This is a genomic window from Pseudenterobacter timonensis (genome assembly GCF_900021175.1).
In the GTDB taxonomy this organism is placed as follows: Bacteria; Pseudomonadota; Gammaproteobacteria; order Enterobacterales; family Enterobacteriaceae; genus Enterobacter; species Enterobacter timonensis.
This window is the reverse complement of the sequence record NZ_FCOP01000012.1, coordinates 341,197-432,647: the sequence shown is the minus strand read 5'-3', so window position 1 is coordinate 432,647 and position 91,451 is coordinate 341,197. Positions and strand designations below refer to the sequence as shown.

At 58.5% G+C, this 91,451-nt stretch carries 85 protein-coding genes and 3 pseudogenes; 60 read left to right on the top strand and 28 right to left on the bottom strand.

The window, feature by feature from the left end; genetic code table 11:
* On the bottom strand, window positions 1–157 hold a 157-nt coding region (locus tag BN3796_RS21040), incomplete at its 3' end, for a hypothetical protein (RefSeq protein ID WP_238379237.1).
* 285 nt (window positions 158–442) lie between these two features.
* Between BN3796_RS21040 and paaA the strand changes: the two genes are divergently transcribed.
* From paaA to BN3796_RS20765, 12 genes and pseudogenes are all read left to right on the top strand, one after another.
* On the top strand, window positions 443–1,372 hold the full coding sequence (gene paaA / locus BN3796_RS15420) for a 1,2-phenylacetyl-CoA epoxidase subunit PaaA (RefSeq protein ID WP_061709256.1): 930 nt from the start codon (window positions 443–445) through the stop codon (window positions 1,370–1,372).
* Window positions 1,373–1,381: 9 nt separating this feature from the next.
* Window positions 1,382–1,669, top strand: coding sequence for a 1,2-phenylacetyl-CoA epoxidase subunit PaaB (gene paaB / locus BN3796_RS15415; RefSeq protein ID WP_061709232.1), 288 nt, complete (start codon window positions 1,382–1,384; stop codon window positions 1,667–1,669).
* 7 nt (window positions 1,670–1,676) lie between these two features.
* A complete protein-coding gene (paaC, locus tag BN3796_RS15410; protein WP_061709231.1) occupies window positions 1,677–2,423 on the top strand; it encodes a 1,2-phenylacetyl-CoA epoxidase subunit PaaC in 747 nt (248 codons plus the stop codon).
* Between the two features lie 10 nt (window positions 2,424–2,433).
* Window positions 2,434–2,931, top strand: coding sequence for a 1,2-phenylacetyl-CoA epoxidase subunit PaaD (paaD, locus tag BN3796_RS15405; protein ID WP_061709230.1), 498 nt, complete (start codon window positions 2,434–2,436; stop codon window positions 2,929–2,931).
* A 7-nt stretch (window positions 2,932–2,938) separates the two neighbouring features.
* Window positions 2,939–4,009: a 1,2-phenylacetyl-CoA epoxidase subunit PaaE gene (paaE, locus tag BN3796_RS15400; protein WP_061709229.1), complete on the top strand. Its 1,071-nt coding sequence runs from the start codon at window positions 2,939–2,941 to the stop codon at window positions 4,007–4,009.
* Entirely contained in the window at window positions 4,006–4,773 is a 768-nt protein-coding gene (gene paaF, locus BN3796_RS15395) for a 2,3-dehydroadipyl-CoA hydratase PaaF (RefSeq protein ID WP_061709228.1), read from the top strand. The genes paaE and paaF overlap by 4 nt, the downstream gene beginning before the upstream one ends.
* A gap of 2 nt (window positions 4,774–4,775) precedes the next feature.
* The gene (gene paaG / locus BN3796_RS15390; RefSeq protein WP_061709227.1) at window positions 4,776–5,543 is read left to right on the top strand and encodes a 2-(1,2-epoxy-1,2-dihydrophenyl)acetyl-CoA isomerase PaaG; all 768 of its coding nucleotides are present in this window, start codon (window positions 4,776–4,778) and stop codon (window positions 5,541–5,543) included.
* 1 nt (window position 5,544) lies between these two features.
* The gene (locus BN3796_RS15385; protein ID WP_061709226.1) at window positions 5,545–6,963 is read left to right on the top strand and encodes a 3-hydroxyacyl-CoA dehydrogenase; all 1,419 of its coding nucleotides are present in this window, start codon (window positions 5,545–5,547) and stop codon (window positions 6,961–6,963) included.
* A complete protein-coding gene (gene paaI / locus BN3796_RS15380) occupies window positions 6,953–7,381 on the top strand; it encodes a hydroxyphenylacetyl-CoA thioesterase PaaI (RefSeq protein WP_061709225.1) in 429 nt (142 codons plus the stop codon). Before BN3796_RS15385 ends, paaI begins: the two co-directional genes overlap by 11 nt.
* On the top strand, window positions 7,374–8,579 hold the full coding sequence (gene pcaF / locus BN3796_RS15375; RefSeq protein WP_061709224.1) for a 3-oxoadipyl-CoA thiolase: 1,206 nt from the start codon (window positions 7,374–7,376) through the stop codon (window positions 8,577–8,579). The genes paaI and pcaF overlap by 8 nt, the downstream gene beginning before the upstream one ends.
* 24 nt (window positions 8,580–8,603) lie before the next feature.
* Window positions 8,604–9,914 (top strand): phenylacetate--CoA ligase PaaK, encoded by a 1,311-nt coding sequence (gene paaK / locus BN3796_RS15370; RefSeq protein WP_061709223.1) that lies wholly within the window; start codon window positions 8,604–8,606, stop codon window positions 9,912–9,914.
* Between the two features lie 54 nt (window positions 9,915–9,968).
* A pseudogene (locus tag BN3796_RS20765) lies at window positions 9,969–10,130 on the top strand (penicillin binding protein PBP4B); the annotation flags it as partial.
* Between the two features lie 46 nt (window positions 10,131–10,176).
* Here BN3796_RS20765 and BN3796_RS15365 read toward each other — a convergent pair.
* Together BN3796_RS15365 and BN3796_RS20760 are read right to left on the bottom strand one after the other, a co-directional pair.
* A complete protein-coding gene (locus BN3796_RS15365) occupies window positions 10,177–10,701 on the bottom strand; it encodes a YrhA family protein (RefSeq protein ID WP_073885242.1) in 525 nt (174 codons plus the stop codon).
* A gap of 8 nt (window positions 10,702–10,709) precedes the next feature.
* Window positions 10,710–11,927, bottom strand: a complete 1,218-nt coding sequence (locus tag BN3796_RS20760; protein ID WP_148381809.1) for an HNH endonuclease — start codon at window positions 11,925–11,927, stop codon at window positions 10,710–10,712.
* A 496-nt stretch (window positions 11,928–12,423) separates the two neighbouring features.
* Between BN3796_RS20760 and paaX the strand changes: the two genes are divergently transcribed.
* Genes paaX through BN3796_RS15345 form a run of 3 tightly spaced genes read left to right on the top strand, consistent with a single transcriptional unit; the run spans window position 12,424 to window position 14,424 of the window.
* Window positions 12,424–13,359: a phenylacetic acid degradation operon negative regulatory protein PaaX gene (gene paaX, locus BN3796_RS15355; RefSeq protein ID WP_061709221.1), complete on the top strand. Its 936-nt coding sequence runs from the start codon at window positions 12,424–12,426 to the stop codon at window positions 13,357–13,359.
* A 10-nt stretch (window positions 13,360–13,369) separates the two neighbouring features.
* Window positions 13,370–13,966, top strand: a complete 597-nt coding sequence (gene paaY, locus BN3796_RS15350; RefSeq protein ID WP_061709220.1) for a phenylacetic acid degradation protein PaaY — start codon at window positions 13,370–13,372, stop codon at window positions 13,964–13,966.
* Between the two features lie 32 nt (window positions 13,967–13,998).
* Window positions 13,999–14,424, top strand: coding sequence for a GFA family protein (locus tag BN3796_RS15345; RefSeq protein ID WP_061709219.1), 426 nt, complete (start codon window positions 13,999–14,001; stop codon window positions 14,422–14,424).
* On the opposite strand, the gene BN3796_RS15340 is transcribed toward BN3796_RS15345, so the two are convergent.
* From BN3796_RS15340 to nifJ, 3 genes are all read right to left on the bottom strand, one after another.
* A complete protein-coding gene (locus BN3796_RS15340) occupies window positions 14,418–14,630 on the bottom strand; it encodes a KTSC domain-containing protein (protein ID WP_061709254.1) in 213 nt (70 codons plus the stop codon). The genes BN3796_RS15345 and BN3796_RS15340 overlap by 7 nt on opposite strands.
* Window positions 14,631–14,797: 167 nt before the next feature.
* Window positions 14,798–15,958 (bottom strand): porin OmpC, encoded by a 1,161-nt coding sequence (gene ompC, locus BN3796_RS15335; protein ID WP_061709218.1) that lies wholly within the window; start codon window positions 15,956–15,958, stop codon window positions 14,798–14,800.
* 360 nt (window positions 15,959–16,318) lie between these two features.
* On the bottom strand, window positions 16,319–19,843 hold the full coding sequence (gene nifJ / locus BN3796_RS15330; RefSeq protein WP_061709217.1) for a pyruvate:ferredoxin (flavodoxin) oxidoreductase: 3,525 nt from the start codon (window positions 19,841–19,843) through the stop codon (window positions 16,319–16,321).
* Between the two features lie 266 nt (window positions 19,844–20,109).
* On the opposite strand from nifJ, the gene BN3796_RS15325 reads away from it, so the two are divergent.
* Window positions 20,110–20,376, top strand: a complete 267-nt coding sequence (locus BN3796_RS15325; RefSeq protein ID WP_061709216.1) for a putative hemolysin — start codon at window positions 20,110–20,112, stop codon at window positions 20,374–20,376.
* Here the strand turns inward: BN3796_RS15325 and hslJ are convergent, their stop codons facing one another.
* Both hslJ and BN3796_RS15315 read right to left on the bottom strand, forming a co-directional pair.
* Window positions 20,377–20,790, bottom strand: coding sequence for a heat shock protein HslJ (gene hslJ, locus BN3796_RS15320; RefSeq protein ID WP_061709253.1), 414 nt, complete (start codon window positions 20,788–20,790; stop codon window positions 20,377–20,379).
* Between the two features lie 92 nt (window positions 20,791–20,882).
* Window positions 20,883–21,011 carry a DUF2474 domain-containing protein gene (locus BN3796_RS15315; protein ID WP_061709215.1) on the bottom strand — a complete coding sequence of 43 codons (129 nt, stop codon included), beginning with the start codon at window positions 21,009–21,011 and terminating at the stop codon, window positions 20,883–20,885.
* Window positions 21,012–21,178: 167 nt separating this feature from the next.
* Here BN3796_RS15315 and BN3796_RS15310 point away from each other — a divergent pair, with 167 nt between their 5' ends.
* The 8 genes and pseudogenes from BN3796_RS15310 to BN3796_RS15275 all read left to right on the top strand — a co-directional run bounded on the left by BN3796_RS15310 (window position 21,179) and on the right by BN3796_RS15275 (window position 30,161).
* The gene (locus BN3796_RS15310; protein WP_061709214.1) at window positions 21,179–22,591 is read left to right on the top strand and encodes an aminotransferase-like domain-containing protein; all 1,413 of its coding nucleotides are present in this window, start codon (window positions 21,179–21,181) and stop codon (window positions 22,589–22,591) included.
* Between the two features lie 288 nt (window positions 22,592–22,879).
* Entirely contained in the window at window positions 22,880–24,025 is a 1,146-nt protein-coding gene (gene ydcS / locus BN3796_RS15305; RefSeq protein ID WP_061709213.1) for a putative ABC transporter substrate-binding protein YdcS, read from the top strand.
* A gap of 17 nt (window positions 24,026–24,042) precedes the next feature.
* Complete coding sequence (locus tag BN3796_RS15300) at window positions 24,043–25,044, top strand: ABC transporter ATP-binding protein (RefSeq protein ID WP_061709212.1); 1,002 nt, start codon at window positions 24,043–24,045, stop codon at window positions 25,042–25,044.
* Window positions 25,044–25,976, top strand: a complete 933-nt coding sequence (locus BN3796_RS15295; protein WP_061709211.1) for an ABC transporter permease — start codon at window positions 25,044–25,046, stop codon at window positions 25,974–25,976. Before BN3796_RS15300 ends, BN3796_RS15295 begins: the two co-directional genes overlap by 1 nt.
* A complete protein-coding gene (locus BN3796_RS15290; protein ID WP_061709210.1) occupies window positions 25,966–26,769 on the top strand; it encodes an ABC transporter permease in 804 nt (267 codons plus the stop codon). The genes BN3796_RS15295 and BN3796_RS15290 overlap by 11 nt, the downstream gene beginning before the upstream one ends.
* A 12-nt stretch (window positions 26,770–26,781) precedes the next feature.
* Window positions 26,782–28,206, top strand: a complete 1,425-nt coding sequence (gene patD / locus BN3796_RS15285) for an aminobutyraldehyde dehydrogenase (protein WP_061709209.1) — start codon at window positions 26,782–26,784, stop codon at window positions 28,204–28,206.
* 421 nt (window positions 28,207–28,627) lie between these two features.
* Window positions 28,628–28,696 (top strand): annotated as a pseudogene (locus BN3796_RS21035) (hypothetical protein); the annotation flags it as partial.
* Window positions 28,697–29,621: 925 nt separating this feature from the next.
* A complete protein-coding gene (locus tag BN3796_RS15275) occupies window positions 29,622–30,161 on the top strand; it encodes a DUF2058 domain-containing protein (protein ID WP_061709207.1) in 540 nt (179 codons plus the stop codon).
* A gap of 32 nt (window positions 30,162–30,193) precedes the next feature.
* On the opposite strand, the gene azoR is transcribed toward BN3796_RS15275, so the two are convergent.
* A complete protein-coding gene (azoR, locus tag BN3796_RS15270; RefSeq protein ID WP_061709206.1) occupies window positions 30,194–30,799 on the bottom strand; it encodes an FMN-dependent NADH-azoreductase in 606 nt (201 codons plus the stop codon).
* 199 nt (window positions 30,800–30,998) lie between these two features.
* Between azoR and hrpA the strand changes: the two genes are divergently transcribed.
* A complete protein-coding gene (hrpA, locus tag BN3796_RS15265; protein ID WP_061709205.1) occupies window positions 30,999–34,901 on the top strand; it encodes an ATP-dependent RNA helicase HrpA in 3,903 nt (1,300 codons plus the stop codon).
* Window positions 34,902–34,985: 84 nt separating this feature from the next.
* On the opposite strand, the gene BN3796_RS15260 is transcribed toward hrpA, so the two are convergent.
* The 4 genes from BN3796_RS15260 to BN3796_RS15245 are packed head-to-tail and all read right to left on the bottom strand — an operon-like array spanning window position 34,986 to window position 39,808.
* A complete protein-coding gene (locus BN3796_RS15260; protein ID WP_061709204.1) occupies window positions 34,986–35,645 on the bottom strand; it encodes an O-methyltransferase in 660 nt (219 codons plus the stop codon).
* Between the two features lie 9 nt (window positions 35,646–35,654).
* The gene (locus BN3796_RS15255; RefSeq protein WP_061709203.1) at window positions 35,655–37,034 is read right to left on the bottom strand and encodes an efflux transporter outer membrane subunit; all 1,380 of its coding nucleotides are present in this window, start codon (window positions 37,032–37,034) and stop codon (window positions 35,655–35,657) included.
* Window positions 37,031–38,113, bottom strand: coding sequence for an HlyD family secretion protein (locus tag BN3796_RS15250; RefSeq protein WP_061709202.1), 1,083 nt, complete (start codon window positions 38,111–38,113; stop codon window positions 37,031–37,033). The genes BN3796_RS15255 and BN3796_RS15250 overlap by 4 nt, the downstream gene beginning before the upstream one ends.
* 42 nt (window positions 38,114–38,155) lie before the next feature.
* Entirely contained in the window at window positions 38,156–39,808 is a 1,653-nt protein-coding gene (locus BN3796_RS15245; RefSeq protein ID WP_061709201.1) for an MFS transporter, read from the bottom strand.
* Window positions 39,809–40,088: 280 nt separating this feature from the next.
* Here BN3796_RS15245 and BN3796_RS15240 point away from each other — a divergent pair, with 280 nt between their 5' ends.
* From BN3796_RS15240 to BN3796_RS15210, 7 genes are all read left to right on the top strand, one after another.
* Entirely contained in the window at window positions 40,089–41,105 is a 1,017-nt protein-coding gene (locus tag BN3796_RS15240) for an ABC transporter substrate-binding protein (RefSeq protein WP_061709252.1), read from the top strand.
* Window positions 41,102–42,154 (top strand): FecCD family ABC transporter permease, encoded by a 1,053-nt coding sequence (locus BN3796_RS15235; protein ID WP_061709200.1) that lies wholly within the window; start codon window positions 41,102–41,104, stop codon window positions 42,152–42,154. The genes BN3796_RS15240 and BN3796_RS15235 overlap by 4 nt, the downstream gene beginning before the upstream one ends.
* Window positions 42,151–42,945: an ABC transporter ATP-binding protein gene (locus BN3796_RS15230; RefSeq protein ID WP_061709199.1), complete on the top strand. Its 795-nt coding sequence runs from the start codon at window positions 42,151–42,153 to the stop codon at window positions 42,943–42,945. The genes BN3796_RS15235 and BN3796_RS15230 overlap by 4 nt, the downstream gene beginning before the upstream one ends.
* 127 nt (window positions 42,946–43,072) lie before the next feature.
* Window positions 43,073–43,864, top strand: coding sequence for a YdcF family protein (locus BN3796_RS15225; protein WP_061709198.1), 792 nt, complete (start codon window positions 43,073–43,075; stop codon window positions 43,862–43,864).
* Between the two features lie 198 nt (window positions 43,865–44,062).
* Complete coding sequence (gene aldA, locus BN3796_RS15220) at window positions 44,063–45,502, top strand: aldehyde dehydrogenase (RefSeq protein ID WP_061709197.1); 1,440 nt, start codon at window positions 44,063–44,065, stop codon at window positions 45,500–45,502.
* A 130-nt stretch (window positions 45,503–45,632) separates the two neighbouring features.
* Window positions 45,633–46,163: a cytochrome b561 gene (cybB, locus tag BN3796_RS15215; protein ID WP_061709196.1), complete on the top strand. Its 531-nt coding sequence runs from the start codon at window positions 45,633–45,635 to the stop codon at window positions 46,161–46,163.
* A gap of 207 nt (window positions 46,164–46,370) precedes the next feature.
* On the top strand, window positions 46,371–47,696 hold the full coding sequence (locus BN3796_RS15210) for an MFS transporter (RefSeq protein ID WP_081430672.1): 1,326 nt from the start codon (window positions 46,371–46,373) through the stop codon (window positions 47,694–47,696).
* 71 nt (window positions 47,697–47,767) lie between these two features.
* Here BN3796_RS15210 and BN3796_RS20295 read toward each other — a convergent pair whose 3' ends face one another.
* Window positions 47,768–47,959 carry a hypothetical protein gene (locus BN3796_RS20295; protein ID WP_238379233.1) on the bottom strand — a complete coding sequence of 64 codons (192 nt, stop codon included), beginning with the start codon at window positions 47,957–47,959 and terminating at the stop codon, window positions 47,768–47,770.
* Window positions 47,960–48,074: 115 nt separating this feature from the next.
* Entirely contained in the window at window positions 48,075–48,254 is a 180-nt protein-coding gene (locus tag BN3796_RS15205; protein WP_061709194.1) for a con-10 family general stress protein, read from the bottom strand.
* An 875-nt stretch (window positions 48,255–49,129) separates the two neighbouring features.
* On the opposite strand from BN3796_RS15205, the gene BN3796_RS15200 reads away from it, so the two are divergent.
* From BN3796_RS15200 to BN3796_RS15190, 3 genes are all read left to right on the top strand, one after another.
* Complete coding sequence (locus BN3796_RS15200) at window positions 49,130–49,405, top strand: metal/formaldehyde-sensitive transcriptional repressor (RefSeq protein WP_061709193.1); 276 nt, start codon at window positions 49,130–49,132, stop codon at window positions 49,403–49,405.
* A 29-nt stretch (window positions 49,406–49,434) separates the two neighbouring features.
* Window positions 49,435–50,553: an S-(hydroxymethyl)glutathione dehydrogenase/class III alcohol dehydrogenase gene (locus BN3796_RS15195; RefSeq protein WP_061709192.1), complete on the top strand. Its 1,119-nt coding sequence runs from the start codon at window positions 49,435–49,437 to the stop codon at window positions 50,551–50,553.
* 160 nt (window positions 50,554–50,713) lie between these two features.
* Complete coding sequence (locus BN3796_RS15190) at window positions 50,714–52,402, top strand: methyl-accepting chemotaxis protein (protein WP_061709191.1); 1,689 nt, start codon at window positions 50,714–50,716, stop codon at window positions 52,400–52,402.
* Between the two features lie 44 nt (window positions 52,403–52,446).
* Here BN3796_RS15190 and BN3796_RS15185 read toward each other — a convergent pair whose 3' ends face one another.
* A complete protein-coding gene (locus BN3796_RS15185) occupies window positions 52,447–54,831 on the bottom strand; it encodes a membrane-bound PQQ-dependent dehydrogenase, glucose/quinate/shikimate family (RefSeq protein WP_061709190.1) in 2,385 nt (794 codons plus the stop codon).
* Window positions 54,832–55,102: 271 nt separating this feature from the next.
* Window positions 55,103–56,026 carry a LysR substrate-binding domain-containing protein gene (locus BN3796_RS15180; RefSeq protein WP_061709189.1) on the bottom strand — a complete coding sequence of 308 codons (924 nt, stop codon included), beginning with the start codon at window positions 56,024–56,026 and terminating at the stop codon, window positions 55,103–55,105.
* Between the two features lie 238 nt (window positions 56,027–56,264).
* Here BN3796_RS15180 and hglS point away from each other — a divergent pair, with 238 nt between their 5' ends.
* Both hglS and BN3796_RS15170 read left to right on the top strand, forming a co-directional pair.
* Window positions 56,265–57,608: a 2-oxoadipate dioxygenase/decarboxylase HglS gene (gene hglS / locus BN3796_RS15175; protein WP_061709188.1), complete on the top strand. Its 1,344-nt coding sequence runs from the start codon at window positions 56,265–56,267 to the stop codon at window positions 57,606–57,608.
* A gap of 43 nt (window positions 57,609–57,651) precedes the next feature.
* Window positions 57,652–59,160 (top strand): carboxylesterase/lipase family protein, encoded by a 1,509-nt coding sequence (locus tag BN3796_RS15170; protein ID WP_061709187.1) that lies wholly within the window; start codon window positions 57,652–57,654, stop codon window positions 59,158–59,160.
* Here the strand turns inward: BN3796_RS15170 and BN3796_RS15165 are convergent.
* Window positions 59,147–59,989, bottom strand: coding sequence for a LysR substrate-binding domain-containing protein (locus tag BN3796_RS15165; protein ID WP_061709186.1), 843 nt, complete (start codon window positions 59,987–59,989; stop codon window positions 59,147–59,149). The two genes, BN3796_RS15170 and BN3796_RS15165, sit on opposite strands and share 14 nt — an antisense overlap.
* A 113-nt stretch (window positions 59,990–60,102) precedes the next feature.
* Here BN3796_RS15165 and BN3796_RS15160 point away from each other — a divergent pair, with 113 nt between their 5' ends.
* The 4 genes from BN3796_RS15160 (at window position 60,103) to rimL (ending at window position 64,521) form a co-directional block, all read left to right on the top strand.
* Window positions 60,103–61,272 carry a methionine aminotransferase gene (locus BN3796_RS15160; protein WP_061709185.1) on the top strand — a complete coding sequence of 390 codons (1,170 nt, stop codon included), beginning with the start codon at window positions 60,103–60,105 and terminating at the stop codon, window positions 61,270–61,272.
* A gap of 10 nt (window positions 61,273–61,282) precedes the next feature.
* The gene (locus BN3796_RS15155; RefSeq protein ID WP_061709184.1) at window positions 61,283–62,053 is read left to right on the top strand and encodes an ABC transporter substrate-binding protein; all 771 of its coding nucleotides are present in this window, start codon (window positions 61,283–61,285) and stop codon (window positions 62,051–62,053) included.
* Between the two features lie 218 nt (window positions 62,054–62,271).
* Window positions 62,272–63,927, top strand: a complete 1,656-nt coding sequence (locus BN3796_RS15150) for a glucan biosynthesis protein D (RefSeq protein WP_061709183.1) — start codon at window positions 62,272–62,274, stop codon at window positions 63,925–63,927.
* Window positions 63,928–63,972: 45 nt separating this feature from the next.
* On the top strand, window positions 63,973–64,521 hold the full coding sequence (rimL, locus tag BN3796_RS15145) for a 50S ribosomal protein L7/L12-serine acetyltransferase (RefSeq protein ID WP_061709182.1): 549 nt from the start codon (window positions 63,973–63,975) through the stop codon (window positions 64,519–64,521).
* Here the strand turns inward: rimL and ydcK are convergent.
* A complete protein-coding gene (gene ydcK, locus BN3796_RS15140) occupies window positions 64,516–65,496 on the bottom strand; it encodes a YdcK family protein (RefSeq protein ID WP_061709181.1) in 981 nt (326 codons plus the stop codon). The genes rimL and ydcK overlap by 6 nt on opposite strands.
* Window positions 65,497–65,617: 121 nt before the next feature.
* Between ydcK and tehA the strand changes: the two genes are divergently transcribed.
* From tehA to BN3796_RS15125, 3 genes are all read left to right on the top strand, one after another.
* Window positions 65,618–66,622, top strand: a complete 1,005-nt coding sequence (gene tehA / locus BN3796_RS15135) for a dicarboxylate transporter/tellurite-resistance protein TehA (RefSeq protein ID WP_061709180.1) — start codon at window positions 65,618–65,620, stop codon at window positions 66,620–66,622.
* Entirely contained in the window at window positions 66,619–67,212 is a 594-nt protein-coding gene (tehB, locus tag BN3796_RS15130; protein ID WP_061709179.1) for a tellurite resistance methyltransferase TehB, read from the top strand. The genes tehA and tehB overlap by 4 nt, the downstream gene beginning before the upstream one ends.
* A gap of 140 nt (window positions 67,213–67,352) precedes the next feature.
* Window positions 67,353–68,024 (top strand): DUF3313 domain-containing protein, encoded by a 672-nt coding sequence (locus BN3796_RS15125; RefSeq protein WP_061709178.1) that lies wholly within the window; start codon window positions 67,353–67,355, stop codon window positions 68,022–68,024.
* Between the two features lie 32 nt (window positions 68,025–68,056).
* Here the strand turns inward: BN3796_RS15125 and BN3796_RS15120 are convergent, their stop codons facing one another.
* Complete coding sequence (locus tag BN3796_RS15120) at window positions 68,057–68,953, bottom strand: DMT family transporter (protein WP_061709177.1); 897 nt, start codon at window positions 68,951–68,953, stop codon at window positions 68,057–68,059.
* Window positions 68,954–69,126: 173 nt separating this feature from the next.
* Here BN3796_RS15120 and BN3796_RS15115 point away from each other — a divergent pair, with 173 nt between their 5' ends.
* Entirely contained in the window at window positions 69,127–69,999 is an 873-nt protein-coding gene (locus BN3796_RS15115; protein ID WP_061709176.1) for a helix-turn-helix domain-containing protein, read from the top strand.
* On the opposite strand, the gene BN3796_RS15110 is transcribed toward BN3796_RS15115, so the two are convergent.
* Entirely contained in the window at window positions 69,979–71,145 is a 1,167-nt protein-coding gene (locus tag BN3796_RS15110; RefSeq protein WP_061709175.1) for a benzoate/H(+) symporter BenE family transporter, read from the bottom strand. The two genes, BN3796_RS15115 and BN3796_RS15110, sit on opposite strands and share 21 nt — an antisense overlap.
* 91 nt (window positions 71,146–71,236) lie before the next feature.
* Here BN3796_RS15110 and BN3796_RS15105 point away from each other — a divergent pair, with 91 nt between their 5' ends.
* The 3 genes from BN3796_RS15105 to BN3796_RS15095 all read left to right on the top strand — a co-directional run bounded on the left by BN3796_RS15105 (window position 71,237) and on the right by BN3796_RS15095 (window position 74,474).
* Window positions 71,237–71,764, top strand: coding sequence for a helix-turn-helix domain-containing protein (locus BN3796_RS15105; RefSeq protein ID WP_061709174.1), 528 nt, complete (start codon window positions 71,237–71,239; stop codon window positions 71,762–71,764).
* A gap of 79 nt (window positions 71,765–71,843) precedes the next feature.
* Window positions 71,844–73,808 (top strand): peptidase U32 family protein, encoded by a 1,965-nt coding sequence (locus BN3796_RS15100; RefSeq protein WP_061709173.1) that lies wholly within the window; start codon window positions 71,844–71,846, stop codon window positions 73,806–73,808.
* 300 nt (window positions 73,809–74,108) lie between these two features.
* A complete protein-coding gene (locus BN3796_RS15095) occupies window positions 74,109–74,474 on the top strand; it encodes a hypothetical protein (protein ID WP_061709172.1) in 366 nt (121 codons plus the stop codon).
* Window positions 74,475–74,689: 215 nt separating this feature from the next.
* On the opposite strand, the gene ftrA is transcribed toward BN3796_RS15095, so the two are convergent.
* Window positions 74,690–75,691, bottom strand: a complete 1,002-nt coding sequence (gene ftrA, locus BN3796_RS15090) for a transcriptional regulator FtrA (protein WP_061709171.1) — start codon at window positions 75,689–75,691, stop codon at window positions 74,690–74,692.
* Window positions 75,692–75,764: 73 nt separating this feature from the next.
* Between ftrA and BN3796_RS15085 the strand changes: the two genes are divergently transcribed.
* From BN3796_RS15085 to zinT, 3 genes are all read left to right on the top strand, one after another.
* Window positions 75,765–76,172: a rhodanese-like domain-containing protein gene (locus tag BN3796_RS15085; RefSeq protein ID WP_061709170.1), complete on the top strand. Its 408-nt coding sequence runs from the start codon at window positions 75,765–75,767 to the stop codon at window positions 76,170–76,172.
* 151 nt (window positions 76,173–76,323) lie between these two features.
* A complete protein-coding gene (locus BN3796_RS15080; RefSeq protein ID WP_061709169.1) occupies window positions 76,324–77,427 on the top strand; it encodes a cobalamin-independent methionine synthase II family protein in 1,104 nt (367 codons plus the stop codon).
* A 64-nt stretch (window positions 77,428–77,491) separates the two neighbouring features.
* The gene (zinT, locus tag BN3796_RS15075) at window positions 77,492–78,133 is read left to right on the top strand and encodes a metal-binding protein ZinT (RefSeq protein ID WP_061709168.1); all 642 of its coding nucleotides are present in this window, start codon (window positions 77,492–77,494) and stop codon (window positions 78,131–78,133) included.
* A 33-nt stretch (window positions 78,134–78,166) separates the two neighbouring features.
* Here zinT and ydeE read toward each other — a convergent pair whose 3' ends face one another.
* A complete protein-coding gene (gene ydeE / locus BN3796_RS15070) occupies window positions 78,167–79,360 on the bottom strand; it encodes an efflux MFS transporter YdeE (RefSeq protein ID WP_061709167.1) in 1,194 nt (397 codons plus the stop codon).
* A gap of 180 nt (window positions 79,361–79,540) precedes the next feature.
* On the opposite strand from ydeE, the gene eamA reads away from it, so the two are divergent.
* Entirely contained in the window at window positions 79,541–80,440 is a 900-nt protein-coding gene (gene eamA, locus BN3796_RS15065; RefSeq protein WP_061709251.1) for an O-acetylserine/cysteine exporter, read from the top strand.
* A gap of 34 nt (window positions 80,441–80,474) precedes the next feature.
* Here eamA and marB read toward each other — a convergent pair whose 3' ends face one another.
* The 3 genes from marB to marR are packed head-to-tail and all read right to left on the bottom strand — an operon-like array spanning window position 80,475 to window position 81,555.
* Complete coding sequence (gene marB, locus BN3796_RS15060) at window positions 80,475–80,690, bottom strand: multiple antibiotic resistance protein MarB (protein WP_061709166.1); 216 nt, start codon at window positions 80,688–80,690, stop codon at window positions 80,475–80,477.
* A gap of 31 nt (window positions 80,691–80,721) precedes the next feature.
* The gene (gene marA, locus BN3796_RS15055) at window positions 80,722–81,102 is read right to left on the bottom strand and encodes an MDR efflux pump AcrAB transcriptional activator MarA (RefSeq protein WP_073885249.1); all 381 of its coding nucleotides are present in this window, start codon (window positions 81,100–81,102) and stop codon (window positions 80,722–80,724) included.
* 18 nt (window positions 81,103–81,120) lie between these two features.
* A complete protein-coding gene (marR, locus tag BN3796_RS15050) occupies window positions 81,121–81,555 on the bottom strand; it encodes a multiple antibiotic resistance transcriptional regulator MarR (protein WP_061709164.1) in 435 nt (144 codons plus the stop codon).
* A 250-nt stretch (window positions 81,556–81,805) separates the two neighbouring features.
* Here marR and BN3796_RS15045 point away from each other — a divergent pair, with 250 nt between their 5' ends.
* On the top strand, window positions 81,806–82,471 hold the full coding sequence (locus BN3796_RS15045; RefSeq protein WP_061709163.1) for a MarC family NAAT transporter: 666 nt from the start codon (window positions 81,806–81,808) through the stop codon (window positions 82,469–82,471).
* A gap of 44 nt (window positions 82,472–82,515) precedes the next feature.
* On the opposite strand, the gene BN3796_RS15040 is transcribed toward BN3796_RS15045, so the two are convergent.
* Window positions 82,516–83,712 (bottom strand): sugar transporter, encoded by a 1,197-nt coding sequence (locus tag BN3796_RS15040; RefSeq protein WP_061709162.1) that lies wholly within the window; start codon window positions 83,710–83,712, stop codon window positions 82,516–82,518.
* 176 nt (window positions 83,713–83,888) lie between these two features.
* Here BN3796_RS15040 and BN3796_RS15035 point away from each other — a divergent pair, with 176 nt between their 5' ends.
* From BN3796_RS15035 to BN3796_RS15025, 3 genes and pseudogenes are all read left to right on the top strand, one after another.
* The gene (locus tag BN3796_RS15035) at window positions 83,889–84,677 is read left to right on the top strand and encodes a PhzF family phenazine biosynthesis protein (protein ID WP_061709161.1); all 789 of its coding nucleotides are present in this window, start codon (window positions 83,889–83,891) and stop codon (window positions 84,675–84,677) included.
* 21 nt (window positions 84,678–84,698) lie between these two features.
* A complete protein-coding gene (locus tag BN3796_RS15030; protein WP_061709160.1) occupies window positions 84,699–85,511 on the top strand; it encodes a PhzF family phenazine biosynthesis protein in 813 nt (270 codons plus the stop codon).
* Between the two features lie 62 nt (window positions 85,512–85,573).
* Window positions 85,574–85,961: pseudogene (locus BN3796_RS15025) on the top strand (GNAT family N-acetyltransferase).
* Here the strand turns inward: BN3796_RS15025 and ptrR are convergent.
* Window positions 85,915–86,793, bottom strand: coding sequence for a putrescine utilization regulator PtrR (ptrR, locus tag BN3796_RS15020; protein ID WP_061709159.1), 879 nt, complete (start codon window positions 86,791–86,793; stop codon window positions 85,915–85,917). The pseudogene BN3796_RS15025 and the gene ptrR overlap by 47 nt on opposite strands.
* Before the next feature lie 99 nt (window positions 86,794–86,892).
* Between ptrR and sad the strand changes: the two genes are divergently transcribed.
* The 4 genes from sad to BN3796_RS15000 all read left to right on the top strand — a co-directional run bounded on the left by sad (window position 86,893) and on the right by BN3796_RS15000 (window position 91,384).
* On the top strand, window positions 86,893–88,275 hold the full coding sequence (gene sad / locus BN3796_RS15015; RefSeq protein WP_061709158.1) for a succinate-semialdehyde dehydrogenase: 1,383 nt from the start codon (window positions 86,893–86,895) through the stop codon (window positions 88,273–88,275).
* A gap of 168 nt (window positions 88,276–88,443) precedes the next feature.
* A complete protein-coding gene (locus BN3796_RS15010) occupies window positions 88,444–90,033 on the top strand; it encodes a methyl-accepting chemotaxis protein (RefSeq protein ID WP_061709157.1) in 1,590 nt (529 codons plus the stop codon).
* A gap of 62 nt (window positions 90,034–90,095) precedes the next feature.
* Complete coding sequence (glsB, locus tag BN3796_RS15005; RefSeq protein ID WP_061709156.1) at window positions 90,096–91,022, top strand: glutaminase B; 927 nt, start codon at window positions 90,096–90,098, stop codon at window positions 91,020–91,022.
* A complete protein-coding gene (locus tag BN3796_RS15000) occupies window positions 91,022–91,384 on the top strand; it encodes a DUF4186 domain-containing protein (RefSeq protein WP_061709155.1) in 363 nt (120 codons plus the stop codon). Before glsB ends, BN3796_RS15000 begins: the two co-directional genes overlap by 1 nt.
* Window positions 91,385–91,451: the final 67 nt, after the last annotated feature.

Below are 91,451 nucleotides of genomic sequence, written 5' to 3'. Positions count from 1 at the left end.
CCCCCCGGGGGGGGGGGGGGGGGGGGGCGGCCGCCATATCCAGCCCTTCGCTGGTAACTGTCCACAGGGGCTCTCCGCTAATGGCGTGATGAATCTGGCGCTCCCGGCCCCGGCCAGACTGCCAGGTGCCGGATAAGAAGCTGGCTAACTGCTGCATCGCATCTCTCCAAGTGTTACGTGATTTACCTATAGATAGTTTGATTGTGAATCATAAAATGCAAGCCATCTTTTAATGTTTTGTTAACACTGTGATCGCGTCAACTCTCGTGGTTTTTGTTAAATAATTGATAATCATCACATTTATGAAATTTGCTGCGAACACCATCACAAAAAGAGCAAACCTTTCTTGGGGTTATATTTAACCATTGTGTAACTTTTACATCACAACGTGATTCATTCTGAAACCGAAATCGGTAATATCACGAATCAAATAGGTGATGATGTGACGGAAGAACAACGCTTTGAGCAGCGCATCGCGCAGGAGACGGCGATTGAGCCGCAGGACTGGATGCCGGAGGCCTACCGAAAAACGCTGATCCGCCAGATTGGTCAGCATGCGCATTCGGAAATTGTCGGCATGCTGCCGGAAGGCAACTGGATCACCCGCGCCCCCACGCTGCGCCGCAAAGCCATTCTGCTGGCGAAGGTGCAGGATGAGGCGGGGCATGGGCTCTATCTCTACAGCGCGGCGGAGACGCTCGGCTGCGCCCGGGAAGATATCTACCAGAAGATGCTCGACGGCAGGATGAAATACTCCTCCATCTTTAATTACCCCACACTGAGCTGGGCCGACATCGGCGTCATCGGCTGGCTGGTGGATGGCGCGGCGATCGTCAACCAGGTTGCCCTCTGCCGCACCTCCTACGGCCCGTACGCCCGGGCGATGGTGAAAATCTGTAAAGAGGAGAGCTTCCACCAGCGCCAGGGATTTGAAGCCTGCATGGCGCTGGCTCAGGGGAGCGAAGCCCAGCGCGAGATGCTCCAGGACGCCATTAACCGCTTCTGGTGGCCGGCGCTGATGATGTTCGGGCCGAACGATGACAACTCTCCCAACAGCGCCCGCAGCCTCGCCTGGAAGATCAAACGCTTCGGCAACGACGAACTGCGCCAGCGCTTCGTGGATAACACCGTGCCGCAGGTGGAGCTGCTGGGCATGACCGTTCCCGATCCCGACCTGCGCTTTGACGAGGAGAGCGGCCACTACCGCTTCGGGGAGATCGACTGGCAGGAGTTTAACGAGGTGATTAACGGGCGCGGCATCTGTAATCACGAGCGCCTGGCCGCCAAACGTAAAGCCTGGGAAGAGGGGGCGTGGGTGCGGGAAGCTGCACTGGCGCACGCAGAAAAACAACACGCCCGCAAGGTCGCGTAAGGAGTTGAGATGAGTAACGTCTACTGGCCGCTCTACGAAGTGTTCGTGCGCAGCAAGCAGGGATTATCCCACCGTCACGTGGGTAGCCTCCACGCGGCGGATGACCGTATGGCGCTGGAGAATGCCCGCGACGCCTATACCCGTCGCAGCGAGGGCTGCTCCATCTGGGTGGTGAAGGCGAGCGAGATTGTCGCCTCGCAACCCGAAGAGCGGGGGGAATTTTTCGATCCGGCGGAGAGCAAAGTCTATCGCCATCCCACTTTCTACAACCTGCCTGACGGCATAGAGCATATGTGAGGCCGGCATGACGAGCACAACCGCGTATGCCCTGCGTCTGGGCGACAACTGTCTGATCCTCTCCCAGCGCCTCGGCGCCTGGTGCGGCCACGCGCCGGAGCTGGAGATCGACCTCGCCCTCGCCAATATCGGCCTCGATCTGCTGGGGCAGGCGCGTCATTTTCTCACGTACGCCGCGGAGCTTAAGGGAGAGGGCAGCGAAGATACCCTGGCCTATGGCCGCGATGAGCGCCAGTTCAGCAATCTGCTGCTGGTGGAGCAGCCGAACGGTAATTTTGCCGACACCATTGCCCGCCAGTATCTGATGGACGCCTGGCACGTGGCGCTCTTTACCCGCCTCACGCAAAGCCGCGACCCGCAGCTGGCCGCCATTGCCGCGAAGGCGATCAAAGAGGCGCGCTACCACCTGCGCTTCAGCCGCGGCTGGCTGGAGCGTCTGGGTAACGGCACCGACTTTTCGGCGCAGAAGATGCAGCAGGCCATCGACAACCTGTGGCGCTTTACCGCCGAGCTGTTTGACGCCGACGCGCTGGAGATCGCCCTGGCCGAAGAGGGCATCGCGGTCGACCCGCGCCACCTGCGCCCTGAATGGGAAGCGGAAGTTTTTGCAGGCCTGGCTGACGCCTCCCTGACGGTGCCCGCCGAAGCGGCCTGGCGCAGCGGCGGAAAGCAGGGGCTGCACACCGAACATCTGGGGCCGATGCTGGCGGAGATGCAGTATCTGCAACGCGCCCTGCCCGGGCTTACGTGGTAAGGAGAGAGCGATGCAACGTCTTGCTGAGATTACGCCAGCCCAGATCCCGCAGATCTGGGCGCTGTTAAGCCAGATCCCCGACCCGGAAATCCCGGTGTTGTCGCTTACCGATCTGGGGATGGTGCGCAGCGTGACGCCGCAGGGAGAAGGCTGGGTCATCGGCTTTTCGCCCACCTATTCCGGCTGCCCGGCGACGGAGCATCTGCTGGGCGCCATTCGCGAAACGCTGACCGCTCACGGCTTTACGCCGGTGCATATCGTTATCCAGCTCGACCCGCCCTGGAGCACCGACTGGATGAGCGACGCGGCCCGCGCCCGGCTGCGTGAATATGGCATCAGCCCGCCGGTGGGCCATAGCTGCCACGCGCACGCCCCGGCGGAGGTAGCCTGCCCGCGCTGCGCCAGCGTGAACACCGCGCTCATTAGCGAGTTTGGCTCCACGGCCTGCAAAGCGCTCTATCGCTGCAACGACTGCCGCGAGCCTTTCGACTATTTCAAATGTATCTGAGGTTGCCATGACGACGTTTCATTCCCTGACGGTGGCGAAGGTGGAGCCGGAAACCCGCGATGCGGTGACCATCACCTTTGCCATTCCGCCTGAGCTGCACGACGCCTACCGTTTTCGCCCCGGTCAGCATCTGACGCTGAAGGCGACGCTGGCAGGCGAGGAGTTGCGCCGCTGCTACTCCATCTGCCGCGGCGTGACCCCCGACGCGCTGAGCGTGGCGGTAAAAGCGATCGACGGCGGGCGTTTCTCCCGCTACGCCCGGGACGAGATCCGCCAGGGCATGGTACTGGAGGTGATGGTGCCGCAGGGGCACTTTGGCTACCAGCCGCAGGCAGGGCGCGAAGGGCGCTATCTGGCGATTGCCGCCGGGTCGGGCATTACCCCCATGCTGGCGATCATCCATGCCACCCTGGCCACCGAACCCGCCAGTCAGTTCACCCTTATCTACGGCAACCGCACCAGCCAGAGCATGATGTTTCGCCAGGCGCTGGCGGATCTGAAGGACAGCTACACCGGGCGGCTGCAGATTATCCATATTTTCAGCCAGGAGACGCTGGACAGCGTGCTACTGCACGGACGTATCGACAGCAAAAAACTGCGGGCGCTGGGCGACACGCTGCTCGACTTCCGTCAGTTTGACGAGGCCTTTATCTGTGGCCCGGCGGCCATGATGGACGAGGCGCAAACGGCGCTGCAGACGCTGGGGATGCCGGAGAAGGCGATTCATCTGGAACGCTTTAATACTCCGGGCGCGACGGCTAAACGTGCCGCGACCCGCCAGGCGCAGGGGGAGAAAGTGACCGTTCGCCAGGACGGGCGCGACCGCGAAATCACCCTCACCGCTGAAGATGAAAGTATTCTCGACGCCGCGCTGCGCCAGGGGGCGGATCTGCCTTACGCCTGCAAGGGCGGGGTTTGCGCCACCTGTAAGTGTCGGGTGCTGCGCGGCAAAGTGGAGATGGCGACCAATTACAGCCTGGAGCCGGACGAGCTGGCGGCAGGCTATGTTCTGAGCTGTCAGGCGCTGCCGGTCACCCCCGACGTGGTGGTCGATTTTGATGCGAAGGGGATGGTATGAGCGAACTGATCCAGACCCGTCACGGGCGAGTCTTGCAGCTTACCCTTAACCGTCCGGCGGCCCGTAACGCCCTGAATAACGATCTGCTGTTGCAGATAGCCCAGGCGCTGGAGAGCGCCGCGACCGACAGCGCCGTCTCCGCCTGCGTCATCTATGGCAATGAACGCTGCTTCGCCGCCGGAGCCGATCTCAACGAAATGGCGCAAAAGGATCTGCCCGCCACCCTGAACGATATCCGCCCGCAGCTGTGGGGGCGGATCAACGCCTTTAATAAACCGCTCATCGCGGCGGTGAACGGCTACGCGCTGGGGGCGGGCTGCGAGCTGGCGCTGCTCTGCGACGTGGTCATTGCCGGGGATAACGCCCGCTTCGGCCTGCCGGAGATAACGCTTGGCATTATGCCTGGCGCGGGCGGCACGCAGCGGTTGATTCGCTGCGTGGGTAAATCGCTCGCCAGCAAAATGATCCTCACCGGGGAAAGCATCGGCGCGCGAGAAGCGCGTGAGGCGGGGCTGGTGAGCGACATCTGCCCGCCTGCGCTGACGCTGGAATATGGTCTCGGCCAGGCGCAAAAAATGGCACGCCATGCGCCGCTGGCGCTGCAGGCGGCAAAGCAGGCGCTGCGCCAGTCGCAGGAGATGGCGCTGCAGACGGGTCTGGCCCAGGAGCGCCAGCTGTTCGCCATGCTGGCGGCCACTGACGATCGCCGCGAGGGCATCGACGCCTTCTTACAAAAACGTACCCCCGATTTCAAAGGACGCTAACCGTGGAATTTATCGTCACACATGTAGAGCAGGGGGTTATGACCCTCACCCTGAACCGCCCGGATCGTCTGAACAGCTTTAACGACGAGATGCACCGCCAGCTGGCCGCCAGCCTGACTCAGGCTGAGCGCGACGATACTATCCGCTGCCTGCTGCTGACCGGCGCGGGGCGTGGCTTCTGCGCCGGGCAGGATCTGAACGACCGCAACGTCGATCCCAACGGCGCGCCGCCGGATCTGGGGATGTCGGTGGAGAACTTTTATAACCCGCTGGTGCGCCGTCTGGCCCGCCTGCCGAAGCCGGTTATCGCCGCGGTGAACGGCGTGGCGGCGGGCGCGGGCGCCACGCTGGCGCTGGGCTGCGGCTCCGCCAGCTTCGTGATGGCCTTTAGCAAGCTGGGGCTGGTGCCCGACTGTGGCGGCACCTGGTGGCTGCCGCGGGTGGCCGGGCACGCCCGCGCGATGGGGCTGGCGCTGCTGGGGGACAAACTCAGCGCGGAACAGGCGCATGCCTGGGGGATGATCTGGCAGGTGGTGGATGATGAAAAGCTCTCCGCCGCCGCCCAGGAGCTGGCGATGCACCTCGCCACCCAGCCGACTTTCGGGCTGGGGCTTATCAAGCAGGCGATTCATGCCGCTGAAAACAACACCCTCGATGCCCAGCTCGATCTGGAGCGTGACTACCAGCGGCTGGCCGGACGCAGCGACGACTACCGCGAAGGGGTCAGCGCCTTTCTCGCCAAACGCAAGCCGCAGTTCACCGGGAGATAAGATGATGAAAAAGGAGACCGTCGCCGTGATTGGCAGCGGCACGATGGGGGCGGGTATCGCGGAGGTGGCTGCCAGCCATGGTCATCCGGTCCTGCTCTTTGATGTGGCCGAAGGTGCCGTTTCCCGCGCGATTGACGCCATTGGCAGCCGCCTGCAATCCCGCGTGACGCGGGGCAAGCTCAGCGCAGAGGCGTGCGAGAAAACGCGCGCTAACCTGATCCCGGCCGCCACTCTCAACGATCTTGCCGCCGCCGATCTGGTGATCGAGGCGGCCTCGGAACGCCTCGAGATCAAGCGCGCCCTCTTTAACGAGCTGGCGACGATCTGCCAGCCGCACGCCCTGTTGACCAGCAACACCTCTTCTATTTCAGTGACCGCCATTGCCGCCGGAGTGACGCACCCTGAGCGAGTGGCGGGGCTCCACTTTTTTAATCCGGCGCCGGTGATGAAGCTGGTGGAGGTGGTGAGCGGGCTGGCAACCTCTGCGGAAGTAGCGGATCGCCTCTGCGCCCTGGCGCGGAGCTGGGGCAAAACGCCGGTGCGCTGCCAGTCGACGCCCGGGTTTATTGTCAACCGCGTGGCGCGTCCGTTTTATGCGGAAGCGTGGCGCGCGCTGGAGGAGCAGGTCGCCGCGCCGGAAATCATTGACGCCGCCCTGCGCGACGGCGGCGGCTTTCCGATGGGACCACTGGAGCTGACCGATCTTATCGGCCAGGACGTTAACTTCGCCGTCACCTGTTCAGTCTTTAATGCCTTCTGGCAGGAGCGCCGTTTTCTCCCTTCGCTGGTGCAGCAGGAGTTGGTGCTGGGCGGACGGCTCGGTAAAAAAAGCGGGCAGGGGGTCTACGACTGGCATCAGCCCAAACCGTCCGTGGCGTGGCTTGATTCGCCAATCTCAAGCGAAGCGTTCAACGTGCAGGAAAAAAGTGACGGCGTCACGGAAATTGACGAGGTATTGCTTATAGAAACCTGCGGCGATACGGCTCAAAGCCTGCATCTGCGTCACCGCAGACCGGTGGTGGTCATCGACCTTATGGAGCGTGACGTGTCGGTCATCGCCGCCGCCGCCGGGAATCCGCCCGAGGCGACGCAAAAGGTTATCGCCTGGCTGTCGCAGCAGGGGAAGCGGGTGGTGCAGATCGCCGACTACCCCGGGCTGCTCATCTGGCGCACGGTGGCGATGATCGTTAACGAGGCGCTGGATGCGCTGCAAAAAGGGGGCGCCAGCGAGGAGGATATCGATACCGCCATGCGCCTTGGCGTGAACTACCCCTGCGGCCCCCTCGCCTGGGGCGAACGGCTCGGCTGGCAGCGGCTGCTGCTTTTGCTGGAAAACCTGCAACGTCACTACGGGGAAGAGCGCTATCGCCCCTGTTCACTGCTGCGCCAGCGTGCGCTGGAGAGTCGCTATGAGTCATAACGCCTGGCAAAACGCCCGCGCCATGTACCAGCACGATGCCTGCGCGCAGGCGCTGGGTATCGATATTCTTGAGATGGACGAGGGGTATGCGGTGGTCACGATGACCATTACGCCACAGATGCTCAACGGCCATCAGAGCTGCCACGGCGGACAGCTCTTTTCGCTGGCCGATACCGCCTTTGCCTACGCCTGCAACAGCCAGGGGCTGGCGGCGGTGGCTTCCGGCTGTTCGATTGAATTTATCCGTCCGGGCTTTGCCGGTGACCGCCTGACCGCCACCGCGCGGGTGAAGCACCAGGGCAAAACCACCGGCGTGTATGACATCGAAATTACCAACCAACAGCAAAAAACCGTTGCCCTGTTTCGCGGGAAGTCGCACCGCACGGGCGGCACCATTCTGGAGACCCCTGATGCGTGACGCATTTATCTGTGACGGGGTGCGTACCCCGATTGGCCGCTACGGCGGCGCCTTGTCCGGCGTGCGGGCTGACGATCTCGCCGCCGTTCCCCTGCGCGCGCTGCTGGCGCGCTATCCGCAGCTCGACAGGGAACGCATCGACGATCTGATCCTCGGCTGCGCGAATCAGGCGGGGGAGGATAACCGCAACGTCGCGCGCATGGCGGCGCTGCTGGGCGGGCTGTCGCCCGTCGTCTCAGGCACCACTATTAACCGGCTGTGCGGCTCCGGCCTGGACGCGGTGGGCTTTGCCGCCCGCGCCATTAAGGCGGGAGAGGCGGACCTGATGCTGGCAGGGGGCGTGGAGTCCATGTCCCGCGCCCCCTTTGTGATGGGTAAAGCGACCGCCCCCTTCCAGCGCCAGGCGGAGATGTTTGATACCACGATCGGCTGGCGATTTGTGAATCCGCTCATGCATCAGCAATTCGGAACTGACAGCATGCCCGAAACGGCGGAGAATGTAGCTGAATTGTTAAATATAAGCCGCGCCGATCAGGATGCCTTTGCGCTGCGAAGCCAGCAGCGTACTGCCCGGGCGCAGCAAAATGGCGTTCTGGCCCAGGAGATTGTGCCGGTAAGCGTGGCGGGGCGGAAAGGATCGGTCAGCGAAGTGAGCGAGGATGAGCATCCCCGCCCGGAGACCACCCTGGAGCAGCTGGCGGGCCTGAAGGCACCCTTTCGCGAGCGCGGCGTGGTGACGGCGGGCAACGCCTCGGGCGTCAACGACGGCGCGGCGGCGCTGATTGTCGCCAGCGAGCAGATGGCCCTCCAGCAGGGACTGACGCCGCGCGCCCGGGTTGTGGCGATGGCCTCGGCAGGGGTGGAGCCCCGCCTGATGGGGCTTGGACCGGTTCCCGCCACCCGCAAAGTGCTGGAGCGTGCCGGGCTGAGTCTCCATGAGATGGATGTGATTGAGCTGAACGAGGCCTTCGCCGCGCAGGCGCTGGGGGTAATGCGCCAGCTCGGTCTGGCGGATGACGCGGCGCATGTTAACCCGAACGGCGGAGCGATCGCCCTGGGACACCCGCTGGGAATGAGCGGTGCGCGGCTGGTGATTGCCGCCTGTAATGAACTGCATCGACGCGGCGGGCGCTATGCGCTCTGTACGATGTGCGTCGGGGTGGGCCAGGGCATTGCCCTGATTCTGGAGCGTGTTTGAGCAACTACCTGCGAGTACCCTACAATGACAATAAAGCTTGATCCGATCGAAACCGCGTCCGTTGATGAACTGCAGGCGTTGCAGACCGCCCGCCTGAAGTGGACATTGACCCACGCTTATCACAACGTCCCCATGTACAAACGCAAGTTTGACGAGGCGGGCGTTCACCCTGACGATTTCCGTACGCTGGAGGATATCCGCAAGTTTCCCTGCACCACCAAGCAGGATCTGCGCGATAACTATCCCTTTGACACCTTTGCCGTGCCGATGGAGCAGGTGGTGCGCATCCACGCCTCATCCGGCACCACCGGGAAACCCACCGTGGTAGGCTATACCCAAAACGATATCGACAACTGGGCCAACATCGTCGCCCGTTCCCTGCGCGCGGCGGGCGGCAGCGCGAAGGATAAAATTCACGTCGCCTATGGCTACGGTCTCTTCACCGGCGGGCTGGGGGCGCACTACGGCGCCGAGCGTTTAGGCGCGACGGTGATCCCTATGTCCGGCGGCCAGACCGAAAAGCAGGCGCAGCTTATCCGCGACTTTCAGCCCGATATGATCATGGTCACTCCTTCCTACTGTCTGAACCTGATCGAGGAGCTGGAGCGGCAGATGGGGGGCGACGCCAGCGGCTGCTCCCTGCGCGTGGGGGTATTTGGCGCCGAACCCTGGACCCAGGCGATGCGCCGGGAGATTGAACAGCGTCTGGGCATTACCGCGCTGGATATCTACGGTCTGTCGGAGGTAATGGGGCCGGGCGTGGCGATGGAGTGTATCGAAACTGCCGACGGCCCGACCATCTGGGAAGATCATTTTTACCCGGAAATTGTCAATCCCAACGACGGTACGGTGCTGGCGGACGGTGAGCAGGGGGAGCTGCTTTTTACTACTCTCACCAAAGAGGCGCTGCCGGTGATCCGCTACCGTACCCGCGATCTCACCCGCCTGCTGCCGGGCACCGCCCGCACCATGCGCCGGATGGATCGCATCAGCGGGCGCAGCGACGACATGCTGATCATCCGTGGTGTGAATGTGTTCCCGTCCCAGCTGGAAGAGGAGATTGTTAAGTTTGAACATCTCTCGCCGCACTATCAGCTGGAGGTCAACCGCCGCGGCCACCTCGACTCGCTCTCGGTGAAGGTGGAGCTGAAGCAGAGCAGCCTGACGCTCACCCATGAGCAGCGTTGCCAGGTCTGCCACCAGCTGCGCCACCGCATCAAATCGATGGTGGGGATCTCCACCGACGTGACGATCGTCAACTGCGGCAGCATCCCACGTTCGGAAGGCAAAGCCTGCCGGGTATTTGACCTGCGCAAAGTCGCCGCCAACGGTTGATTTTATCCCCCTCTCCCGCGGGGAGAGGGGGATAAAAACGCATGTAGAGTAAAATCAACTGACCCGGCTAACAAGATGGCTATCGTTATCTTCGGTAGCAGGCCACATTCGCCCGTGGCAAAACCAGCCGTGAATCCTAATGTGTTCGTCAGCGGTTTATTGCCAGCGGCAACATATGGATGGATTGTTGATCAAATATACGGTGCGCTAAAATAAAATTAATACTATACACAAAGGGACTCCACGGAGTCCCTTTTTATCTTTAAAGTTCAGTGGTTGTGATTATATATTTTAACAGATCATTCAATTGATTATATGATTCAACTATATAATCTGTGGCTACTCTATCTCTAACTTCAAATGTCTTATGCCCCATATCGTAAACAAAATATGAAATGCTATCTTCACCAATTACAATATTTTTGGCTAAATCTGGATCTACATATACATCATTATCTCTAAAGTAAAAATTCATCATGTAGATATTGGACCATGATAATTCACCATTTATAGCCTGGCTAAATCCATATATAGTGGCTGCATTATATTCAAAACCATCCATTTGACTATAAAAATATTTTGCATCTTCTTTGTCCTCAAGTAATTTCTTAACGTCCGCAAAAATTTCTTTTTTTACTTCACTCCACTCTTCTGGTGCTGTTTCTCCTGTTAAAAAATCAAGCATATCTTTACTAAGTGGTGAAGCAACATCCTCCTTGAAGTCATTAATTCTAGTTTTCAATATACCAATTGAGGTGTCAATATCAGAAAATATATTAGTTTTCATATAATATCCTACTTTATATAAACAGAACCATTTGGCACAGGCCACAAAGTATCAATACTTTCACCTGGCTTCAATTGCTTTGTTATTAGCGTCTGAGCATTATTTAATGTCTGATGATATGGATTAGTTTTCATCAATATCAAGTTTTCAAAACTATTATCACCACTATCATCAAGCGGTAATTTATGATGTACAGACCATGACTTCGGCACTCCACCACGGGCTAAAATCCCAATCTGCTCATCGCTTAAATAGTTTTTTATCGAGGTATCCGTTGAGATATTTTTCAAGAATTTCTTTCTTACTGAATTGTCGAATTGATTTCTTAAAATTACATATTCCTCTCTTGGGCGTCGAATATAATTAATGTTTTCTATTTGTACATCATCCAAAAAGACTTTATTATTTTTTAGCCTTCCAATATAGCCCTTGAAATCAGTTGGAGCCATTTGATTTTTAACTAAAAGAATAGATGCAGCCGCTATACCCAATCCTATATTAGTATCGGTCATAACGCCATTATAACCGTCTAAAGCTTCTCCTCCCAGTTGTTCAGCAGTCTTTCTAAATCCTTCAATGTTACCATTATATACGCCGCCAGCCGCTAACAGACGTCCAACATTTCTGCTGTTCAATGTTTTAGTTGATGGAGCATGTTGTTCTGGCTCAGTATATCCGGGCGCACCATACTGGATTCTCTGGGTCGGACGTGGTTTTATTCCTCGATTTCGTTCTAACACTTCACGATATGCATTCATCACTGAATTACGGAAAGAATTTTCCCACAAACCCACCATAAAAGGTTCATAAACAATTTCACCATTATTGTCAAAATAAAATGGATTATTATACCTGGTCCAATGTTCACTTCTATCAACCGCAATATATCTGCCTAACAACAAATTAGTTTTGACATTTTCATAAACTGGGTCATATTGGTCATATCCTCTTTCGCTACATTTAGTCCCCAAAAATCTGTTTCCATTAAATTTTCTTTCAGGCATGTCATCATAAGACATGCTTCTATATTTTTTATAATCCAATTCATAATAACAGCATGCAAGTTCTAACCCACGTCCAGGACTGACTATTTTTTCGAAGTCGCTAAGGGTTGCATGTCGTCTAAAATGCCATGAATCATATAATTCAAACATAATAGCTCCTTTAATGTTTGAAAGTTCAAGAAAATCACTTATATAATGTATGGCAATGATTATCTTTTTCATAAAGTTCGTCTACTGGAGAGCCATAAATAAAATCCGAATCGCATGAAAATGCGATTCGGATCAAGATATGTATAACGCAGGGGTTTTATTTTAACAATTTCATTTATTATGATGTTTACTTATTTTCAATAATACTCTTCATAATATCCAACCCATTACCCCCCATTAACAAACTCAATGTTTTTTCCCATTTTAAAATGGTTTCACGTTTCTCTATGAAGTAATCATATTTATCATAATGGTTTATTTACGTGTTGATTTACTGTAATTACATTATTAATCAGTGGGTTACAATAAATTTGCGATTAAATTATAGTCAACAAATTTGAATGTTCCTCCCATAGGGCGAGGGGAGACACTGCACAAGCCAAAGCCAGCCCCGGTTTTCTATCTCCCTTGCGGGGTGAGGGGCAGCCCCACCCGCCAGAATAGCAGGATAAAAAAAGCACGCTCGCAATCTGTGCTATGATTCATCCAGTATAAAAATGACAACAGAATGAATCACATGAGTAAATTAGACGCTTTTATTCAGCACGCCGTCAGCTCTGTACCTATCAGCGGCACCTCGCTTATCTCCTCCCTCTATGGTGATTCGCTCTCCCATCGCGGCGGGGAAATCTGGCTTGGCAGCCTTGCCGCCCTGCTGGAAGGAATGGGGTTCGGCGAGCGCTTTGTGCGCACCGCGCTTTTTCGACTCAACAAAGAGGGGTGGCTGGACGTTTCCCGTATCGGCAGGCGCAGTTTCTATCGCCTGAGCGATAAAGGGCTGCGCCTGACGCGCCGCGCGGAACATAAGATTTACCGCGCCGCGCAGCCCGCCTGGGATGGAAAATGGCTGCTACTGCTCTCGGAGGGGCTGGATAAAGCCACCCTCCTTGACGTCAAAAAACAGCTTATCTGGCAGGGATTCGGCACGCTGGCGCCAAGCCTGATGGCCTCGCCGTCGCAAAAGCTGGCGGATGTGCAGCAGCTCCTGCATGAGGCGGGTGTGGCGGAGAACGTCATCTGTTTTGAAGCCCACTCTCCGCTGGCGCTCTCCCGAGCGGCGCTACGAGCCAGGGTGGAGGAGTGCTGGCAGCTGACGGAGCAAAACACCCTCTACGAAAACTTTATCGAACTTTTCCGCCCGCTGCTCTCCTTGCTGAAGGAGGCGGGAGCGGAGGCGCTCACGCCGGAGCGCTGTTTTCAGATCCAGCTGCTGCTGATCCACCTCTACCGTCGCGTGGTATTGAAGGATCCGCTGCTGCCGGAGGAGCTGCTGCCGGCACACTGGTCCGGGCAACACGCCCGCCAGCTCTGTATCAATATTTACCAGCGTGTCGCGCCAGGGGCGCTGGCCTTCGTCAGCGAAAAGGGTGAAACCTCCGTGGGCGAACTGCCTGCGCCGGGGGCGCTCTGGTACCAGCGCTTTGGCGGTTTGACTATTCCATAAAGGAGACGATATGCCTGTTTATCAGATTGATGGATTAACTCCGGTGGTCCCGGATGAGAGCTATGTTCACCCGACAGCCGTGCTGATTGGCGACGTTATTTTGGGCAAGGGGGTCTATGTCGGGCCCAATGCCAGCCTGCGCGGTGATTTTGGGCGCATTGTCATTAAAGACGGGGCGAACATTCAGGATAACTGCGTCATGCACGGCTTCCCGGAGCAGGATACGGTGGTGGAGGAGGATGGTCACATCGGCCACAGCGCCATCCTCCATGGCTGTGTCATCCGGCGCAACGCGCTGGTGGGGATGAATGCGGTGATCATGGACGGGGCGGTTATTGGCGAAAACAGCATCGTCGGTGCGGCGGCCTTTGTGAAGGCAAAAGCGGAGATGCCCGCTAACCACCTGATTATCGGCAGCCCGGCGAAAGCGATTCGTACGCTCTCTCAGGAGGAGATCGCCTGGAAAGAGCAGGGTACCCGCGAATATCAGGTGCTGGTGGAACGCTGCAAGCTGACCCTGCACCAGGTCGAGCCGCTGCGGGAGGCGGAGCCGGATCGTAAACGGCTCGAGTTTGATGCCAGCCTGCGTCCAAAATCGGCACGTTAAGCAACAGAACACGCTATTTCAGCGGAGGTGATATGAGCGAAAAACTGAATGCCCGGTGTCACTGCGGCGCGGTAGCCTTTACCGTCGAACTGACGGAGGAGGGGTTTAACTCGGCGCGGCGCTGCAGCTGCTCTTATTGCCGCATGCGGGGAGCCGTGGCGGTGAGCGCGCCGCTGAGTGGCGTCACGATAACCAAAGGGGCCGACAAGCTGACGGAGTACCGTTTTAATACCGGGACGGCAAGGCACTTTTTTTGTTCGGTATGCGGGATCTACACCTTTCATCAGCGCCGTTCGAACCCGGAACAGTATGGGGTTAACGTCGCCTGTATTGAGGGGAAATCGCCGTTTGATTTTGCCTGCATCCCGGTGATGGACGGGGTTAATCATCCTCAGGATGGGGAAAGCGGCGTGCTGGGCTATCTGTCGTTTCGTCCTGAAAAAGGTGAGGATCAGTAAATTCTGCGTTCCTTAAATTTCCCTTTTATCACGCCGTCATAAAAACGGCCTTTGGAGACGACCAGCAAAAAGTCATTATAAATGCGTGCCGGTACCGGCTGATACTGTAACAGCGTACGATTGAGAAAACGGATTTCGAGTATGGCGCTGCGCGCATCGTAGCCAATGGACGCAATGCGGGACGATCTCACGGGGTGATGAACCATGGTGCTCCCCTTACGGCTTATTACGGGATCTTTATCATCGTTCAGGATAATAGCGCTGCGCAAGCACAAAGCAGCAGAGCGAAATGAATTAAATGATGCCGTCGCGTTAATTAAGGCGAATGTTGATGGCGTAAAAAAATGGCCCGCCGGAGGGCGGGCCAGATGCATCAGAACTGGTAAACCAGACCTAAAGCAACAACGTCATCGGTGTTGATGCCGTTGTTTTTGTAGAAGTCGTCATCTTCGTCCAGCAGGTTGATTTTGTAATCAACGTAGGTGGACATATTTTTGTTGAAGTAGTAGGTCGCGCCTACGTCAGCATATTTAACCAGATCCTGGTCATCCTGGCCGTTGCCGAGGTCTTTACCTTTGGATTGCAGGTAAGAGATGGCCGGACGCAGACCGAAGTCGAACTGGTACTGGGCAGTCACTTCAAAGTTCTGGGTTTTGTTTGCGATACCGCCGCCCAGATCGCTGTCGGTAGAACCGTACGGGGTCATGTTGCGGGTTTCGGAGTACATTGCCGCCAGGTAGATATTGTTGGCGTCATATTTCAGGCCAGCAGTCCATGCGTCAGCTTTTTCACCGCCAGCGTACTGGCTGTTAGCCGCATTGCCTGCGATCTCCTGATCGGTGGTACGGTCAGAAGAAGCGTATGCCGCACCGGCGCTGAAGCCCATGCCGAAGTCATAGCTGGTAGAAATACCCCAGCCGTCGCCGTTCTGGTTACGGATATTGTTATCGTTACGGCTTGCAGTACCTTCGTTAGTGCAGCCGTATTCGTCGCAGTTAGATCCTTCGTTATTGCCCTGGTACTGAACAGCAAAGTTCAGACCATCAACCAGACCGAAGAAATCGTTGTTGCGGTAAGTTGCAACACCGTTTGCACGACCAGTCATAAAGTTGTCGGCATAGGTGTAGGAGTCGCCGCCGAACTCAGGCAGCATATCGGTCCAGCCTTCCACGTCGTACAGGACGCCGTAGTTACGACCGTAGTCGAATGAGCCGTAGTCGCCGAATTTCAGGCCGGCAAACGCCAGACGGGTCCACGCCTGGTTGTCAGAACCTTCGGTGTCATTTGCCTGAACGTTATATTCCCACTGCGCATAGCCGGTCAGCTGATCGTTAATCTGGGTTTCGCCTTTGAAGCCGAAACGCAGGTAAGTCTGATCGCCGTCAGAACCGGAGTTATCAGAGAAATAGTGCAGACCGTCGACTTTGCCGTACAGGTCTAATTTATTGCCATCTTTATTATAGATTTCTGCAGCGTGAGCCGCGCCAGCCGCTAAAAGGGCCGGGATCATCAGTGCCAACAGTTTTCTTTGCATTTTGACGAATCCTTTGCTGTTTTTATTTAATTGCAATGTGAACTTTCTCATATGGAAAGTAGCCTCATGCTAAAGCAGAGCCTGTGGCATTGATAAAATATAATTGTTACGAAGTAAGTAAAATCTAAAGGAAAATATACGAAGGAAATATACATAATTGCGATGAATGAATAATAAAATAATATACAAAATTAAAATTATTCATTGATGAAAGGGGAGGGTAAAATCGGCGCCGTTATATGCCTTTAAGATTCTTAATCCACTGCTCTATTGATAGGCGTTCGTCTTAACGGGCTCTTTCAATATTTTCAGGATAGCCCGGAGTTCACCTCCGGGCATTTTTTTACCTGTCGTTGCGGGTTACTCGCTGGCTGCCTTTTCCGCTTTTCCGGCAAGCTGCGCCAGGAAGTCATAGCGTTTTTGCAGGTCCGCCGCCGCATCCTTCCAGAGCTGTTCCGCTACCTCCGGCTGCTGCGCGTTGAGACGACGGAAGCGCTGTTCCTGCATCAGCGTTTCGGCCAGGGCGTCTGACGGCGGACGGGAGTCCAACGCCAGGGGGATCTTGCCCTCATCGGCCCGGCGCGGGTCGAAGCGGTAGAGCGGCCAGAAGCCGGTGGCGGTAAGCTGGCGCATCTGATCGTGGCTGAGGGCTAGATCGTAGCCATGCTCCTCGCAGGGGCTGTAGGCGATGATTAGCGACGGGCCAGGGTAGGCCTCCGCTTCCTGAATCGCCTTCACCGTCTGGTTAAGCTGCGCCCCCAGCGAAATCTGCGCCACATAGACATGACCGTACATCATCATGCTGACGCCCAGATCCTTACGCGCCTTGCGCTTGCCGTGTTCACCGAACTTGGTGACTGCGCCTAGCGGCGTCGCTTTGGAGGCCTGCCCGCCAGTGTTGGAGTAACACTGGGTATCCAGCACCAGAATATTGACGTTCTCGGTCAGGCTCAGCACATGATCCAGCCCGCCAAAGCCGATGTCGTAGGCCCAGCCGTCGCCGCCAATCAGCCAGATCGATTTCTCCACCAGCGCGTCGGCGTCGGTCAGGAGCTGCTGCGCCCCCTCCACGCCGTCGAGCGCCTGGCGCAGTTCAGCTACCTGAGCACGGCGCACCTCTGGCGTCGCTTCGGCGTGCAGCGCCTCGTTCAGCGCTGCCGGGATCTTATCGGCAAACTGTTCCAGCAGGCGCATCACGCGGGCGCGGTGCTGATCCACGGTGAGGCGGAAGCCAAGACCAAACTCCGCGTTATCCTCGAAGAGGGAGTTGGCCCATGCCGGGCCGCGACCGTTCGCGTCGGTGGTATAGGGCGTGGAGGGGAGGTTGCCGCCGTAAATGGATGAACAGCCGGTGGCGTTGGCGATCAGCATCCGGTCGCCGTAAAGCTGGGTCAGCAGCTTGATATAAGGGGTCTCGCCGCAGCCGGAGCAGGCGCCGGAGTACTCAAACAGCGGCGTGATCAGCTGCGAGGTACGGATGTCGATTCGCTCCAGCTTGCTGCGGTCGATTTCCGGCAGGTTAAGGAAGTAGTCGTAGTTAACCTTCTCCTCTTCCACATGCTCCAGACGGGACATCATATTGATCGCTTTAATTTCCGGGTCCTGGCGATCTTTCGCCGGGCAGACCTCCACGCAGAGGTTACAGCCGGTGCAATCCTCCGGCGCGACCTGCAGCACATACTTCTGGCCGCGCATGTCGCGGGATTTCACATCCAGCGAGTGCAGGCTGGCGGGCGCGTTCTCCATCGCTTCCGGGGAGACCACTTTGGCGCGGATCGCCGAGTGCGGACAGGCGGCCACGCAGTGGTTGCACTGGGTGCAGAGCTCCTCTTTCCAGATGGGGATCGCCTCCGCGATATTGCGTTTCTCCCAGCGGGTAGTGCCGAGCGGCCAGGTACCGTCCGGCGGCAGCGCCGAGACGGGAAGCGCATCGCCAAGTCCCGCCAGCATGGCGGCGGTCACAGTTTTAACAAAATCGGGCGCCGCGTCGGAGACCACCGGCGGGCGGTAGGGGCTCGCCGCATTCACCGGCTGAAGCGGAACCTCGAAAAGCGACTCGCGGGCCAGCGCCAGCGCCTGCCAGTTGCGCTCCACCAGCTCCTGGCCTTTGCTGCTGTAGCTTTTGGCAATCGCCCCCTGTAGGGCCGGAAGGGCGCTGTCGCCCGGCAGGATATGGGTCAGATGGAAAAAGGCCATCTGCATCACGGTGTTGATGCGCGCCCCCAGGCTGCATTCGCGGGCGGTTTTTGCCGCGTTAATCACATAGAAGCGCGCTTTTTTCTGGTTCAGCACCGCCTGCACTTCCTGGGGCAGGCGCGCCCAGACCTCCTCTGCGCTGTAGGGGGTATTGAGCAGGAAAATGCCGCCCGGCTTCAGGCGCTCGGCCATCTGATATTTATCGATAAACTGGAGCTGGTGGCAGCCGACAAAATCGGCCTGGTCGATCAGATAGGCGGAACGAATCGGATGCTCGCTCACGCGCAGGTGGGAGACGGTCAGCCCCCCGGCCTTTTTGGAGTCGTAGACAAAATAACCCTGCGCGTACCACGGCGTGGAGTTGCCGATTATCTTGATATTGTTCTTGGTTGCCGAGACGCTGCCGTCGCTCCCCAGCCCATAGAAAAGCGCTTCCAGCTTCGCGGTGGCGGGAAGGGTGTTCTCCGGCAGCGCCAGGGAGAGGTTAGTAACATCATCATAGATGCCGACGGTGAAGCGCGGCTTCGGCTTCGCGGCGCTCAGCTCGTTAAAGACTGCCAGCACGCAGTCGGGACCAAACTCTTTCGACGACAGGCCATAACGACCGCCGATAACGCGCGGCAGCGTCTCGCGCTCGCCATTGTTAAACGCTTCCGCCAGGGCGGTCATCACGTCGAGACAGAGCGGCTCCGCCTGGGAGCCCGGCTCTTTGGTGCGATCCAGTACCGCCACGCGGCGAGCACTTTGCGGCAGGGCGGCAAGCAGATGCTGCGCGGAGAAGGGGCGATAGAGCCGCACCTTCAGCACACCCACCTTTTCACCGCGGGTCAGCAGCTCATCCACCACCTCTTCGCAGGTGCCGATGGCGGAACCCATCACCACGATGACGCGCTCCGCCTCCGGGTGACCGTAATATTCAAAAGGCTTATAGCCGCGTCCGGTGGCGGCGGCGAAATCCTGCATCGCCTGTTCAACGTGATCGTAGACCGCGTTGTACCAGGGGTTAGTCGCCTCGCGGGACTGGAAATAGGTATCCGGATTTGCGGAGGTGCCGCGAATCACCGGGTGTTCGGGGTTGAGCGCCCGGGCGCGATGGGCGTCAATCTCCGCCTGGGGCAGCAGATTCAGTATGGTGTCGTCCGCCAGCGGTACGATTTTATTGATTTCGTGCGAGGTACGAAAACCATCAAAGAAGTGAATAAAAGGCACCCGGCTTTTGAGCGTGGCCATATGGGAGATCAGCGCGAAGTCCTGCGCCTCCTGCACGCTGCCGGCGCAGAGCATGGCGCAGCCGGTCTGGCGTACCGCCATCACGTCAGAGTGATCGCCAAAAATCGAGAGGGCGTGGGTGGCGACGGTGCGGGCCGCTACGTGGAGCACAAACGGTGTCAGCTGACCTGCCAGCTTGTAGAGCGTCGGGATCATCAGCAGCAGGCCCTGCGATGAGGTAAACGAGGTGGAGAGGGCGCCGGTTTGCAGCGCGCCGTGAACGGTCGCGATCGCCCCCGCTTCCGACTGCATCTCCACCACGCGGGGCGTGTCGCCCCAGACGTTTTTCAGCCCGTTACCGGCCCAGGCATCCGCCTGCTCGGCCATGGTGGAACTTGGCGTAATCGGGTAGATGGCGATAACTTCGCTGGTACGAAACGCGACAGAGGCGACCGCACCATTACCGTCAATCGTGATCATAATGACACCTTTACATTGCGCAAAAAGAGGAGCCTGTGATACGTCGACAGGCTCTTAATAATTCCCTTAGTTTAGCAAAGGTCCGGTTTCGCGATTTTCGCTTTTGTGTCCTCGTGTTTAGCGGTTTACAGATGTAGATCAACGTTACGGCAGAAAAAATGCCAAATTTTGCTGGGCAGGCGACTAAATATGCAGATTTACCCTCGACGTAGCGCCGGGTGGTGCCTATTATGCATAGGTTTCGCAATTGACAGGGGGAAGAGAGAATGCGCGCAGCGTTTTGGGTAGGATGTGCCGCTTTATTGTTATCGGCATGCAGCAGTGAACCCGTTCAGCAGGCCACCGCCGCACACGTTTCGCCGGGGATGAAGGCCGCCATGTCCAGTTCTGGCGAGGCAAACTGCGCCATGATTGGCGGGTCGCTCTCCATTGCACGTCAGCTGGATGGCTCCGCTATCGGCATGTGCGCCTTGCCAAACGGCAAACGCTGCAGTGAACAGTCGCTCGCCGCCGGCAGTTGCGGAAGTTACTGATTACTCCACACGCTTAAACATCAGCGTCTTTTCCGCGGTAGTGAGCGTCAGCTGGTCCTCGGTGAGGTCCACCTGCGCGCCCTGGCGCAGCATGGTGGTGATGGCCTGATCCAGTTCGTTACGCTGCGCATCGGCGCAGAGCTTGCGGGTCATGGTCATCTCTTTTACCTTCAGCTCCCCTTCGGAGAGCTTACCCTCGCCGCTGAAGCGGTTACACATCACGCCGGAGACCGCCAGCTTCTCGCCAAAGCGGATTTCAGGCGCCACCGCGCCGGGCGTGACCGCTGCGCCATCCACATTTTCCAGGACAAAGCGGTGTCCCTCGAGCTGTTCAGGCTGGACGGAGGCTTTGCCAGGGTTCACGCAGCCGGTGAGCGCCAGACTCAGCAGGCACAGCGCAGATAACTTTTTCATCATACTTCTCACATAATTCCAGTGAATCTATATCGGAATTTTCAAAGATAACATGAATAAAGTCATTGGATTTTATCTGAAAAAGGGGCGAATCAGTGCGCCTTCATCCCGGCGGCGGTCATTAAGAGACGAAAGAACATGCCAACCGCTGCCAGCGCCAGCACGCTGGCTCCCCAGATAATCACCATCCACATCACGCGTTTCCATACCGGTTGCTGCATCACGACATTTCCTCTTTCCATTTCCACTCATCCAAGTGTAGCCAGGAATGGCCCCCGCCGGATTATCGCGGGAGGGAGAATCGCGACCTATAACAGTGCACACAATTGCCGAATTTTTTCGCACCTGATATGTTCACGGAACGCCGATGCCAGATAAGGAGAATCTAATGAAAAAATACCAGCGTCTGGCCCAGCAGATTATTTCGCAAATCGAACTTGGTGTCTGGCTGCCCGGCGAGAAGCTCCCTTCGCTGCGCGAGCAGGTGGCCAGCAGCGGCATGAGCTTTATGACGGTCAGCCACGCCTACCAGATGCTGGAGAGCCAGGGACGTATCGTGGCGCGTCCCCAGTCCGGCTATTATGTCGCCGCGCGTCCCGTCGAGCCGCAGCCCGCGCCGCCGGTGCAGGTGATGCGGGATGAGGCGGTGGATATCAACACCTATATCTTTGACGTGCTGCAGTCGAGCCGCGATCCCGCCGTGGTGCCGTTTGCCTCCGCCTTTCCCGATCCGCGCCTCTTTCCCCTGCAGCAGCTCACGCGCTCGCTGGCGAACGTCAGTAAAACCGCCACGGCCATCAGCATTATTGAAAACCTGCCGCCGGGCAACGCCGGGCTGCGCCACGCCATCGCCCGCCGCTACGCCCGCCAGGGGATGAATATCTCCCCGGATGAGATAGTGATCACCGCCGGGGCGCTGGAGGCGCTCAACTTAAGCCTGCAGGCGGTGACCGAGCCGGGCGACTGGGTGATTGTGGAAAATCCCTGCTTTTACGGCGCGCTGCAGGCGCTGGAGCGGCTCAGGCTCAAGGCGCTCTCGGTGGCGACCGACGTGCGCGAGGGGATCGATCCTGAGGCGCTGGAGCAGGCGCTCAAAACTTATCCGGTAAAGGCCTGCTGGCTAATGACCAACAGCCAGAACCCGCTCGGCTTTACGCTCAGTCCGGAGAAAAAAGCGCGGCTGGTGGCGCTTCTTACCCGCTATAACGTCACGCTCATCGAGGATGACGTTTACAGCGAGCTTTACTTTGGCCGGGAAAAACCGCTGCCCGCCAAAGCCTGGGATCGGAATGACATGACGCTGCACTGCTCCTCCTTCTCCAAATGCCTGGTGGCGGGCTTTCGCATCGGCTGGGTGGCGGCGGGCAAACATGCCCGGCGCATTCAGCAGCTGCAGCTGATGAGCACGCTCTCTACCAGTACGCCGATGCAGCTGGCGCTGGTGGACTATCTGGCGACGGGGCGCTACGACGCCCACCTTCGCCGCCTGCGCCGCACCCTGGCCGAACGTAAGCAGCAGGCGTGGCACGCCCTGATGCGCTATCTTCCGGCCGGGGTCAAAATCCATCACAGCGACAGCGGCTATTTTCTCTGGCTGGAGCTGCCCGCGCCGCTGGACGCCGGGCTGCTTCGCGAAGCGGCGTTACGCCACCAGATCAGCATCGCCCCCGGGAAGATGTTTTCCACCTCCGACGTCTGGACGCCGTTTTTCCGTTTTAATACCTCCTGGGCGTGGGAAGAGCGTGAGGAAGAGGCGGTCATTAAGCTGGGGGAATTAATTCGCGCCATGTTAAATCGCTAAAAGCCATATTTAGCGAGCCTCTTTTAAAAGCGGATAAATAAAAAAAGCTTATCCCATTAACCGCGCCATATTATTTCCGTGCGGCAGTCATAGGAAATGCGCATACCCGCAGGTGGCGGCTAACTCCTTGTCTATAATCCAGTTAAACCGGAATGCGCCCTCGGTCACAACCTGATGAAAATTCCCGACTCGCCAGTGTGCGGGGGATTTGCGCGGTCTACGTTTATCAAGGGAGATATTTTTCCGGCACGGCTGCCGCTAAATTTGATTGCGACAGGAGTAACCCCTATGAGCAAAAAATTTGCCCGCAGCAGCCTGTGCGCGCTCGGCATGACCATCATGACGGCGCAGGCCGCCGAGCCGCCGACGGCGATCGGCGATGGAGAGGGCAGGCTCGATATTATCGCCTGGCCGGGGTATATCGAGCGCGGCCAGACGGATAAAAACTACGACTGGGTGACCGCGTTCGAAAAAGAGACCGGCTGTCAGGTCAATGTCAAAACCGCCGCTACCTCCGATGAGATGGTCAGCCTGATGGCGAAAGGGGGCTACGATCTGGTGACCGCCTCCGGCGACGCCTCCCTGAGGCTGATCATGGGCAAGCGCGTGCAGCCGATTAATACCGCTTTAATCCCTAACTGGAAAACGATCGATTCGCGGGTGGTCAACGGCGAATGGTTCAACGTCGGCGGTAAAGTCTACGGCACGCCATACCAGTGGGGCCCCAATCTCCTGATGTACAACACCAAAACGTTCCCCACGCCGCCCGACAGCTGGGAGGTGATCTTTAAGCAGCAGACCCTCCCGGACGGTAAATCGAATAAGGGGCGCGTGCAGGCCTATGACGGCCCGATTTATATTGCTGACGCCGCCCTCTATGTGAAAGCCACTCAGCCGGAGACGGGCATTACCGATCCTTACCAGCTCACCGAAGCGCAGTATACGGCGGTGCTGAAGGTGCTGCGGGATCAGCACGCCCTGATCCACCGCTACTGGCACGACACCACCGTGCAGATGAGCGATTTCAAGAACGAAGGGGTGGCGGCCGCCAGCGCCTGGCCCTATCAGGCCAACGCTCTGAAGGCGGAAAATCAGCCCATCGCCACCGTCTTTCCCAAAGAGGGTGTCACCGGCTGGGCCGACACCACCATGCTGCACGCCGAGGCGAAACACCCTATGTGCGCCTACAAATGGATGAACTGGTCGCTCACCCCGAAAGTGCAGGGCGACGTGGCGGCCTGGTTCGGTTCGCTGCCGGCGGTGGCGGAGGGCTGCAAGGCGAGCACTCTGCTGGGGGCGAAAGGGTGTGAGACCAACGGCTACAGCCATTTCGACAAGATCCTCTTCTGGAAAACCCCCGTTGCGCAGGGCGGGAAATATGTTCCCTACAGCCGGTGGACGCAGGATTACATCGCCATAATGGGCGGGCGCTGAGCAGCCAGGAGCGGAAGATGAGCTACGCGGTAGAGTTAACCGATGTCTCCCGTTTGTATGGTGAGGTGCGGGCGGTGGATGGCGTCACGATTAACATTCGCGACGGGGAATTTTTCTCCATGCTTGGCCCCTCCGGCTCCGGCAAAACCACCTGCCTGCGCCTGATCGCCGGCTTCGAGCAGCTCAGCGGCGGAACCCTCACCCTCTTTGGCAGGCCGGCAAGTGGGCTGCCCCCCTGGGAACGCGATGTGAATACCGTTTTTCAGGACTACGCACTCTTTCCGCATATGTCCGTTCTCGATAACGTCGCCTACGGGCTGATGGTCAAAGGGGTGGATAAAAAAACGCGCCAGCGGGCGGCGCGCGAGGCGCTGGGGCTCGGCTTTGCCGACGCGCGCAGGCCCTCTCAGTTGTCGGGCGGCCAGCGCCAGCGGGTCGCCATCGCCCGCGCGCTGGTCAACCGTCCGCGGGTGCTGCTGCTGGATGAGCCGCTGGGCGCGTTAGATCTCAAGCTGCGCGAGCAGATGCAGTCGGAGCTGAAAAAGCTCCAGCAGGAGCTGGGGATCACCTTTATTTTTGTCACCCACGATCAGGGGGAAGCGCTCTCCATGTCCGACCGGGTGGCGGTCTTTAACAACGGGCGTATCGAGCAGGTGGATACGCCGCACGCCCTGTATATGCGCCCGCGCACTCCGTTTGTCGCCAGCTTTGTCGGCACCGCTAACGTCTTCGATCCGCAAACCGCCCGGCGCATTTGCGCGATGGAAGGAACGTACTCGCTCCGCCCGGAACATATCCGTCTTAATCAGAGCGGCGAGGTGCAGATGCAGGGCATAGTGCAGGCGGTACAGTATCAGGGAGCGGCCACCCGCTATGAACTGAAGCTCGCGGATAATACCCGTCTGCTGGTAAGCCAGGCTAATCCCGGCAGCGGCCCGCCCGCCGCGCTGACGCCAGGCGAACAGGTGACCGCCTCCTGGCCGCGCGAGGCGATGGTGTTGCTGCAGGAGGAACGATAATGGTGGATGCTGACGCCCTGTCGCCGCGCCCCTCCGGCCCGAGCGCCTTCTTCTGGCGCAGGCCGTCGCTGGGCCTCTTCCTGCTGCTGCTCGGGCCGCTGATGTGGTTCGGCATCGTCTATCTGGGATCGCTGCTGACCCTGCTCTGGCAGGGATTTTACACCTTCGATGACTTCACCATGTCGGTGACGCCGGAGCTGACCTTCGCCAATCTGCTGGCGCTCTTCAGCCCGGCCAATTACGACATTATCCTGCGCACCCTGGTGATGGCGGTGGCCGTTACGCTGGCCAGCGCGCTGCTCGCCTTTCCCCTGGCGTGGTATATGGCGCGCTATACGCGCGGCGCCTGGAAAGCTTTCTTTTATATCGCCGTGATGCTGCCGATGTGGGCCAGCTATATCGTCAAGGCGTACGCCTGGACGCTGCTGCTGGCGAAGGATGGCGTGGCGCAGTGGTTTTTAAACCATCTGGGGCTGGCGCCGCTGCTGGGGTCGGTGTTGACCCTGCCGGGAATCGGCGGCAATACGCTCTCCACCTCCGGGGTGGGCCGCTTTTTGGTCTTCGTCTATATCTGGCTTCCCTTTATGATCCTGCCGGTGCAGGCGGCGCTGGAGCGACTGCCGCCGTCGCTGCTGCAGGCTTCGGCGGATCTGGGGGCGCGCCCGCGCCAGACCTTCCGTCATGTGGTGCTGCCGCTCGCCGTCCCGGGCATTGCCGCCGGGTCGATTTTCACCTTCTCCCTGACGCTGGGGGATTTTATCGTGCCGCAGCTGGTGGGGCCGCCCGGCTATTTCATCGGCAATATGGTCTACTCCCAGCAGGGAGCGATCGGCAATATGCCGATGGCCGCCGCCTTCACGCTGGTGCCCATTGTGTTGATTGCCCTCTATCTGGCGCTGGTGAAGCGTCTGGGAGCCTTCGATGCGCTCTGAACGCTCGCCGCTGCTGCTAAAACTCGCCGCCTGGGGCGGGGTGATTTTTCTGCATTTCCCGCTGGCGATTATCGCTGTCTACGCCTTTAACACGGAAGAGGCGGCCTTTAGTTTTCCGCCGCAGGGCTTCACGCTACGCTGGTTTAGCGTGGCGGCGGGGCGAAGCGACATTATTCAGGCCGTGACGTTGTCACTTCAGATAGCCGCCTGCGCTACGATTATCGCGCTGCTGCTCGGCACGCTCGCCGCCGCCGCGCTCTGGCGCAGCGACTTCTTTGGCAAAAATGCCATTTCCCTGCTGCTGCTTCTGCCGATTGCGCTGCCGGGGATCATTACCGGGCTGGGGCTGCTCACCGCGTTTAAGACGGTCAGCCTCGAACCCGGCTTTCTTACCATCGTCATCGGGCACGCCACCTTCTGCGTGGTGGTGGTGTTTAACAACGTCATCGCCCGCTTCAGGCGTACCGCCTGGAGCCAGGTCGAGGCGTCGATGGATCTTGGTGCCACCGGCTGGCAAACCTTTCGCTATGTGGTGCTGCCGAATCTGGGGTCAGCGCTGCTGGCCGGGGGGATGCTGGCCTTTGCGCTGTCGTTCGATGAAATTATTGTCACCACCTTTACAGCGGGGCACGAGCGCACGCTGCCGCTCTGGCTGCTGAACCAGCTGGGACGCCCGCGCGATGTGCCGGTCACAAACGTGGTGGCGCTGCTGGTAATGCTGGTGACAACCATCCCCATTCTGGGGGCCTGGTGGCTGACGCGCGACAATGAGACCGTCGCGGGCGGAAAATAAGGGGAGCAGACAATGCAGACGTTAATGTTGATAAAAGGTGAACTGGTGGCTGGCGAGGGGGAAAAACAGCCGGTCTACAATCCTGCCACGGGCGAGCTTCTGCTGGAGATTGCCGAGGCTTCGCCCGCCCAGGTGGACGCGGCGGTGCGCGCCGCCGACGCGGCGTTTCAGACCTGGGGCCAGACCCCGCCGAAAGCAAGAGCGGAGGCGCTGCTGAAGCTTGCCGACGCCATAGAGCGTCACGGCGAAGATTTCGCGCGGCTGGAGTCGCAGAACTGCGGCAAGCCGCTGCACTGCGCCATCAATGACGAGATCCCGGCGGTGGTGGATGTTTTTCGCTTCTTTGCGGGCGCGGCGCGCTGCCTGAACGGTCTCGCCGCCGGAGAGTATCTGGAAGGACATACCTCCATGATTCGCCGCGATCCGGTAGGGGTGGTCGCCTCCATCGCCCCCTGGAACTATCCGCTGATGATGGCCGCGTGGAAGCTGGCTCCCGCGCTGGCGGCGGGCAACTGCGTGGTGCTCAAACCCTCGGAGATCACGCCGCTGACGGCGCTTCTGCTGGGCGAGCTGGCACAGGAGATTTTCCCTGCTGGGGTGATCAATATTCTTTTTGGACGCGGGAAGACGGTGGGCGATCCGCTGACCGGGCATGAAAAGGTACGCATGGTCTCGCTCACCGGCTCTATTGCCACCGGGGAACATATCATCAGCCACACGGCGTCATCCATAAAGCGTACCCATATGGAGCTGGGGGGCAAGGCGCCGGTCATTGTCTTTGACGATGCGGATCTCGATGCGGTGGTGGAAGGGGTGCGCACCTTTGGTTTCTACAACGCGGGGCAGGATTGTACCGCTGCCTGCCGTATCTACGCCCAGCAGAACATCTGCGACGCGCTGGCGGAGAAGCTCGGCGCCGCGGTTGCCAGCATTAAGATGGGCGATCCTGACGATCCCGCCACTGAACTGGGGCCGCTCAGCTCCGCAGCCCATCTGGCCCGCGTCAGCCAGGCGGTGGAGGAGGCCAAAGCGCTGTCGCATATTAGCGTAGTGACCGGCGGCGCGAGGGGCGAGGGTAAGGGGTACTACTTCCAGCCCACGCTGCTGAAAGGGGCGAAGCAGGAGGATGCCATCGTCCAGCGGGAGGTTTTTGGTCCGGTCGTGAGCATTACCGCCTTTAGCGATGAAGAGGAGGTGCTCGCCTGGGCAAACGACTCGGATTATGGGCTGGCGTCATCCGTCTGGACGCAGGATGTAGGCCGCGCCCATCGCGTCAGCGCCCGGCTGCAGTATGGCTGCACCTGGGTGAACACCCATTTTATGCTGGTAAGCGAAATGCCCCACGGGGGGATGAAGCGCTCCGGCTACGGGAAGGATATGTCGGTCTACGGGCTGGAAGATTACACCGTGGTGCGGCATGTGATGATAAAACATTAACATCTGGCCCATGTGAGCCTGGCTACGCGCGTTGAGTATGTAAATGAGAAGGGTGCCCCCGAATATCGATATCGCTCAATCGGATGAGGCCTACATCACGACACTGAATGGCGAGATTACTCTGAGATGCCGTTCACCGCTCGTGATGAGTTTATGGCGCTGGTCCCCGGAAAAGTCTTTGGATTGCTGACGGAACAGGAGGACGGCAGGCTTCTGCAACTAACCACCACAGCGCTGAACAAACTGCACGCTGAGGCTTAAAAAAATGCCCCTTTACAGGGGCAAAACAATGAATAAAAACTTATTTGAAAGGTAGGAAGAACACCACAAGAAACAGTGGCAAAACTGTTTCCTCTGGTTAAGAAAAGATGCTCTTCTTCAAGGCTTAAGACAATGTCCTTTTGAGGATGAGGTCATGCAAAAAGGAGTTGCTCAGCTCAATCTTTTTGACGACAACGCGCCACGCGCCGGCAGCGAGAGGCTAATGGCAGAGGCAGGAGTAAAGCGGCACGTTGCAAATTAGAAGGAGCTAAGCAAAGTTTTGGTGGTGGGGTATGATCGGGGCAAAAAATTAGCGTAAAACAACTCAAAGCCTTATAAGGCAGTGATTCGTCTTGCGCTAACGCTTTGGTTTTATCTGGCTTCTTACTTACATCAACTCAGTTTGTCAAAAAGATGCCGCGCATGATGATAAAGCTTTAATTTGATACCTAAGCGCTTGTAATAGTCTTAATGTTACAGCTTTTTCATAGCATCCGTGAGGATATAAAAAATCACGATCTGAACGCATAAACATAAAAATTAGGCCCGTTAACGAACAAGAATATGTTTGCACCATGCGACAATCATTGTTCCAAACAATGAGTTCCATCGAGGTGCACATGTTGAAACGTATGACCTATTTTGAGAAGTTTTTCATGCCCGCTTTGTCGATCTACCTTGAAAACTGGCCGCTAACGGTATCAGATAGTAAATATGGTCTGCTATTGGCTATCATTACAATCGCAATTGATAAAAACGTTTCAAACCAGCTTCAGATTTACTCATTAGCTTTCATAAAGGTTTTTATATGTTCGCGAGTATAAAAAGTTACTTTTGGTAAGTCCATTAGTATGCTGATAACGATTTTATCGGTTAGGCTGCCCTCTGGTGGCCTTTTTTATTGCAGAGACACGGGAGTTACCATCTGGAAGCCTCGTTGTTCTAACCAGCCCGAGAGCTGGGCCCAGTTTTTAGGGGGCACGAAGCTTTTGATTCAAGAGATTCTGTGGAAAATTACGTATCCGTTCTCCTGACGACTCAAGCAGGCTTTTTTTCTTCAGGTCGATACCTTGTTGCGCCTATGCCAGAGGCGTCTGGTGTGATGAGTCAGACTGACGCTATAATCCCCCTTTATTCAGCAGATTCAGAAGAAGATGACAAAACTCACCTTACAGGAGCAGATGCTCAAAGCAGGGCTGGTCACCAGCAAGAAAATGGCGAAAGTACAGCGCACGGCCAAAAAGTCACGCGTGCAGGCGCGCGAGGCCAGAGAGGCGGTGGAAGAGAATAAAAAGGCCCAGCAGGAGCGCGATCGGCTGCTTAATGAGCAGCAAAAGCAGGCGGTGTTAGCCAAAGAGCTGAAAGCTCAGGTGAAACAGCTGATAGAGATGAACCGGATAACGATTGCCCGGGGCGATATCGGCTTTAACTTCACCGACAATAACCTGATCAAAAAAATCACCGTCGATAAAGTCACTCAGGCGCAGCTGATCAATGGCCGTCTGGCGATTGCGCGTCTCGCGGGGGAGAACCCGAACGAAAGCAGTTACGCCATTATTCCGGCTGTGGTCGCGGATAAAATTGCCCAGCGTGACGCGGAATCTATCGTCTTACATAGCGCCCTGACGCAGGAAGCCCAGGATGAGGACGATCCGTATGCCGACTTTAAGATCCCTGACGATCTGATGTGGTAAAAACCTCCCACCGGGCGGTGGGAGGCGGGTCATTATGCTGCGACCAGGCTGTCGATCGCCGCTTTGGCGTCGGATTGCGCTTTGGTCGCCATTTCCGGACCGTAGGCGATCCCTTCCGCGAACACGAAATTCACGTCGGTAATGCCGATAAAGCCGAGGAAAATAGTCAGGTACGGCGTCACCAGATCGGTGGGGGTATCTTTATGGATACCGCCGCGGCTGGTCAGCACGATAGCACGCTTGCCTTTCACCAACCCTTCCGGGCCGTTTTCGGTATAGCGGAAGGTGACGCCCGCGCGGGCCACCAGGTCAAAGTAGTTCTTAAGCTGCGTCGAAATATTGAAGTTATACATCGGGGCGTTAATCACGATCACGTCATGCGCCTGCAGTTCAGCAATCAGCTCATCAGAGAGCGCCAGCGCCTCCTGCTGACGCGGTGTCAGCGGCGCATCGCTCGGACGCAGCGCGCCAACCAGCTCACCGTCCAGCACCGGAATCGGGCTGGCAGCCAGATCGCGTACGGTGATTTCATCAGCGCTATGCTGTTCGCGCCATTGTTCAACGAAATAGTCGGAAAGCTGACCAGACTGTGAGTACCCTGCCAGAATACTGGATTTAAGAACTAATACTTTGCTCATGGGTGATTCCTTGGTTGTATTTGATGGGGTGGCCCCGTTGCTTGTTGACACTCTATTCACAATTCTGCTGCAGAGATAGCGCAATATATCGAAGTCTGTGTTCGAATTTTTTGAATAAGGCGCTAAAAGGGGTCACGTGGTACACTATAGCTATCATTAAAAAGAGATTTTATTTGGCAGTGCACTGCCCGCTAACGCTATGACAGAACAACAAAAATTAACCTTCCCGATGCTGATGCAGCAACTTGATACGCTGATGCTTCGCGATAAACAGCGCTTCACGCGCCGTCTGCACGGGGCGAAAAAGGTTAAAAATCCTGATGCACAACAGGCCATTTTCCAGGAGATGGCGCAAGAGATTGAACAGGCGGCAGGGAAGGTTCAGCTGCGCGAAGCGTCGCGTCCCGAGATCACCTACCCGGAAAACCTCCCGGTCAGCCAGAAAAAGCAGGCCATTCTTGAGGCGGTGCGCGACCATCAGGTTGTTATCGTGGCGGGGGAGACCGGTTCCGGTAAAACCACTCAGCTGCCGAAAATCTGTATGGAGCTGGGCCGCGGCGTTAAGGGGCTGATTGGTCATACCCAGCCGCGGCGTCTGGCGGCGCGTACCGTGGCGAACCGTATTGCGGAAGAGCTGCAAACGGAGCCGGGCGGCTGCATCGGCTACAAGGTGCGCTTCAGCGACCATGTCAGCGATAACACGATGGTTAAGCTGATGACCGACGGGATCCTGCTGGCGGAGATCCAGCAGGACCGGTTGCTGATGCAGTACGACACCATCATTATTGATGAGGCGCACGAGCGCAGCCTGAACATCGACTTTCTGCTCGGCTACCTGAAAGAGCTGCTGCCGCGCCGTCCCGATCTGAAAATCATCATCACCTCCGCGACCATCGACCCGGAGCGCTTCTCCAGACATTTCAACAATGCGCCAATTATTGAAGTTTCGGGCCGGACTTATCCGGTGGAGGTACGCTATCGTCCGATTGTTGAGGGGGATGAGGATACCGAGCGCGACCAACTGCAGGCTATTTTCGATGCCGTGGACGAGCTGGGTAACGAAAGCCCGGGGGATATCCTGATCTTTATGAGCGGCGAGCGCGAAATCCGCGATACCGCCGACGCGCTGAGCAAGCGCGACCTGCGCCACACGGAGATTTTGCCGCTCTATGCGCGGCTGTCGAACAGCGAACAGAACCGCGTATTTCAGCCGCACGGCGGGCGGCGTATCGTGCTGGCGACCAACGTGGCGGAAACCTCGCTCACCGTGCCGGGCATTAAATATGTGATTGATCCGGGTACGGCGCGCATCAGCCGCTACAGCTACCGTACCAAGGTTCAGCGTCTGCCGATTGAGCCGGTGTCGCAGGCCTCGGCCAACCAGCGTAAAGGGCGCTGCGGTCGTGTGTCGGAGGGGATCTGTATTCGCCTCTATTCCGAGGACGATTTTCTCTCGCGCCCGGAATTTACCGATCCGGAAATTCTGCGCACCAACCTGGCCTCCGTTATTTTGCAGATGACCGCGCTCGGGCTGGGCGATATCGCCGCGTTCCCCTTTGTGGAGGCACCCGACAGACGCAACATCCAGGACGGGGTGCGCCTGCTGGAAGAGCTTGGCGCGATTACGACCGATGAACAGGCCACCGCCTACCGGCTGACGCCGCTGGGCCGCCAGCTGAGCCAGCTGCCGGTAGACCCGCGTCTGGCGCGCATGGTGCTGGAAGCGCAAAAACATGGCTGTGTGCGCGAGGCGATGATCATCACCTCCGCGCTCTCCATTCAGGACCCGCGCGAACGTCCGCTTGAAAAACAGCAGGCGTCGGACGAGAAACACCGTCGTTTCCACGATAAAGAGTCGGACTTTCTGGCGTTTGTGAACCTGTGGAACTACATCGGCGAGCAGCAGAAAGCGCTCTCCTCAAATCAGTTCCGCCGCCAGTGCCGCGTCGATTTCCTCAACTACCTGCGCGTGCGCGAATGGCAGGATATCTATACCCAGCTGCGTCAGGTGGTGGAGGAGTTGGGGATCCCGGTCAACAGCGAGCCGGCGGAGTACCGCGAGATTCACATCGCGCTGCTGACCGGTCTGCTCTCCCATATCGGCATGAAGGATGCAGATAAACAGGAGTTCACCGGCGCGCGTAATGCACGCTTCGCTATCTTCCCGGGTTCCGGCTTATTCAAAAAGCCGCCTAAATGGACCATGGTGGCGGAGCTGGTGGAGACCAGCCGCTTGTGGGGACGTATCGCCGCGCGCATCGACCCGGAGTGGGTGGAGCCGGTAGCCCAGCATCTGCTGAAACGCTCATACAGTGAGCCGCACTGGGAGCGGGCGCAGGGGGCGGTGATGGCGACGGAGAAAGTGACCGTCTACGGCCTGCCGGTGGTGGCGGCGCGTAAGGTCAACTATAGCCAGATCGATCCTGCCCTGAGCCGCGAACTCTTTATCCGCCACGCGCTGGTGGAGGGTGACTGGCAGACGCGTCACGCGTTCTTCCGCGAAAACCTGAAGCTGCGCGCCGAGGTGGAGGAGCTGGAGCATAAGTCCCGCCGCCGTGACATCCTGGTGGACGATGAGGCGCTGTTTGAGTTTTATGACCAGCGCATCAGCCACGACGTCATCTCCGCCCGCCACTTTGACAGCTGGTGGAAAAAGGCGAGCCGCGAGACGCCGGATCTGCTCAACTTCGAGAAGAGCATGCTGATCAAAGAGGGCGCCGAGTCGGTCAGCAAGCTCGACTACCCGAACTTCTGGCATCAGGGCAACCTTAAGCTGCGTCTGACCTATCAGTTTGAGCCCGGCGCCGACGCCGATGGCGTGACGGTACATATTCCGCTGCCGCTGCTCAATCAGGTAGAGGAGAGCGGTTTTGAGTGGCAAATTCCCGGACTGCGCCGCGAGCTGGTGATCGCGCTCATAAAATCGCTGCCAAAACCGGTGCGCCGTAATTTCGTCCCGGCGCCTAACTACGCCGAAGCGTTTTTAGGCCGCGTGACGCCGCTGGAGATGCCGCTGCTGGACGCCCTCGAGCGCGAGCTGCGGCGCATGACCGGCGTCACCGTTGACCGCGAAGCGTGGCACTGGGATCAGGTGCCCGATCATCTGAAAATCACCTTCCGGGTGGTGGATGAGAAGAATAAAAAGCTGAGCGAAGGCCGTTCCCTGAGTGAGCTCAAAGAGGCGCTGAAGGGTAAAGTGCAGGAGACCCTCTCCGCGGTGGCGGATGATGGCATCGAGCAGAACGGGCTGCATATCTGGAGCTTTGGCGATCTGCCGGAACGTTACGAGCAGAAGCGCGGCAACTATAAGGTGAAGGCGTGGCCTGCCCTGGTGGACGAGCGCGACAGCGTGGCGATCAGGCTGTTTGACAATGAGCAGGAGCAACAGCACGCCATGTGGCGCGGGCTGCGGCGCCTGCTGCTGCTCAACATCCCGTCGCCGATTAAATATCTGCATGAGAAGCTCCCCAACAAGGCCAAGCTGGGTCTCTACTTTAACCCCTACGGGAAGGTGCTGGATCTGATTGACGACTGTATCTCCTGCGGCGTAGATAAGCTGATTGACGAGGCGGGCGGGCCGGTCTGGACCGAGGAGGGCTTTGCCGCCCTGCATGAAAAAGTGCGGGCGGAGCTGAACGATACCGTCGTAGAAATTGCGAAGCAGGTGGAGAAGATCCTGACCGCCGTCTTTAACATCAACAAACGGCTGAAAGGGCGCGTGGATATGACCATGGCGCTGGGGCTGTCGGACATTAAGGCGCAGATGAACGGCCTGGTCTACCGCGGCTTTGTCACCGGTAACGGTTTCTCCCGTCTGGGGGATACGCTGCGTTATCTGCAGGCGATCGAAAAACGGCTGGAGAAGATGGCTGTCGATCCGCACCGCGACCGAGCGCAGATGCTGAAGGTGGAGAGCGTTCAGAAGGCGTGGCAGCAGTGGTTTAACAAGCTGCCGCCCGCGCGCCGGGACGACGATGACGTGCAGGCGATCCGCTGGATGATCGAGGAGCTGCGCGTCAGCTTCTTTGCCCAGCAGCTCGGCACGCCATATCCCATCTCCGACAAGCGAATCCTTCAGGCGATGGAGCAGATTTCAGCGTAAAAAAACGCCGGGTGGCGCTGCGCTTACCCGGCCTGCAGGAGAAAATCCAGGCCGGGTAAGGCGTAGCCGCTACCCGGCTTTTCTTTATCCATTCACTATCGCCAGCGTAAACCCGTCCCATCCCTTAACGCCCACCGTTTGCAGGGCGGTGGCGGTTAAACGCGGATCATCTCCCATCATCTCGATAAAGCGACGTACTCCCTGCACGCGCGCGTCGTCGCTTTGGCCGTTAATCACTTCGCCGTCGCGTACCACGTTATCACCGATAATCAGCGTACCGGGACGGGAGTAGCGCAGCGCCCACTCCAGATAATGAGGGTTATTGGGTTTGTCGGCATCGATAAAAATCAGATCGAAGGGCGCGTCGTCGCCCAGCTCTGCCAGTGTCTCCAGCGCAGGGCCTTCCCGCAGAACGATGCGTTCGTTCAGGCCAGCCAGCGTAATGTTTTCGCGCGCGACGCGGGCATGCAGCGGATCGGCTTCCAGCGTAATCAGCTTTCCGTCCTCAGGCAGTGCGCGGGCCATCCAGATTGAGCTGTAGGCGCCCAGGGTGCCAATCTCCAGCACGCGCCGCGCCTGAACCATGCGCACCAGCAACGCCAGCAGTTGCCCCTGGTTGGCCGCCACGTCATGTTCCGGTAACCCTGCGCGCAGGTTATTTTCCAGTACCTGTCTGAGCACCTCATCCTGAGGAATGAGTGATGAAATGAGATTGTTATCGACTGCCGACCACTGTTGTTGCATAGCTTCCCCTTAATTAACAGACCATCCGCCGCCCAGCGCCCGGTAGAGATCTACCTGGGCCAGCAGCAGGTTATTTTTTGCCTGCACCACGTTTGTCTGCGCCGTGTAGAGCGTACGCTGCGCATCCAGCACGTCGAGATAGGAGGAGTAGCCGTTGCGGTTACGGTTCTGCGCGATGCGCAGGGTCTCCTGAGCGACATCCTGTTGCGCCAGCAGCTCCGTCAGCTGCTGCTGGTAACGCGTAATCGCATCCAGACTGTCATTGACCTCTTTGAAGGCGTTGCGGACCGTCTTTTCATAGCTGTAGAGCGCCTGGTTACGCTGCGACTGGGAGATATCCACCTGCGCGTTCAGCGCCTGGCGGTTAAGTAGCGGCGCGAGAATGCTGCCGCCGATGCTCCAGAGCTGGAGCGGATTATCCAGCAGGCCGGAAAGGGTGCGATCCTGTACCGAGCCGGTCGCCGTCAGGTTGAGAGAGGGAAGCAGGCTGGCGCGCGAGGCGGCGAGCGTGGCGTCCGCCGCTACCAGCTGCTGTTCCGCCTGCACGATATCGGGACGGCGATTGAGCAAGGAGGAGGGCAGTACCGAGGGCAGCGTCAGGGGCGTCAGGCTGGCGAAGCTGTCGCTGCGTGCCACCGGGCCGGGGTTGCTGCCAAGCAACAGGCTCAACGCGTTCTCCTGCTGGGCGATCTGGTGCTGAATCAGCGGCACCTGGGCGCGGGTGGCGCGCAGCTCGGAGTCGGACTGCATCAGCTCCAGACGCGAGCTATAGCCGGTTTCATACTGGCGACGGGCAAGGTCATACGCCTCCTGTCGGGAGGTAAGCGTCGATTGCGTCACCCGCAGTTGCTCATCGAGCGAAAGGAGGGTGACGTAGCCGGAGGCGACCGAGGAGGCAACGCTCAGATCGGCCGCCGCCGCCGCCGCTTTTTGCGCCTCCAGAGAGGCTTCGGCGGCGTTAACGGTGCTGCGGTTCACTCCCCAGATGTCCACGTCATAGCTGGCGGTCAGGCTGCCTCTGTAGAGCGTGCCGTAGACCGGCAGACCGGTCGCCGCCGACTGTGAGCGGGAACGTGTTCCCCCGAGGCTGGCGTCGAGGGAGGGGAACAGGCTGCCGTCCGCGCCGTAGACCTGCGCCTGGTATTCGTTGATCCGCTCCCGGGCAATCAGCACATCGCTGTTGTTTCTGAGCGCCAGGTCGACGTAGCGGTTGAGATGGTTGTCATGAAAATGACGCCACCAGAGTTTATCCGCCGGACTGGCGGGGCCGGTCTGCGTGCGCCACTGCGCCGGAATAGCGAGCGACGATCTGGCGGGCTCCACATCCACCGACTGGCAGCCTGCAAGCAGCGTGAGGGAGAGGATTAAAGCGAGCGCGCGTGGCCTCATTTTTTCTCCTCCCGCGTATCGATCGTCACCTGCACCGACATGCCGGGACGCAGCAGCGCCGCCTCTTCCGGGCTGCCAAGCACCTCGATGCGCACCGGAATGCGCTGGGCGATCTTCACAAAGTTACCCGTCGCGTTATCGGGAGTGATGGCGCTGAACTCCACGCCGGTGGCCGGGGAGATGCTCTGCACCCGGCCCTGGTAGGCCCGGTCGTTCAGGGCATCCACGGTAAATGTCGCCGGTTGCCCGACGCGCAGCTCGGCGAGCTGGGTCTCTTTCAGGTTGGCGATAACCCAGTGCTGCGGCGGCACGAGGGAAGTGAGATGGGTACCTGCGGTGACGTAGGCGCCGAGACGAACCGTAACCTGACCGAGCTGGCCGTCGCGCGGGGCGACGATCCGGGTGTTTTGCAGATCGATCTGCGCCAGCTCCAGCGCCGCTCTGGCGTTTTCCACATCCGCCTCCAGCGAGGCGCGGTTGACGATAACGGTTTGCAGATCCTGGCGTGACATCTCCAGCGTCGCTTTCGCCTGTTCAATATCCGCGCTGCCCTGGGCGGCGCTGGCGAGCGCCGCGTCGCGCTCACGTATAGAGAGCGAACCGTCGGCGGTCAGCTCCTTCACACGCCGCAGATCGGCCTGGGTTTTCTGGCTCTGGGCGCGGGCGTTTTTCAGGATCGCGTCGTTGCGTACAATCGCCGCCTCGGCGCTTTTCCGCTGCTGAAGGTTGTTGTTAAGGGCGGCGATCTTCATCGCCAGCTGCGCCTCTGCCTGGTGTACGCGCTGGCGGTAGATCCGGTCGTCAATCTGCAACAATAGCTGGCCCTGTCTGACATGGGCAAAATCCTGCACTTCCACGCCGGTAATGTAGCCATTCACCTGCGGGCTGATAAAAGTGGTCTGACCCCGCACGTAGGCGTTATCGGTGAACTGCGTGTGTCGGGTGAACGGCGGCAGCTGCCAGGCGTACAAAATCACCAGCACGCCGACGATGCCGATAGCGGCGGCGGTAAAAATCGAGACAACGCGCAGATTATTGCGGGTATTGGCCTGCTCTTTAGCGGCATCCTGCTGACTCATAACCCCTCCCAGGGCAAACAACTAAACATGGTTCTTTATGGCTTATTTGGTACCGGTCGCCTTTTTTAACGCCATGCGGGCGGTGAGCCGCAGACGTAAAAGCCGCCAGAGGATCCAGACCAGCGTGGCGGTGGCAATGCCAGCCGTCAGTAAATAAGTATCGTTGTAGGCCAGAATATTCGCCTCCAGCGTGGCGCTGTTTTGTAGCTGCAAAATGGCCTGGGTGCTAAGCAGCGTGCTGTCGCCAATCAGCTGCTGGTACATCTGGCTGTAGATCTGTATTCGTTCATTCACCAGCGGATTAAGGGTGGTGAGCTGATCGGCGATCAGGCTGGAGTGATATTTCTCCCGCCAGATTTGAAACGTGCCGAGTATCGCCGACCCGAGCAGACCGCCCACGTTCTGGCTCATGCCGAACAGCACCGAAAAGCTCACCAGGTTACGCGGTTCGGCGATGCCCCCGCCGATGCCCGCCAGCATGGCAGGCGCGAGGAAAAAGGCGCTGCCGAAGCCAAGCAGAAACTGGCTCAGCAGCAGCTGGTCGGGGCGGGTCAGGCTGGTGGAGCGGCTGTCGAGCAGCGAGGCGATAATCATCAGCGCCAGGGAGGTGATGATGGGCCATGAGAGCTTCGTCGGTTTAATGGTCAGGCAGCTGGCGGTAATACCGCAGAGAATGCCTGCCAGAATCGCCCATCCAAGATGGGTCATCTGCTCATTTTGCAGCCCCACATACTGGAGCCAGCCGAAAACACCGGTATTTTGTTCCGCCAGCACAATACGGATCAGCAGCATAATCAACCCCAGCCGCAGGATACTGCCGCTGGAGAGCCAGCGGGTATTCAGCAGCGGGTTGGTGCGGTTATGTTCAAAAACGATGGCGCTGATGATAAGCACCAGAGAGAGCGCCAGCGACCAGCCGATCCACGGCGCTTCAAACCACCAGTCCAGCCGTCCGAGGGAGAGCACGGCGCAGAGCAGACCCATACCGGGGGCCAGCAGAAAAAAGGTGATAAAATCTTTCTTCTCAAACACTTTACGCCGATCGCCCGGGGGAAGCTTCAGGGCGATCACGCAGCCCAGCGACACCAGCGCCAGCCCCAGCTCAAAGAAATAGAGCCCGCGCCACTCGTCAAGCTGCAGCAGTTCGGTGGAGAAGAGCCGGGCGACAGGAATAGCCAGCGAGGAGCCGGTAATGCCAATGGTCAGCGCCTTCAGGCGATGCTTCGCGGGCCAGGCCTGGACCTGATAGTAGATACCCAGCGAACTGAGCGCGGCGGCTACCATCCCGTGGGCGGCGCGCACCATCAACGCGGAGCTGAGATCGTTCACAAACAGGTGGAAGAATGTCACCAGCACATAGAGCACCAGAAACCCTTCCGTAAAAGCGCGCAGCCCGTACTGCTGGCGGAACTTCACCAGCAGGAGGTTAATGGAGACGTTAGTCATCACATAGACGGTGGGGAGCCAGGCGATCTCCGTCGACCAGGCGGCAAAGGTGCCCTGAAGATTTTGCAGGTTTGCCGTCACCAGCGCATTGCCAAGCGCACCCGTCAGGCAGACCAGGAGCCCCACGATACCGTAAGCGATGCGCTTTGGGGTACTGTGCAGCGGCGTTGAAGGCGAGCCGAGCAGCGTAGGCTTTTCGTGAGGCTGCCATTCGCGAGGAGCATAAGGATCGCGTTGGGGCAGGCGCATACTGTCTCTTACCTTTGGCTCTTAATAGTTAGTGGGCTAATGATTCTACGACTGACGTAAATCATAATTCAAGTGAATATGAAAATAGTCTGTTAATTATTTGATGATAGACTGTTTTTATTTGTTCTGCGCAGCGTGAAAGGGGAGAAAACCGCGCTGCAAATGACCTGCATCAACTCCTTATCCACTTCCTGATCTGCCTCTTTTCCTTTCTCTTTACCGGGTTGTTCTCACGGCAATGATATGTATTATGTTATAACATTACATAATCAGGATGAAGATCGTGACCGTTAAACACCATTTCCTCTCTGCGCTGGCGCTCTATGCCAGCCTCACTTTTAGCGCGCAGGCATTTCCTCTCACCGTCGAGAACTGCGGCCTCGAACAGACTTTCACTCAGCCACCTGAGCGGGTAGTGACCGTCGGCCAGCATGAAACCGAGCTTTTGCTGGCGCTGGGGCTGAAGGATCGCATTGCCGCCACCTCGGTCTGGTTTGGTCCGCTACCCGACGCGCTGGCCAGAGAGGGCGCTGGCCTGAAAAAACTGGCGGACAACGCCCCGTCGTTTGAATCGGTAGTGGCACAGAAACCCGATCTGGTGCTGGCGCAGTATCAGTGGCACATCGGGCCGCAGGGGGAGGTGGGGACCCGCGAGCAGTTGACCTCCCTGGGGATTAAAAGCTGGATCTCGCCCGCCGACTGCGTGGGGAAAAGCGTTACGTCGACCTCCAACGGCGACGGCGCCCGCATCACCCCCTTCACGATGACGGAAATCAGGCACGAGATAAGCGCGCTGGCGGCTATCTTCAACGTGCCGCAGGAGGGGGAAAAGCTCAACCGGGCGTTGCAGACACGTATTGACGAAGCGAAAAAACGGGTGGGCGCGCAGCCGCAAAAACCGCTCCGGGTAGTGTTCTGGTTCTCCAGCGCGCGGCTCAATGGCGATCCCTGGGTGGCGGGGGACTATGGCGCGCCGGGCTGGATCGGCAAGACGCTGGGTTTAAAAAATATCATCACCTCCCATGATGAGTGGCCCGCCGTGACATGGGAGCATATCGCCCGCGCGCAGCCGGATATTATCGTGATCGCGGATATGGCGCGTCGGCTCTATCCGGCGGATGACGTGGCGGTGAAAAAAGCCTTTTTAGAGCGCGACCCGGTGACCAGAAATATCCCGGCGGTGCAGAAAGGGCAGATCGTGGTGGTGCCCGCCATGTCGCTCAATCCCTCCCTGCGTAACGTGGATGCGGTGGAGATCATCAGCCGGGCGCTGGCAACCTATCAGGCACAGCCATGAGCGTGCTGGTGATGAATAACCGGGCGCCGCGCTTCGCCTGGTCATGGCCGCTGCTGATGGCCGGCTGCGCGCTGGCCTTGCCGGGGATGTTGCTCTTCGCCGCCTCGACGGGCGAGATGGCTGTTTCGCTGGCGGATACGGGCAAAGCGATCCTCAACGGAATGGGACTGACCCACTGGGAAGTGCCGCCGGTGGAGGCGGGGATTATCTGGGAGTACCGCATGAGCAGGGCGCTGATGGCGGCCAGCAGCGGCGCCGGACTTGCGCTGTGCGGGCTGGTTTTACAGTCGATCCTGCGCAACCCGCTCGCTGAGCCCTATCTGCTGGGGATTTCTGCCGGGGCGTCGCTTGGCGCCGTCTGCGTGATGCTGCTGGGGCTGGGCGGCTCAGTGCTGGGCATCAGCAGCGGGGCGTTTCTCGGTGCCTGCGCCGCGTTTGTCCTGATCATGATCATTACCCGGGGAATGACCGACAGCCCGCCGCGCATCCTGCTGGCGGGCATCGCCGGGACGCAGCTGTTTAACGCGCTCACCGCCTGGGTAGTCAGCACCTCGGCCAACGCGGAGCAGTCGCGCAGCGTGATGTTCTGGCTACTGGGCAGCCTGAGCGGGGTGCGCTGGCCGGACGCGCTGCTGGCGCTCGGGGTGACCCTCGCGGGGCTGGCGGTTATTTTCGCCTTCGCCCGCGCTCTGGATACCTTCACCTTTGGCGATGAGGTCTCCGCCACGCTCGGCGTGCCGGTCACGGTGGTGCGCGTGGTGATGCTCCTTACCTGCGCGCTGGTAACGGCGGTGCTGGTCAGCACCATCGGCGCGGTGGGGTTTGTCGGGCTGGTGATCCCGCATATCACCCGAATGCTCTGCGGCCCCGGGCACCGGCGCGCCATTCCGCTGGCGGCGCTGATCGGCAGCCACTTTATGATCCTGGCGGATGTGCTGTCGCGCACCCTGATAGCGAATCAGGTTCTGCCGGTGGGGGTGGTAACCGCCCTGGTGGGCGCCCCGGCGTTTGTGGTGATGCTCTGCCGTCGCCGGGAGGTGCGGACATGACTCTCTGCGTTACCGGGCTGACGGTCAGGCTCCACGCGCGCACGGTGCTGGAGGAGATCGACCTTGAGATCGCCGCCGGGCAGGTGGTGGGGCTGCTGGGGCCAAACGGCTCAGGCAAGTCAACCCTGCTGCGCTGTCTGGCGGGGCTGGTGGCGCGTCACGCGCAGCAGGTCACGCTTAATGATATCCCGCTGGCGGCGCTGCCGCTGAAGGTTCGTGCGCGCCATATCGCCTTTGTACCACAGCACGCGGAGGTGGAGGGCGATCTGAGCGTGGAGCAGATTGTGCGACTGGGACGAACGCCGTGGCGTCGCCCCTTCCAGGGGCGAAACGTGGCCGATGAGCGCGCCGTGGAGGAGGCGATAGCGCTGATGCAGCTCGCTCCTCTGCGCAACCGGCTCTGGCGGCAGCTCTCCGGCGGGGAACGTCAGCGCAGCCAGATCGCCCGCGCGCTGGCGCAGCAGCCGCAGATCCTCATTCTGGATGAGCCAACTAACCATCTCGACATCGAGTATCAGCTGGAGCTGATGCGCCTGATAAGCGAACTGCCCATTACGGTGGTGGTGGCGCTGCACGATCTTAACCTCGCAGCCAACTTCTGCACCCGGCTGGTCCTGCTGAAATCGGGGCGGGTGGTTGCCAGCGGCAGCCCCGCCGCGGTACTAACTCCGCAGCGGATCCAGCAGACCTGGGGAGTCTGCGCCTGCGTTGACCGGCAGGAGACGGCGCTGAATATTCGCTATGCGATGCGCGCATCGGCCCTCCCCAGACTGAGGCGGAATGTGGGATAATAGAAGTACTCTGCCTGTCAGGGAGGAAGGCGGAGCGCCAGGGACCCGCGCGCGGCTTTCGGAGAGATCCCCTGTTCAGCCTGACTGAGCGCGTTACCCTGAGAATTAATGATGTAAGGAGGTAACCATGACGCTCGCACTTTTCCCTAACCTGCCTGACAGCACGCTGGCCGCCGTTAACCGCACAGGAGCCTGGCTGGCGCAGGATGATTATCATAACGAGCCGGTAGATGTGGTGCTGCTGGCGGGTAACGCGGTGATCCCCACCATCGAGGCCGCCTGCCGGGTCGCCTCTACTCAGGGGGTACCGCTGGTGATCAGCGGCGGTATTGGCCACTCGACCACCTTCCTCTACGCGGCGACGGCGCGACATCCGCGCTACAACACCGTACCGACCACCGGACGGGCAGAGGCGGCTATTCTCGCCGATATCGCCCGCCGTTTCTGGCAGATCCCCGATGAGCGGCTGCTGGTGGAGGACCAGTCCACCAACTGCGGAGAGAATGCCCGCTTCAGCCGGGCGCTGATTGCCCGCCATTTTCCCCAGGCGCAGCGGGTGCTGGTGGTGCAAGATCCGACCATGCAGCGCCGCACCATGGCGACCCTCGCCAGAGTCTGCCGCGACGAGCTCTCTCCCCCGCGCTGGTTTAGCCATCCCGGCCTGACGCCGCAGTTAAAGAACAGCGACGATGGGCTGGTCTTTACCGGCAGTAGCGACGGGCTCTGGCCGGTGGAACGTTATCTCTCCCTGCTATTAGGCGAGCTGCCGCGCCTGCGGGATGACGCCAACGGCTACGGTCCGGCCGGGCGCGATTTTATCGCCCATGTGGATATCTCCCCTGAGACAGAGGCAGACTGGCAGCTTCTGCGTAGCGATGTGATCCTCACCGACGCCCTCACCAGCCGCTCCCTCCTGTAACCGCTGCCCGTTTGCGCGCGCTTCGCCGCAAACGGGCATTTTTATGTTGCTGGTATGTAACCTGCCTGCTCTGCTGACGCAATTATTTTATGAGATATCTCACAAAAACAGCGCGATAGAATAGGAATGTGGGTATGTCCCTGTAGTTTTTAACAATAAATTTACTTGTTAAAAACAGTGTAATTACAGGAGCAGGTTATGACAGTACCCGTACAACATCCTATGTATATCGACGGACAGTTTGTTGCCTGGCAGGGTGAAGCCTGGATTGATGTCGTCAACCCGGCCACTGAAGAGGTCATTTCCCGTATTCCCGACGGCGGCGCAGAGGATGCCCGCAAAGCGATAGAGGCGGCCGCCCGCGCGCAGGCTGGCTGGGAAGCGCTGCCCGCCATTGAACGCGCCGGCTGGCTGCGCAAAATTGCGGCTGGCATCCGCGAGCGCGTGGCAGAGATCGCCGCGCTCATCGTGGCTGAAGGCGGAAAAATTCAGCAGCTGGCGGAAGTGGAAGTTAACTTCACCGCCGACTATATCGACTACATGGCCGAGTGGGCGCGCCGTTATGAAGGGGAAATTATTCAGAGCGACCGTCCGGGCGAAAATATTCTGGTCTTTAAACGCGCGCTGGGCGTCACCACCGGCATCCTGCCGTGGAACTTTCCCTTCTTCCTGATTGCCCGCAAGATGGCGCCCGCGCTGCTGACCGGCAATACGATAGTCATCAAGCCCAGCGAATTTACGCCTAATAACGCCATTGCGTTCGCCAAAATCGTCGACGAGATTGGCCTGCCGAAAGGGGTCTTTAACTTGGTGCTGGGACGTGGCGAAACGGTGGGGCAGGAGCTGGCGGGGAATCCGCAGGTGGCGATGGTCAGTATGACCGGCAGCGTGACGGCGGGGGAGAAGATCATGGCCGCCGCGGCGAAAAATATCACTAAAGTCTGCCTGGAACTGGGCGGTAAAGCGCCGGCGATTGTGATGGACGATGCTGACCTGGAGCTGGCGGTGAAGGCAATCGTGGACTCCCGGGTGATCAACACCGGGCAGGTCTGTAACTGCGCCGAACGCGTCTATGTGCAAAAGGGCATTTATGACCGCTTTGTGAACCGTCTCGGCGAGGCGATGAAAGCGGTGCAGTTTGGCAACCCGGCGGAGCGTAACGATATCGCCATGGGGCCGCTGATTAACGCCGCCGCGCTGGAGCGGGTCGGGCAGAAGGTGGCCCGGGCGGTGCAGGAGGGGGCACGCGTGGCGCTGGGGGGCAAAGCGGTGGAGGGCAAGGGGTTCTTCTACCCGCCAACCCTGCTGCTGGATGTGCGCCAGGAGATGGCGATCATGCATGAAGAGACCTTCGGGCCGGTGCTGCCGGTGGTGGCGTTCGATACTCTGGAGGAGGCGCTGGCGATGGCCAACGACAGCGACTACGGGCTGACCTCTTCCATCTATACGCGGGATCTGAACGTGGCGATGAAGGCCATCAAAGGGCTGAAGTTTGGCGAGACCTATATCAACCGCGAAAACTTCGAGGCGATGCAGGGCTTCCACGCGGGCTGGCGTAAATCCGGTATCGGCGGGGCCGACGGCAAGCATGGCCTGCACGAGTATCTGCAAACGCAGGTGGTCTATCTGCAGTCCTGATAATTAACCCGGCGGAGGCCAGGCGTCCGCCGGGATGCGATACCTTTTTGAAAAGCAGAGAGAATAATTAATGAATTTTTAAGAAAAGCCCGCTATTTTCCCTGTTTTAAGTATTCATTCAGGAAATGATATGCGCAATAAATATACCGGCCTGCAGGTTGGCATCCACTGGCTGGTTTTTCTGCTGGTCATTGTGGCCTACTGCGCCATGGAGTTTCGTGGCTTTTTCCCCCGCAGCGCCAGACCCACAATTAATATGATCCACGTCTCCTGCGGCATCGCGATTCTGGTGCTGATGGTCACCCGCCTGTTGCTGCGCCTGAAATATCCCGCCCCGCCCATCACGCCCAAACCGAAGGCGATGATGACCGGTATGGCCCATCTTGGCCACCTCGTTATCTATCTGCTGTTTATCGCGCTGCCGCTGATAGGGCTGGTGATGATGTACAGTCGCGGTAACGACTGGTACGCCTTCGGGGTGGGGATGCCTCACGCCGCCGAGGGTAATTTTGAGCGGGTGGATTGGCTCAAATCCTGGCACGTCACGCTGGCGAACCTCGGCTATGTAGTGATTGGCCTGCATGCGCTGGCGGCGCTGCTGCATCACTATATCTGGAAGGACAACACCCTCCTGCGCATGATGCCGAAAAAACGGACCTGACCGTTTCACGCCGCTGCCTGTGCAGCGGTTTTTGTGATCTTTTTCGCGCTTTCAGCGCAAGATGACGTGACAGCTCACACTTCTCTCTTCCTGTTGCCGATAAATCGTACGGGTGGGCAAAAAGTATATCTATTATAGAAACACGCAATCGACTCGGTTTCTTTACTGCCCCTGCGCTCGTGACAGAGGCAACAGACGGGAGAGAGTATGGTAAATTCACCCCATCAATCACTGGACGGTTCTGCCGCTGTCAGCGAGATGACATCCGTGCGTAAATTAAGAAAAGTATTGCTCGCGACCGGTATCGGACATTTTGTGGAGTGGTTCGACTTCGGCCTTTACGGTACGCTGGCTGCAATTATCGGCCTCCATTTCTTTCATGCGGAAGATCCCGCGGTGGCGCTGCTCTCCTCGTTTGCGGTCTTTGGTGCCGGTTTTGTTATGCGCCCGCTGGGGGGGCTCTGGTTCGGCTCCCTGGGAGATCGCATCGGGCGCAGGCGGGTGCTGGCGACCGTAATTCTGCTCACCTCCGGCGCCACCTTTGTGATGGGACTGCTGCCAGGCTATTCGCAGATCGGCATTACCGCCACGGTGCTGCTGGTGATCACCCGTCTGGTGCAGGGGTTTGCCGCGGGGGGCGAAAGCTCAGGCGCAACCACTTTCCTGGCCGAATATGCCCCCACAGAGCGGCGCGGCTACTTCACCTGCTGGATCGATAACTTCGGTTTTATGGCCTTTGTCGCTGGCTCCGGGCTGGTGTTTTTGCTTACCGCCACGCTGGGGGAGGCCAATATGAACGCGTGGGGATGGCGCATCCCCTTTCTGATTGCCGGCCCTCTGGGACTGGTGGGGCTCTATCTGCGAACGCATCTGGAGGAGAGCCCTGAGTTTAGCGAGGTGGCCCGTAAAGGGGAGACGGAGGCCGCGCCGCTGCGCACGGCGGTGACCAGCGCGTGGGGGGCCTTGCTGTTCTGTACCGGCTTTGTGGTGATTAAGGCGGTGGGACACTGGATATTGCAGACCTTTATGCCGAGCTATCTCGCCACCGAAATGCACTACTCCCGACTGGATGCTTACGCCATTACCACGCTCGGCCTGTTCGCCATCGCTGTGATGGTCCCTTTTATGGGCCATCTCTCCGATAAGCTGGGGCGAAAGCCGCTGATGCTGGCGGGCTGCGCAGGATTTATTCTTTTTACCTATCCGGCGCTGATGCTGATGGCGCGGGGCGATATGCTCTCTGCGGTCGCGGCCATGATCGTATTAGGGACGTTTATCGCGGCATTTGACGGCGCCTGCAATGCGGCGATGGCGGAGCTTTTCCCGACCTCTGTTCGCTACGGTGGAATGTCGATTGCCTATAACGTGGCGGTGGCTTTTTTTGGCGGTATCACCCCCTGGTTTTCAGCCTGGCTGCTGACGGCGACCGGGAACCCTTTCTCTCCGGCTTTTTATGTGATGGGAGCGGCGCTGATCACCTTCCTGACAATCCTGCGGGCCAGGGAGACGGCAGGGAAACCGCTGCGTCGCTAAACGACAGCTAAAAAAATGCCCGGCAAAAGGCCGGGCGAGGCAACACACACTAAGAACGGAATGGCTATTGATTACTGGTCGCGATTTGCCATGGTCGTGACCAGGTAGCTCTGAATACTGTCGAGCTTGAGTTCGGTGTCATCGCTGCTTTCGTCATTGTTAATGACGGTCATTACGCGTCCGGGGCGTTCCCAGCGATTCCTTTCGCACTCTTCCATAATGACCCATCCCAGATCGTCACTGGTTCGATTATTAACAAGCACGTTTCTTACCCGCTTCTGTTTATAAAGCATAAATCCCCCGCTTATATTCAGTGCGATGTATCGGGTGACCTCTTTCGCTCGCAGGCTGTTCGGGCGAAAGAGGTCATGCTATCGGTTACTCTCCGGCGCTCCCGCTGCGGCGGCTGTTCTGGCCACCTTTTTTACCCGCTTCCGAGGCGCGCTGCGGATCGTTCTTGAAGTTGCCGCCGCTCCGCTGGCCACCTTTACGACCCGCTTCAGAGGCACGTTTCCTGTCTTCTGCGAAATTACCGGAACCACCACGATGTTGAGTCATCAGATATTCTCCCGTTAAGAGTAAAGATATATTCGGACAGGCATCCTGTTATCCGAACCGCGTGCACAAATAAATCTAGACCGAACGGTGAAATAGTCAAATTCGCTATTTCGAAACCATCACGCGGAATTATCTGCGATATATCATGAGATATATCCGGATAAAATTATAAGAATATATCGTTGTATTTAAGGAAGTTAGGCGGGGGCGAAGTTGACTGCTTCTCTGCGGGCAAACGCGAGTTTTACCGAATTTTCATGTTCATCTGCCGTCTGGTCAGGGCCAGCAGGGCGATCATGCTGCTAAAAAAACTCTTTTTAAGAGCAATCTGAAGCCATGAAGCGGCTAAAACGGGCCGCTAACCCCTTAAACGACCTGAAACTGACGTAAGCTGACAAAAAATCGTTGTTAAGCGGGGCTTTAATTACATGATTTTGCTTAAGTGCTATAAAAATCATGGTGAAAAATAACCATGACAAGAGGTTGGTTATCGCTAATAATTCGCCTCCCCGGAAAAAGGGTGCAATAAAAACGTTCTGCTGTGTGATTACCGGGGCCTGGCTGATGTCGGCAGGCTCCCGGATTTTTGGCTGGCTGTGTTTTACCAGTATATTTAACGCATTACGGTGTTAGCTGAACTTTTTTCTGTAATAAGCGTTACCTTTTGCGCGACATTGTTCAGAATGAGTTGAGTACCATCATTTATTATCTTGCTACCCCATTTCTGATTTCCCCGTGTGTTTAAAAATTGCATCGCGCACAATTATCTATTCGAACGTCCTTAAAAAGAGTTGCTGTTGAAAATAAATGGTAACCAAAATTTTACAATTAATTAATCTCAGGTTACTATACCCCCTATAGTATCAGGAGGGCGTATGCCGCATTCACCCGAAGATAAAAAACGTGTTCTTACCCGCGTGCGCCGGATCAAGGGGCAGGTGGCGGCGCTTGAACGTGCGCTGGAGTCTGGCGAATCCTGTCTGGCCATTTTGCAGCAGATCGCCGCCGTGCGCGGCGCGGCCACCGGTCTGATGGGCGAGATGGTAGAGATTCACCTTAAAGATGAGCTGGTCAGCGGGGAAACCACCCCCGATCAGCGTGCGGTTCGTATGGCGGAAGTCAGCCATCTGCTTCGCGCTTATCTAAAATAAATGAGTGGCAACAAATTAAGGAACAGAAGATGAAATCACGTGCAGCAGTCGCGTTTGGCCCCGGCCAGCCGTTGAAGATTGTCGAAATCGACGTCGCGCCGCCCAAAAAAGGGGAAGTGCTGGTTAAAATCACCCATACCGGCGTCTGTCATACCGATGCCTTTACCTTATCCGGAGACGATCCTGAAGGGGTTTTCCCGGCGGTACTGGGGCATGAAGGCGGGGGCGTGGTAGTGGAAGTGGGCGAAGGGGTTACCAGCCTGAAGCCGGGCGATCACGTTATTCCTCTCTATACCGCCGAATGCGGCGAATGCAAATTCTGTAAATCGGGTAAAACCAACCTCTGCCAGGCGGTACGCGCCACTCAGGGCAAAGGGCTGATGCCGGACGGCACCACCCGTTTCTCCTACAACGGCGAGCCGATTTACCACTACATGGGCACCAGCACCTTCAGCGAATACACCGTTTGCGCGGAGATCTCGCTGGCGAAGGTAAACCCCCAGGCGCCGCTGGACAAGGTCTGTCTGCTGGGCTGCGGCGTCACCACCGGTATCGGCGCGGTGCACAACACGGCGAAGGTCAAAGAGGGCGATACCGTTGCGGTCTTTGGGCTGGGCGGCATTGGACTGGCGGTGATTCAGGGCGCCGTACAGGCGAAGGCGGGCCGGATTATTGCAGTCGATACCAACCCGGAGAAATTCACCCTGGCCGGAGAGATGGGCGCGACCGACTTTGTTAACCCGAAAGATCACGAGCGTCCGATTCAGGATGTGATTGTCGAGATGACCGACGGCGGCGTGGACTTCAGCTTCGAATGTATTGGCAACGTTAACGTGATGCGCTCCGCGCTGGAATGCTGCCATAAAGGGTGGGGCGAAAGCATCATCATCGGCGTGGCCGGAGCGGGCCAGGAGATCAAGACTCGTCCGTTCCAGCTGGTTACCGGGCGCGTATGGCGCGGCTCAGCGTTTGGCGGCGTGAAAGGGCGCAGCCAGCTGCCGGGTATGGTGGAAGAGGCGATGGCGGGCAAGATTCAGCTCGATCCGTTCATCACCCACCGTCTGCCGCTGGCGCAGATCAACGAAGCTTTTGACCTGATGCACGAAGGCAAATCGATCCGCACCGTCATTCATTTCGGCGACAACTGATTATTCTGCCAGCGGCGTCCGCCGCTGGCCTCTTCTGACGATTATTCTCTAAAGTGTGACCTGCCTGGCGCTTTTTGCCGTAAGCTAATTTTCCGCCGTGCCGATGACTCTCTTTACAGGCGTGTTTTTACGCATCTTACCTATAAGAGAGTCGACGGTCATGGACACAACTACACTGCAAGGCCAGCACAAGCTCAGTTTCCTGCATCATATCCGGCTGGTTCCGCTGTTTTCCTCTATTCTCGGCGGCATAATTTTACTTTTTGCGCTGAGCTCGGGCCTGGCTGGTTATTTTCTGCTGCAGGCCGATACCGATCAGCAGGATGTCACCGCCGAGCTGCAGGTGCGTATGGGGCTGTCCAACAGCTCAAACCACCTTCGCACCGCGCGTATTAACCTGATCCACGCCGGCGCCGCCAGCCGTATCGCCGAGATGGAGGCGATGAAGCAGAACATCACTGAGGCGGAGCAGCGCATCAGCCAGTCGCAGGCCAGTTTCGCCGCTTATATGCAGCGCGCCGTGCGCACACCAGCCGACGAGGCGCTGGACGCCGAACTGAAAGCCCGCTACGACGCCTATATCGCCGGGATGCAGCCGATGCTGAAATTTGCCAAAAACGGTATGTTTGAGGCGATTATCAACCACGAGAACGAGACGGCGCGCCCCCTGGATGACGCCTATAACGCCATTCTGCTGAAGGCGATTAAAATCCGCACCGACCGCGCCACCCTGCTGACTGACCAGGCGCATCACCGCACCCGGCTGGGTTTGATGTTTATGGTTGGCGCCTTCGGCCTCGCGCTGGTACTGACCATTCTGACCTTTGTTGTGCTGCGCAGAACGGTGATTAATCCGCTGCAGCGCGCCGCCCGCCGGATAGAACATATCGCGAAGGGGGATTTGACGCTGCCGGACGACCTGGCCGGACGCAGTGAAATTGGCCGCTTAACGCGCGATCTGCAAACGATGCAGCATTCCCTGGTGACGACCGTGGGTACGGTGCGTCAGGGGGCGGAGGAGATCTATCGAGGCACCAGTGAAATTTCCGCGGGGAATACCGATCTCTCATCCCGCACCGAAGAGCAGGCGGCGGCCATTGAGCAGACGGCGGCCAGCATGGAGCAACTCACGGCGACGGTGAAACAGAACGCGGAAAACGCCCACCATGCCAGCAAGCTGGCGAAAGATGCCTCCGGTAAAGCGAGCCGCGGCGGCCAGATGGTCTCCGGCGTGGTCAATACCATGAGTAATATCTCCACCAGCTCGAAAAAGATCTCAGAAATCACCGCGGTGATTAACAGCATCGCCTTCCAGACCAATATTCTGGCGCTGAACGCCGCGGTGGAAGCGGCGCGTGCCGGGGAGCAGGGGCGTGGTTTCGCGGTGGTCGCAAGTGAAGTGCGCACGCTCGCCAGCCGCAGCGCCAATGCCGCCAAAGAGATTGAGGGGCTTATCAACGAGTCGGTAGCCCTTATCGATCAGGGTTCCGGGGAGGTGGTCGCCGCCGGTAACACCATGAATGAGATTGTCGAAGCGGTGAAACGGGTCACCGATATTATGCTGGAGATTGCCGCCGCTTCCGATGAGCAGAGCCGCGGCATCGTCCAGGTGAGCCAGGCGATTTCTGAGATGGACAAAGTGACCCAGCAGAATGCGTCGCTGGTGGAGGAGGCTTCCGCCGCCGCCGCGTCGCTGGAGGAGCAGGGGGCACGTCTGACCGAAGCCGTTGGCGCCTTTCGTCTGAGCCCTGCATCGACCAGCCGTGTACTCTCCTCAGCCTCTGTGGCTCAGAGCGCGCCGTTGCGTCCTGCCGCTGCGGTTTCCGGGGATAACTGGGAAACGTTCTGAGTCGCAGCAGACAATAAAAAGGGACCAGATGGTCCCTTTTATATTTACGGCTTATCCGGCAGCGCATAGGCGATAATATAATCGCCGCGATCCGGTGACTGACGGGCCCCGCCCGCATTGATGACGATGTACTGTTTGCCGGTTTCAGGCGAAACGTAGGTCATCGGCCCCGACTGGCTGCCCACCGGCAGACGCGCTTTCCAGATCTCTTTCCCGGTGGCGGTATCAAACGCCCGCAGATAGAAATCCTGGGTGCCGGCAAAGAAGAGCAGCCCCGACTGGGTAGCGAGAGAAGCGCCCAGCGTCGGCATGCCGATCGGAATCGGCATATGCATGCGGATCCCCAGCGGACCGGTATCTTCCACGGTGCCCACCGGCACCTGCCAGACCAGCTTCCCGGTTTTCAGGTCGACGGCGGACATGGTGCCAAACGGCGGCTTCTGGCAGGGAATGCCGAGCGGGGAGAGGAAACGCTCGCGCATGGCGCCGAACGGCGTTCCCTCCATCGGGACGATCCCCATCTCAATACCGCTGGCGTTTTTAGCCACTTTCTCACGCGGCACCATATAGTTCGCCAGCCCCAGACGCATATCGTTAACAAACATCAGGCTGTTGTTGGGATCGACCGAGACGCTGCCCCAGTTCATCCCGCCAAGCGAGCCGGGGAACTGCAGAGAGCGATCGAGACCCGGCGGGGTAAAGACCCCCTGATGACGCATCTCTTTAAACTGGATACGGCAGAGCAGCAGGTCCACAGCCGTGGCGCCCCACATATCCGATTCGGTGAGCGTTTCGTTGCCGATCATCGGCATACCCACGGAGTATGGCTGGGTGGGTGAGTAGCGCTCCCCCTCCACATGGCCCGCCGGGACAGGTCGCTCTTCCACCTTCGCCACCGGTTCGCCGGTTTCGCGGTTGAGCATAAAGATCATCCCCTGTTTGCTGGTCTGCACCAGCACCGGGGTGGTCCCGCCTTTGCCATCCGGCAGGTCGTAGAGCAGCGGCTGGGAAGGCAGGTCAAAATCCCATAGGTCGTGATGAGTGGTCTGGAAATGCCAGCGCACCTGACCCGTCGAGGCGTCCACCGCCACAATGGAGGAGCTGTATTTATCATCCAGCGCGGTACGCTGGCCTGCCCAGAAGTCGGGGGTGGCGTTGCCGGTAGGAAGATAGATAAGGTTGAGCTTCGCGTCGTAAGACATGGCTGACCAGACGTTCGGCGTGCCGCGCGTATAGCTCTGGCCCTCCGGCGGCTCACCGGTCAGTTGGGGATTGCCCGGATCCCAGGCCCAGGCCAGCTTGCCGGTATGAACGTCGTAAGCGCGCACCACGCCCGGCGGCTCGTCGGTGGAGAAGTTATCCGCCACCCGTCCGCCAACTACCACCACATTACCCGCCACCAGCGGCGTGGAAGTCTGCTGGTAATAACCCGGTTTCACCTCGCCCATGCCAACGCTAAGGTCGACGACACCGTGATTGCCGAAATCGTCGCAGAGTTTGCCGTTGTCGGCGTTGATAGCCAGCAGACGGGCGTCGGTGGTCGGCAGAAAGAGGCGGCGCGCGCAGGCAGCGGGGGGCTGAGCGGCAGGTGACGTTGTCACGTTATGGCTCTCTTCAAAATAGCCCAGCCCGCGGCAACGCTGCCAGTTTGGCGCGGTCGCTTTCGAATCGTAACGCCACTTCTCCTTGCCGGAGTCGACATCCAGCGCCAGCACCTTGCTGTAGGGGGTACAGACATAGAGCGTATCGCCGATCTGCAGCGGGGTATTCTGATCCTCCGCGCCGGAGCCGTTACTCTCGGGGATATCCCCCGTCCGGGCGATCCAGGCCACCTTCAGCTCGCTGACGTTCCGCTTGTTGATCTGATCGAGCGCGGCAAAACGGTCGCCGTGGGTGGTATTCCCCCAGTGCATCCAGTTCTTCTGCGCCTCGCCCGGGGCGACCGGTTTCACCGGCACCGGCTCGCTGGCGGCCACCAGCGTCTGCGGCTTAAACATCCAGCCGAGGCTGACCAGCATCGCCACCGCAAGCAGCGCCGCCACGCCAAAGGCCGGTTTTTTGTTTACCGGCCCCTGCGTATTGGCCGCGCGCAGGAAGGGCCAGACGATTGCCGCGAGGAAGGCCAGCACCGCCAGGGTGAAAAGGCGGGAGAAGAGCGGCCAGAAATCCCAGCCCGCATCGTTCACCGCCCAGACGAGCGAGGCGATAAACGCCAGCGCGTAGAGTACGATCCCGCTGGCGCGGTTGAGAAAGATGAGCATGGCGGAAATCACCATGACTACACCCACGATCAGAAAGTAAGAACTCCCCCCGACGGTAACGAGCTTAAAGCCCAGCCCGCCCACAGCCAGACCGACGATCGTCATTAGTCCGGCAAGAAGCCACTGCAGGAATCGTGCAATCCTGCGTGGCGCGCTACCAAATGCCATTTCTCTCTCCTTAAACGCCCTCGCACGCCCGGCAGGATATGCAGGCCATGTACCATATGGATAACATTGTGCGAGGGAAAAGCTCAAACAGTCGGCAAAAGCCGCGGTTTATCGATTAAAATCCAGCCATAAAGATTTGTAATGAACCAAATGGTGAATTTGCGGATATGATAAATCTGTTAAATTGTTTTGCGCAAATGTTAATGGATGCTTTCGCACTATTTGAATGAGCAGGAACAGACGCCCGTCATGACGACGGGCGGGTAAGAGGTTAAAGGGGCATGGCTTTGCGAATGGCGCTGAGCAGCGCCTGCGCGCCGGGAGAGAGCGGGCTGTCCACGCGGGTCAGGATGCCAATTGGCTCACCTGCGCCCGGAGAGGCGACGGGGAGCGCGATCAGGCAACCCCGGCGGAGATCCTCTTTTACCGCCCCGGACGGGACGAACCAGACGTAGTCATAATCCACCGTCAGCTGGCGGGAAAGCGAGGCGGAGAGTGTTTCAATGCAGCCCGTCGGCAGCTGGCAGCCCTGCATCTGCAGTAACACTTCGGCGTTATGCCGCGGCACCGTCCCCTTCGGAGAGACCACCACCGGCCACTCCATCACCCGGCTCAGGGTGACCGTATCCTGCAGCAGCGGATGATCCGGACGGACCACCAGCTTCAGCGACTCCAGAAAAAGCAGTTCGTAGTTGAGGCCAGCCATCAGCTCCGGGTCGGACATGCGGCCGATGCCGATATCCAGCTCGCCAGTTTTCAGCCCGGCCAGCAGCATAGTGTTATTCATGGTCGCCACCTGCAGGGTGGCGCTTTTTTGTTGCCGGTGAAATTGCCCGATGGCGGCAGGGAGAATGCCCAGCGCGGCGGTGGGTAACGCGCCGACGCGCACCACATCCGCCTCGCGATCCTCTTTTCGGTTCAGCGCCTGTCCGGCGGTATTGAGCGCGTCGAGCACCTTTATCGCATGGGTCAGAAACTGCTCCCCGACGAGGGTGAGCTGCGCGCCCAGACGCCCGCGATCGAAAAGACGCGCGCCGGTCAGCTGTTCCAGTTCGTTCAGGGTCTTGGAGAGGGCGGGCTGGCTAAGGTTAAGTGTTTCAGCCGCGCGCCCCAGTGTTCCCTGTTGAGCGACGGCCACGAAAGTATGCAAATGACGCAAACGTATGCGCTGACTGAATAAACCATTTTTTTCCATAGGCGATGTTTAAAACAGAGCGATGCGGCTGACAAGAAAAGATGTTTAATAATGATAACTTGATAGCAAAATATATTTAACATTTGATCTATTTGAGTTACAAGCGGTTTCGCGCGTCATGAGCAGGTGAAGGGTGCCTCGCCCGTGAACCTGTGCGGATCACAAATTCTAAATTCTTCCCCACGCCCTTCACCGCCTTCTCTACACTCCTCGTAATATTCACTGGAGGCATGACATCATGGCGAACACCATCACGGCTGATGATATTCGGGAACATTTTTCGCAGGCTATGTCGGCGATGTACCAGCAGGAAGTACCGCAGTACGGCACGCTACTGGAGCTAGTGGCGGATGTGAATCTGGCGGTACTGGAAAACAATCCGCTGTTACATGAACAGCTGGTCAATGCGGACGAACTGGCGCGTCTCAACGTGGAGCGTCACGGCGCCATTCGCGTGGGTACTGAGCAGGAACTCTCCACGCTGCGGCGCATGTTCGCGATTATGGGGATGTATCCGGTCAGCTATTACGATCTCTCCCAGGCGGGCGTCCCGGTTCACTCTACCGCCTTTCGCCCCATTGACGATGCGGCGCTCTGCCGCAACCCGTTTCGCGTCTTTACCTCGCTGCTGCGCCTGGAGCTGATCGAAAGCGAGGCCCTGCGCGAAAAGGCGAGGCAAATCCTTGCCCGCCGGACCATATTTACCCCTCGCTGCCTTGAACTTATCGACCTCTATGAGCGCGAAGGAGAGTTTACCGACGCGCAGGCGCGCGAGTTTGTTCAGGAAGCGCTGGAGACGTTTCGCTGGCATCGCCATGCCACGGTCGATCGTGAAACCTATCAGGCGCTGCATCGCGAGCACCGTCTGATCGCCGACGTGGTCTGTTTTCCGGGCTGCCATATCAACCACCTGACGCCACGCACGCTTGATATCGACCAGGTGCAGGCGCTAATGCCGAAATATGGTATTGAACCCAAAATTGTCATTGAAGGGCCGCCGCGCCGGGAGGTGCCGATCCTGTTGCGCCAGACCAGCTTTAAGGCGCTGGAGGAGCCGGTACGCTTTGCAGGTGAGGAGCAGGGTACCCACACGGCGCGTTTCGGCGAAATTGAACAGCGCGGGGTGGCGCTGACGCCGAAAGGCCGCGAACTCTATGACCATCTGTTAGCCGGGGCGGGCACCGGCAAGGATAACCTTACCCATCAGCTCCATCTGCAGGAGGTGTTTAAGGCCTTTCCTGACAGCGAAATGTTCTTACGCCGACAGGGGCTGGCCTGGTTTCGCTACCGGCTCACTCCCGCAGGCGAAGCGCACCGTCACGCGTTTCGCCCCGGTGACGATCCGCAGCCGCTGATTGAACGGGGCTGGGTGGTGGCGCAGCCCATCATCTATGAAGATTTTCTGCCGGTGAGCGCCGCGGGGATCTTTCAGTCCAACCTTGGTAATGAAACTCAGGGGCGCAGCCACGGCAACGCCAGCCGGGAAGCGTTTGAATCAGCGCTCGGCTGTCCGGTTTATGATGAATTTACCCTCTACGAAGAGGCGGAGAACCGAAGTAAACGACGTTGCGGTTTACTCTGAACGCGCTACTCTGCTGGGGTGTGAAGGAAAAAAGCGAGCTGCTATGGAAAACCCCCGTCTCCCGTTTGTCACGACGCGCCACGGCGCGTTAATGGGCTCTACCGAAGAGGATATTCACGTCTGGTACGGCATTCCCTACGCCGCCCCGCCCACCGGCGCCCTGCGCTGGCGTTCACCTCAGCCGCCGCAGCCCTGGGAAGGGGTGCGCCAGGCGCAGGTCCGCTCCGCCTCCAGCTGGCAAAGCGGCGAATATTGCCGGATGCTGGGGGGCGGCGATCCCGGCGAGTTTTCTGAAGATTGTCTCTATCTGAACGTCTGGTCGCCGGTTAACCGCTCCGGCTCGCTGCCTGTGATGGTCTGGCTGCACGGCGGCGGCTTTACCATCGGCGCGGGCGCGCTGCCGCCCTACAACGGTAAAGCGCTGGCGCGGCGTGAGATGGTTGTGGTCACCCTTAACTACCGGCTGGGGCATCTGGGCTTTTTCGCCCACCCGGCGCTGGAAGGGGAAGAGGAGCGCCCGGTCAATAACTTCGCGCTGCGCGATCAGATCGCGGCGCTGGAGTGGGTGCGGGACAACATCGCCGCCTTCGGCGGGAATGCGGATAACGTCACACTGGCTGGCGAGTCCGCCGGGGCGCGCAGCGTCCTGTCGTTAATGGCCTCTCCGCTGGCGAAAGGGCTGTTTCATAAGGCGATCGTGCAGAGCGGCTATACCCTGCCCGATACCCCCCGCGAGCGGGCGCTCAGGCAGGGGGAGGCGCTGGCACGCCATTTTGGTCTGGAGCAGGCGACAGCGGCGCAGCTGCGGGCGATCCCCGCCGACGCATTCTGGCCGCTGACCGCGCCGCTGAACGTGGCGCCCACGCCGATTGCCGGTGACTGCGTGCTGCCGGAACCGATGCTGGAGACCTTTTTGGCCGCCCGCCACCATCCTGTTCCGGTGATGATTGGCTCCAACAGCGATGAGGCGAGCGTGATGGCGGTATTTGGTATCGATCTCGCCGGGCAGATCCGCAAGCTGCGTCGGGAGCGGCGCTTTGGCCTGGGGCTTATCCGGCTGCTCTACCCGAGGGTGAAAGGGGACGAGGAGCTGGGGCGTCAGGTCTGCCGGGATATGGCCTTCACCACGATGGGTTTTGTGGTAATGCAGGCCCAGCAGCGGGTGGGGCAACCCTGCTGGCGCTACTGGTTTGACTATGTGGCGGAAGCGGAGCATGAGACTTACCGCCACGGCGCCTGGCACGGTAACGAGGTGCCTTATGTATTTGATACGCTGGGGGAGATTGAGCCGTCGCGCCAGTATGTTAACGAGCGCGACCTGGCCTTCGCCTCGCAGGTGGCGGATTACTGGGCGGAGTTTGCCCGTCACGCCGGCCCTCAGCACGATGCGCTGCACGGACCGACGCGCTGGCCCGCCTGTCGGCGCGGGCGGGACGTACTGCTCCGTATCGGCCTGAATAAACATGCGGGATTCCGCCTTGAAAACCGCTTCATGCGCGCCCGGATGAGTCTCTTCCGGCGGGTAATGAAGCAGCACGTTACCCTGGATTAAGCAGGCAGTCGCGAAACGCCGCCAGCGCGCTCTTTTTCTCTGCGGACTCCCGCAACATCAGCCGGTAGCTGGCGCCGGTGTGGACGCTGCTGGCGTAAGGGCGCGCCAGCCGTCCGCTGCGGATATCCTCTTCCACCAGCGTTTCATCGGCAATGGCGATGCCCAGCCCCTGGATCGCGGCGGTAATCGCCAGATCCATGGTATCGAAGTGTTGATTTTTATGCATAGCGAGCGGGGGCAAAGGCTGCCTGGCAAGCCAGAGCGACCAGTCGGTTTTGTCCCGCGTCGGGTGTAAAAAGGTGAGACTCTCCAGCGGCTCCGTTGAACGCGACGGCGCGATCACCGGCGTCAGCGCCTCCTCAAACAGCAGATCGCCTGCGCTCAGCTGGGTGCCAAAGACGATCGCCGCGTCGCAGGATTCGGTTTTGAAATTCACCCCGTGATCGGTGGTGGTGGTCAGCGCGACTTGCAGTTCGGGCAGGGTTTGCTCTAGCTGTAGCAGGCGGGGGATCAGCCAGCGCATGGCGCAGGTGGGCGCTTTCAGGCGCACTACCGTTTGCTGGGCGCGGGCCTGTTCTGCCACCGTCATCACCTGCTCCCAGGCCGCCTGCAGCTCCGGCAGCAGGGCGCTGCCCTGCGGAGAGAGGCGTAGCCCGCGCGCGTGGCGCTCAAAAAGCGCAAAGCCGAACCAGCTCTCCAGCGCGGCAATTTTGCGGCTCACCGCCCCCTGCGTCAGGCAGAGCGCCTTCGCGGCGTGGGTCAGGTTGAGATAACGGGCGGTGACCAGAAAAGCGTCGACGGTGTTGTGAGGGAAGCTGCGGCGCGACATGGTTTCTCCAGCTATGCTTTTTTGTCATGGCTATTATGACAACAATTCGGTTGTCGTGGCTTGCGGGATATTGCATGAATAGTTATGCAATGACAACGCCAGAAGGAACGATGATGACCCTGCGTACACCGGTGCAAACCCGCTCCAAACTTCCCGACGTCGGTACCACCATTTTTACCGTCATCGGAGAACTTTCCGCTCGCCATAACGCTATCAATCTTTCTCAGGGCGCGCCCAATTTCGCCTGCGATCCCGGGCTGGTGGCAGGCGTCACCCGCGCGATGACGGCGGGGCATAATCAGTACGCGCCGATGACTGGCCTGCAGGCGCTTAAAACGCGCATCGCCGATAAAATCGCCACCCTCTATGGTACTCGCTACGACGCCGACCGGGAGGTGCTGGTCACCGCCAGCGCCAGCGAAGGGCTCTACGCGGCCATCAGCGGGCTGGTTCATCCGGGGGATGAGGTGATCTATTTTGAGCCTTCTTTTGACAGCTATGCCCCGGTGGTCCGCCTGCAGGGGGCGAAACCGGTCGCCATTAAGCTGAATGCGCCCGAATTTACCGTTAACTGGGAGGAGGTGCGGGCAGCGGTGAATCCGCGCACCCGGATGATTATCATCAATACGCCCCACAATCCCAGCGGCCAGGTGCTGTCGGCGCACGATCTGGCCGAGCTGGCGGCGATCACCCGCCAGACCGATATCCTTATCCTCTCGGATGAAGTCTACGAGCATGTGGTCTTTGACGGCGCGGCGCATCACGGTATGGCCACCCATCCACAGCTGGCGGAACGCAGCGTCATCGTCTCCTCCTTTGGCAAAACCTATCACGTCACCGGCTGGCGCGTGGGTTACTGCGTCGCCCCGGCGGAGCTGATGGAGGAGATCTGCAAGGTGCATCAATTTTTGATGTTCTCTGCCGATACGCCGATGCAGTACGCGTTTGCCGAACAGATGGCCGATCCGCAGAGCTGGCTGTCGCTCGCCGCGTTTTACCAGCGCAAGCGCGACCTGCTGCAGAGCCTGCTTGTTGACTCCCCGTTCCGGCTGCTCCCCTCGGCGGGGTCGTTCTTCCTGCTGGCGGACTACAGCCACTTCAGCGAGGAGAGCGACAGCGCGCTGGTGCAGCGGCTGATCGTCGAGTATGGAGTGGCCACCATTCCGCTGTCGGCCTTTTATACCGACGGAACTGACAATAAACTGATTCGTCTCTCTTTTGCCAAAGATGAGGCGACATTACGGGCAGGCGCGCACGCCCTGTGCCAGGTAAAACCCCGCTAAGGAGCCTCCGATGAAAATTAACGCGTTAATCGGCATGGGACTGCTGTGTTCTTTCTCCACTTTTGCCGCCACCGAGCTGCGCTACGGCGTGGAAGCGGAATATCCCCCGTTTGAAAGCCGCAACGCCGCAGGCGAGCTGGAAGGATTTGATATCGATCTCGGCAAGGCGATCTGCCAGGCCGCGGCCCTGAAGTGCAGCTGGGTGGAAACCTCGTTTGATGCCCTGATCCCGGGGCTGATGGCGAAGAAGTTCGACGCCATCAATTCAGCGATGAATATCACCGACCAGCGTCGCCAGAGCATCGATTTTACCCAGCCGATCTACCGTATTCCCTCACAGTTGGTGGGGAAGGCGGGCAGCGGCATGGAAGCGACCCCTGAGGGGCTGAAAGGAAAAACCATCGGCGTGCTGCAGGGCTCCATCCAGGAGACCTACGCAAAAGAGCACTGGGAGAAGCAGGGCGTTACCGTCGTCTCTTATAAAGATCAGAACATGGCGTGGGGCGATCTGCTCAACGGGCGTATCGACGCCTCGCTGGTGATGTCCGCCGCCGGGCAGGCGGGCTTTCTCAGCAAGCCACAGGGTAAGGGGTTTGCTTTTATCGGCAAGCCGGTCTCTGACGACACCATTCTGGGCAGCGGCATCGGCTTTGGCTTGCGTAAGGGGGATGAGGCTACCCGTAAACAGCTTGACGCGGCGATTGAGAAAGTGCGCGCCGACGGCACCATCGATAAACTCGCTGCAAAATATTTCCCGGGCATCGACGTCCGCGTGAAATAAATCACCCCGGGCAGGCGCCTCTGCCCGGATTTTTATACATAACTTTACCCCGCTTTCAGGCCAGTCCGGTCGACAGAAAATATTTCTCGCTTTGCTCAGATTATCTCCGGTCAACAATTGGATTTTTAACCGTTTTTGTTTAGGCTGTGCGTTCTTTCGTGCCGCTCCTCTCGCTGGCCGCGAAACTCATTCACACGACCATAAGGACGGTTTTTGGCATGAACCGCAGACGTTTTTTACAGGGCTCACTGGCTGTCGCTGCGCTGGGCGGCACCGCCGGATTTTCGACGCTCTTTTCCCGCGCGGCCTTTGCCGCCGAATCGGATATCGCCGACGGTCAGAGCCGTCGTTTTGACTTCTCCGTGCTGCAGTCCATGGCGCATGACCTGGCGCAGCAGCCCTGGGGCGGCGCGCCGCGTCCGTTGCCCGATACGCTGGCGACCATGACGCCGCAGGCCTATAACGCCATCCGTTACGACGCCAGCCAGTCTTTATGGAATAATGTCGAAGGGCGGCAGCTTGACGTGCAGTTCTTCCATATGGGGATGGGCTTTCGCCGTCGCGTGCGAATGTTCTCTCTCGATCCGGCCACCGAGCAGGCGCGGGAAATCCATTTCCGTCCGGAGCTTTTCAGCTACGAAGGGACGGGGGTCGATACCCGTCAGCTGGAGGGGTTGAGCGATTTAGGCTTTGCCGGTTTCCGCGCCTTTAAGGCGCCAGAACTGGCGCGCCGGGATGTGGTCTCCTTCCTCGGGGCGAGCTACTTCCGCGCGGTGGATGATACTTACCAGTATGGCCTTTCCGCCCGTGGTCTGGCGGTCGATACCTTTACCGATACGCCGGAAGAGTTTCCTGACTTTTCCGCCTTCTGGTTTGAGACGGTGAAGCCTGGCGACACCACCTTTACCGTCTATACCCTGCTCGACAGCCCGAGCATCACCGGCGCCTATAAATTCATCATCCACTGTGAAAAAAATCAGGTGGTGATGGAAGTGGATAACCACCTCTACGCGCGCAGGGATATCAAACAGCTCGGCATCGCGCCGATGACCAGCATGTTCAGCTGCGGCAATAACGAACGCCGGATGTGCGACACCATTCACCCGCAGATCCACGACTCCGACCGTCTGGCCATGTGGCGTGGTAACGGGGAGTGGATCTGCCGTCCGCTCAATAATCCGCAGAAACTGCAGTTCAACGCCTTTACGGATAAAAACCCGAAAGGTTTTGGTCTGCTGCAGCTCGACCGCGACTTTTCTCACTATCAGGATGTGATGGGCTGGTACAACAAGCGCCCGAGCCTGTGGGTCGAGCCGCGTAACGCCTGGGGGGCGGGCACCGTCTCGCTGATGGAGATTCCCACCACGGGCGAAACGCTCGATAACGTGGTCTGCTTCTGGCAGCCGGAAAAACCGGTGAAGGCGGGGGATTCGCTCTCCTTTAACTATCGGCTTTACTGGAGCGCGAAGCCGCCGGTACGTTCCCCGCTGGCCAATGTTTACGCCACCCGCACCGGTATGGGCGGTTTTCCGGAAGGCTGGGCGCCGGGCGAACACTACCCGACAGTCTGGGCGCGCCGCTTCGCCATTGATTTTGTCGGCGGCGATCTGAAGGCGGCCGCGCCGAAAGGGATCGAGCCGGTCATTACACTCTCCAGCGGCGAAGCGAGACAGGTGGAGATTCTGTACGTGGAGCCGTTCGACGGCTACAGGATCCTGTTTGACTGGTATCCCACCTCTGACGCCACCGACCCGGTGGAGATGCGGCTCTTTCTGCGCTGTCAGGGCGAGGCGATCAGTGAAACATGGCTCTATCAATATTTCCCGCCTGCGCCGGACAAACGTAATTACGTCGACGACAGGATCATGCGTTAATCTGTACCGCTTCTCCCCGCAGGGGGGAAGCTACCGGGAGGGGTTATGGCTACGACCGAATCTGAGATCATCCCCGTCAACGACCGCATCGAACTGCGCGCCGTCGACGACCGTTACACCGCCGACCTGCACGCGCTGGTCGTGAAAAACAGCAGTTGGCTGCAAAGCGCCTTTGACTGGGCGCAGCATATTGGCAGCGAAGAGGATACCCGGCGCAACGTGCAGAGTAACCAGATGCTGCACGCGCGCGGCTACGCCAAAATGTTCCTGATTTTTCAGGACGAGGCGCTGAGGGGCGTACTCTCGTTTAACGCCATCGAGCCCGTCAATAAAACGGGCTATATCGGCTACTGGATCGATAAGGGCTGCCAGGGGCAGGGGCTGCTGTCGCAGTCGCTGCAGGCCTTTATGCGCTACTACGCGGAGCGGGGCGAGGTGCGCCGTTTTGTGATCAAGGCGCGGGTGGCCAATCTGCAAAGCAACCGGGTGGCGCAACGTAACGGCTTTACCCTCGAGGGGTGCCTCAAAGAGGCGGAGTACCTCCACGGGGAGTTTCACGACGTCAACACCTGGGCGAAGATCGTCCGGCTATAGCGCCCCCAGCAGCGGCGTGCGGGTGATACGCGTCTCGCCGTTGACCACCTTCGCCCCCCGAAGGTGGATGCTCTCCTTCTCCAGGGCTTCAATAACCGCGTCGTCGGTAATTTCCACCTGATGCTCGATCAGCACATTGCCGCTGATGCGGGCGCGTCCCTCTATCACCACGCCATCGTCAAGCATGATGGGTCCGCCGGAGAGCCGCGCCTCACCGCCGACCCGCACATGTTGCCTGAGCACACAGTTCCCCTCAATCACCGCGCGGCCTGAGACCTGCGAGCCATAGCGCAGGGTGGGAATAGCATCTTCTTCCATCCCTGCCAGCAGGCGGGCGTCGCCGTATACCCGGGCGCAGTCGCAGACCCAGACGTCGTTAACCTCGTTGCCTTCCAGCAGGGCGTTATCGAAAATTTCGGCCCGGTGTTCGATAAAGGCGTGGCTGACCATGGCGTTACCGTAAATCTGCGCCTGATGCACCACCCGGGAGTGCATTACGGTGGCGTTGTCATAGATTTGCAGCAGCGTTTTCGCGTCAGGAGTCATGCCCTGCGCGGCAATCACCGTACTGTTGTGCAGGATGCGGGCATTGCCAAAAATGCGGCACTCGCCGCGCACCATCGAATGCTGAACAGTGACGTTGTCACTTATCTGTGCATGGTGACTCACCTGCGCGGCGTCGAGCCACGCGTTGCCGCTTATGGAGGCGTCGTGGCTTACCACACAGGGCTGCGTCAGGCGGGCATTATCCCGGACGATCGCGCCGGCAAAAACCACGCTGTTTTCGTCGTAGATCCAGCATAACCCCTCCTGGGAGAGTGCCGTTTCATCCTCCACCCAGCCGCCCCGGGCGCCGGACGGGACATCGCTAAAATCGCGCAGGGCGATAAGCTGGCGCAGGGTCACCCCAAACTTTTCCCCGTTATACTCTCCATGCCAGAGGCGCGTTTCGTCGCTAAGCCGGTATTTTTTCATCGTTCTTTTTCCGCTGTGGGTTTAACTAAACGTAGCAAACTTTACGCCTTTCGAAGTACTGGCAACCGCTGCGGAAACCCCTTAAACTAGTATTTAAAATATATTTTATAATTTCAAATTTATGCGTAAGAATTACACTGAACGGCAGGTACTTAATCTGCCATCCGGCTATTTTGGCATGGTGCTGGGGATGATCGGCATGGGGTTCGCCTGGCGCTACGCCGCGACAATCTGGCCTGTCTCCCGCTGGCCTGGCGACGGGCTTGTCGCCCTCGCGGTGGGCGTCTGGCTGCTGCTCACTCTGGCCTTTCTTACACGCGCCGTCCGCTTCCCGCGTAGCGTGCTGGCGGAGATGCGCCATCCGGTGATGAGCAGCTTTGTCAGTCTCTTTCCAGCCACCACGCTGCTGGTTTCGATAGCCGTTGTTCCCTGGTATCGTCCGCTTTCGCTGCTCTTATTCGCTGTGGGAGTAGCGATGCAGCTCGCCTATGCCGCCTGGCAGAGTGGCGGGCTGTGGCGCGGCGCTCATCCGCCGGAGGCGACCACGCCGGGTCTTTACCTTCCGACGGTGGCGAACAATTTCATCAGCGCCATGGCCTGTGGCGCGCTGGGCTTTCACGATGCAGGGAAGGTTTTCCTGGGGGCGGGGGTTTTTTCCTGGCTGAGCCTGGAGCCGACGATCCTGCACCGGCTGCGCAGCGCAGGGGAACTGCCCGTCGCGCTTCGCACTTCGCTGGGCATTCAGCTTGCCCCCGCCCTGGTGGCGTGCAGCGCCTGGCTCAGCGTTAACGGTGGCGAGCCGGATACCTTCGCAAAAATGCTCTTTGGCTATGGCCTGTTGCAGCTGCTGTTTATGCTGCGCCTGATGCCGTGGTATCTCTCCCGGCCTTTTAACGCCTCCTTCTGGAGCTTCTCGTTTGGGGTGTCGGCGCTGGCAACCACCGCGCTCCATCTGGGCCACGCCAGCCCGTCAGGGTTCTTCCACGTCCTGGCGATCCCGCTCTTTATTTTTACCAACGCTATTATTGCGCTGTTGCTGGTTCGCACGCTTATTCTGCTGATGCAGGGTAAACTGCTGGTGCGTTCACCGCGCTCAACTCTTCTTCACGATGAGGAAAAAGAATGACCCGTTTCGATGAAAATTACTTTACCGATAAATATGGCCTGACCCGTACCCATTCTGAAGTGCTGTATAGCGCGGGGATTGTTAAGCCTGGCAAAACGCTGGATCTCGGCTGCGGCAATGGCCGCAACAGCCTTTACCTGGCGGCAAACGGCTATGATGTCACCGCCTGGGATAAAAATCCCATGAGCATCGATACGATTGAGCGCATCCGGACCGCAGAAGGGCTGACCGGATTGCACACCGCTGTTCAGGATCTCAACAGCCTCTCTTTTGAGGGCGAATATGATTTTATCCTCTCCACGGTGGTGATGATGTTCCTTCAGCCGGAAACCATCCCCGGGCTGATTGCCAATATGCAGCGCTGCACCCGGGCGGGTGGCTATAATCTGATAGTTGCGGCGATGGATACCGATGATTATCCCTGCACGGTAGGCTTTCCTTTCGCCTTCAAAACGGGAGAGCTGAGCGGATATTACCAGGGCTGGGAGTTGGTGAAATATAACGAAGAGCCAGGGGAGCTGCACCGCACCGACGCTAACGGCAACCGGATCAAGCTGCGTTTTGCCACTATGCTGGCGCGTAAACCCTGACCGTGAGTACGCGTGGTTCATTGCTGAACCGCGCGCGCTTTTTTGCAAAATGTGCGGTTAACATCATTTTTTATCACGACGCCGAACGTTATTTTTTGCTATAACCTCGGCTGCATATCTGAATAACACGGAATTTCATCATGCGTACTCACACTTTATTTAAAGTTGCAGTGCTTTCTGGTCTGTTGGCATTAACGGGATGTGCCTCTAAGGTGGCCGAACCCGATCAATATTCTGGATTTTTAAAAGATTATTCGAACCTTCAACAAACCACCTCCGCAACCGGGAAACCGACGCTGCGTTGGGTCGATCCCTCTTACAATCCGGCGCATTACGACAATATCGTTTATCACGATATTACCTACTATCCGGTGCCTAAGGCTTCTACGAAGATTGGGCAGCGTACGCTTGATGAGCTGCGCAGCTATACCAACGAGAAGATCAAGACCGCCGTTGCCCAGCATAAGCCGCTGGTCAAAACGGCCGGGCCGCGTAGCCTGATTTTCCGCGGAGCGATAACCGGCGTAAGCGCGAAGAAAGAGGGTCTTCAGTTCTATGAAGTGGTGCCTGTCGCGCTTGTCGTGGCCGGAACCGAGATGGCGACCGGCCATCGCACCATGGATACCCATCTCTTCTTTGAAGGGGAGCTGATTGACGCAGCCACCAACAAGCCGGTAGTGAAAGTGGTGCGCATGGGCGAAGGCAAAGATCTGAGCAACGAGTCGACGCCGATGACGCTTGCGACGCTCAAGCAAGTGATTGACGACATGGCGACCGATACCGCCATGTTCGACGTGAAAGGCACTAAATAACCGTTCTGGCCTGCCACCCGGCAGGCCATTTTTCAGGCCGTTTTCAACCTGCTGAACCAGGTTTCCGGCTTAGCAAACATCACCAGATTCCCGGTCAGGATCAGCAGCAGTCCCAGCACGCCGTTCATCTGCCAGACGTACCCCTCATAAACCGTCGAGATGGAGAGCGCCACCAGCGGAAAGAGCAGGGTGCTGTAGGCGGCTTTGCCGGGGCCGATCCGCCCCACCAGCGTAAAGTAGGCGCCAAAAGCGATGACTGAGCCGAAGAGCGCCAGATACAGCAGCGCGCCAAGATAACTTACCGTCCATTCGGGGACAAAGCTGTCGCCGCGCGCCAGAGCGATGGCGCCCATTACCAGCGTGCCGTAGAGCATTGCACAGGCGTTGGTGGTCATTGTCTCCAGACCGCGGCGCTGGTGGCGAAGGCTTATCATATTGCCGAGCGAAAAACCGTAGGTGCCCAGCGCCGACAGGCCAATGCCCAGCAGCAGCTCCGGGCTCCAGCCGCTGTGGAGCAGATCGTCCCAGAATAGGGTAACAATACCGAGCAGGCCCAGCAGCGCGGCGGTCCAGAAACGGGCGGGAGGGCGCTGCCCGAAAAAAAGGAAGCTGTTAATGGCGTTATAGAGCACCGCCATGGAGAAAATAACCGACTCCAGGCCAGTATTAATCCACGCCGCCGCGGTGTAAAAGCACCAGAAATTGAAACAAAAGACGCAGCAGCCCTGCAGCAGGCAGAAGAGGTGATCCCGAAGCGTTATTCTGCGCAATTTTTTGAGCGCCACCAGCATGACAATCATGGTCAGGCTGGCCACGGCGAAGCGCCAGAAGATGGAGACAGGGGCCGCCACGCTCCCTTGCTGAAGAAAAATCGCAATCCAGGTGGTGCCCCAGATCGCTACAACCAGACCATATAACAGTGCGTTCATCTTATCTCTCTCAGGTTACCGCCAGAGAGGAGAGTGTGCATAACCGGCTGGTGGCGCGCCTGCACAGGCTTGCGCACCACTTGCATATTCTTGCGCTTTTTAACGCGGCACCTCTGGTCGCACGCGCGGGCAACCTCTAGACTGGGGATCTGTTGGCCTGTTAATTGATAAAGATGAACCGCGCTTACGATACCTTTGAAACGCTCCGTCTGCAGAATGCCGTCCTCCGGGACACGGTAGCCCTCAGCTCGGGTATTCAGCTGGCGGCCTGGTTTAACCACAACGACAGGGTAACGGTGAAAAGCAACCACCATACCCTGAGTCTCTACGTGGCGGATGGCTACGAGAGCTACCATAAAACCCCCTTCGGCTGGAAGAACGGCGGCGGCCCTGACCGCTTCTGCCTGATGCCCCAGGAGAGCGAATCGAGCTGGGATATTCGTGACGATCTGCATTTCGTTCATCTCTACTGCACCGACGAACACCTGCGCGATATCGGGGAGAAAATCTGGGACAAAAGCCCGCGGGCGATCCAGCTTGCAGAAAAGACCTTCGCCAGTGACGGGAAGATCACCGCCCTCTACCGGCAGTTTCTGCTCGGATGCGACTGGCAGGAGCAGGCTAACCACCTGACGCTCAGCACCGCCAGCACGCTGCTGTTAACCCACCTGATCCAGCACTACGCCAGCGTGCAGTGGACCCTGCCGGCTGTCACCGGCGGGCTCTCTCCGTATGTGCTGCGCAACGTGCTGGAGTATATCGACGCCAACCTCGCCCGGCCCCTGACGCTGGCAGAGCTGGCGGGGCAGGCGGCGCTGAGCGAATATCATTTTGCCCGCATGTTCCGCCAGTCAATGCAGGTGGCGCCGCACCAGTATGTGATGCGCCAGCGGATGGCCCAGGCGAAAGCGCAGGTGGAGGGAAGCAGAACGCCCCTTACCGAGATCGCGCTGGCCTGCGGCTTCAGCTCGGCCAGCCACTTCAGCAACCGCTTTAAAGCCGCCTGGGGCGTTACCCCCTCGCAGCTACGCGCGGCGAAAGCGTGAAAACGCCACCGTACAAATCCCGCCCGCAATAAGTCCCCAGAAGGCGGAGCCGATACCCGCCAGCGTGACGCCGCTGGCGGTCACCAGAAAGGTGATAATGGCCGCGTCCCGCTCAGTCGGCTGGCTAAGCGCCTGCGCCAGGCTGCCCGCGATGGTGCCCAGCAGCGCCAGGCCCGCCAGAATCTCCACCCATCCCGCAGGGAGCGCCGTAAGCAGACCGGCAATCGAACCGCCCGCAACCCCAGCCAGCAGATAGAACAGCCCGGCTGCGGCTGCGGCGAGCCAGCGTTTGTTACGATCGGGATGGGCGTCCGGGCTTTGACAGATAGCGGCAGTGATGGCGGCGATACAGATGGAATAGACGCCGAAAGGCGAAAGCAGTAGCGCCAGCCCGCCGGTGACCACGATAAGCGGCGAAACCGCCACCCGGTAACCCGCCGCCTGCAGAGTGGCAAACCCGGGAGCGTTCTGGGAGGTCATGGTGACCAGAAAGAAGGGCAAACCGATGCTAATAAGGCTGGAGAGATGAAAGACGGGGGCGACGGGCTGCGGCATAGCAAAGGAGAAGTTAAGCGCAGAGGTGACAACGTCACCTTTCAGCCAAGCGACAACCACACCCGCCAGCAGCGTGGCGATAATGGCGTAGCGCGGCGCCAGCGCTTTAGCCACAATCCAGGCCAGCAGCATACTCCCGCACAAGACAAACCGATCTTCAAGATGGCTGAAGGCGGTCAGGCCGAAGCGCAGCAGCACGCCTGCCAGCATCGCCGCCGCCAGCGTCGGGGGAATGATCCGCATCAGCCGCGCGAAGAGGCCGGTGATCCCGCAGAGGAGGATTAGCGCGTTGGCGAAGATAAAAATCCCGATGGTCTCCGCCAGCGTGACGTTATGCAGGCTGGTTGCCAGCAGCGCCGCACCGGGCGTAGACCAGGCGGTAAGTACCGAAGCCTTATACCAGAGCGACAGGGCGAGGGTGCTGATCCCCATTCCCAACCCCAGGGCAGTCATCCACCCGGCGCTTTGCGCCGGGGTAGCGCCTGCTGCAATAGCCGCCTGCCAGACGATGGCCGCTGAGCTGGCGTAACCGACCAGTACGGCGACAAAACCGGCCAGCGCGGCGGGAAAAAGCGTGGTGAAAGGACGCATAGTCTCTCCGTTGTGCGTTATAACGTCCGAGGCACTGTAGCACTGTGCGTTATAACGTACAAGTGATAGACTGGCCTCCACAGGAGGCACTATGGATCTTGCACAACATCTCTCTTTTACCCTCAAATCCCTGCGCCAGTCGCGCGGCTGGAGTCTCTCCAGGCTTGCCGACGAAACGGGGGTTTCGAAAGCGATGCTCGGCCAGATCGAGCGCAACGAATCGAGTCCGACGGTCTCCACCCTCTGGAAAATCGCCACCGGCCTCAATGTCCCTTTTTCCGCCTTTATTACTCCCGCCTCCAGCGCCCAGCCGGTCTTCGATCCGCAGCAGCAGGCGATGGTGGTAAAGCCGCTTTTCCCCTGGGACGAGCAGCTTAGATACGATCACTTTTCAATTACCCTGGCGCCGGGCGCCTGTAGCGAATCGACGCCGCACGAGACGGGCGTGGTGGAGCACGTGGTGGTGATTGCCGGCGAGCTGGAGCTGCGTATCGGGGGAGAGTGGCAGACGCTGCTGCCCGACAGCGGGGTGCGTTTCGCCGGCGATAAACCGCACGCCTACCGCAACAGCGGCGGGGAAACGGTGCACTTTCATTCACTCATTCACTATCCCCGCTGAAACCGCGCAAAACTGTTTCACTGGCGCAGCGTTCTGACTACAATAGCCGCCATTTTGACCATAACGGATAAGACGACGTATGCGCCTGCAATCCCATCATCTTGAACTCTTAAGCCCGGCCCGCGATGCCGGGATCGCCCGCGAGGCGATCCTTCATGGGGCCGACGCCGTCTACATCGGCGGCCCTGGCTTTGGCGCCCGCCATAACGCCAGTAACAGCCTGCGTGATATCGCGGAGCTGGTGCCATTCGCCCACCGCTTCGGGGCAAAAGTGTTCGTTACGCTCAATACTATTCTGCATGATGATGAGCTGGAGCCGGCGCAGCGGCTGATCACCGATCTCTATCAGACCGGCGTTGACGCGCTGATTGTGCAGGATATGGGGGTGCTGGAGATGGATATCCCGCCGATCGAGCTGCACGCCAGTACCCAGTGCGATATCCGCACCGTCGAAAAGGCGAAGTTTCTCTCCGACGTGGGCTTCAGCCAGATCGTGCTGGCGCGCGAACTGAATCTGAACCAGATCCGCGACATCCATCAGGCCACCGACGCCACCATCGAGTTTTTTATCCACGGTGCGCTGTGCGTGGCCTATTCGGGCCAGTGCAATATCTCCCATGCCCAGACCGGACGCAGCGCCAACCGCGGCGACTGCTCTCAGGCCTGCCGTCTGCCCTATACCCTGAAAGACGATCAGGGGCGCGTGGTGGCGTTTGAAAAGCATCTGCTCTCCATGAAAGATAACGATCAGAGCGCCAACCTCGGCGCGCTGATTGACGCGGGCGTTCGCTCCTTCAAGATTGAAGGGCGCTACAAGGATATGAGCTACGTTAAAAATATCACCGCCCACTACCGCCAGATGCTGGATGCCATCATCGAAGAGCGGGGCGATCTGGCGCGCGCCTCCGCCGGGCGCACGGAACATTTCTTTATTCCCTCCACCGACAAGACCTTCCACCGCGGCAGCACCGACTACTTCGTCAATGCCCGTAAAGGGGATATCGGCGCCTTTGATTCGCCGAAATTTATCGGTCTGCCGGTGGGCGAAGTGCTGAAGGTGGCGAAGGATCACCTTGACGTGGAAGTGACCGAGCCGCTGGCCAACGGCGACGGGCTGAATGTGATGATCAAACGCGAGGTTGTCGGTTTTCGCGCCAACACGGTGGAGAAAACGGGTGAAAACCGCTACCGCGTCTGGCCGAACGAGATGCCTGCCGACCTGCATAAAGTGCGTCCGCATCAGGCGCTCAACCGTAACCTCGACCATAACTGGCAGCAGGCGCTGCTGAAAACCTCCAGCGAACGCCGCGTGGCGGTGGATATTGAGCTGGGCGGCTGGGAGGAGCAGCTTATCCTCACCATGACCAGCGAGGAGGGGATCAGCGTTACCCACACTCTGGAGGGGCTGTTTGAGGAGGCCAACAACGCTGAAAAAGCGCTTAACGGCCTGAAAGAGGGGATCGCGAAGCTGGGCCAGACTATCTATTACGCTCGCGACGTGCAGGTTAATCTGCCGGGCGCGCTCTTTGTGCCCAACAGTCTGCTTAACCAGTTCCGTCGTGATACCGCGCAGATGCTGGACGAGGCGCGGCTGGCGCACTATGTCCGTGGCAGTCGCAAGCCGGTATCGGTGCCGCCGCCGGTCTATCCGCAAACGCATCTTTCTTTCCTGGCGAACGTCTATAACCATAAGGCGCGCGCCTTTTATCACCGCTACGGCGTGGAGCTGATCGACGCCGCCTATGAGGTGCACGAAGAGAAGGGCGATGTGCCGGTGATGATTACCAAGCACTGCCTGCGTTTCGCCTTTAACCTCTGCCCGAAACAGGCCAAAGGCAATATCAAGAGCTGGAAAGCGACGCCGATGCAGCTGGTCAACGGCGACGAGGTGCTGACCCTCAAATTCGACTGCCGCCCCTGCGAGATGCATGTGATCGGCAAAATGAAAAATCACATCTTCAAAATGCCGCCACCGGGCAGCATTGTCGCCTCCGTCAGCCCGGAAGATCTGCTGAAAACCCTGCCGAAGCGCAAGGGCGCCTGACAGGTCGGAATTGTGCGATATCTCCCGGAAGGGGTTATCGCGCAGCCTGTTAATATTTTTTATTGACGCTTCCCTGATATCAGGAAAGTAATTGCCCTGAGTTATTACTTCTTTATTTAATTTTCTTAAATAGTTGCCAGACGCTCCCGAAAGGACAAGCTGCTGGCAGGTATTCCCTTATAGGATTTTGCTTAAGGTAACAAGATGTAATTAACTGCCATATTTGGTATGTTGCCATTTCTGGGTATTCCTGAAAAATCCGATATAATCAGATTTTTCTCAATGGACCCGGTCGAGTAAATGAAAAAATCCGTTTTAATTACCATTCTGGGTGTTGCCGTCGTGGCCACGGCCTTTGTCAGCTATGCCTCCCGCAGCGAAAAACCAGAATATCTCCAGGCTGCGGAATCGCGAGTAAGCTCTTATCTCACCAGCGATTACGGCAGGGTGACCTGCGAAAGCAAGCCACTGACACCACAGCGCTGGCAGCTGGACTGCCTCAACACCGATAAAGGGCTCGCGTTCCAGTATGTTGTCCAGCCTGCGGAAAAAGCGCCTTATAACGTCTCCCGACCTTTTTATCTGGAAGCCACAAGCGGTGACGCGATAAAAAGCGCCGAACAGGGGCTGATGCGTTATCTGCAAATCAACACCAAAACGTCCTGATATTCTCGCCCGGCCGCACCTTTTTGCCGGGCGCCATTTCGTCTTATCCCGGTGGAATACTTTACCGATGTTAAACTTTCCGTTTAGCATTCGTTGAGACTTGCAGTGTTAACGTTAGCCCGACCCACTGTCCCGGTAAGGAATACCGGGCATGTAGAGAACAAAACATTAATCTATCCATGCAAGCATTGACCGCCATAATATGGCGGTTTTTTTTATGTTATTTGTCTGCTGAGATGCTGTTTGCGGTACTGGGCGGGAGAGAGGGCAAAGTGCTGGCGAAAATGGTGGCGCAGGGTGGCGGAGCAGGCAAAACCGGTCTGTTCGGCGATGCTGTCGACGCTGAGTCGGCTGTTTTCGAGATAGTCCCGGGCGCGGATCAGCCGTTCGTTCAACAGCCAGCGCGCAGGCGTGGTGCCGGTCGCCTCCTGAAAGCGGCGCAAAAAGGTACGCTGGCCCATGCCAGCTCTCCTCGCCAGCGAGCTGACGCTATGGTTCTGCGCCAGATGCTGGTGCAGGTAGTCAAACAGCTGTCCCAGCCGCTGGCTTTCACGCAGCCGGGCAACCGGACGGCTGAACTGCTGCGTCTGGGAGCCGTCGCGATGGGGCGGGATTACCAGCCGCCGCGCCACGCTGTTGGCCGCCTCTGTGCCATAATCCCGGCGCACCACGTGCAGCGAGAGATCGATCCCGGCAGCGCTGCCCGCCGAGGTTAAAATGTCCCCTTCATCCTGATAGAGCACATCCTCCACCACGGTAATCGCCGGGAAGGCGTCGCGTAAGCGCGCGGTGTAGCGCCAGTGGGTGGTCGCCCGGCGTCCGTCGAGAAGCCCGGCGGCGGCAAGCACAAAGACGCCGGAACAGATAGAGAGCAGACGGCAGCCTCGCTGGTGGGCCTGACGCAGCGCGGCGCAGAGCGCCTGCGGTACCGGCTCCTCCACGCCGCGCCAGCCAGGGATAATCACCATGCTGGCCTCTTCCAGCAACGCCAGATCGCCATCGGCCACCATCCGGATACCTCCCGTCGCCCGCAGTTCTCCCTCTTCGATGCTGGCGACGGCAAAGCGATACCAGTCGTCGCCCATCTCCGGGCGCGGCAGACCAAACACCTCCACCGCTACGCCAAATTCAAAGGTGCAGAGCCCGTTATAGGCCAGGACGACCACCAGCGGGGAGGGTTGTCCTGAGTTTGTCATTTTTTTGCGCTTTTCTGGCATGGCTACAGGCATTTATCGGCTGAATAACTCGTTACAGTAGTGTTAACACAATCGCCTGAAAGGAGGAAGTATCATGAGTTACGTAACAGAATTTCCCGCTGCTGGCCCGCAGGAGACCATCGCCCATTTTCAGCGCCGTTTATCGCTGGAGACCGACTGCGCCGACGTTCACCACGCGCTGACCCATCAGCAACAGGATTTTGTCCTGCTGCACGTGGTGGGAAGCGCGGAGCAGTTTGCCCGCCGCCATCTGCCGGGGGCCATTCATCTGCCCTGGTCACGAATGGATAGCGCCACCATGAGCCGCTGGCCCGCCGGGACGCTGTTTGTGGTCTACTGTGCTGGGCCGCACTGCAACGGGGCGGATCGTGCGGCGCTGACGCTGGCGCGGCTGGGGCTGCCGGTCAAAATCATGATCGGCGGTATTACCGGCTGGGAAGATGAAAATTTCACGTTTGCCACCGGGAACCAGGCAACATGAATTTTCTTCACGTGACGTGAATAATTCTCGTTTGCCGGTACGGGGCGGTTATGCGATTGTCACTGGACGTTCAGACATCCAGATGTCTAAAAGTTCAAATAATGAATTATCACTGTCGGCAATCATTTGCCGATTGTGCAAGGAGAGAACCATGCAGCGACAACACGCCCCGTACCGTGCCGATGTGGTAGGCAGTTTTTTACGTCCCGATGCCATTAAAGCGGCACGCCAGCAGTTTGCCGCCGGCGATATTGATGCCCGCCAGCTGCGTGCGGTGGAGGATGAGGCGATTCGCCACGTAGTGGAGCAGCAGTGCGCCTGTGGTCTGCACGTGGTAACCGACGGCGAGTTCCGCCGCGCCTGGTGGCATTTTGATTTCTTTGACGGTCTGGAAGGGGTGGAGCGCTATGACGCCAGCCAGGGCATACAGTTCAACGGCGTGCAGACCAAAGCGCACGGCGTACGTGTCACCGGCAAGCTCGGCTTTGGCGATCATCCCATGCTGGCAGATTTCCGCTATCTGAAAAGTATCAGCGGTAACGCTGAACCAAAAATGACCATTCCCAGCCCCAGCGTGCTGCATTTTCGCGGCGGGCGGAAGGATATCGACGCCACCGTTTATCCCGACCTGGATGTTTACTTTGACGATCTGGCGACGACCTGGCGTAAAGCGATTCTCGCTTTCTACGAGGCGGGCTGTCGTTACCTGCAGCTGGACGATACCGTCTGGGCCTATCTCTGCTCCGACGATCAGCGTCGTCAAATCCGTGAGCGCGGCGATGACCCGGACCAGCTGGCGAAAACCTACGCACGCGTGCTGAACAAGGCGCTGGAGGGGAAACCGGACGATCTCACCGTCGGGCTTCATGTCTGCCGCGGTAACTTCCGCTCCACCTGGATCTCCGAGGGGGGATATGAGCCGGTGGCCGAGGTCTTGTTCGGTACCGTTAAGGTGGATGCGTTTTTCCTGGAGTATGACAACGATCGCAGCGGGGATTTTGCGCCGTTACGCTTTATCCGCCCGGGAAATCAGCAGGTTGTGCTGGGGCTGATCACCACCAAAAATGGCGAGCTGGAAAACCCTGAGGGAGTGAAAGCGCGTCTGGAAGAGGCGGCGAAGTATGTGGCGAAATCGCAGATCTGCCTGAGTCCGCAGTGCGGATTTGCCTCGACGGAAGAGGGCAATACCCTGACAGAATCCCAGCAGTGGGAGAAGGTGCGCCTGGTTACGCGTATCGCCGACGAGGTCTGGTAACGCTTGCGGCGTGAAATGTTATAATATAACATCCTCGTGACTAATCAGGAGCGAGGATATTATTTTGGCTGGACACACTGGTAAATTTGCAATCACTCTGGGTGCGCTGCTGCTCAGCGCACAGGTTTCTGCCCACTCTCATGGCCATCAGTTGAGCGAAGCCGAACAGATGGCGGCGAAAGGCATTTTTAACGATAAGGATGTCAAAGACCGGGCGCTCTCTGACTGGGACGGCACCTGGCAGTCGGTCTATCCCTTCCTGGTGGAGGGCTCGCTGGATCCGGTGTTTGAGAAGAAAGCGAAGAGCGAATCCGGTAAAAGCGCCGACGAGATCAAGGCCTATTACCGTAAGGGCTACGCAACGGATGTTAGCGCCGTCGACATCGAAGACAACGTAATGACCTTCCATACCGGCAGCAGCTCCGCCAGCTGCCGCTACGACTACAGCGGCTATAAGATCCTCACCTATGCATCCGGCAAAAAAGGGGTGCGCTACCTGTTTGAATGCACCGACTCCGCCAGCCGCGCGCCGAAGTTTGTGCAGTTTAGCGATCACACCATTGCGCCGCGTCACGCCGCCCACTTCCACCTCTTTATGGGCAATACCTCCCACGAGGCGCTGCTGAAAGAGATGGATAACTGGCCGACCTACTATCCGAACGAGATGACTACCGCCCAGGTCGTGGACGAGATGCTGCATCACTAATGAGGGGGGCCGGGTATTTTACCCGGCATCCCGTTACGCGGTTCGCGTTGCGGCACGCCAGCTTTTCACCTGCATACCCCGCAAAATCATCAGCCAGGCAATAAAAATCATCGCCATCATAATCACAAACAGCGACCAGTGAGGAAGCCCGGTGAGGATAAGGCCGGTGATCATAGGATTGAACGCCGCCCCCAGCCAGCCCAGCGCCTGCGCGGAGAAGTAACTCGCCTTCATACCTGGCGGCGCGATGGTATCGATCAGCATATATTCCCCTGGCGCATAGATTATCTCACCTATGGTAAAGATCGCTGTCGCGATGCCCCACCAGAGCAGGCTGCCGTCGGCGAAGATAAATCCTCCCAGTCCCAGTATGAAAAAGAGCGTTCCCAGCGCCATCAGCGGGCGGATATTGTCCGGCGTCAGGTGGCGGCCTATCAGGTATTGAAAGGTGACCACGACGACGGCGTTAACCGGCAACACCACCGCAACCACCTTTTGCGCAAAATCGCTGTCATAATCGGCCGCCAGGACATACTGGGAGATGCAGCTGGCGAAGGCGCCGCCCACGCAGGAGGCGAGCAGGCTGGAGAGGGTGAACCAGAAGAGCGCCCTGTCACGCAGCAGCACCGACGGCTGCCACGGTACGGGCGTCTCTTCCTGCATCCGGGCCACGCTTTTTTGCACGTAAAAATGGATAAAGCCCAGCGGCAGCGCGGCGCATACTGCGGCCAGCCAGAAGGGGAGCTGCAGGCTGTACATCACCAGCCAGGTGCCCACGGGCGGCCCAATGGTCCAGCCGATATTGAGAAAGGTATAATTAAGTGAAAAGACCCGCGCCTTCTCCCGCGGGGTCATCACGTCAGCAAACCAGGCCTTAAGCACGGTCGCAAAGACGGAGTAAGCGCAGTTGATGAGGGAGAAAAAGAGCACCACCAGCCAGACGTTTTCCACCAGCGGAATGGCGATAAATCCGAAGATAAAGGTCAGGATGGCGAGCAGCATGTAGCGCTTTTTATCAAATTTATCCGCCAGAATACCAAAACCCAGGCTGACGAATACCCCGGCTGTCAGGGCCAGCGTCAGGGCATAACCAATATTCGCCACGCTCATCCCAAAAACGCGGGTCAGGTAGATGGTCATAAACGGCAATGTCGCGCCGCGGCCAATGGTCAGCAATAACGACGACAGCAACAGCGCTGCGGTGGAGCGCCTGAGAGTGGAGATCATAAAACTGCCCGGTAATGGTTACATTTGTGTTAACAGGAGTATCACGGCATAAGAGCGTTGTATAGCGCCCGATTTGTTCTGTCGTGCCCTGACTTACTGCCATAATTAATGATCTTTTCGCGCGCCCTTTTTTTCGCTACCTTGAACTGTTTACAAAAATTTAATATTCAGGGGCAGGGTATGACGCGTAAAGATGGACTGCTGGCGTTGCTGGTGGTGATCGTGTGGGGACTCAATTTTGTGGTCATCAAGGTCGGCCTGCATAATATGCCGCCCATGCTGCTGGCAGGGCTGCGCTTTTTGCTGGTGGCGTTTCCGGCCATTTTCTTCGTTGCCCGTCCGAAAGTGCCTTTTCAACTGCTGCTCGGCTACGGGCTGACCATCAGCTTTGGTCAGTTCGCCTTTCTCTTTTGCGCGATCAAGTTCGGCATGCCCGCAGGCCTGGCGTCGCTGGTGCTGCAGGCGCAGGCCTTTTTCACCATCATTCTTGGCGCGTTTGTCTTTGGCGAGCGGCTCCAGGGCAAACAGCTGGCGGGGATCACCCTGGCGGTCTTTGGCGTGCTGGTGCTGGCCGAAGCCAGCCTCACGGGAGAACATGTGGCGCTGCTGGGGTTTATGCTGACGCTGGCGGCGGGGTTGAGCTGGGCCTGCGGCAATATCTTCAACAAGCTGATTATGCAGCATGAGGCTCGCCCGGCGGTGATGTCTCTGGTGGTCTGGAGCGCGCTGATCCCCGTTCTGCCGTTTATGGCAGCATCGCTAATGTTCGATGGCCCGGCGGTGGTCGCCAGAAGCCTGGCGGAAATCGACCTCATCACCGTGCTGTCACTGGTCTACCTTGCCTTTGTGGCCACCATTGTGGGCTATGGCATCTGGGGAACGCTGCTCGGACGCTATGAAACCTGGCGGGTGGCGCCGCTTTCGCTGCTGGTGCCGGTGGTGGGGCTGGCCAGTGCGGCGCTGCTGCTCGGGGAGACGCTTAGCGCGCTTCAGTTTCTGGGGGCGGTGCTGATTATGGCGGGACTATACATTAACGTCTTTGGCTTTCGCCTGCGGCGGTCGCAGCAGGTCAGAGGATAAAAAAAGCCCCGCGCGAGGCGGGGCAAAAAACGAATCAGAGATCGTGCCCGTTATAATAGGGCACGCCCAGCTCGTCGGATTTATCGCTGCCTGATGCCATATGGTTAAAATCGAAAGGCGATTTTTGTTGGGCTGAGGGCAGAATCATCACATTGCGTTGGTTGTGATCTTTCACATCTTGCGTCTGCTCCGCATAGCTCTGGCCGCAGGTGAGCGCCAGCAGGGCAAGGGCGGAGACGATAACTTTCATGTTTTCCTCGATTACGTCTTTTAAGGCGATGTTAACTACAGTGTTTCAGCGGATAGAGATAGCGTGACTCCCCCGGCATGCTGGTGATGCGATACTTATGCGGCGGCACGTCAAAATAGTTTTTAAACGTGCGGGTCAGGGTCTGTTGCGATTCAAACCCGTAGCGCTCAGCCAGATAGAGGATCGGCTCGTTGCTCTCTTTCAGCTTCTGGGCAATCTCCGTCAGCTTGCGGCTGCGGATATACTGGCCCAGCGAATGACCGGTCTCTTTCTTAAACATCCGTTGCAGGTGCCACTTTGAGTAACCTGAACGCTCAGAGACTTTTTCAAGCGAGAGCGGCGATTCCAGGTTATCTTCGATCCAGTCCAAAATGCTATGAATAGTGATGGCGTCATTATTGCGTCTGGACATCGTCATACCTCTTTCTGTTTACGGCAGAATTTTCTTGAGTAAATACTCAAGCGTTGCCACTTCGTCCGCCGTTAAGTTTTTTGTTAATTCCTGATGCAGTGTGTGACCTACCAGTTGATGACATTGCTCGCACATGGCCGCCCCTTCGCAGGTGAGTTTGACCAGTACGCCGCGCTTGTCATTCGGATTAGGATGGCGTTCCACCCATCCTTTACAGACCAGCCGATCGAGCATGCGCGTGAGCGCCCCCAGATCGACAGAAAGCACCTTTCTTAACTCAACCGGCGTGATACACACTTCGCAGCGAATGGAACACAGCACTTTGAACTGTGTTGCGGTGATATCCAGCGGGGAGAGGTAGTCGTTCAGCAGGCGATCTTTTTTCTGGTTGACCATATAGATCAGTCGGCCCAGTGGAATGATGTCGTTAAAGAGATCGCTGGTGCTTTTCAAGATGGTTGCCCTGGCAAGTAATTTAGTACCGGGAGATATTATTGCTCAGGCAAGTATAAGTCAATCTGATGTCACGTTTAATGCCACTTTTTGTTAACTATTTTTATGAACTTTTTTTGAAGGTGAAAAATCAACCCGATAGTGAGGTGCCAGAGAACGATGGCCCGTAAGGGCGGCTGCGCTGGCATGGCTGGAAGCGCCTTTTTTCACCTATAATGGGCCGTTAAATATCATTAAGGACGGTGTACACATGTTGGATCTTATGAAAGCCGTTGGGCTGGGGCTGGTGGTTTTGCTGCCGCTGGCGAATCCGCTGACGACCGTGGCGCTCTTTCTGGGGCTTGCCGGCAATATGAATAGCGCCGAGCGGAATCAGCAGTCGCTGATGGCGTCGGTCTATGTCTTTGCCATCCTGATGGTGGCGTGGTACGCGGGCCAGCTGGTTATGGATACCTTCGGGATCTCCATACCAGGGCTGCGTATTGCCGGGGGATTGATTGTCGCCTTTATCGGTTTCCGCATGCTCTTCCCGTCGCAAAAAGCGCATGAATCGCCGGAGGCGAAAAGTAAATCGGAGGAGATGGAGTCCGACTCAGGCACCAATATCGCTTTTGTGCCGTTAGCGATGCCGAGCACCGCCGGGCCGGGGACCATCGCCATGATTATCAGCTCCGCCTCCACGGTGCGCAGCGGCTCCAGCTTTCCTGACTGGGTGATTATGGTTGCGCCGCCGCTGGTGTTTGCGCTGATAGGGATTATCGTCTGGGCGTCGCTTCGCAGCTCCGGCGCGATTATGCGCTGGGTGGGCAAGGGGGGGATCGAGGCGATTTCTCGTCTGATGGGATTCCTGCTGGTCTGTATGGGCGTGCAGTTTATTATTAACGGCGTGCTGGAGATTGTTAAGACGTATCACTGAGAACAGTGCCGGGCAGGCGAAGCCGCCACCCGGCACAACAAAGGTCAACCGTGGCTGGTCTGTTCTTCCAGCGCTACCGGCCATTTACGGAAGATAAGCACCGACCAGACAAGCGCCGCCAGCGCCGGAATTGCCCCCAGATAACCAATGGCTGACATCGACACATGCAGGCTGATCTGATTTCCCACCAGTGCGCCTGCACCAATCCCCAGATTAAAAATTCCGGAGAAGAGCGACATCGCCACATCCGTGGCATCCGGGGCCAGCGCCAGCACTTTGACCTGCATCCCCAGACCGATAATCATAATTGCCACGCCCCAGAAGAGGCTGAGAAAGGCCAGATGACTTTCGCTGCCTGACGCTGGCAGCAGTAACAGCAGACAGGCCAGCAGCAGGCCAATGGCACAGCTCACCAGCGCAGAGGCGTGCTGATTGCCCAGCTTGCCAAACAGAATACTGCCAATAATCCCCGCGCCGCCCAAAATCAGCAGCAGAACGGTGGCGAAGCTGGCGCTGAAGCCTGCCACAACCTGCACGAACGGTTCAATATAGCTATAGGCCGTGTAATGCGCGGTGACCACAATTACGGTCAGCAGGTAGATGCTCATCAGCGCCGGGCGACGAACCAGCAGCGGCAGACTTTTCAGGGAACCGGAATGTTCGCTTGGCAGCGCTGGCAGCAGTTTGATCAGACACACCAGCGTGATTAACGCTCCCATACCGATGGCAAAGAAAGTCGTGCGCCAGCCGAAGTATTGTCCCACAATGCGCCCGATCGGCAGGCCCAACACCATCGCCAGCGCGGTACCGGTGGCAATCAGGCTCAGCGCCTGGGCGCGTTTTCCCGCAGGGGCCAGACGAATGGCGAGCGACGCCGTAATCGACCAGAATATGGCGTGGGCAAAGGCGATACCCACGCGGCTTATCACCAGCACCGTAAAGTTCCACGCCATAAACGACAGGATATGGCTGGCAATGAACACCACAAACAGCCCAATCAGCAGTTTGCGTCGTTCCATCTGGCTGGTCAGCAGCATAAACGGCAGCGACATTAGCGCCACCACCCATGCATAGATGGTGAGCATAATGCCCACCTGCGCCGTCTCCATATTAAAACTGGCGGCGATGTCGGACAGCAGTCCAACCGGAACAAATTCCGTGGTATTGAAAATAAACGCAGCGATAGCGAGCGTGACCACACGTAGCCACGCGACCCTGCGGGAAACCGTGTTTGTTGTCATAAGGATATCTGGGATTCGTTGCCTGAAAGATGAGAAGGCGATCTTAAAGCGTTAAACGGTGAAAACTCAATCATTATGTGATTCAAATCACAAAATTTACCTTATAACAGCGGTAGCGAAGGACGCCGTTTTCCCCGAAGATAAAGCACAACACAACAAAAACAGGCGGTAAGGCGATGCAGGTGATTGATTTTTATCTGGTAGATGCGTTTAGCGAGAGCTCATTTGGCGGCAACCCAGCGGCGGTCTGTCCGCTCAATGCATGGCTGCCGGATGAGATGCTGCTGAAGATGGCGCAGCAGCATAACCAGTCGGAAACCGCTTTTTTCGTCTGCACCAAAGGGGGAATTGAGCTGCGCTGGTTCACCACGCTCACAGAGGTCAATCTCTGCGGTCACGCGACGCTTGCCGCGGCGTATGTTCTCTTTAACGAACTGGATTATCCGGACTCGCGCATTCATTTTGATACCGCCTCCGGTCGCCTTACCGTCAGCCGTGAAGGCGACTGGATGACGCTGGATTTCCCGGCCTGCCCGACACAGTCACAGACGCCGCCGCCGGAGATGCTCTCCGCGCTGGGTATCAGCCACTATGTGGACGCCCGCAAAGGCCGCGCCTGGGTGCTGGTGCTGGAGAACCTTGAGCAGGTGGAAGCGGTTACGCCGGACTTCTCCGCCATGGCGCCAGGCGAGCATAAAGTGGCTGTTACCGCCCAGGGTGAGGGAAAGTATGACTTTGTCAGCCGTTTCTTTTCGCCGGGCGTGGCCGTGCCGGAAGATCCGGTTACCGGGTCCGCGCACACCATGCTGATCCCATACTGGAGCGAGAGGCTCGGTAAAAAAGAGATGTTTGCCCGTCAGGTTTCTGCCCGTGGCGGAGACATACGCTGCAAACTGAAGGGCGACCGCGTGCTGATGGGCGGGCAGGCGTCGCTGTATCTGAAGGGCACAGTATTTCTGCGCTAAAAAAACTAAGAGGAACAAACGATGCAGGAAATTGATTTTTATCTGGTAGATGCCTTCAGCGACAGGGCGTTCGGTGGCAATGCGGCGGCGGTCTGTCCGCTTGAGGCGTGGCTGCCGGATGAGACGCTGCTGAAGATGGCGAAGCAGCATAACCAGTCAGAGACAGCGTTCTTTGTGCGAACGGACAACGGGTTTGAACTGCGCTGGTTTACCACGCAGGATGAAATTAACCTCTGCGGCCACGCAACCCTGGCGGCTTCTCACGTTATTTTCGAATACCTGGATTACCCGCATACGGAAATTACCTTCACGACGCGCTTTGTCGGTGAACTGACGGTAAAACGCAGCGGCGACTGGCTGACGCTTAATTTCCCGGCGTGGTCAACCGGGGTTGTCGATAATCCACCGGCAGCGCTGTTCAGCGCGCTGGGCATTAACGCGGCAAAAGAGGTGCGTGTGGGGCGCGATTATATGGTGGTGCTCGAAAGCCAGCAGCAGGTAGAGGCGCTGACGCCGGATATCACGGCTATGCTCCCGCTGGGGAAAATGGTCTGCGTTACGGCGCCGGGGGATAAGTATGATTTCGTCAGCCGCTTCTTCTGCCCGGGAGAAGGGGTACCGGAAGATCCGGTGACGGGTTCAGCCCACAGTATGCTGATCCCGTACTGGAGCGAAAAACTTGGCAAAACGCAGATGACAGCCCGCCAGGTCTCCTGGCGCGGCGGGGATCTGCGCTGTGAGCTGACCGGCGACCGCGTGCTGATTGGCGGGCAGGCCACGCTGTATATGAAAGGGAAAATATTCCTTCGACTCCAGGATGACGGTCATCGTTAAAAACTATGATGCCGGAATACAGGGCGGGCGGTATGTTGAACGAAAACGACAAGGAGCCTGCCATGTATTCTATTACCGCTGAATCCGCCCATCATCCAGATATTCTCGCCCTGATTACGGCGCTGGACCGTTATCAAAGCGCCCTCTATCCCGCGGAGAGTAATCATCTGCTGGATTTAACTGAACTGCCGGACGACTCGCTGATCCTGATGATTATCCGTGACACTCAACTTAACGCCGTCGGGTGTGGCGCTGTCGTTTTGAACGGGGACGGGACCGGGGAAATGAAACGGGTCTATATTGACCCAGCCCATCGCGGGCAACGGCTTTCGTCTGTATCAACAGTGTGGATACGAACGGCGCTCTGCGTTTGCCCCCTACAATGAGGATCCGCTGAGCCTGTTTATGGAGAAGACGCTGGTGGCTGACGTTCGTTTAGCAGCTTTATAAACGCCTCAAGCTGGCGGGTCATCGCCCCGCGACGCCACACCAGCCAGGTGGTGAGCCAGCGCCAGTTTTCCGCCAGCGGCCACGCCTCCACCTGATGGTGCCCCGGCATGCTCTCCAGCATGGAGCGGGGCATCAGCGCAATACCGGCTCCCGCAATCACGCAGGCGAGCATCCCGTGATAGGACTCCATCTCATGAATACGCCCCGGCGCGACGCGGTCAGCATGAAACCAGCTTTCCAGATGACGCCGGTACGAACAGTTGGCGCGAAAGGCGTACACGTCGCAGCCGCTCACCTGCGTGGCGCCCGATACCTTCGCGTGCCCCGCAGGGGTGACCAGCATCATCTCTTCCCGGTAAACCGGCATCCCCTCCAGCTCCGGGTGCGATAAGGGCCCGTCGACAAAGGCGGCGCTGAGCGTCCCCTCAAGCACGCCGTCAATCATCGTCCCGGATGGCCCGGTGGAGAGCGCGAACTGGATGCGCGGGTAGCGCTGGTTAAACTGCGCCAGACTTTCCGGAATGCGCACGGCGGCGGTACTCTCCAGCGCGCCGAGGGAGAACAACCCCTGCGGCTCATCCCCGGCGACGACCATCCGCGCCTCGTCGACCAGCGCCAGGATCTGCTTGCTGTAGCGTAAAAAGTTGTGCCCGGCGGGGGAAAGCCGCAGGCGCTGATTCTCGCGAATAAACAGCTCCACGCCGAGGTCCGCCTCAAGCTGACGGATACGGGTGGTGAGGTTTGACGGTACCCGGTGTACCTTTTGCGCCGCCTGGGTAATGCTGCCGGTCAGCGCGACGGCGTTAAACATCTCCAGCTGTGTTAAGTTCATACCGTTCTCGATTCGTGAATAAGGTGGTGAGTATTATTCATTTTTAAGAAATAGCAGAGTGAGCAACAATAAATCAACTGTAATTACGTGGAGCACATCATGACTTATTCACCTGCCACCCATGCCCTCTCTGTTAATCCTGCGACCGGCGAAACGCTGGCGGCCTATCCGTGGGCAACGCCCCAGGAGGTAGAACGTGCCATTGCGCAGGCGGATACCGGTTTTCGCCAGTGGCGACAGGAAAGCGTAGCGCACCGGGCGCAGAAGCTTCGCGATCTGGGTGCGGCGCTGCGTAGTCGTGCGGAAGAGATGGCGCAGACTATCTCCCGGGAGATGGGCAAGCCGATTGCGCAGGCGCGTGCGGAAGTGGCTAAATCAGCCAGCCTCTGCGACTGGTACGCTGAACACGGCCCGGCGATGCTGCGCCCGGAATCTACCCAGGTTGAAAACGCGGTGATTGAGTACCGTCCGCTGGGGCCGATTCTGGCGGTGATGCCCTGGAACTTCCCGCTCTGGCAGGTGCTGCGCGGTGCCGTGCCGATTCTGCTGGCGGGTAACAGCTATCTGCTGAAACATGCCCCGAACGTGCTCGGCTCGGCGGAGCTGATTGGGCAACTGTTTGCGGATGCCGGTTTCCCTGAGGGGGTATTTGGCTGGGTGAACGCGACCAATGAGGGCGTCAGCCAGGCGATTAACGATCGCCGTATCGCGGCGGTCACCGTGACCGGCAGCGTACGCGCAGGCGCCGCGATTGGCGCTCAGGCGGGTGCGGCGCTGAAGAAATGCGTGCTGGAGCTGGGCGGCTCCGATCCGTTTATCGTGCTGAACGACGCCGATCTGGATCTGGCGGTTAAAGCCGCCGTGGCCGGGCGTTATCAGAATACCGGACAGGTGTGCGCAGCGGCCAAACGCTTCATTGTGGAAGCGGGCGTGGCGGAAGCTTTTACCCAACGCTTCGTTGAAGCGGTCGCGGCGCTGAAGATGGGCGCACCGGACGAGGAGGAGAACTACATCGGCCCGATGGCGCGATTTGATCTTCGCGATGAACTGCATCAGCAGGTGCAGGCGACGCTGGCGGAGGGGGCGATCCTGCTGCTCGGCGGGGAGAAGGTGGCCGGTAGAGGTAACTATTACGCGCCAACCGTACTCGGTGATGTCACGCCGCAGATGACCGCCTTCCGTCAGGAGCTGTTTGGTCCGGTTGCCGCCATTACCGTGGCGAAAGATGCGACTCATGCGTTGCAGCTGGCGAACGACAGCGACTTTGGTTTATCGGCGACGGTCTTTACCGCGAACGAGGCGCTGGCTGACACCTTCTCCCGCGAGCTGGAGTGCGGCGGGGTGTTTATCAATGGCTACAGCGCAAGCGATGCGCGCGTCGCGTTTGGCGGCGTGAAGAAGAGCGGTTTCGGGCGTGAGCTCTCTCATTTTGGCCTGCATGAGTTCTGTAATGTGCAGACGGTGTGGAAGGATCGCCTGTAAGCTTTTTACCGGGTGGCGCTTCGCTTGCGCGGACCTGCGATTATGCAGGCCGGGTAAGAGGACGCCGCCATCCGGCAATTAACGCCCCCTGTCACGCTTCTGCAATGGTTCTGTCATTTTCGTTTCGTAGACTCGCTCGCGTCTAACGTATTGTTACAGAAGAAAATGATGAACCTAACGCAAATTTTTCGCCGTACTGTGCAACGTAAAATGCCGCGCCAGTTTGGGCTGCTGGCCAGTATTTTTTGCATTATTGGCCTCTTCTCTGCGCTACAGCTCTCCTCCTCCTTAATGCTTACGCTGTCGCTGCGCGACGCCCAGCGCAACGAGACGCTTAATCAGCTGGCGCAACAGCAGCAGGGCAAGCTGGATCTCGCCCGCGTCTCCCTGCTGGCGGCAAGCGATCTGCTTAACCGGGCGGGAGTCTATTTTATGCAGGACAAGGAGACCGGCTCCGAGGGAAGCTGGCATAGCCTGATGGATGAGGCGCAGCAGGCGCTGAACGCCTCCCGGCAGGCCTGGAACGGCTGGCTGGCGCTCAATCCCCCGCAGGATGAGGCGCTGGCGACCAGCTATACGCTTTTCTTCGATGCCATTAACGAGCAGGCCGAGGGGCTGATAAAAACTAACACCATTGATGCCTTTTTTGCCGTACCGGCGCAGGCCTTTCAGACCGATTTTAATGCCAACTACGCCCGTTACCAGCAGCTCAGCGAACAGCGGGCCAGCGCAGGCCGGCAGTCGCTGATGAATCAGCTGACGGAACTGCAGTGGCTCTTTCTGCTGGCGCCGGCGATCCTGCTGCTGATCGCGATTGCCGTCTGGTTTGGCATGTCGCGCTGGGTTATCGCTCCGCTGCGCAGTCTGATTGGTCACATCAACCGGCTGGCGGCAGGGGATCTTTCACAACAGCCTCCGGCGGTAACTCGGGTTAACCGGGAAATCGGCCAGCTGAGCGGCAGTATCACTACCATGCAGCAGGGGTTACAGCAGCTGGTCACCCAGGTGAGCCAGGCCACTACCGCGATGGTGGAAAATATCGGCTCCCTGGCGCAGGGGAACCAGACGCTCTATCAGCAGTCGGCCCGGCAGGCGCGCGAACTTAACGACGTCACGGCGCATATCGCCACGCTGGAGAGCCACGTCGAGGGCAATACCGGTTACGCCAGACTCGCCAGCACCCGGGCTGACGAAGCGCGGGAGGTGGCGAAGGGGGGTGACAGAATGATGTCCACCGTAAATGACTCCATGCAGACCATTGTGGCGCGTTCGTCAGAGATGCGCGGTATCGTGGCGATGATCGACAGCGTTGCTTTTCAGACCAACATTCTGGCTCTCAATGCGGCGATCGAGGCGGCCCACGCGGGGGAAGAGGGACGCGGTTTTGCGGTTGTGGCGCGGGAAGTGGGACTGCTGGCGCGCAAGAGCAGCCACTCGACGCGCACTATTCAGGAGCTGATTAACCACTCCCTGCAGGGAATTGACGATGGCTCGAGAGCGGTGGACCGGCTGGAGGAGAATCTGCAACAGGTGACGGGGCTGGTGGGGAGTCTCAGCGGCCTGCTCAGTGAGATTTCCGCCGCGACGCTCGGCCAGGCAGAGAGTATTCATCAGGTGACCCGCCAGCTTCATGCGCTCAGCCAGGTCTCCCGCCAGACGGATGCGCTGGTCACTGACGCCTCCCGGGCTTCGCAGCAGTTGCATAACGAATCCTGGGAGCTGATGCAGGCGGTCTCGCGCTTTCGTCTTCCCGCCTGACGGAACAGTCGCCTCTCTGGTATACTCGCAGCCCGTTTTTGGCCTGAAGGCAAGGAGTCGATGTGGCTGCGGTCATTCATCAGGAGATGCTGGAAGAGATTCTGGCGCAGGTTCGCCCGCTGCTGGGGCAGGGGAAAGTAGCTGATTATATTCCGGCGCTGACCTCCGTCAGCGGCAATAAGCTCGGTATCGCCATCTGTACCGTGAGCGGCGCCTGTTACCAGGCGGGGGATGCCCGCGAGCGCTTTTCCATACAGTCTATTTCGAAGGTGTTAAGCCTGGTAGCCGCCATGCGCCAGTATGAGCATGAGGAGATCTGGCAGCGCGTCGGAAAAGATCCGTCGGGGCAGCCGTTCAACTCTCTGCTGCAGCTGGAGATGGAGCAGGGCAAACCGCGTAACCCCTTTATCAACGCCGGGGCGCTGGTGATCTGCGATATGTTGCAAAGCCGCCTCAGCGCACCGCGCCAGCGTATGCTGGAGATTGTTCGCGAGCTGAGCGGTGTGGCGGATATCGGCTACGATCAGGTTGTGGCCCGCTCCGAATTTGAGCACTCCGCCCGCAACGCGGCCATCGCCTGGCTGATGAAATCCTTCGGTAACTTTCATAACGATGTCGCGACCGTACTACAAAACTATTTCCACTACTGCGCCCTGAAGATGAGCTGCGTGGAGCTGGCCCGAACGTTTCTCTTTCTGGCCGACAGCGGACGTGCGCCGCATCTTGCCAGCCCGGTAGTTTCCTCCATGCAGGCGCGACAGGTTAACGCTCTGATGGCGACAAGCGGTATGTACCAGAACGCGGGGGAGTTTGCCTGGCGGGTGGGGTTGCCTGCCAAATCAGGCGTAGGCGGCGGCGTGGTGGCGATTGTGCCCCATGAGATGGCCATTGCGGTCTGGAGCCCGGAGCTGGATGAGACGGGTAATTCCCTGGCGGGCGTTGCGGTGCTGGAAAAGCTGACCCAACGCCTCGGACGATCTGTCTATTAATGCAAGATCTCGAACCCTTATTTGATCGCCTCGCCCGTTCCACCTTTCGCTCCCGCTTTCGTCTGGGGCCAAAAGAGCGGCAATACTGCTGGGACAAGGGGGCGGAAACCATCGATCAGCATGCCGCGGACTTTATTGCCCGGCGTCTGGCGCCCGCGCACCCGGCGAATGACGGCAAGCAGACCCCCATGCGCGGCCATCCGGTCTTTATCGCCCAGCATGCCACCGCTACTTGCTGTCGAGGTTGTCTGGCGAAATGGCATCATATTCCGCAGGGGGAACCGCTGAGCGAGGCACAGCAGCTCTATATCGTCAGCGTGATCCACTACTGGCTGGTGATACAGATGAACGGCAGGGGCTGAACCCCAATTTTTGGGTTATACCCCGGTCATTCATACCATGCTAAGCTTTTCTATTCCGCTGCTGCTG

What these genes read in the sequence shown, in the direction of transcription:
- paaB (WP_061709232.1), top strand. Translation starts at nt 1,382, where the DNA reads ATGAGTAACGTCTACTGGCCGCTCTACGAAGTGTTCGTGCGCAGCAAG.
- paaC (WP_061709231.1), top strand. Translation starts at nt 1,677, where the DNA reads ATGACGAGCACAACCGCGTATGCCCTGCGTCTGGGCGACAACTGTCTG.
- paaD (WP_061709230.1), top strand. Translation starts at nt 2,434, where the DNA reads ATGCAACGTCTTGCTGAGATTACGCCAGCCCAGATCCCGCAGATCTGG.
- paaE (WP_061709229.1), top strand. Translation starts at nt 2,939, where the DNA reads ATGACGACGTTTCATTCCCTGACGGTGGCGAAGGTGGAGCCGGAAACC.
- paaF (WP_061709228.1), top strand. Translation starts at nt 4,006, where the DNA reads ATGAGCGAACTGATCCAGACCCGTCACGGGCGAGTCTTGCAGCTTACC.
- BN3796_RS15385 (WP_061709226.1), top strand. Translation starts at nt 5,545, where the DNA reads ATGATGAAAAAGGAGACCGTCGCCGTGATTGGCAGCGGCACGATGGGG.
- paaI (WP_061709225.1), top strand. Translation starts at nt 6,953, where the DNA reads ATGAGTCATAACGCCTGGCAAAACGCCCGCGCCATGTACCAGCACGAT.
- pcaF (WP_061709224.1), top strand. Translation starts at nt 7,374, where the DNA reads ATGCGTGACGCATTTATCTGTGACGGGGTGCGTACCCCGATTGGCCGC.
- paaK (WP_061709223.1), top strand. Translation starts at nt 8,604, where the DNA reads ATGACAATAAAGCTTGATCCGATCGAAACCGCGTCCGTTGATGAACTG.
- BN3796_RS15365 (WP_073885242.1), bottom strand. Translation starts at nt 10,701, where the DNA reads ATGAAAACTAATATATTTTCTGATATTGACACCTCAATTGGTATATTG.
- BN3796_RS20760 (WP_148381809.1), bottom strand. Translation starts at nt 11,927, where the DNA reads ATGAAAAAGATAATCATTGCCATACATTATATAAGTGATTTTCTTGAA.
- paaX (WP_061709221.1), top strand. Translation starts at nt 12,424, where the DNA reads ATGAATCACATGAGTAAATTAGACGCTTTTATTCAGCACGCCGTCAGC.
- paaY (WP_061709220.1), top strand. Translation starts at nt 13,370, where the DNA reads ATGCCTGTTTATCAGATTGATGGATTAACTCCGGTGGTCCCGGATGAG.
- BN3796_RS15345 (WP_061709219.1), top strand. Translation starts at nt 13,999, where the DNA reads ATGAGCGAAAAACTGAATGCCCGGTGTCACTGCGGCGCGGTAGCCTTT.
- BN3796_RS15340 (WP_061709254.1), bottom strand. Translation starts at nt 14,630, where the DNA reads ATGGTTCATCACCCCGTGAGATCGTCCCGCATTGCGTCCATTGGCTAC.
- ompC (WP_061709218.1), bottom strand. Translation starts at nt 15,958, where the DNA reads ATGCAAAGAAAACTGTTGGCACTGATGATCCCGGCCCTTTTAGCGGCT.
- nifJ (WP_061709217.1), bottom strand. Translation starts at nt 19,843, where the DNA reads ATGATCACGATTGACGGTAATGGTGCGGTCGCCTCTGTCGCGTTTCGT.
- BN3796_RS15325 (WP_061709216.1), top strand. Translation starts at nt 20,110, where the DNA reads ATGCGCGCAGCGTTTTGGGTAGGATGTGCCGCTTTATTGTTATCGGCA.
- hslJ (WP_061709253.1), bottom strand. Translation starts at nt 20,790, where the DNA reads ATGAAAAAGTTATCTGCGCTGTGCCTGCTGAGTCTGGCGCTCACCGGC.
- BN3796_RS15315 (WP_061709215.1), bottom strand. Translation starts at nt 21,011, where the DNA reads ATGCAGCAACCGGTATGGAAACGCGTGATGTGGATGGTGATTATCTGG.
- BN3796_RS15310 (WP_061709214.1), top strand. Translation starts at nt 21,179, where the DNA reads ATGAAAAAATACCAGCGTCTGGCCCAGCAGATTATTTCGCAAATCGAA.
- ydcS (WP_061709213.1), top strand. Translation starts at nt 22,880, where the DNA reads ATGAGCAAAAAATTTGCCCGCAGCAGCCTGTGCGCGCTCGGCATGACC.
- BN3796_RS15300 (WP_061709212.1), top strand. Translation starts at nt 24,043, where the DNA reads ATGAGCTACGCGGTAGAGTTAACCGATGTCTCCCGTTTGTATGGTGAG.
- BN3796_RS15295 (WP_061709211.1), top strand. Translation starts at nt 25,044, where the DNA reads ATGGTGGATGCTGACGCCCTGTCGCCGCGCCCCTCCGGCCCGAGCGCC.
- BN3796_RS15290 (WP_061709210.1), top strand. Translation starts at nt 25,966, where the DNA reads ATGCGCTCTGAACGCTCGCCGCTGCTGCTAAAACTCGCCGCCTGGGGC.
- patD (WP_061709209.1), top strand. Translation starts at nt 26,782, where the DNA reads ATGCAGACGTTAATGTTGATAAAAGGTGAACTGGTGGCTGGCGAGGGG.
- BN3796_RS15275 (WP_061709207.1), top strand. Translation starts at nt 29,622, where the DNA reads ATGACAAAACTCACCTTACAGGAGCAGATGCTCAAAGCAGGGCTGGTC.
- azoR (WP_061709206.1), bottom strand. Translation starts at nt 30,799, where the DNA reads ATGAGCAAAGTATTAGTTCTTAAATCCAGTATTCTGGCAGGGTACTCA.
- hrpA (WP_061709205.1), top strand. Translation starts at nt 30,999, where the DNA reads ATGACAGAACAACAAAAATTAACCTTCCCGATGCTGATGCAGCAACTT.
- BN3796_RS15260 (WP_061709204.1), bottom strand. Translation starts at nt 35,645, where the DNA reads ATGCAACAACAGTGGTCGGCAGTCGATAACAATCTCATTTCATCACTC.
- BN3796_RS15255 (WP_061709203.1), bottom strand. Translation starts at nt 37,034, where the DNA reads ATGAGGCCACGCGCGCTCGCTTTAATCCTCTCCCTCACGCTGCTTGCA.
- BN3796_RS15250 (WP_061709202.1), bottom strand. Translation starts at nt 38,113, where the DNA reads ATGAGTCAGCAGGATGCCGCTAAAGAGCAGGCCAATACCCGCAATAAT.
- BN3796_RS15245 (WP_061709201.1), bottom strand. Translation starts at nt 39,808, where the DNA reads ATGCGCCTGCCCCAACGCGATCCTTATGCTCCTCGCGAATGGCAGCCT.
- BN3796_RS15235 (WP_061709200.1), top strand. Translation starts at nt 41,102, where the DNA reads ATGAGCGTGCTGGTGATGAATAACCGGGCGCCGCGCTTCGCCTGGTCA.
- BN3796_RS15230 (WP_061709199.1), top strand. Translation starts at nt 42,151, where the DNA reads ATGACTCTCTGCGTTACCGGGCTGACGGTCAGGCTCCACGCGCGCACG.
- BN3796_RS15225 (WP_061709198.1), top strand. Translation starts at nt 43,073, where the DNA reads ATGACGCTCGCACTTTTCCCTAACCTGCCTGACAGCACGCTGGCCGCC.
- aldA (WP_061709197.1), top strand. Translation starts at nt 44,063, where the DNA reads ATGACAGTACCCGTACAACATCCTATGTATATCGACGGACAGTTTGTT.
- cybB (WP_061709196.1), top strand. Translation starts at nt 45,633, where the DNA reads ATGCGCAATAAATATACCGGCCTGCAGGTTGGCATCCACTGGCTGGTT.
- BN3796_RS15210 (WP_081430672.1), top strand. Translation starts at nt 46,371, where the DNA reads ATGGTAAATTCACCCCATCAATCACTGGACGGTTCTGCCGCTGTCAGC.
- BN3796_RS15205 (WP_061709194.1), bottom strand. Translation starts at nt 48,254, where the DNA reads ATGACTCAACATCGTGGTGGTTCCGGTAATTTCGCAGAAGACAGGAAA.
- BN3796_RS15200 (WP_061709193.1), top strand. Translation starts at nt 49,130, where the DNA reads ATGCCGCATTCACCCGAAGATAAAAAACGTGTTCTTACCCGCGTGCGC.
- BN3796_RS15195 (WP_061709192.1), top strand. Translation starts at nt 49,435, where the DNA reads ATGAAATCACGTGCAGCAGTCGCGTTTGGCCCCGGCCAGCCGTTGAAG.
- BN3796_RS15190 (WP_061709191.1), top strand. Translation starts at nt 50,714, where the DNA reads ATGGACACAACTACACTGCAAGGCCAGCACAAGCTCAGTTTCCTGCAT.
- BN3796_RS15185 (WP_061709190.1), bottom strand. Translation starts at nt 54,831, where the DNA reads ATGGCATTTGGTAGCGCGCCACGCAGGATTGCACGATTCCTGCAGTGG.
- BN3796_RS15180 (WP_061709189.1), bottom strand. Translation starts at nt 56,026, where the DNA reads ATGGAAAAAAATGGTTTATTCAGTCAGCGCATACGTTTGCGTCATTTG.
- hglS (WP_061709188.1), top strand. Translation starts at nt 56,265, where the DNA reads ATGGCGAACACCATCACGGCTGATGATATTCGGGAACATTTTTCGCAG.
- BN3796_RS15170 (WP_061709187.1), top strand. Translation starts at nt 57,652, where the DNA reads ATGGAAAACCCCCGTCTCCCGTTTGTCACGACGCGCCACGGCGCGTTA.
- BN3796_RS15165 (WP_061709186.1), bottom strand. Translation starts at nt 59,989, where the DNA reads ATGTCGCGCCGCAGCTTCCCTCACAACACCGTCGACGCTTTTCTGGTC.
- BN3796_RS15160 (WP_061709185.1), top strand. Translation starts at nt 60,103, where the DNA reads ATGACCCTGCGTACACCGGTGCAAACCCGCTCCAAACTTCCCGACGTC.
- BN3796_RS15155 (WP_061709184.1), top strand. Translation starts at nt 61,283, where the DNA reads ATGAAAATTAACGCGTTAATCGGCATGGGACTGCTGTGTTCTTTCTCC.
- BN3796_RS15150 (WP_061709183.1), top strand. Translation starts at nt 62,272, where the DNA reads ATGAACCGCAGACGTTTTTTACAGGGCTCACTGGCTGTCGCTGCGCTG.
- rimL (WP_061709182.1), top strand. Translation starts at nt 63,973, where the DNA reads ATGGCTACGACCGAATCTGAGATCATCCCCGTCAACGACCGCATCGAA.
- ydcK (WP_061709181.1), bottom strand. Translation starts at nt 65,496, where the DNA reads ATGAAAAAATACCGGCTTAGCGACGAAACGCGCCTCTGGCATGGAGAG.
- tehA (WP_061709180.1), top strand. Translation starts at nt 65,618, where the DNA reads ATGCGTAAGAATTACACTGAACGGCAGGTACTTAATCTGCCATCCGGC.
- tehB (WP_061709179.1), top strand. Translation starts at nt 66,619, where the DNA reads ATGACCCGTTTCGATGAAAATTACTTTACCGATAAATATGGCCTGACC.
- BN3796_RS15125 (WP_061709178.1), top strand. Translation starts at nt 67,353, where the DNA reads ATGCGTACTCACACTTTATTTAAAGTTGCAGTGCTTTCTGGTCTGTTG.
- BN3796_RS15120 (WP_061709177.1), bottom strand. Translation starts at nt 68,953, where the DNA reads ATGAACGCACTGTTATATGGTCTGGTTGTAGCGATCTGGGGCACCACC.
- BN3796_RS15115 (WP_061709176.1), top strand. Translation starts at nt 69,127, where the DNA reads ATGAACCGCGCTTACGATACCTTTGAAACGCTCCGTCTGCAGAATGCC.
- BN3796_RS15110 (WP_061709175.1), bottom strand. Translation starts at nt 71,145, where the DNA reads ATGCGTCCTTTCACCACGCTTTTTCCCGCCGCGCTGGCCGGTTTTGTC.
- BN3796_RS15105 (WP_061709174.1), top strand. Translation starts at nt 71,237, where the DNA reads ATGGATCTTGCACAACATCTCTCTTTTACCCTCAAATCCCTGCGCCAG.
- BN3796_RS15100 (WP_061709173.1), top strand. Translation starts at nt 71,844, where the DNA reads ATGCGCCTGCAATCCCATCATCTTGAACTCTTAAGCCCGGCCCGCGAT.
- BN3796_RS15095 (WP_061709172.1), top strand. Translation starts at nt 74,109, where the DNA reads ATGAAAAAATCCGTTTTAATTACCATTCTGGGTGTTGCCGTCGTGGCC.
- ftrA (WP_061709171.1), bottom strand. Translation starts at nt 75,691, where the DNA reads ATGCCAGAAAAGCGCAAAAAAATGACAAACTCAGGACAACCCTCCCCG.
- BN3796_RS15085 (WP_061709170.1), top strand. Translation starts at nt 75,765, where the DNA reads ATGAGTTACGTAACAGAATTTCCCGCTGCTGGCCCGCAGGAGACCATC.
- BN3796_RS15080 (WP_061709169.1), top strand. Translation starts at nt 76,324, where the DNA reads ATGCAGCGACAACACGCCCCGTACCGTGCCGATGTGGTAGGCAGTTTT.
- ydeE (WP_061709167.1), bottom strand. Translation starts at nt 79,360, where the DNA reads ATGATCTCCACTCTCAGGCGCTCCACCGCAGCGCTGTTGCTGTCGTCG.
- eamA (WP_061709251.1), top strand. Translation starts at nt 79,541, where the DNA reads ATGACGCGTAAAGATGGACTGCTGGCGTTGCTGGTGGTGATCGTGTGG.
- marB (WP_061709166.1), bottom strand. Translation starts at nt 80,690, where the DNA reads ATGAAAGTTATCGTCTCCGCCCTTGCCCTGCTGGCGCTCACCTGCGGC.
- marA (WP_073885249.1), bottom strand. Translation starts at nt 81,102, where the DNA reads ATGTCCAGACGCAATAATGACGCCATCACTATTCATAGCATTTTGGAC.
- BN3796_RS15045 (WP_061709163.1), top strand. Translation starts at nt 81,806, where the DNA reads ATGTTGGATCTTATGAAAGCCGTTGGGCTGGGGCTGGTGGTTTTGCTG.
- BN3796_RS15040 (WP_061709162.1), bottom strand. Translation starts at nt 83,712, where the DNA reads ATGACAACAAACACGGTTTCCCGCAGGGTCGCGTGGCTACGTGTGGTC.
- BN3796_RS15035 (WP_061709161.1), top strand. Translation starts at nt 83,889, where the DNA reads ATGCAGGTGATTGATTTTTATCTGGTAGATGCGTTTAGCGAGAGCTCA.
- BN3796_RS15030 (WP_061709160.1), top strand. Translation starts at nt 84,699, where the DNA reads ATGCAGGAAATTGATTTTTATCTGGTAGATGCCTTCAGCGACAGGGCG.
- ptrR (WP_061709159.1), bottom strand. Translation starts at nt 86,793, where the DNA reads ATGAACTTAACACAGCTGGAGATGTTTAACGCCGTCGCGCTGACCGGC.
- sad (WP_061709158.1), top strand. Translation starts at nt 86,893, where the DNA reads ATGACTTATTCACCTGCCACCCATGCCCTCTCTGTTAATCCTGCGACC.
- BN3796_RS15010 (WP_061709157.1), top strand. Translation starts at nt 88,444, where the DNA reads ATGAACCTAACGCAAATTTTTCGCCGTACTGTGCAACGTAAAATGCCG.
- BN3796_RS15000 (WP_061709155.1), top strand. Translation starts at nt 91,022, where the DNA reads ATGCAAGATCTCGAACCCTTATTTGATCGCCTCGCCCGTTCCACCTTT.